The organism is Cupriavidus pauculus (genome assembly GCF_003854935.1).
GTDB lineage: Bacteria > Pseudomonadota > Gammaproteobacteria > Burkholderiales > Burkholderiaceae > Cupriavidus > Cupriavidus pauculus_C.
The window spans coordinates 113,687-226,863 of record NZ_CP033969.1 but is presented as its reverse complement, the minus strand read 5'-3'; the positions used below and the strand labels follow the sequence as shown (position 1 = coordinate 226,863).

Sequence of the window (113,177 nt, the reverse complement as noted above, 5' to 3'; positions counted from 1 at the left end):
CTGCAGGCGGCGGCCATGCGCGACGTGCTGACCACGCTGCGGCGGCGCGCGCCGCACGTGCCGGTCATCGTCTATCCGGTGCCGGTGCAGGGCGCCGGTGCCGCCGACAAGATCGCGGCGATGCTCGACGTGGCCAGCGAGCGGGCCGAATGCGACGTGCTGATCCTGTGCCGCGGCGGCGGCAGCATCGAGGACCTGTGGTCGTTCAACGAGGAAGTGGTGGCCCACGCCATCGCCCGCAGCCGTGTGCCCGTGGTGGCCGGTGTGGGCCACGAGACCGATGTGACGATTGCCGATTTCGTGGCCGACGTGCGCGCACCGACGCCCACCGGTGCCGCCGAGCTGGTCAGCCCCGACCGCGACCACTTGCTGCAGGCCGCCCGCCGCGCCCGCGACGCGCTGGCGCAATGCATGGACCGCCAGCTCGCCCGCCGCGCGCAGCACCTGCAATGGCTGACGCGCCAGTTGCGCAGCCCGCAGGCCCAGTTGCAGGAGCGCCGGGCGCACGTCGACAATCTGGCGCGACACCTGCGGGCGGCATTGCGCGACACGGTGTCGGCGCAGCGCCACCGCCACGACGTGCTGGCGATGCGCTGGCGCGCCTGCAAGCCGGACGCCGCCCTGCAACAGCAGACGCTGGACCGCCTTGCCGCGCGCATGGACATGGCGCTGGAGCGGCGCCACGAGCGCGACACCCAGCGGCTGGCGCGCGCGGCCGGCGCGCTGGAGCTGCTGGCGCCCCAGCGCACGCTGGAACGCGGCTACGCCGTGCTGCTCGATGCGCGCGGCCGGGCGCTGCGCTCGCCGCACGAACTGCGCCCGGGCAGCATCGTCGAGGCCCATCTGGCGGACGGTACCGCCGACGTGGAAATCGCCGGCGTGCAGGCCAAGCTGGCGACATTCTGATGCCCCGCGACGCGCCCTGCTGCGACTGATTCTCAGTCGACCCCAGGCGCTTCCCCGGCCCGCCGCCGGGGAAACTAACATGAGGGCAGGGGGCTTTCCGGGGCCGTTTGCGCGGGTCTGGCAAGTCACCTACAATCGTCCGTTCTCCCCACCCAAAACCGAGACAGAACAATGGAACACAAGCTCCCCCCGCTCCCGTACGCGCATGATGCCCTGGCTCCGCACATCTCCAAGGAGACCCTGGAGTTCCATCATGACAAGCATCACCAGACCTACGTCACGAACCTGAACAACCTGATCAAGGGCACCGAGTTCGAGAACGCGTCGCTGGAAGAGATCGTCAAGAAGTCGTCGGGCGGCATCTTCAACAACGCGGCCCAGGTGTGGAACCACACGTTCTACTGGGAATCGATGAAGCCGAACGGCGGCGGCCAGCCGACCGGCGCCCTGGCCGACGCGATCAACGCCAAGTGGGGTTCGTTCGACAAGTTCAAGGAAGAATTCACGAAGGTGGCCGTGGGCACCTTCGGTTCGGGCTGGGCCTGGCTGGTCAAGAAGGCTGACGGCTCGCTGGACCTGGTGTCCACCTCGAACGCCGCCACCCCGCTGACCACCGACGCCAAGGCCCTGCTGACCTGCGACGTGTGGGAACACGCCTACTACATCGACTACCGCAATGCCCGCCCGAAGTACGTCGAGGCATTCTGGAACGTCGTGAACTGGGACTTCGCCGCGAAGAACTTCGCCTGAGCGAACCTGTAGCCCAGCATGAAAGCCCCGGCCAGCCGGGGCTTTTTGCTTTGCGCAGCCCCGCCGATCCGCCCCTCAGGACACCTGCCGCAACCGCCGCCGCCACGCCACCGCGCCCGTCGACGCCAGCGCCACGCCGGCCACGATCAGCGTGCAGGCCAGGAAGACCATCGACCAGTCGCGGTCCCTGACGTGGCCGGCCAGCGCCAGGCCCAGCATCGACAGCACCGGGGTGCCGTAGCCCAGGACGCCGATCTGCGCCGCGTTGCCGTGCCGCATGGCGTAGTCCCACAGCACGAACGCGATGCCGAGCGGGCCCAGGCCGATGGCCAGCACCCAGCCCAGGCTTGCCAGCGGCAGGGCGGCCGGCGGTTCCAGCACCAGATGGCTGGCGATGGCCAGCAGCCCGGCGCCCAGGCAGAAGCCGCCGACGGCCCACGACGAGAACGGCGGCAGCCAGCGAGCGCCCAGCGAGTAGACGGCCCAGACCACGGCGGCCAGCAGCGCCATCGCGTAGCCGGCCGCGTACGCGGGGCTGAACGCGACGCCGCCCGGGCCGGACAGGATCGCCACGATGCAGCCGCCGAACCCCAGCAGCGCGCCGGCGATCTTCGCCACGCCATCGGCGCCGCGCCAGACCGGCGTGCCGAGCAGCACCAGGATCAGCGGCCACAGGTAGTTGATCAGGTTGGCCTCGGCGATCGGCGCCAGCCGGAACGCCATCACCAGCCCCGCGTTGTAGACGAACAGGCACGCCACGCCGAAGGCCAGCGTGCGCAGCGGCACGCGCCAGTCGCGCAACCGGTGCACGCAGGTGAGGCTGCCCGCGCACAGGGCCAGGCCGGTCAGCAGCAGCGGCGGCACGTCGGGCGCGCGGGACACCAGCGTCGCGAACGACGCCCAGAGAACGATGGCGCCAGCGGCGCCGAGCCATGCGGCCAGGGTCATGCGAGTACTCCGGGGGCGGCCGTGTCTTCGTCGGCCAGCAGGTTGAAATCGGTCAGGCAGTTCAGCCGCATGGCGCGGATGTGGTCGGTCATGAAGTCGATGAACACGCGGATGCGCGTGGGCAGGTGCTGGCGGCTCAGGTAGCAGATGTAGTGGCCGCGGTCGTCGGGCGCGTGCCGGCGCAGCGCCACCACGAGTTGCTGGTCCGCCAGCGGCTGGCAGATCTGGTAGCCGGCCATCTGGGCGATGCCCCAGCCTTCCAGCACCGCGTGCAGCACCAGGTCGGCGTCGTTGAACGTCATCCGCGCCCGGGGCATGTACTTGCGCACCACGCCGTCCACCTTGAACTCCCATTCGAAGATGCGCCCGCTGGAGAAGCGGAAGTTGATGCATTCGTGCTGCGCCAGTTCGTCCAGCGTCTGCGGCAGCCCGTGGGTGGCCACGTACGACGGCGCCGCGCACAGCGCCATCTGCATCGGTATCAGCTGCTTGGCGATGATGCTGGAGTCCTCGATGCGGCCGTTGCGGAACGCCACGTCGATCTGCTCGGACGCAAAGTCGGTGGGCCGGTCGTCGAGCAGCAGGTCGATGGCGATATCCGGGTAGACCTTGACGAACTTGTCCAGCAGCGGCGCCACCACCTTGCGGCCGAAGCCCACCGTCGAGCTGATGCGCACCAGGCCGCGCGGCGGGCCCTGGCGCAGCTCCAGCATGTCGTTCATCGCCTCGACGATGTGCGTCACGCCCTGGTGGCAGTTGTCGAAGAAGCGCTGCCCCTCGCGCGTGAGCTGCGTGCTGCGCGTGGTGCGCAGGAACAGCCGCGTGCTGAGCTGGGTTTCCAGCTTCTGCACGTTGCGGCTGACGGCCGAGCGGCCGATGCCGAGCCGCTCGCCGGCCTTGGCAAAGCTGCCCTCGCTGGCCACGGCCATGAACGCCATGATGCCGGCGTAGCTGGCGGCGAAACTGGTCGACAGCGCGTCGGCGTGGTTCGGCAGGCTGAGCCGGAAACTGCGCTCCGCCGCGTCGGATGACGGCGCCGGTTCCGCCGCCTCCGGTAAGTCCTGTGATTCCGGTAAATCTGGTGATTCCGGTGGTGTGGTGTGTGTCGATCCCATATTCCTTCCCCTGATGCAATCGGGCGCCGTCCGTCGCGGCAATGCCCTGTAAGCGAGTCTTGCGGGCGTGGCCCGCTGCTTGGCGGCGTGTGTGCGGCCGGGCTGCTACGCGGCGGCGCAGGGCAGGCGCACCACGAAGGTTGTCCCGCCGCCGGGCCGCGCCATGGCGTCGATGGTGCCGCCGTGGTCGGCCACGATGCGCCGGCAGATCGACAGCCCCACGCCCATGCCATCCGCCTTGGTCGTCTGGAACGGCTCGAACAGCCGGGGCAGGGCGTCCGCGGCAAGGCCGCAGCCCCGGTCGCTGATGGTCGCCACGGCCGCGCGGCCGTCGGCACGCAGCGTGACGGTCAACGGGCGCGCGGCGCGTGGCGCGGCGTCGGTGCCGGCCATGGCCTCGATTGCGTTGACCACGAGGTTGACGAAGAGCTGCTGCAGCGCCGCGCGCTCGCCCAGCACGGGCAGCGGCGCGGCCGGCAGGTCCAGCGCCGCCGTCACGCCGTGGCGGCGCAGGTCGTCGTCGAGCCAGCGCAGCGTGTCGCGCAGCACGCCATCCAGCGGCACTGGCTGCGGCGGCCGCGCCTGCGGGCACGCCAGCGCGCGCAGGTCCGCCAGCACGGTGCCGGCGCGTCCGGCATCGGCCACCAGCGATTCGAGCGAGGCAATGGCGCGGGCCACGTCGGGCGGCTCCTGGCGCAGCCAGCGCAGCGCGCCCTGTCCGCGCGTGGCGACGGACGCCACCGGCTGCACCACGTCGTGCACGATCATCGCCACGCTGCGGCCCAGCACGGCCAGGCGATCGGCATGCAGCGCGCGGCGGCCATCGGCATCGGCAGCCGGGGGCGCCGGCGCGGAGGCGCTGGGGTCCACCACCGCCACGCGAACTGCGTCATTCATTGCTTCTCTCGCTGATTTCGGTCACGCCGCCGGCTCGGCAGGACACCTTCCCGCACACCCCGAACACCCGTATGGACCGGTGCGTTCGATGTTAATAAGCGCTTAATATGCCGTAAATGACAGCGTTCCCGTGTTTCCTGCCAGACGGCCAGCCGGGCGCGGCACTTCAGTGCGATTTCGTCGCCGATTGGTGCAAAAGTGGAAACGGCGTGGCTCGCGCCGGCCGCTTGTGACCGGGCCCGCCGCTCACTAGACTCGCTCCCCGATTTGTCCTGTCGCACCGACAACCCGCCACGTGCCGCGGGGACGCCCGGCCCATGCCCGGCCGTCGTGCGACGCCACCGGACCTGACAGACGGGAGCCAAAAAACGATGACAACCCTGCCCGTGCCCACGCGGCCCCTCCAACCGTTTGCCGCGTCGCGGCGGGGCCGCCCCGCCCCGGCCGTGTCACGCACCGCGCGCAAGCTTGCGCGGGACTGCCCCGCTGTCATAGCATCCACCGTCCACCGCCTTACCTGCCATGCTTCCGAACCAGCCGCCCCCCGCCCCGGGAAACATTGAAGACATGCCGCGCAACGTCCTGTTCGTGGCATACCCCGACGTCAGCCTGCTCGACCTTGCCGGACCCCAGACCGTGTTCTGGGCCGCGTCGAACTACGCGCGGGCGCGCGGCATGGCCGGATACCGCTGCCATACGGCCAGCTATGCGGGCGGCCCCGTGGCAACCGTGGAGGGCACCACGCTCGATTCGGTCTCGCTGGCGTCGTTCGACCTGCGCATGGTCGATACGGTCATCGTGCCGGGGTCGCCAACCATCCTCGAAGTGGCCCGCACCGAGACCGCGCTGATCGGGTGGCTGGCCGGCGCGGCCGGCACGGTGCGCAACATGGCGTCGGTGTGCAGCGGGGCGTTCCTGCTGGCCTTCGCGGGCCTGCTCGACGGCAAGCGCGCCACCACGCACTGGGCCATGCTGGGCCGCTTTCGCGAACTGTTTCCGACCGTCGACCTGGACCCGGACGCCATCTTCGTGCGGCAGCAGAACCTGTGGACGTCGGCGGGCGTGACCACCGGCATCGACCTGGCGCTGGCGATGGTGGAGGCCGACTACGGCCACGAGGTGGCGCTGAACTCGGCCAAGGAACTGGCCGTGTACATGAAGCGGCCCGGCGCCCAGCCACAGATCAGCGAGATCCTGATCTCGCAGAGCCGCCAGGTGCCGGTGTTCGAATCGCTGCACCTGTGGATCATGCAGAACCTGTCGCGCGCGGAGCTGTCCGTGGAGCAACTGGCCGAGCACGTCGGCATGAGTCCGCGCAACTTCGCCCGGGTCTACAAGGAAAAGACCGGGCGGACGCCGGCCAAGGGCGTGGAGCACTTTCGCGTGGAAGCGGCGCGGCGCCAGCTGCAGGACCTGGACCGGCCCATCGAGGTGATCGCCCGCGACTGCGGCTTTGGCAGCGAGGAACGGATGCGCGTGACGTTTCAGCGCCACTTCGGGCTGTCGCCGAGCGAGTATCGCCTCAAGATCAACCGCTAGCGCCGGCCCCGGCCGGCCCGCGATCCGATTGATGCTTTTTGGGAAACATGGTGCGTCCGGCGCCAGTCTGGCGCGGCGCGGCGGCGCCACCTAGCATGCCGGTATGTGGACGCGGTCCACCCCAGCATGGAGAGAGACATCATGAACATCGTAGTGATTGGCGGCACGGGCCTGATCGGCAAGAAAGTGGTGGCGCGCCTGCAGGCGCAGGGGCACCAGGTGCTGGCGGCGTCGCCGGCCAGCGGCGTCAACGCGGTGACCGGCGAAGGGCTGGCGCAGGCGCTGAACGGCGCCCAGGTGGTGGTCGACGTGGCGAACTCGCCGTCGTTCGAGGACAAGGCGGTGCTGGAATTCTTCGAGGCGTCGGGCCGCAACCTGGCGGCGGCCGAGAAGGTGGCCGGCGTGTCGCATCACGTGGCGCTGTCCGTGGTGGGCACCGACAAGCTCGAACAGAGCGGCTACTTCCGCGCCAAGAACGCCCAGGAAGCGCTGATCCGCGGCGCGGGCGTGCCGTACACCATCGTGCGCGCCACCCAGTTCCTGGAATTCCTGGGCGCCATCGCGCAGTCCGCCGGCGGCGCCGACACGCTGCGCATCACCACCGCCTACATCCAGCCGATGGCCTCCGACGACGTGGCGCAGGCCGTGGCCGATGCCGCGCTGGCGCTGCCCGTCAACGGCATCGTCGAGACCGCCGGCCCCGAGCGCTTTCGCATGCACGAGATCGTGCGGCGCTACCTGGCCGATACCGGCAACCCGCTCGCGGTCAGCGGCGACCCGGCGGCGCCTTACTTCGGCGCCGTGCTGCAGGAAGGCACGCTCGTGCCCGAGGGCGACGCGCGCCTGGGCACCATTCGCTACGAGGACTGGATCCGCACCCAGCAGAAATAGCCGCCAGGAGACACTTCCATGGAGAACGAGGGGCTACAGCCCCCGCCATTGACGTTGCTCGACCGCTACCTGGGTCAGGGATTCACCGCGCTGTACACGACGACGGTCACCGTGGCCGGCGGCCAGGCCGCGCATGGCCGTGCGTCGGGCGTGGCCCGCTCCGACGACGGCAACCTGATCCTTGAACTGCGGCTGCCCGCCGCGCTGGGCGGGCCCGGCAGCGGCACCAATCCGGAACAGCTCTTCGCGGCCGGCTACGCCGCCTGCTTCCACGGCGCGCTGAGCCTGCTGGCCAGGCGCGCCGGCATCGACATGACGCCGGCGACGGTGGCCGCGCAGGTGTCGTTCGGCCGCGATCCGGTGGATGGCGGCTACGCGCTGGTGGCCGAGATCCGCATCCGCATGCCGGGCGTGGCACGGCCCGTGGCCGAGGAACTGGTGCGCAACACCGAGCGGCTGTGCCCGTACGCCAAGCTGGCGCGCGAGGGCATGCACAGCATTGTCTGCGTCATCGACTGACCCGCCCGCCGATTGGTGTTCCCAGGGCAACAGACTGGGCACCGACACGGCACTACCCGCGCCCCACGGGGCGCACTACGATTCGATGCAAGCAGTGCCCACCTTGGCGCGGTCGTGCAAAGGGGCCCGGCGAGCAACATTCCCATCCACCTGCAGGAGAGACACATGTCGCAACGTTTGAACTACTTTCAGCAATCCCCGGAACTGTCGAAGAAGCTCGTGGAACTGGGCGGGTTGTTCCAGAAGACGACGATCGAGCAGCACATCCGCGAACTCGTGGAAATCCGCGCCTCGCAACTGAACGGCTGCGCGTTCTGCGTCGACATGCACATCAAGCAGGCCAAGATCCACGGCGAGCGCGAGCTGCGCCTGCACCACGTGGCCATCTGGCGCGAATCCACGCTGTTCGCCCCGCGCGAGCGCGCCGCGCTGGCCTGGACCGAGGCGCTGACCCAGCTGCCCGCGCACGGCGTGCCCGACGACCTGTACGAACGCGTGCGCACGCAGTTCTCGGAAAAGGAACTGTCGGACCTGACGTTCCAGATCGGCGTGATCAACACCTGGAACCGCCTCAACGTGGCGTTCCAGACCGTGCCGGGATCGGCCGACAAGATGTTCGGCCTGGACAAGGCCGGCCTGGAGTGATGCCATGAGGCGCTTTGCATCGCTTGCATCGCTCGCGGCGCTGGTTGCCGCGGCCGGGCTGGCCTTCGCGCAGCCCGCGCTGGCCGGGCCCACCGACGCCAAGGTCACGGAACTGACCCGCCAGGCGTTGGCCGACTACCCGGGCAAGGAAGTCGAGATGATCGTCGTGGAGTACCCGCCGGGCGGCTACGACCCCGTGCATCGCCACGACGCGCACGGCTTCATCTACGTGCTGGAAGGCACCATCGTCATGGGCGTGAAGGGCGGCAAGGAAGTCACGCTCAAGGCCGGCCAGACGTTCTACGAAGGCCCGGACGACGTCCACACCGTGGGTCGCAACGCCAGCAAGAGCAAGCCGGCCAAGTTCGTCGTGTTCCTGATCAAGAAGCAGGGCGCGCCGATCCTGACGCCGGTCCAGTAAGCCATCCCACGCCGGCAGGCCCCAGACGGGGCCCTGCCGCGCGCATCCCGTGCCCGCCGCCCCGCGCGGCGGCCACATCCCGATGCCTGCCCCCGTCTTCATGTAGCGACCTTGTTCGGTCCCGTTGGCCGACGCCTTCCGCCTCCGGGGGCGTCGGCCTTTTTTCCGTGCCGCGCGGGGCTGCCACCGGCCCTGCCGATTGGTGCGCGCACGGAAACGCGGCCTCCCCCGGCGGCGTCTTGTTGCGGTGCCGCGTGGTTTCTAGACTGGTTGCACCATCGTTCCATCCCTGCCTGCAGCGTTATCCGGAGTCCATCGTGCACGCCATGACACCCAAGCCCCCGCGCGGCCGCGAAGCCGTCGAACCGGTCGTCTACATCGTCGACGACGACCCCGGCCTGAACCACGCGCTGGCCGACCTGCTGGCCTCGGTCGGCATCCGCTCGCGGTCGTTCCTGTCGGCCGACGCGTTCCTGGCCGCGCAGATCGAACCGGTGCCCGGCTGCGTGGTGCTGGACGTGCGGCTGCGCGGCGCCAACGGGCTGGAGGTGCAGCGCGAGATGGTCCGGCGCGGCATCGGCCTGCCGGTGGTGTTCATCACCGGGCACGGCGACATCGAGATGACGGTGCGCGCGATGAAGGCCGGCGCGCTCGACTTCCTGCCCAAGCCGTTCCGCGACCAGGACTTCCTGGACGCCGTGACAGGCGCCATCGACGTGGACCGCTGCAAGCGCCAGGCGCTGCAGTGCTGCGACGACCTGCGCGCCCGCTACGCCACGCTGAGCGCCCGCGAGCGCGAGGTGATGGCGCTGGCGGTGTCGGGGCTGATGAACAAGCAGATTGCCGGGCGCATCGGTATCAGCGAGGTCACGATCAAGATCCACCGCAGCCGGGCCATGCGCAAGATGGCCGCGCGCACGTTCGCGGACCTGGTGAAGATGGCCATCGAGCTGGAGCTGCCCACGCTCGGCCAGAACGCCATGGCGCCGCTGGCCACGGCCGCGCCGGCGGCCCCGGCCGTGGCGATGGGGCCGGCGCCGCGCCCGGCCATGCGCGCGGCGCCGCCGGTGCCGGCCTACTGACCGCCTATTGACCGCCCGCGTTGCGGTGGCGGTGGATGTCGTGCGTGACGAACGGGTCGTCGTGCGGCGGCATCGCCAGCCATTCGGGATGCGCCAGCGTGCCGCGGATATCGTCCAGCCCGCTGTTCCAGTGCTCGCGCATCGTCAGCGGGCCGAACTGGAAGTCCTTGGCGCTGCCTTCGAACGGCTTGTCGCGGTAGATGAGCTGGATCACGTTGCGGCGGACGTCGCAGGCATCCGCTGCGGCGCGCTGGTACGCCTCGCTCTGCCTGCGGGCCGGCGGCACCAGCGCCAGCACGTCGGCCAGCAGGCGGCGGAAGTTCTGCTGCTCGCTCATGTGGTCCGTGATGTTGCGCGTGCGGCTCGAATACTGGATGTCCTTCTGGCGCGTGGCCACCGCTTCGAGCGTATGCGGCAGCGGCCCGCGCGCGCTCCACAGGTCCACCTGGAAGATCAGCGCGTTGCGGCGCGGATGCTCGCGCAGGATGGCCTGCAGCGGCGTGTTGGAGACCAGCCCGCCGTCCCAGTAGTACTCGCCGTCGATCTCCACGGCCGGAAAGCCCGGCGGCAGCGCGCCCGACGCCATGAAATGCTCGGCGCGCAGCCGCGTCCGGGTGTTGTCGAAGTAGGCGAAGTTGCCGTTGCGCACGTTGACGGCGCCCACCGAGACGCGCAGTTCGTCCGGGCGGTTGATGCGGTCGAAATCGGCAAAGCGTTCCAGCGTGGCCTTCAGCGGCCCGGTGTCGTAATAGCTGGCGGTGTGCGCGCCCGCTGGCTGCACGAAGCCGGTGGGCCACAGCCGGGGCGAGAAAAAGCCGTTCTGGCCTTCCACGAGTGCGCGCGCGGCCTCGATGGCGTCGAACCAGACCCGCATCGTGTCTGGCCAGTGCTGCGCGCTGTCGGCGATCAGGTCGTACGGCACCAGGCTTGGCAGCCACGGCTGGCGGCAGATGTGCTGCCAGAACGCGCGTAGCTGGTCCACGCGCCGGGCCGGCGGGTTGCCAGCGATGATGGCCGCGTTGAGCGCGCCGATGGAGATGCCCGCCACCCAGTTCGGGGTGATGCCGGCCTCGGCCAGCCCCTGGTACACGCCGGCCTGGTACGACCCCAGCGCGCCGCCACCCTGCAGCACCAGCGCCTTGACCGCGTAGCGGTCGTCCACGGCCGTGTGCGCGGTTGCCGCGCCCGAGCTGCCCTGCAAGTCCTGTCTCTCTTGAAACATGATCTGTGTTCCTGCTCTGACGGGGGCGCGCCCGCGCGGCGGCCGGGGCCGGGGCGGGCGGCCCGCCTGCGTTATTGCATGTACCAGCCGTGGCTGACGACGAACGACTGGCCCGTGAGCGCGGCCGACGGAAACGCGCACAGGAAGAGGGCGGTCTGCGCCACGTCGTCGACGGTGGTGAAGACGCCGTCGACGGTGCCGCCCAGCATCACGCGGCGCACCACTTCTTCCTCGCTGATGCCCAGCTCCCGGGCCTGCTCGGGAATCTGCTTGTCGACCAGCGGCGTGCGGACAAAGCCCGGGCAGATCACGTGCGAGCGCACGTTGTGCTCGCCGCCTTCCTTGGCCAGCACGCGCGCCAGGCCCAGCAGCCCGTGCTTGGCGGCCACGTAGGCGCACTTGAGCGGCGAGGCTTCGTGCGAGTGCACGGAGCCCATGTAGATCACCGTGCCGCCGCGATTGTCGCGGTACATGTGGCGCAGCGCCGCGCGCGTGGTCAGGAAGGCGCCGTCCACGTGGATGGCCTGCATGCGCTTCCAGTCCGCAAAGCTGTACTCGTGGATCGGGTTGACGATCTGGATGCCGGCGTTCGAGACCAGGATGTCCACGCCGCCAAAGCGGTCCGCCACCGCATCGGTGGCGCGGTCCACGGCCTGCTCGTCGGTCACGTCCATCGCCACGCCCATGGCCAGGCCGCCCGCAGCCTCGATCCCGCGGGCCACCTTGACGGCCGCCTCCTCGTTGAGATCGGCCACGGCCACGGCCGCGCCCTCCCGGGCCAGCAGTTCCGCGATGGCCTTGCCGATGCCGCTGGCGGCGCCCGTGACGATGGCCGATTTGCCTTGAAGCTTCATGATGTTCTCCGGATAACGGGTTGGCTTACTGTTGCAGGTAGTCGAACACGACCTCGCCGAGGCCCAGCGTCAGGTCGGCCACGTAGTGCCTGGCGCCCAGCACCTCCAGCACCGGCAGCGACGCCACCGGGGCCAGGGCGTGGGGAAAGAGCGACAGGGCAGCGGGGCCGGTCCAGGCGCCCCGCACGGCCACGTCCTTGAGGAAGAAACAGACCAGCTCGCACACGCGCGCCGTGCCGTCGACGTGGGGCAGGATCTTGAGCAGGTAGTTCGGCGTGCCGGCCAGGGCGTCGCGCACCGGGTCTGGCGCGATGCAATGGTGCTTGTAGCCCATCGTCCCGGTCGCCACGCGCACCGGGCCGTAGTCGAGCGTGCCCACCAGCGTGTCCTTTTCCACTGACAGGCGCGGGCTCGCCAGCTTCTTCGGAAACCCCCAGATCTCGCGGCCGCCCGCCAGCGGCGGATGGTCGTCCAGGAACATCGCGTGCGTGTAGTTGCCCGGCCGCCCCTGGTAGGTCACCGGAATCACCTGGCCGGACTCCGTGTAGTCGCCAAAGCCCGTGGAATCGGGCATGCGGATGAATTCGTAGTGGACGACGGGCTCGGCCACCGCCAGCGGCTCGGGCACCACCGCGCGCAACAGGTCCGGATCGGTGCGGTACGAAATGACAAGGTATTCCCGCTGCAGGAACCGGTACGGTCCCATCGGGTAGGCCGGGCTGCACAGCGGCGTGGCATACGCGCGCTCCCGGATGGTCTGGACGTCCATGGCATGGCCTCCATAACAATGCCGCGCCGCGACGCCGCCGTCCCGATGACGGCAGCCCATCGCGGCCCGGATTCATTCTGGAAGGCCCGGAGGCGTCAAGCCATTACACCTGCGTATCGCCGGCGCGATGCTTAGGTATGAGGGGGTGAGCGGTTTGGGGGGAGGGATGGAATCACGCTGCCTGGCACATCGGCGCGACGAAACAAAAAAGCCCCGGCAACGCCGGGGCTCCTGAACCGATCGGGTCGTGCCAGGCGGCTTACTGTGCCGTCCAGCCGCCGTCCATGGCCCATGCCGCGCCGCGCACCTGCTCGCCGGCGGGCGAGCACAGCATCAGCACCAGGCCGCCGAGCTGTTCGGGGGTGACGAACTGGCCGGACGGCTGCTTGTCGGACAGCAGCCGGGCCTGCGCGGCGTCGCGCGAAATGTTTTCGCGCTGTGCGATGGCGTCGATCTGGGCGGCCACCAGCGGCGTCAGCACGAAGCCGGGGCAGATGGCGTTGCAGGTGATGCCGGTGGCGGCCGTCTCCAGGGCGGTGACCTTCGTCAGGCCCACCAGCCCGTGCTTGGCGGCCACGTAGGCCGACTTGCCGGCCGAGCCGACCAGCCCGTGGACCGACGCGATGTTGACGATCCGGCCCCAGTTGGCCGCGCGCATCGCCGGCAGCGCCAGCCGCGTGGTGTGAAAGCCCGAGCTGAGGTTGATGGCGATGATGTCGTCCCACTTCTGGACCGGAAAGTCCTCCACGGGCGACACGTGCTGGATGCCGGCGTTGTTGACCAGGATGTCCACGCCGCCAAAGCGCGCCTGCGCCAGCGCGAACATTGCCTCGATCTCGTCGGGGCGGCGCATGTCGGCCGGGTGGTGCACGGCCTGGGCGCCCGTGGCGGCGATGGCCGCCAGCGCGGCGTCCACGTCGCCAAAGCCGTTCAGGACGATGTTGGCGCCGGCCTGGGCCAGCGACTGGGCGATGCCCAGCCCGATGCCGCTCGTGGAGCCGGTGACCAGCGCGGTCTTGCCTTGCAGATTGACCATGATGCCTCCTTGCTTGTCAGACCAGGCCGGTCAGGTAGAACACCAGGATCACGAAGAACACGGCCAGCGTCTTGATCAGCGTGATGGCGAAGATGTCGCGGTACGACTCGCGGTGCGTGAGGCCGGTGACGGCCAGCAGCGTGATGACGGCGCCGTTGTGCGGCAGGGTGTCCATGCCGCCGCTGGCCATCGACACCACGCGGTGCAGCACTTCCAGCGGAATCTGCGCGGCCTGCGCGCCCTGGATGAAGACGTCGGACATGGCCGCCAGCGCGATGCTCATGCCGCCCGAGGCCGAGCCGGTGATGCCGGCCAGCGTGCTCACCGACACGGCCGCGTTGACCAGCGGGTTGGGGATGCTGCGCAGCGCGTCGCTGACCACCAGGAAGCCCGGCAGCGCGGCGATGACGCCGCCGAAGCCGTATTCCGAGGCGGTGTTCATCGATGCCAGCAGCGCGCCTGACACGGCGCTCTTGGTGCCTTCGGCAAAACGGGTCTTGACGGCGCCGAACGCGGTGGCCAGCACCACGACGATGCCCAGCAGCAGGGCGCCCTCGACGGCCCAGATGGCCGTCACGCTGGCGATCTTGGTTTCCACCGGCTTGGACAGGCCCGGCAGCGACACGCTGTTGGCCTGGCCGTACCAGAGCGGGATCATCCGCGTGAGCCAGAAATTCGACACGCCCACCACGATCAGCGGCAGGATGGCCAGCAGCGGCGGCGGCAGCTTGCCGCCTTCCATGCGCTGCGGCTCGTTGACGAGGCTGGTGCCGTAGCCCTCGCCGCGCGCGGCGGCGGCGCGGCGGCGCCATTCCAGGTACGACAGGCCCACGATGATGATGAACAGCGACCCGGCCACGCCCAGCACCGGGGCGGCCCAGGACGTGGTGTTGAAGAACGTGGTCGGGATGATGTTCTGGATCTGCGGCGTGCCCGGCAGCGAATCCATCGTGAACGAGAACGCGCCCAGCGCGATGGCGCCCGGCATCAGGCGCTTGGGGATGTTGCTCTGGCGGTAGAGCTCGGCCGCGAACGGGTAGACCGCGAACACGACCACGAACAGCGAGACGCCGCCGTAGGTCAGCAGCGCACAGACCGCCACAATGACCGCGTTGGCGCGCGAGCGGCCGATGTAGCGGATGGCGGCGGCGACGATCGATTCGGAAAAGCCGGACAGCTCGATGACCTTGCCGAACACGGCGCCGAGCATGAACACCGGGAAATAGAGCTTCACGAAGCCGACCATCTTCTCCATGAAGATGCCGGAGAACACGGGCGCCACGGCCGACGGGTCGGTCAGCAGCACGGCGCCCAGGGCGGCCAGCGGGGCAAACAGGATCACGCTGTAGCCGCGGTAGGCGGCGAACATCAGGAACGCCAGTGCGGCGAGCACTACTACAAAGGACATGGGGTCTCCATCGCTTGTTCTTGAATGCGGTCGAGCAGCGCGGATGCCTGGCCGTGCCGTCGAATGCGATATTCCCTCGCGCAGATGACAAGGGGCCGCTTCAGTAGCAGGCTCTGTGCCACACCAAAAACGTTGTCGAAAAGGCGCTGGAAGTGTATCCCACGCCCTTTTGTCTCGACATTGAGACAACGCAAGCGGTGGCGAACCACCCGTGTCTCCGTTGTGAGACACTGCGCGTCTTCACTTCGAGACACCCACACCCGCATGCAAAAGATCGCCGAGCCCGGTGGCGCCCTGCTGCTGGACTACGACTACGTGGCCCGGCGGGCCATGGAATCGCTGTTCCGCACGTTCGAGAACTTCAGCGAGGGCACGTTCGTGGTGGACGAGCACGCGCACGTGGTCTGGATCAACAAGCGCTACGCGGCGCGCTTCGGGTTCACGAACCCGCAGGACGCCATCGGGCTCGACTGCGAGCAGGTGATTCCGAACAGCCTGATGCGCGAGGTGGTGACCACCGGCAAGCCGATCCTGCTGGACCTGCTGGAAACCGACCGCGAGCCGATGATCGTGACGCGGCTGCCGATCAAGGACGACAGCGGCCGCACCATCGGCGCGGTGGGTTTTGCGCTGTTCGACGAACTGAAGGCGCTGACGCCGATCTTTGCGCACTACTCGCGCGTGCAGGCCGAACTGGCGGCCGCGCGGCGCTCGCTGGACCATGCCCGCCGTGCCAAGTACACGTTCGCCAGCTTTGTCGGCGCCAGCCCGGCCGCGCAGGAGGTCAAGCGCCAGGCGCGGCGCGCGGCGCTGGTGGAGTCGCCGGTGCTGCTGCTGGGCGAGACCGGCACGGGCAAGGAACTGCTGGCCCACGGCATCCACGCCGGATCGGCGCGCGCCGAACGGCCGCTGGTGACCGTCAACGTGGCCGCCATCCCCGAGACGCTGCTGGAGGTTGAATTCTTCGGCGCGGCGCCGGGCGCCTACACGGGCGTCGACCGCAAGGGCCGGGTTGGCAAGTTCGAGCTGGCCGACGGCGGCACGCTGTTCCTGGACGAGATCGGCGACATGCCGCTGGCGCTGCAGAGCAAGCTGCTGCGCGCGCTGCAGGACCGCGAGTTCGAGCCGCTGGGGTCGAACCGGATCGTGCGCAGCGACGTGCGGATCATCGCCGCCACCTCGGCCGACCTGCCGGCGCTGGTGGCCGACGGCCGCTTTCGCGCCGATCTCTATTACCGGCTCAACGTGCTGACGATCGAGCTGCCGCCGCTGCGGGCGCGCCGGGCGGACCTGCTGCCGCTGGTGTCGGCCATCGTCGAGGAACTGAGCATCAAGGCCGAGCGCCATCCGATTGGCCTGCAGGACGATGCGCTGCGGCTGCTGGCCAACTACGACTGGCCTGGCAACGTGCGCGAGCTGCGCAACGTGCTGGAGCGCGCGGTGATGCTCTGCGACGAGGATTCGGTCGACGCCACCGCGCTGGCGCCGCTGCTGGGCGCCCGGCGGCCCGCCATGGCGGCGCTGGCACCGGAGCCGGCGCCGGCCGGACCGGGCGAGGTGGTTCCGGCGGTGGCACCCGTGGCTGCCGTGGCCGTCGAGGTCCCGCCAGCCGCACCCGCCCCCGCGCCGCCGCTGTCCTACGCCGATGCCATGGCGCAATTCGAGGCCACGTTCCTGGCGCAGGCGCTGGATGCCTGTGGCGGCCGCGTGGCCGAGGCCGCCGCGCGCGTGGGCATCAGCCGCGCCGCGTTCTACAAGAAGCTGGCCGCCGCGCGCGGGGCGGGCTGACCGTACGAACCGACACGGCGGCGTGATACCGTCGCGCGAGGCAACGTGAAGGGAGGATGCATGCAATCGGGCATTGTCGAGACCGGCTATGGTTCCGATCCGGTCGGGCTGGTCAGCGGTTTCCTGTTCGAGCCGGGGCGGCCCGGGCGCGAGATCGATTCCAACGGCGCCGCCGCGTGGCTGCGCGGCCATCCCGCGGCCGGGCCGGACGATGCGACGCAGGGCGAACGCCCGTTCGTCTGGCTGCATTTCAACCTGTCGCACAGCGCCTGCGAGCGCTGGATGCGGGCCCAGCTGGCGTTGCCCGAGGACTATTTCGAGGCACTGCGGCAGGGTTCGCGCTCCACCCGGATCGAACGCCAGGACGACGCGCTGCTGGCCGTGGTCAACGACGTGATCTACAACTTTGGGGTGACGTCGACCGACATTTCGACACTCTGGGCCCATGCCGACTCCCGGCTGGTGGTCACCGCCCGGGCCCGCCCGCTGCGCTCGGTAGACCGCTTGCGCGCCGCCGTGCGCCGGGGCGAGATGTTCGGCTCGCCGCTGAAACTGGTGGTGCACCTGCTGCAGGACCAGGCCGACGTGCTGGTGCAGATCGTGCGTGAGACCGGCGTCAACGTGGACCAGATCGAAGACCAGTTGCTGTCGCAGCGGCTGCAGTCGAACCGGGCGGACCTGGGGTCGATGCGGCGCGGGCTGGTGCGGCTGCAGCGGCTGCTGGCGCCCGAGCCCGGCGCGCTCTTCCGGCTGCTGAACCGGCCGCCCGCGTGGCTGCAGGAAAGCGACCTCCAGGAGCTGCGGGAGTCGACCGAGGAGTTCTCGCTGGTGCTCAGCGACCTGGCCGCGCTGGTGGAGCGGATCAAGCTGCTGCAGGAAGAAATCGCCGCCAAGCTCAACGAGCAGACCAACCGCACGCTGTTCACGCTGACGCTGGTCACGGTGCTGGCGCTGCCGATCAACATCGTGGCGGGCTTCTTCGGCATGAACGTCGGCGGCATCCCGCTGGCCGAACACCCGCACGGCTTCTGGGTGCTGGTGGTGCTGGTGGCCAGTTTCACGGTGCTGGCGGGGCGTTGGGCGTTCCGCAAGCAGGAAGGCGGCATGATGTGATGCATCGTGCCTCTATGACAGTTCATCGAATTGCCACGGGGCGGGCGTACGATCGGTCACCAAGGCGCCCGCCGTCCGGCGCGTGCAATGGAGGATAGCCATGAACTACAACGACGAGGAACTGATCCGCCGCATCCACCGCGAGGTGGCGGACTACTACGACGAGGAACTGGAACTCGAACTGGAAGACCGCGACCCGACGCTGGTGCAGAGCGTGCTGGCCGGCGAATCGGGCGGCCCTGGCGACAACAGCAATCTCAACGGCGACGAGGCCGAGCGCGCCGAGCGTCATCGCTACTTCCGCGAGCTGTTCCGCCTGCAGGGCGAACTGGTCAAGCTGCAGAGCTGGGTGGTGGCCACGGGCCACAAGGTGGTGATCCTGTTCGAGGGCCGCGACGCGGCCGGCAAGGGCGGGGTCATCAAGCGCATCACGCAGCGGCTCAACCCGCGCGTGTGCCGCGTGGCGGCGCTGCCGGCCCCGAACGACCGGGAACGCACGCAGTGGTACTTCCAGCGCTATGTGTCGCACCTGCCGGCGGCCGGCGAGATGGTGCTGTTCGACCGTAGCTGGTACAACCGCGCTGGCGTGGAGCACGTGATGGGCTTCTGCACCGACGAGCAGTACGAGGAATTCTTCCGCTCGGTGCCGGAGTTCGAGCGCATGCTGGTGCGCTCGGGCATCCAGGTCATCAAGTACTGGTTCTCGATCACCGACGACGAGCAGCACATGCGCTTCCTGAGCCGCATCCACGACCCGCTCAAGCAGTGGAAGCTGAGCCCGATGGACCTGGAGTCGCGCCGCCGCTGGGAAGACTACACGCGCGCCAAGGAGGTCATGCTGGAGCGGACCCACATCCCCGAGGCGCCCTGGTGGGTCGTGCAGGCCGTCGACAAGAAGCGCGCGCGGCTGAACTGCATCCACCACCTGCTCCAGCAGATGCCGTACGTGGAGCCCGCGCAGGCGAGCATCGTGCTGCCCCAGCGTGAGCGCCATGCCGATTACACGCGGCAACCGGTGCCCGACAACATGTACATCCCCGAGGTCTACTGACCCCCGCCCACGCACGCCCGCCTGCGTGTGTTTCACGACAGATTGAAACGGCCGTTGCATCGAAAGATTGCCCAAAGCGATCTAACGGCCGCTCAATCTGACGCCATCTGCGTCGTTATTGGGAGAGCCCTCCGCCGGACGCGAGCCTGCGCCCGACCCGGAGGTCGCTTTGTTTCTGGAGTCCCCAAGATGCGTCGCAATACCCTGCGTGCCGGTGCACGCGCCCGATTCCCCGCCGGATTGACCGGTATGGCGGCGCTGGCCGCGCTTGCCCTGGCCGGCTGCGGCGGAGGCGGGGGCGACGATGCCGGCGGCAGCGGCGCGACCACCCAGGCGTCTGCCGCCCCGGCGCCCACCTCGCCCACGGCGGCCGAGCCGCTGCTGGTCAACGGCCTGTCCCAGGCGTGTGCCGCCTGCGGCGCGGCCACATCGAGCAGCTATGCGGGCACCGACGTCGGCGTCTGGGGATACCCCAACGGCAGCGGCGCTGCCGTCGACGTCCAGTACGCGATCTCGGGCGTGGCCGGCAAGTCGGTCTGGCTCCAGCTCTACAACACGGCCGCCGCCGCGGTGGCGATGCCCAGCGGGCTGTCGTCGCGCGTGGCCGCCGAGATGATCTCGCCGCAGGCGCTGACCGAGACGTCGGACGAAGAGGCCATGCACCGCGCCATCGGCGAATTCAACCGCAGTGGCTGGGCCGATGCCGCCCGCCCGGCTGGCGAGCCGATGCGCAGCACGCTGGCGGCGCCGGCACCGCTGGCGGCGTCGCTGGGCACCACGGCGATGGGCGAGGGCGCCACGCGCAACTGGTACCACATCGACGGCACCCAGCGCCCGGCCACGCTGCGCAAGCAGCTCGCCGCCAGCGACGGTACCCGGGTCAATCTGTGGGTCGAGACCGCCGAGGCGGCCAATGTGAGCGATGCCATGGTGGCCGAACTGGGCGGCGCGTTCGCGGGCGGCGGCATGGTCTACGACCGGCTGGTGGGCCTGGGCGGCAAGCTCTGGGGCGCCAACGCGTTCACCACGTCGATGCTGCCGGCTGGCATGCCGGTCGATATCGTCGTGCTGAACTTCAACCGCGACGGCAAGCCGTACGGCACCGTGGGCTATTTCTGGGGCGTGCACAACTTCCTGAAGAGCAAGGAAGCGAACAGCAACGAGGCCATCTCGCTGTATCTGGACAGCGAGACGATGGCGGCCGGCGCCGACGGCATGCGGTCGGTCAAGACCACCATGGCGCACGAAGGCACGCACATGCAGAACTTCTACCGCCGCCAGGTGAGCATGGGCGCCACCTACGCCTACGACACGTGGCTGGAGGAAATGACGGCCATGCAGATGGAAGACTTCGTCAGCGCCGCCATCAGCACCAGCTACAACCCCATCCGGGACGTCCGCCTGGCCGACTACTACCGCTACAGCGACTACAACTGCGACGTGACGGTCTTCACCGGCTTCGGCGCCACCTGCGAGAGCTACGCGGTGTCGGGCAGCCTGGGCGGTTTCCTGAACCGCCAGCTTGGCGTGGGGTTCTTCCGCGACCTGCTGGCCCGGCCCACGGCGAACTCGCGCCAGGTGCTGGACGAGGCGATTCGCGCGTCCCGGCCCGAATGGGGCTTCGACCAGGCGATGGTCAACTGGCGCGCCACCACCAACAGCAACATGCCGCTGGGCCGCACGCCGGGCAGCTACGGCTATCCCGCATGGACCGACGGCACGCTCACGCTGCCCGCGATCGACCCGTCGGCGGCGGGCTACCTGGCGCTGCGCCGGCTGCCGGCCACCGCGCCGTCAATGCTGCAGGGCAACGCCAGCTACATCGCGCCGCGCAGCCCGAACACCAGCGGCGTGTACACCGACAAGGTGCGCGTGCCGGCCGGCGTGTCGCTGTCGGTGGTGGTCTACTGAGTCGTCGGAAAGGGGCGCCCGGGCAGGTCCGGGCGCCAGTCAGCGGCGGCCGCTAGAGCCGCACGGCCGGGAACGCTTCGGCAAAGCTCTGGACCGTGCCGGTCAGCGCGCCGTCGTAGCCGGGCAGGGCGTTGACGCGCTCGCGGAAGCTGCCGCTCTTCATGGCGGCCACGGCCCCGACCAGCGCGGGGCTGTCCAGCGCCTCGGTCTCCAGGGCGAAGAAATAGCGCTCCTTGAGCACCGGCACGAACTCCAGGTTGAAGCGCCGGGCGGCCGTTTCCACGCCGAACCCCACGTCGGCCATGCCGCTGCCGATGTAGGCGGCCACCGCGGCATGGGTGAATTCCCCGTTGCTGAAGCCCTCGATGGCGTTGCTGTCGATGCCGCGCCGCGCCAGCATCAGGTCCAGCAGCAGCCGCGTGCCCGAGCCGGGCTGGCGGTTGACAAAGCGCACGTCGGCGCGCGTCAGGTCTTCCAGCGAGTGGATCTGCAGCGGATTGCCGGGGCGCACGAACAGCCCCTGCTGGCGCGTGGCCAGGTGGATCAGGCAATGCTTGCCGGGGTGCAGCCAGCGCGTGAAGCCGCGCAGCGTCTCTTCCTCGAACTCGCCCATCGGCACGTGGAAGCCGGCGATGTTGCAGGCGCCCTCGGACAGCGCGGCGGCCGCCTCCAGGCTGCCGCAGTACTTCAGGTCGTGGCGGACCTTCTGCTCGTCAAGGAAATCCCTGAGTGCGGCCACGGCAAATCCGTGGCTGGCGTGGATGCGCACGGCCGGATCGCTGGCCGCCATCAGCTTCTTGAGTTCGATCTCCAGCTCGGACGCCAGGCTGTCCAGCGTAGGCGTCAGCCGCGCCGCAATGCGCTTGCTGGCCCACACGAGCTGCTGGGCCAGCGGGGTCAGCGTGGACCCCCGGCCGCGCGTCTTGGCGATCAGCGCCCCGCCGAACAGGGTTTCGGCGTCACGCAGGATGCCCCAGGCGTAGCGATATGACAACGCCATGGCCTCGGCCGATTGCGCGATGTTTCCGGTCGATTCGATCAGGCCCAGCAGGGCCACCAGACGGGACACATCCAGCGCTGGCGCGGGCGCCGGGGCGGTATCGTCGCGGATCTGCAGGTGGGGAAGGATCGAGATGCGTAGCATATGCGGAAAATAGCATATTGAACGGGGCAAAACACGGTCCTATAGTCGCACAAAGAGGCCGAAGCGCCCGTTGTGATGTGCCCGAATATGAATAAGAAAGCCGATATCGGGATCGACAGAACAGAATGGAGACAGCATGCCAGACACCGCCATCCCCACGGCGCCAGCCGGCAGTGGCACCCCCGTACCCGCATCCGAGATTGCGCGCATCGTCGCGGCCCGGCGTGACATGCCTGGCGCGCTGCTGCCGATCCTGCACGACATCCAGGACAGCCAGGGCTTCATCCCGGCCGACGCGGTGCCGGTCATTGCCAAGGCACTGAACCTGTCGCGCGCCGAGGTGCATGGCGTGATCACGTTCTACCACCATTTCCGCCAGCAGCCGGCCGGCCGCCACGTGGTGCAGGTCTGCCGCGCGGAGGCCTGCCAGTCGGTGGGCGCCGATGCGCTGGCCGAGCACGCCTGCCGCAAGCTGGGCTGCGATTTCCATGAGACCACGGCCGACGGCCAGTTCACGCTGGAGCCGGTCTACTGCCTGGGCCAGTGCGCCACCGGCCCGTCGATGATGATCGGCGAGCGGCTGCACGGCCGCGTGGATGCCCGGCGCTTCGACCGGCTCGTGGACGCCATCCGCGAAGACGAGGAGGTCCGCGCATGACCACCACCGTCTTTGTCCCCCGCGACTCCACCGCGTTGGCGCTGGGCGCCGACGAGGTGGCCCAGGCCATCGCCGCCGAGGCCGCCCGGCGCGGCGCCGACGTGCGCATCGTGCGCAACGGCTCGCGCGGCATGTTCTGGCTGGAGCCGCTGGTCGAGGTGCAGACCCCCGCCGGCCGCGTGGCCTACGGCCCGGTTACCGAGGACGATGTTGGCGCGCTGTTCGACGCCGGCTTCCTGGCGGGCGGCGCCCACGCGCTGGCGCACGGCCCGACCGACGAGATCCCGTTCCTGAAGCGCCAGGAGCGCCTGACGTTTGCCCGCGTCGGCATCACCGACCCGCTGTCGCTGGACGACTACATCGCCCACGAGGGCTACGCCGGCCTGACGCGCGCGCTGTCGATGACGCCCGAGCAGATCGTGCAGGAGGTGCTGGACTCCGGCCTGCGCGGCCGGGGTGGCGCGGCGTTCCCCACCGGCATCAAGTGGAAGACGGTGCTGGCCGCGCAGTCGCCGGTCAAGTACATCGTCTGCAACGCCGACGAGGGCGACTCGGGTACGTTCTCGGACCGCATGGTCATGGAGGACGACCCGTTCATGCTGATCGAAGGCATGACCATCGCCGGCCTGGCCGTCGGCGCCGAGTCCGGCTACATCTACACCCGTTCCGAATACCCGCACGCGATTGCCGCCACCGAGGCCGCCATCGCCATCGCCACGCAGGCGGGCTGGCTGGGCGACAACATCCGCGGCAGCGGCCGGCGCTTCACGCTCGAAGTGCGCAAGGGCGCCGGCGCCTACGTGTGCGGCGAGGAAACCGCGCTGCTCGAAAGCCTGGAAGGCAAGCGCGGCGTGGTGCGCGCCAAGCCGCCGCTGCCGGCGCTCAAGGGTCTGTTCGGCCAGCCGACGGTCATCAACAACGTGATCTCGCTGGCCACGGTGCCGGTGATCCTGTCGCGCGGCGCGCAGCATTACCGCGACTTCGGCATGGGGCGCTCGCGCGGCACGCTGCCGTTCCAGCTGGCCGGCAACATCCGGCAGGGCGGGCTGGTGGAGAAGGCATTCGGCGTGACGCTGCGCGAGCTGATGTTCGACTTCGGCGGCGGCACGCGCAGCGGCCGGGCCATCCGCGCCGTGCAGGTGGGCGGCCCGCTGGGCGCGTACCTGCCGGAATCGCGCTTCGACACGCCGCTGGACTACGAGGCCTACGCCGCGTTCGGCGCGGTGGTGGGGCACGGCGGCATCGTGGTGTTCGACGAGACGGTGGACATGGCCAGGATGGCCCGGTACGCGATGGAGTTCTGCGCGATCGAGTCGTGCGGCAAGTGCACGCCGTGCCGGATCGGCTCCACGCGCGGCGTGGAGGTGATCGACCGCATCCTGGCGGGCGACCAGCCGGTGAAGCACGTGGCGCTGGTGCGCGACCTGTGCGACACCATGCTGGCCGGGTCGCTGTGCGCGATGGGCGGCATGACGCCGTACCCGGTGCTGTCCGCGCTCGACGAATTCCCGGAGGACTTTGGCCTGGCGCCAAAGCCCGCCCGGGCCGCCTGACCGCCGGCCGCCGCCTCACGGCCACCCAACCAGAATGACGCGCCTCTCAGGGGCGCGCATCCCTACAAAGCAGTGCATTACGGGAGACGTCCCTTGAACGCTCGCGACGACTTCGACTACGGTACCCCGGCCATCGACAACGACCTCCAGGTCACGCTGGAAATCGATGGGGTTGCCGTCACCGTGCCAGCCGGCACCTCCGTCATGCGCGCCGCCGCCGAAGCCGGCATCGGCGTGCCCAAGCTCTGCGCCACCGACTCGCTCGAACCGTTCGGCTCCTGCCGGCTGTGCCTGGTCGAGATCGAGGGCCGGCGCGGCTATCCGGCATCGTGCACCACGCCCGTGGAAGCGGGCATGAAGGTGCGCACGCAGAGCGGCAAGCTCGGCGACCTGCGCCGCGGCGTGATGGAGCTGTACATCTCGGACCACCCGCTGGACTGCCTGACCTGCCCGACCAACGGCAACTGCGAGCTGCAGGACATGGCCGGCGTGGTCGGCCTGCGCGAGGTGCGCTATGCCGACGGCGCCGGCGGGGCCGCGCCGCTTGCCACGCACACCCAGATGAAGAAGGACGAGTCGAACCCGTACTTCACGTACGACCCGTCCAAGTGCATCGTCTGCAACCGCTGCGTGCGCGCCTGCGAGGAAACGCAGGGCACGTTCGCGCTGACGATCAGCGGCCGCGGCTTCGACTCGCGCGTGGCGGCCGGCACCAGCCAGCCGTTCATGGAGTCTGACTGCGTGTCGTGCGGCGCCTGCGTGCAGGCGTGCCCGACCGCCACGCTGACCGAAACGTCGGTCATCCAGCTTGGCCAGCCGTCCCACAGCGTAGTCACCACGTGCGCGTACTGCGGCGTGGGCTGCTCGTTCAAGGCCGAGATGAAGGGCAACGAGGTGGTCCGCATGGTGCCGTACAAGGACGGCGCCGCCAACGAGGGCCACGCCTGCGTGAAGGGCCGCTTTGCCTGGGGCTATGCCACGCACAAGGACCGCATCCTGAAGCCGATGATCCGCGCCAGGATCACCGACCCGTGGCGCGAGGTGTCGTGGGAGGAAGCCATCGGCTACGCGGCGTCGCAGTTCCGCCGCATCCAGGCCGAGCACGGCCGCGATTCCATCGGCGGCATCGTGTCGTCGCGCTGCACGAACGAGGAAGGCTACCTGGTCCAGAAGCTGGTGCGCGCCGCGTTCGGCAACAACAACGTCGACACCTGCGCGCGGGTTTGCCACTCGCCCACGGGCTACGGCCTGAAGACCACGCTTGGCGAATCGGCCGGCACGCAGACGTTCCGCTCGGTGGCCAAGGCCGACGTGATCATGGTCATCGGCGCCAACCCGACCGACGGCCACCCGGTGTTTGCCTCGCGCATGAAGCGCCGCCTGCGCGCGGGGGCCAAGCTAATCGTCATCGACCCGCGCCAGATCGACCTGGTCGATTCGCCGCACATCCGCGCCGACTACCACCTGCAGCTGCGCCCGGGCACCAACGTGGCCGTGGTCACGTCGCTGGCGCACGTGATTGTCACCGAGGGCCTGCTGGCCGAGCAATTCATCGCCGAACGCTGCGAGGACCGCGCGTTCCAGCAATGGCGCGATTTCGTGGCGCTGCCGGAGAACTCGCCCGAGGCGCTGGAAGCGTCCACCGGCGTGCCGGCCGACCTGCTGCGCGGCGCGGCCCGGCTCTACGCCACGGGCGGCAACGCGGCCATCTACTACGGCCTGGGCGTGACCGAGCATGCGCAGGGTTCCACCACGGTGATGGGCATTGCCAACCTGGCCATGGCCACCGGCAACGTCGGCCGCGAAGGCGTGGGCGTGAACCCGCTGCGCGGCCAGAACAACGTGCAGGGGTCGTGCGATATCGGCTCGTTCCCGCACGAGTTGCCGGGCTACCGCCATGTGTCCGATTCGACGGTGCGCAGCAGCTTCGAGTCGGCCTGGGGCGTGGAGATCAACCCGGAGCCGGGCCTGCGCATCCCGAACATGTTCGAGGCGGCGCTGACGGGCTCGTTCAAGGGCCTGTACTGCCAGGGCGAGGACATCGTCCAGTCCGACCCGAATACCCAGCACGTGTCCGAAGCGCTGTCGTCGATGGAATGCATCGTCGTGCAGGACATCTTCCTGAACGAGACGGCCAAGTACGCGCACGTGTTCCTGCCGGGCTCGTCGTTCCTGGAAAAGGACGGCACGTTCACCAACGCGGAGCGCCGCATCTCGCGCGTGCGCAAGGTCATGCCGCCGCAGGCCGGCTACGCCGACTGGGAGGCGACGATCCTGCTGTCGAACGCGCTGGGCTACCCGATGCACTACACGCATCCGTCCGAGATCATGGACGAGATTGCGCGGCTGACGCCGACGTTCTCGGGCGTGAGCTACCAGAAGCTCGACGAACTGGGCAGCATCCAGTGGCCGTGCAACGCCGAGGCGCCGCACGGCACCCCGACCATGCACGTCGACGGCTTCGTGCGCGGCAAGGGCAAGTTCATCATCACCAAGTACGTGCCGACCGACGAGAAGGTGACCAGGAAGTACCCCCTGCTGCTGACCACGGGGCGCATCCTGTCGCAGTACAACGTGGGCGCGCAGACGCGGCGCACGCACAACGTGCACTGGCACGACGAGGACCGGCTGGAGCTGCATCCGCACGATGCCGAGGAGCGCGGCATCAAGGACGGCGACTGGGTGGGCGTGCAGAGCCGCGCGGGCGAGACCGTGCTGCGCGCCATCGTCAGCCAGCGCATGCAGCCGGGCGTGGTGTACACCACGTTCCACTTCCCCGAGTCTGGCGCCAACGTGATCACCACCGACAACTCGGACTGGGCCACCAACTGCCCCGAGTACAAGGTGACCGCGGTGCAGGTGATGCCGGTGGCGCAGCCGTCCACGTGGCAGCGCAACTACCAGGCGTTCAACGAGGAACAGCTTGCGCACCTGCGGGCGGCAGGCGAGACGGCGCAGGCCGGCTGACGCGGGGCGGGCGATGAAACGCGACGTGCCATCCCCCGACAGCGCCGCCGGCACCGACGCGGTGCCGGCGCAGCGCACGTTCGCGGTGCGGCGCTGGCGCCACGGCGTGATGACGCCGGAGGTGGACCACCTGGCCGAGGAAGTGCCCGTGGCGCTGGAGTACAACGGCATCTCGCACGCGGTGATGCTGGCCACCCCGGCCGACCTGGAGGACTTTGCCATCGGCTTCAGCCTGAGCGAGGGCATCGTCGGCAAGGCCGCTGACATCTACGGCATCGACGTGGAAGCGGGGGAGCAGGGCATCACGGTCAAGGTGGAGATTGCCACCGGGGCCTTTGTCGAGCTGAAGGGGCGCCGCCGCGCGCTGGCCGGGCGCACCGGCTGCGGGCTCTGCGGCACCGAATCGCTCGACGAGGTGATGCGGATGCCGCAGCCCGTGCGCAGCGCGGCCACGTTCGATCCGCGCGTGTTCGAGCATGCGTTTGCCGCGCTGCACAAGCGCCAGGCGCTGCTGCGCGATACCGGCGCCACGCACGCCGCGGCCTGGATGCGCGCCGATGGCGAGCTGGCGCTGGTGCGCGAGGACGTGGGCCGCCACAACGCGCTGGACAAGCTGGCCGGGGCGCTGGCTCGCGGCGGGCAGGAAGACATCGCCCGGGGCGCGGTCATCGTCACCAGCCGGGCCAGCTACGAGATGGTGCAGAAGACCGCCGCCATCGGGGCCGGCGTGCTGGCGGCGGTGTCGGGCCCCACGTCCATGGCGGTGCGGCTGGCCGAGACGGCCGGGCTGACGCTGGCCGGCTTTGTGCGCGGCGGCACCATGGTGGTCTACGCCCACCCCCAACGAATCCAATCCGAGTAAAGCGAGAAGGCTCAGCGATGCATATCGAGAACCTGGTCAAGATGGCCAACCAGATCGGCAGCTTCTTCGAGGCGATGCCGGACCGCGAGGAAGCGCTGGCGGATATCGCCGGGCACGTGAAGAAGTTCTGGGAGCCGCGCATGAAACGGGCGTTCCTGGCGCACGTGGACGCCGGCGGCGAGGGCGTGGACCCGATCGTGCTGGAAGCGGTGGCGCACCACCGCGACCGCTTCGAGGTCACGCTGGCCGCCACCGCCGCCTGAGCTACTTCTTGAGCCGGTAGAGCAGTTGCAGGATCGCCAGCCCGAACACGGTGGCGATCACGGCCGTCATCTCGCGGCCCATGCCGCAGGCCACGCCGATGGCGGCCACGGTCCAGATGCTGGCCGCCGTGGTCAGGCCGCGGATGTCTTCCTCGCTGGCGTTGTGCTTGATGATGGCCCCGGCGCCCAGGAAGCCGATGCCGGACATCAGGCCCTGCAGCACGCGGCTCATGTCGTTCAGCGGCATGCCGGCCTGCAGCGGCACCAGCACGAACAGCGCCGACCCCATCGCCACCATCATGTGCGTGCGCAGCCCCGCGGGCTTGCCGGCCGCCTCGCGCTCGTAGCCGATCAGGCCGCCCAGCAGCACGGCCAGCGTCAGGCGCAGCAGGATGCGCGTCAGTTCCTTGACGTCGGGCACGTCGGCAAATTCCGAACGCAGCGTGCTGTAGATTTCTCCCCAGACTCCTTCCATGGCAGTGTCCTCTTGTCGGTTTTCTGGTCGTCGGAGGCTAGCACGGCAGGGCGGGGCGGCGCCATCGGGCGTCCGCTGACAGCGGGCGCTCAGCGCAGCCGCAGCGGCTCCAGTAGCGCGGCGTCGTACTGGGCGCGCGTGATGCGGCCCAGTTCCATCATCCGCAGCAGGATGTAGGTCTGGCGCTGGCGCGCGCGGCGCGGGTTGACCACGGGATTGTTGGCCGACGGCGCCTTGGGCAGCCCGGCCAGCATCGCGCATTCGGCCAGCGTCAGCTGGTCCACCGGCTTGCCGAAATAGGTCTGCGCGGCCTCGCCAAAGCCGTAGGCGCCCTGGCCCAGGTAGATCTTGTTCAGGTAGAGCTCCAGGATCTCGTCCTTGCTCAGCGCGCGCTCGATCCGGTAGGCCAGCAGGATCTCGTAGAGCTTGCGCGTGTAGGTCTTCTGGCGCGACAGGAAGAAGTTGCGGGCCACCTGCATCGTGATCGTCGACGCGCCCTGCGACAGCTCGTCGGACAGGTTGGCGATGCCGGCGCGCATCACGCCCACGTAGTCGACGCCATCGTGCAGGTAGAAGCGGTCGTCCTCGATGGCGACCACCGCCTCGGGCAGCGTGTGGGGAAAATCGGCCAGCCGCACGTAGCCGGCGCTGTGCCGGAACGCCATCAGCGCGTCCAGCGAGGGTAGCTGCCGGTTGGCCATCAACACGGCAAACGCAACCAGCAAAGCGCCACCCACCACGGCGAGCAGCACGAACTTGACGAAGGCGGACCAGAGACGTTGCATGGCGCGTATTGTGCCATTGGTGTGTCTGGATGCCCTCGGGGGCAAGGTTTGCTCCCCTCTCCCGCACGGCGGGAGAGGGGCCGGGGGAGAGGGCCGGCCGGTCAAATCACGACAGGTCGGCAAGCAGTGCCGCCTCGCCCTCTCCCCCAACCCCTCTCCCACAGGTGGGAGAGGGGAGCAACTTGCCAGTGATCCTGGCTACGCCGGCACCCCCACCCCCAACTCCCGCGCCAGCCCCTCCAGATTCCGCCAGATATTCGGATTGATCTCCAGGTACCCATCCGCGGCCGCGCGGCAGGCGGCTTCGTATTCGCCCGGGTACTGCACCTGCGCGTGGCCTGGCGCCGTGGGGGTGTCGTGCAGGTACTGGATGAACGCTTCCACCTCGCCGCGTTCCCAGTTCAGGCCCAGGTCGAACTCGGGGTTGAGCAGCACGGCGAACAGGTTGTTCGTGGCCACGCCGCCGCGCGGGTTTTCGGGCTGGATGGTGCCGCCGCCGGACAGCACGCCGGCCAGCAGCTCGGCCACCACGCCCAGCGCGTAGCCCTTGTGCTGGCCGAACGGCAGCAGCGACCCCGGCCGCTCGCCGAACATCGCCGACGCGTCGGTGGTGGGGTTGCCATCCGCGTCGATGATGCTGTGCTCGGGCGCCGGCTCGCCTTTCTCGGCCAGCACGCGGGCCTTGTTGATGGCGATGGCGCTGGTGGCGATGTCCACCACCAGCGGCGGCCGCCCGTTGGGCATCGGTCCGGCAAAGCAGAGTGGGTTGGTGGTCAGCCGCGCCACGCGGCCGCCGTACGGTGCCACCACTGGCGGCCGGTTGATGACGTTGGTGAAGCTCAGCAGCACCAGGCCGGCCGCGGCGACCATCTCGCCGTAGTGGCCCATGCGGCCCAGGTGGTGCGACTTGCGCAGCGTGACGATGCAGTGGCCGTGCTCGCGCACGCGGTCGATGGCCTGCTGCATCACGGTCTTGCCCACGTGCTGGCCAAAGCCGCCGTGGCCGTCGAAGACCATTAGCGTGCCGCGATCCAGCACGCATTCGGCGCGGCCGGCCGGGTTGACGCTCTGGCCGTCGATGGCCCGCCGATAGTTCGGCAGGATCGAGATGCCGTGGCTCGTGTAGCCGCTGCGGTCGGCTTCGACAAGGTGCTCGGCGACATCGTCAGCGATGTCGATCGGCACATTCTGCGCTGTCAGAATATTGCGCGCAAAGGCGCGCGCGGCCTCCAGGGACAGTTTCATGATGGGGACGCTTGGTTGTCAGTAAGTGATTGGCGTGTTGGCGATCCGGGGGCGCGGGCGCGGGGTGTCAGACCCAGCCCAGCCAGCGCCAGTACGTGCTGGCGAACAGCAGCATCAGCAGGTAGCCGATGATCGTGACCGGGATGCCGACACGGGCGAACTGCTTGCCGTTGAAGGTATCGGTACCCAGGCACACCATGTTCTGCGGCGCGTTGATCGGCAGGATGAAGCCGAAGCTGACCGTAAAGCCGAGCAGCATCGTCATGCCCACGCGGTTGATGTCGCCCGGCAGCTGCTGCAGCACCGAGATCAGAATCGGCAGCAGGGCCGCCGTCAGCGCCGTGGCGCTGGCAAAGCCCAGGTGGATCAGGATCAGGAACCCGGCCAGCACGGCAAAGATCATCAGCGTGCCGTGCTCGGCCAGGCCCGAATGCTCGACCACGAACCGGCCCAGCCACTGGCCGGCTTGCGTGGTCAGCAGCGCGCTGCCCAGGCTGATACCCACGCCGAACACGATCAGCGTGCCCCACGGTGTGCGCTGCTGCATCGTCTTCCAGTCCATCACGCCGATGCGCGGCATCATCAGGATCACCAGCCCCACGAACGTGATGGTGGCGGTATCGAACGCATGCAGCTTGCCCTCGGTGGCCCAGAACAGCAGCAGGCCGATGGCCACGGCGGCCAGGCGCTTCTGCGGACCGGTCATCGGCCCCAGCGCGGCCAGCTCGCGCTGCACGGCTTCCTTGCCGCCGGCGATGGCGTCGGTCTCGGGCGGCAGCAGCCAGCGCACCAGGAAGTACAGCACGGCCGACATGACGATGGCCCACGGGGCGCCGGCCACCAGCCATTGCAGCCACGTCACCCGCTCGCCCAGCAGCTTGTCCATGAAGCCGGCCGTCAGCAGGTTCTGCGCGGCGGCGGTCTGGATGCCGACGTTCCAGACGCTGGTGGCCTGGGCCACCATGATCATGATGCCGGCGGCGATGTTCGACTTCTTGTCGACGCCGAACGCCGCGATCACGCCCATCATGATCGGCACGGTACAGGCGCTGCGCGCGGTGGCGCTGGGCACCACGAGGCTCAGCAGGATGGTCACGGCGATGGTGCCCAGCAGGATGCGCCGGGTGCTGGTGCCGATGGCCGACAGCGTGACCAGCGCGATGCGCCGGTCCAGCCCGGTCACGGTCATCGCGGCCGAGATGAACAGCGCGGCGGCCACCAGCGCCAGCGCGGTGTTCGAGAACCCGGCCAGCGCCATGCCCAGGGCCCGCGACGTGCCGTAGAGGGTGTTGGGATCGTTGACCATCGGCGCAAAGCCGATCAGCCCCGCCATCAGCGACGTGATCATGATGGCGCTGGTTTCGTACGTGACGGCCTCGGTAATCCAGACCACCACGGCGAACGCCAGGATGGCCAGCATGCGCTGGCCCGCCACGGGCAGGTCGGGCGGCATGGGCAAGGCCACCAGCAGGAGCAGGACGGCGACGGCGAGGTAGAGGCCCCAGTGGATGCGCAACTTGGGGGCGGCAGGCGTGGCAGCCGTGGCGGTGGGACCGCCAGGGCCGGCAGGAGAGACTTGCGGATCAGGCATGGTGAATCCTTGGTAAGGAGCAGCCTGTCGAACCCGTCGGGACGCGCAGGTCGCGGCGTTCGACATGGACTCATTATGTGAAGCCGGGCGGGCGTCGCCAAGCCGACTCGGCTTTTGAAATTGCGGCAGATCAAATCGCTGTGAAGTCAGAAACAGTCAAGCGAAATGGCCCGTTGCAGCACCCGCAACGGTTCCCGGGGTATCGTTGCCAGCGGGATGTCCCCCAGTGCGTCGATCTGAAATAATTGACGCCGATGCTGAACATTTTCGAAAGCGTGCCGCATGGGCGCGCCAGGACCGATATGCAGAACCCTTCCGAAACGCTGATGGCGGCCGCGCTGCGGCCTTGCCTGGACCTGGAGTCGATCAGCAACGCGCGCGACCTTGGCGGCCTGACCGGCCATGCGGGCCGGCGCGTGGTCCAGAACCGCCTGTACCGCAGCGCCAATCCGGCGCTGGCCTGCGCGGCCGATATTGACAAGCTGCACGCATTGCGGCTCGACATCGTGGTCGACTTCCGCTCGCCGGGCGAGAAGTCGCCGGCCGAGGCCACGTTCGGCGAGCGCTTCCAGTGGCTGGCGGTACCCGTGCTGGACGGCACCATGGCGATGGACGTGCTGATGCCGCGCCTGCGCGCCAGCAACGCGGCGCAGATGCACGGCTTCATGCTCGACGTCTACCGCGACTTTCCGGTGCGCTACCGCGATGCGTTCGGCACGTTCCTGCGTCACGCCGAGGCCGGCAAGACGCTCTTCTACCACTGCACCGCCGGCAAGGACCGCACCGGCTTTGCGTCGCTGCTGCTGCTGAGCGCGCTGGGCGTGGCCCAGGACGACATCGTCGCCAACTACCTGGAATCGAACCACTGGAACCAGCGCTTCAACGAGAAGCTGCTGGCCGGCGCCAGCCAGCTCGGGGTCTCGCCCGACGCGATGCTGCCGCTGCTGGAAGTGCGCCCCGAGTACATCGAGGCGTCGATGGATGCGATCAGGCAGACCTACGGCAGCGTCGAGCGGTTCCTGGCCGATGACCTGCGCGTCGACGTGGACCGCCTGCGCGGCCACTACCTGGCGTCATAGCCCGCCGGTCTCGCGCAGGATGCGGGCCGTCGACAGCGCGATCATGCCTTCCTCGTCGGTCGGCAGCACCAGCACCGGCACGCGGCTGGTGTCGTGGCTGATGCGCTGGCAGTTGTCGCCATTGGCCGCGGGGTCGAGCGCGATGCCGAACAGTTCGGCCAGGTGCGCGCAGATGCGGGCGCGCACGTCCGGCGCGTTGGCGCCGATGCCGGCCGTGAAGACCAGCGCGTCCAGCCCGCCCAGCGTGACCGCCAGCTTGCCGACTTCCTGCGCGGCGCGCCACGCGTAGAAGTCCACCGCCAGCCTGGCGCGCGGCGTGTCGCTGGCCAGCAGGGCACGCATGTCGCTGCTGATGCCGGAGATGCCCTTCAGGCCCGATTGCCCGTACAGCATGGCCTGGATCGCGTCGGGCGCCATGCCCTGCGCGGCCAGGTACAGCACCGCGCCGGGATCGATCGACCCGCAGCGCGTGCCCATGGGCATGCCGTCCAGCGCGGTCAGTCCCATCGTCGAATCCACGCTCCGGCCGCCGCGCATGGCGCACAGGCTGGCGCCATTGCCCAGGTGCGCCACGACCACGCGGCCGTCGGCCAGGTCCGGCGCCACCTGCCGCAGCCGCCGCGCGATATAGGCGTACGACAGCCCGTGAAAGCCATAGCGGCGCACGCCCTGCTCGTAGTAGGCGTACGGCAGCGCCATGAGCTGCGTCAGCGGATCGCGCCCGGCGTGGAACGCGGTGTCGAAGCAGGCCACCTGCAGCAGGTCGGGCACGGCGCCACGGATGGCGCGGATTGCGGTCAGGTTGTGCGGCTGGTGCAGTGGCGCCAGCGGCACCAGCGCCTCCAGCCGGGCGATCACGTCGTCGTCGATGCGCACGGCATCGGCAAACTCGCTGCCGCCATGCACCACGCGATGGCCGATGGCCACCGGCGGCGTGTCGCGCAGCGCCACGCTCAGCGTCAGCCGGATCAGCCGGAACGCGGCGTCGTGGTCCGCCACCTGCTCCACTGGAAATTTCTGATCAGTCACTTCGCGGCCGTCGGCCATGCGCGCCACCAGGCGCGGCGCCACGCCGATGCCTTCGATCTGGCCGTGCGCGGCCAGCGTGGGCTGGATGTCGACGTTGCTGTGCGCGGCCTCGGGCACCGCGTAGATCGACACCTTGACGCTGGACGAACCGGCGTTGACGACGAGGATGACGGGATGGGGTGTGCTCACGCGGATCGCTCCTCAGGCGGGCACCGCAACCTGGGCGGTGCGGCGCGAATGGGCCAGCAGCACCGCGATGGCGCAACTGCCGATGCGCGCGCGCACGCTGTCGGCGCGGCTGGTCAGGATGATCGGCACGCGGGCGCCCAGCACGATGCCGGCCGCCTCGGCGCCGGCCAGGAAGGTCAACTGCTTGGCCAGCATGTTGCCGGCTTCCAGGTCGGGCACCAGCAGGATGTCCGGGTCGCCGGCCACCTCGGAGCGGATGCCCTTGGTCTCGGCCGCGGCCTTGCTGATGGCGTTGTCGAATGCCAGCGGGCCGTCCAGCAGCCCGCCCTCGATCTGGCCGCGCTCGCTCATCTTGCACAGCGCCGCGGCCTCGATGGTCGACGGGATCTTGTCGGTCACGGTTTCCACGGCTGACAGGATGGCCACCTTGGGCCGCTCGACGCCCAGCACGCGCACGAGGTCGATCGCGTTGCGCACGATGTCGGCCTTCTCGATCAGCGTGGGAAAGATGTTGACCGCCGCGTCGGTGATGAACAGCGGCTTGTGGTAGTTCGGCACGTCCATGGCAAAGACGTGCGACAGGCGCCGCCCGGTGCGCAGGCCGCTGGCGCTGCGCGCCACGGCGTGCAGGATCTCGTCGCTGTGCAGGCTGCCTTTCATCAGCAGCTCGGCGCGGCCGGTGCGCACGGCCTCGACCGCACTTTCGGCGGACGCGTGGCTGTGCGGCGCGTCGATGATCTCCACGTTGTCCAGCGCCAGCCCCTGCTCCTGGGCCACGGCGCGGATGCGGGCGGCCGGCCCGCACAGGATCGGCACGATCAGCCCCAGCCGGGCCGCTTCGAGCGCCCCGTCCAGCGACGACGCGTCGCAGGGGTGGGCCACGGCGGTGGGAATGGGCGGCAGGCCCTCGCAGCGGGCGAGCAGCCTGGCGTACTTGTCGTCGGACGGCGGGGTCGGCATGGGCGTACGGGCTCCGGCTGGGCAGCAGCCGCGACAGCGGAGGCGGATGCTGCGTTGCGCAAACGTCTCGACGCAGTATAGGCGACGCACCCGTGCCATTGGAATGTCTTGCGCTTGTCATATACGGCGCCGTCAGCGGGATTGGCCTTTGGTAACGGTTGTCATGCCGGGCCGAGGCTGGTAGATTTTTGCTGTTGCATCGCAGCAAGCGACGCCCGCACCACGCCCGCATCGGCCCCCGCTGCACGCCATCGGACTCCGCCTATCCCCAAGGAGAAACGGAAATGAATGCACGCCAACCTGTGACGGGCCGCGCGCCCGGACAGGGCGCCTCCGCCTCGCCCTCATCGCCCTCAACGCCTGACTCGCCCGCATCGCCCTCCGCGCCGTCCCCGGCATATCCCCCGCTCCCGCTGCACCCGTTGGCCCAGGCCGCCTGGGAATACGGGATCGACGCGTGGCAGCGATCCATCCTGTTCCTCGACGTCCTGCGCCAGCGCGGCAATGAGACGGCCACGCACGAGAAAGGCGGCATGCCGCCCGTGCTGGTGTTCGACTACGAGGTGCTGATCGACGGGCGCGACCTGCCCCGGCCGGTGAACTACGCGCTGCTGCGCATCGTGCCGCCCGCCGCGCATCCCACCGACATGACCAAGCGCGCGTTCGTGGTGATGGACCCGCGCGCCGGCCACGGCCCCGGCATCGGCGGCTTCAAGGCCGACAGCGAGATCGGCAACGCCATCCGCACCGGCCATCCGTGCTACTTCATCACGTTCTACCGCGACCCGTGCCCGGGCCAGACCATCGAGGACGTGGCGCGCACCGAGGCCCGCTTCCTGCGCGCCGTTGCCGAGCGGCACCCCGACGCGCCGGGCCGCCCGTTCGTGATCGGCAACTGCCAGGCCGGCTGGGCGCTGCTGATGCTGGCCGCCGCCGCGCCCGACGTGACCGGCCCCATCCTGCTGGCCGGCGCGCCCGTGGCCTACTGGTCGGGCGTGCGCGGCAAGAACCCGATGCGCTATGCCGGCGGGCTGCTGGGCGGCACGTGGCTGTCGTCGCTGGCGGCGGACCTGGGCAACGGACGCTTCGACGGTGCCTGGCTGGTGCAGAACTTCGAGAAGCTGAACCCTTCGAACACGCTCTGGGAAAAGCTCTACAACGTCTACGCCAAGGTGGATACCGAAGGGCCGCGCTTCCTGGAGTTCGAGCGCTGGTGGGGCGGGCACTTCCTGATGAACCGCGCCGAGATCGACTGGATCGTGCAGAACCTGTTCGTCGGCAACCACCTGACGGCCGGCGACGTGCGCAGCAACGACGGCCAGTCCGTGGTCGACCTGCGCAACCTGCGCTCGCCGGTGATCGTGTTTGCGTCCTGGGGCGACAACATCACGCCGCCGCAGCAGGCGCTGAACTGGATTCCGGACCTGTACGCGAGCGTCGACGAGATTGTCGCCAACGACCAGACCATCGTCTATTGCCTGCATCCGTCGATCGGGCACCTGGGCATCTTCGTGTCGGGCAGCGTGGCCAACAAGGAGCACTCGGAACTGTTCTGCGCGCTGGACCTGATCGACGTGCTGCCGCCGGGCCTGTACGAGGCCCGCATCGAGGACTTCGCGCCCGACGCGCCGCACAGCGAGCTGATCGAAGGCCGCTACCTGGTGCGCTTCGAGCGGCGGACCATCGACGACATCCTGGCGCTGGACGACGGCCGGGCCGACGAGCAGCCGTTCGAGGTGGTGCGGCGCGTGGCCGAGATCAACCAGCACGTCTACGACACGTTCGCGTCGCCCGTGGTGCGCGCGATGGCGAACGAGCCCACGGCCGAGGCGATCCGCGCGATGCACCCGTCGCGGCTGGAGCGCTCGCTGTTCGCCGACGGCAACCCGTGGATGCAATGGGTCGCCATGATGGCCCCGGCCGTGCGCGACGCGCGCCAGCCGGTGTCGCCGGACAACCCGTTCCTGGCGATGCAGCAGGCCATGTCCGACCAGATCGTGCGCTCGCTGGACCAGTACCGCGACGCGCGCGACGCCTGGCAGGAGCGCATGTTCGAATCGATCTATGCCGCGCCGTGGCTGCCGGCCATGCTGGGCATGACGACCACGCCGAAGCGGCCCGAGTCGCCGGCCGTGACCGCGCTGCGCAAGGAGGTGGCCGAACTGCGCCGCCGCGAGGCCGAGCGCGAGATCGGCACGGGCACCGCGCTCGACGCCTTCCTGCGCGTGCTGTCGTACGTGACGCAGGGCCGCTCGGCCATCGAGGAGCGGCCGTTCAACCTGCTGCGCAAGCTCGCACGCGAGAACCCGCCCGAGAAGCGCATCACGCTGGCCCAGTTCAAGGACGCCGTGCGACGGCAGAGCTATATCGTCAGCCTGGACCCCGAGGCCGCCATCGCGGCGCTGCCGGCCCTGGTGCCCGACATGCGCGAACGCCGCCGCATCATGGTGCTGGCCCACCGCGTCCTGACCGTCGGCGGCCCGCTGGACGCCGATTGGCTGGCCCGCTACCGCGAAGTCGCCGAAGCCTTCGGCACCGACCACGGCAACGGCAAGGCAACCCAGGAAGCACAGGCGGAATAGTCGACGGGGCCTTGCCTTCCGCGTCCGGTTGTCTCCCCTCTCCCGCAACGCGGGAGAGGGGTCGGGGGAGAGGGCAAGCCGCCCAAGACGCGACAGGCCGGTTGTCTCCCCTCTCCCGCAACGCGGGAGAGGGGCCGGGGGAGAGGGCAGGCCGCCCAAGACGCGACATGCCGGTTATCTCCCCTCTCCCGCAACGCGGGAGAGGGGTCGGGGGAGAGGGCAAGCCGTTCAAGATGCGACATGCGGCATTGGAACCGCCGGCCCTCACCCCCAGCCCTTCTCCCGCAAACGGGAGAGGGGAGCAAAGATGGCGGTGTGTTCGGCTGTTGCCGCAGCCGGATGCGCTAACCCTCACCCCCCAGCCCCTGTCCCGCAAGCCAGACAGGAAAGCAAAACCCACCCCAACCCGGAGCCCCCACCATGGTCCACGTTCCCACTCCGCCGCTGTCCGGGCAACGCGTGCTGATCGTCGGCGTTGCCAACGAGGATTCGATTGCCTGGGGTTGTGCGCGGGCGTTCCGCGAGCTCGGGGCCGAGATTGCGCTGACGTACCTGAACGACAAGGCGTACCCGCACGTCGCGCCGCTGGCCGAGCGGGTGGACGCGCCGATCCTGATGCCGCTGAACGTGGAGGACGACGCGCAGATGGACGCCCTGTTCGACCACATCGCCAGAACGTGGGGCCGGCTCGACGCGGTCGTGCATTCGGTGGCGTTCGCGCCCAAGGCGGATTTGCAGGGCGGGCTGCTGAACTCGTCGTCGGCGGGCTTTGCGCGGGCCATGGACGTGTCGTGCCACTCGTTCATCCGCATGGCACGCCGGGCCGTGCCGCTGATGGACAAAGGTGGCACGCTGTTCGCGATGAGCTACGACGGCGCCAACCGCGTGGTGCCGAACTACGACCTGATGGGGCCCGTGAAGGCCGCGCTGGAGGCTACCTGCCGCTACCTGGCCTACGAACTGGGCCCGCGCGGCATCCGCGTGCATGCGATCTCGCCGGGGCCGCTGAAGACGCGCGCGGCGTCCGGGCTCAAGGATTTCGACGTGCTGCTGGCCGAAGCCGCCGGCCGCGCGCCGCTGGGCGAGCTGGTCGACATCATGGACGTGGGCTTTGCCACCGCCTACCTGGCCACGCCTTATGCGCGCCGCGTGTCGGGCAATACGGTGTACGTGGACGGCGGCGTGCACATCATGGCGTGAAACGTGCGATAGCCGCATCGTTGGGCGCCGGGCCGCGGCACGCGGCCTAGAATACATGCATCACCACTTCCAACAGGGAGAGGCTGCAATGCAGGTACTGATCCGCGGGCTACATCGTGATGTGACCGAGGAAATGCTGCGCGACAAGCTCCAGACCCATGCCCGGGTCAACTCCGTGGAGATCGTGCGCGACGGCGACCCCAACCACCCGTGGGCCTGGGTGGATCTGGCGGTCGACCCGTTCACCTGCTGGCACCTGCTGCGACGGTTCGACAAGCAGTACTTCGCCGGCAGCGTCATGCGCTGGTACATCCCCGCCCACCAGAGCTGACGTCCCCGCCGGACGTCCGGCGTTGGCGGTACCATACGGGCCATCCGACACCACAGACAGGCTTTGCGCAATGCTTGAACTCCAGGGCGCCATCTGGTTCCGCGCCGGCCAGCAGGACTGGGGCGGCAAGGACCGCATCGCGCTGCTGGCCGCCATTGGCGAGCATGGCTCGATCACGGCCGCCGCGCGCGCGGTGGGCATCAGCTACAAGGGTGCGTGGGACGCCATCGACGCGATGAACAACAGCGCCGGCGAGCCGCTGGTGGTGCGCGCGGCCGGTGGCAAGGGCGGCGGCGGTACGCGGCTGACCGCGCGCGCCGAGCGGCTGATTGCCACCTACCGGGCGATGGAGGCCGAGCACGCGCGCTTCATCGCCCAGCTTGAACGCGCGGGCGCCATGGCCGACGCGCATCCCGAAGACCTTCACCTGATCCGCCGCATGATGATCCAGACCAGTGCCCGCAACAAGCTGTTCGGCCACGTGGAAACCGTACGCGCCGGCGCCGTCAACGACGAAGTCACGCTGGCGCTGCCGGGCGGGCAGCGGATCGTCGCCACGATTACCCACGAGAGCGTCGAGACGCTGGGCCTGGTGCCCGGCGCCGAAGCGTTCGCGCTGGTCAAGGCGTCGTCGGTGCTGATCGGCCTGGCCGATCCGCCGGCGCGGCTGTCGGCGCGCAACCAGTTGCCCGGCACGGTGGCCCGGGTGGTGCCCGGCGCGGTCAATGCGGAGGTCGTGCTGGAGCTTGATGGCGGCGGCACCGTGGCGGCAATCGTCACGCAGGCGGCAGTGGCCGACCTGGCGCTGCAGGCCGGCACGCGCGCGCTGGCCATCTTCAAGGCGTCGAGCGTGATCCTTGGCACGATGGGCTGAGCAACGGCCCGCGCTGGCGCCCGGCCGGCTGGCTAGATGACCGGCGAGGTCTCGGGCGCGTAGACCGGCGGGTGCCGGTGGGCGCGCCCGCTGGCGTGGATGCGGCCCTCGCGGATTTCCAGCACGTGGTCGCCCAGCACGTCGACATCCTCGGGGTCGTGCGAAATCATCAGCATCGGCACGTCCAGGCTTTCCTGCAGCGCGCGCAGTTCCTGGCGCATGCGGATGCGCAGGGCCGGGTCCAGCGCGGAAAACGGTTCGTCCAGCAGCAGGATGTCTGGCCGGGCCGCCAGCGCGCGGGCCAGCGCCACGCGCTGCTTCTGCCCGCCCGAAATCTGCGCCGGATACTGGCCGACGATGTCGCGCAGGCCGAACGCATCGACCCAGCGCGCCGCCTCGGGCGGCAGCGCGCGCCGCGCGGGGTTGCGCCAGCCGCGACGCAGCCCGAACGCAATATTCTGTGCGACGGTCAGGTGCGGAAACAGCGCGTAGTCCTGAAACAGGTAGGCCACGCGGCGGTCCTGCGGCCGCAGGTCGACGCCGGCGTCGCTGTCGAACAGCGTGCGGCCATTCAGCACGATGCGGCCGCTGTCGGGCGCCATCAGCCCGGCGATGGCCCGCAGCGTCAGGCTCTTGCCGGCGCCGGACGGGCCGAACAGCGCCACGCGCCGGCTGTCGGACGCGAACGCGATGTCCAGCGCGAAATGGCGGTCTTCCGACGCCATGCGCTTGCGGACGGTGATTTCCATGCTCATGGCGGCCTCACTTGCCCGCGGGCGCGCGCGTGAAGCGGCGCCGCTCGAACAGGTTGGCCGTGCCGCGCTGCGCGGGCGGCACCAGCCGCGCCGCCACCACGAGCAGCACGATGCAGGTGACCGACGTGACCAGCACCAGCAGGTTGGCGGTGTCGTCGTTGCCGGCCTGCACCGCCTCGTAGATCGCCACGGACAGCGTCTGCGTGCGGCCGGGCAGGTTGCCGGCCACCATCAGCGTGGCGCCGAACTCGCCCAGCGCCCGCGCAAAGGCCAGCAGCACGCCGGCCACGATGCCGGGCAGCGCCATCGGCAGCGTCACGCGGAAGAAGATGGCCGCCTCGGAGATGCCGAGCACGCGCGCGGCGTTCTCAAGCTGGTGGTCGACACCCTCGAACGCGGCCCGCGCCGACTTCAGCACCAGCGGAAACGCCACCACGGTCGACGCCAGCACCGCGCCCTGCCACGTGAAGACCAGTTCGATGCCCAGCCGCTCCAGCCACGCGCCAAACACGCCACGCCGGCCCACCAGCACCAGCAGGTAGTAGCCCAGCACGGTAGGCGGCAGCACCAGCGGCAGCGTCAGGATGGCGTCGACGATGTCGCGCGCCCGCGAGCGCCAGCGGGCCAGCGCGTAGGCCGCGGCCACGCCCAGGATCGCGTTGAGCAGCGTGGCCCAGCCCGCCACCTTCAGCGACAGCAGCAGCGGAATCCAGACGGCGTCCATGGCGGCGATGCGAACCGGGAACCGGCGGTCAGGGCTTCTGGAAGCCGAACTTCGCCAGCGTGGCCTGGCCCTCGGGCGACAGCACGTACTGGACGAAGGCGTTGGCCTGCTGGGCCTGGCGGGACTGCGCGGTGACGGCGATGGGGTAGGTGACCGGCGTGGGGGTCGGCACGCGGGCGGCGACCTTGACCTTGTCCGGCATCACGGCCGCGTCGGTGGCAAAGACAAAGCCGGCGTCCACCTCGCCGCGCGCCACGTAGTCCAGCGCCTGACGCACGTTCTGCGCGGGCACGCCCTTGGCCTCGACGGCCGTCCACAGCCCCTGCGATTCCAGCGCGCCGCGCGTGTAGCGGCCCACTGGCACCGACGACGGGTTGCCGTACGCCACGCGCTTGACGTCGGCGCGGGACAGGTCGGCCGGGGCGCCGATGCCGAGCCTGCTGTCGTGCGGCACGATCAGCACGATCGCGTTGGCCGCGAAATCCTTGCGCGTGGCTGGCTGGACGACCTTCTCGGCCACCGCCTTGTCCATCGCGCTCTGGTCGGCCGACGCGAACACGTCGGCCGGGGCGCCCTTGACGATCTGCTGCATCAGCACGTCGGACGCGCCAAAGTTCAGCACCACCTTGGTATCGGGATGGGCGCGCTCGAACTGCTCGCCAAGCTGCTTGAAGGCGTTGGTCAGGCTGGCGGCGGCGGACACCACGAGGTCCGCGGCAAAGGCCGACGGCGCGGCAAGGGTCAGCGCGACCAGGGCGGCGCGGCGGGCGAAGGGCAGGAGGCTCATGGCAGAAGCGTCGGGGAAAGGGAGGGTGTGCCGGATCGTTGGCATCCGCAATATAAGCGGCTATATAACGGGGCGTCAATCGCGCCGATGGATAACCATCTTCAGCCGGTTGACATAGTCCCGCTGGCGGCGCTGGTCGAGCGATATGGCGTTTTTGTCATATTTCGAGCGACTGTCACGAGAATGACGCGATATCGCCACTTGGCTGCCATCGCCGGTTCGCACAATTTCCCCCCACAGAAGAAACACAATCACAGGGGAATCCGAGACCATGCAACTCCATCGCATCCGGGCCGCCTTGCTGGCGGCCATGGTAGCCAGCACCCTGGCCGCTTGCGGCTCCGACGACGACAACGGCGCCGGTAACGGCAACGGCGGCCAGACCGGGGGCGGCACCGCCACCGTGCCGGCCGGCACCAGATCCACGCTGGCCCTGCTGGAGACGACCGACCTGCACACCAACGTGCTCAGCTACGACTACTTCAAGCTGGCCGAGGACAAGTCGCTGGGCTTCGAGCGCGTGTCGACGCTGATCAAGGCCGCCCGCGCCGAATTCCCGAACACGATGCTGCTGGACAACGGCGACACCATCCAGGGCACGGCGCTGTCCGACTACCAGGCCCTGGTCAAGCCGGTCACGTGCGGCGAGACGCTGGCGATGTACAAGGTCATGAACGCGGCCGGCTTTGACGGCGGCGGCATCGGCAACCACGAGTTCAACTACGGCCTGCAGTACCTGAGCCAGGTCACCGGCAACCGCTTCAACGTGGACGGCCTGCCTGACCCATCGGCGCAGCAGACCTGCGCCGGGCCCAAGTTCCCGCAGGTGCTGGCCAACGTCTACAGCGTCAAGACGCGCCAGCCGCTGTTCCAGCCGTACGCGATCCTGTCGAAGACGCTGACGGCCACCGGCCCCGACGGCAAGACGGTGTCGGCGCCGATCAAGGTCGGCATCATCGGCTTTGCGCCGCCGGCCATCCTGAGCTGGGACAAGCGCTGGCTAGACGGCAAGGTCTACACCGAAGGCGTGGTCGAGACCGCGCAGAAGTACATCCCCGAGATGCGCGCCAAGGGCGCCGACCTGATCGTCGTGATCTCGCACGGCGGGCTGGACAACTCGGCGTACTCGCCGACGATGGAAAACGGCAGCTACCACCTGTCGAAGGTGGCGGGCGTGGACGCCATGCTGATCGGCCACTCGCACCAGGTCTTCCCGGACGCGGCCAGCACGGTCGGCCAGTTCAACCTGCCGGGCGTGGACAAGGTCAAGGGCACCGTCAACGGCGTGCCGACCGTGATGGCCAACTACTGGGGCAAGCACCTGGGCGTGGTCAACCTGGCGCTGGCCTACGACGGCAAGGCGTGGAGCGTGGACCGCGCCAACACCAAGGTCGAGGCGCGCTCGATCCAGAACGCCGACAAGACCTACGTGGCCGCCGACGCCAGCGTGGCCGCCGCCATCGACACCGAGCACCAGGCGACCATCCAGTACGTGAAGACGCCCATCGGCAGCACCGACTACCGCATGACGAGCTACTTTGCCGACGTGGGCGACCCGGGCGCGATCCAGATCGTCAACCAGGCCCAGGCCAAGTATGTGAAGGACTACCTCGCGGCCAACCTGCCGGCGCTGGCATCGCTGCCGGTGCTGTCGGTCTCGGCCCCGTTCAAGAGCGGCTTTGGCGGCGGCAGCGACTACACCGACGTGGCGATGGGCAGCCTGGCCATCAACAACGCGGCCGACCTGTACCTGTACCCGAACACGGTCTACGCGGTGAAGGTCAACGGCGCCGAGGTCAAGGCGTGGCTGGAGACGGCCGCCAAGCGCTTCAACCAGATCAACCCGGCGCTGACCACCGAGCAGCAACTGATCAGCACCTTCCCGGGCTACAACTTCGACATGTTCACCGACGCCGACATGCAGTACGAGATCGACGTCACGCAGCCCGTGGGCAGCCGCATCAAGAACCTGACGTACAAGGGCGCGGCCGTGACCGCGGCGATGGACTTCATCGTGGCGACGAACAACTACCGCGCCAGCGGCGGCGGCAACTTCCCGGGCCTCGACGGCACCAAGACCGTCTACGCCTCGCCCGACGCCAACCGCGACGTGCTGATCAGCTACATCAAGTCCGTGGCCAACGTGACCCGCGCCGCCAATGGCAGCGCTCGTAGCTGGCGCTTCACGAAGGTGGCGACCAGCGGCGACGTGGTGTTCAGCTCGGCCGCCGGCATGCTGGCGCAGGCCGCCGCCGGTGGCGTGGCGGGCGTGACGCTGGTGGCCGCCGACGACGGCAGCAACAAGAACCTGTCGAAGTACCGCATCGACCTCAACCAGTAACCGTCACGCCGCCGACCACCCGGCCACCTCGCCCGATATGCCGATGCCTGCCACCGCCGCCGCCCCGACCCTCCCCGCGCTGCCCCGTCGCCTGCCGCGCATCCACCCGCTGTTCGTGGCGGCCACGCTGGCCGTGGCCGTGGCTACCGCCGGCGTGGCCGGTGCGGCCGTGTGGCGCCACCAGTCCGACGCACGCCAGGCGGAGATCGCCCAGTGGCAGGTCCTGGCGACGTCCGCCGGCGACGCGGCGGCGCTGGACCGCCTGCAGCAGGCCGCCGGGTCTGGCGAGGCCGCCGCGCGTGCCGCGCTTGGCGAAACGCTGATGGCGCGGCCCGACGCCGCCACGCGTGCCGACGGCGAGCGCTGGCTGCGCATGGCTGCCGAAGGTGGCCAGGTCCGCGCGCAGTTCCTGCTCGGCAAGGCGGCGATGCTCGGTACCCTGGCGGCCGGCCGCGCCGACCTGCCGCTGGCCTGGCAACAGCTCGACGCGGCGGCGCGCGCCGGCGACATCGGCGCCGCCTACTACCTGGGCCTGCTGTATCGCGGCGGCTACGGCCGCACGCCCGACCCGGCCGCCGCGGCGCGCTGGTTCCGCGTGGCCGCCGACGGCGGCGTGGCGCACGCGATGTTCCTGCTGGCCAATGCCTACCGCGAAGGCGAGGGCGTGGCCCGCGACGATGCCCGCGCCGTCGCCTGGTACGAAGCCGCCGCCGAGCGCGAGCATCCGGCGTCGATCCAGGCGCTGGCGATGGCCTATCGCGACGGCGGCCTGGGCCTGCCACGCGACGCCGCCCAGTACCGCCAGCACATGGCCGAAACCGCCCACGCGCTCAAGCACCCGGCCATCAACCCGTAGCCCGGCGCCGCGCGCTACTGGTAGCTCATGGTGAAGGTCGCCAGCGCGCCCACCGTGCCGGGGCCGACCACGCCGGTCGTCACGTACTCGGCGCTCAGCGGAATCTGCATCAGCGGCTCGGAATGGCCCACCCGCCACTGGTTCACCGTGCCGCGCTCGGCCGAATCGGGGCCGAAGAAGACCGGCGCGCTGGCCGGGTTCAGGATGCGGATGCCCACGCCCGTGGCCGTCGAGGCCGGCGTCAGCGTCAGCACGTCAGACCGGTTGGCCGGCGTCGTGGCGTCCGTCATCGTGATGTAGACCGGCACGTCGGTGCGGCGGCAGTTCAGCGTGATCGTGAACGGCGTCCGGCCGGCGTTCACGCCGTCGCCCCGCAGGCTGCTCGACGCCACGACCGGCAGGTCCACCGTCACGCTGCGGGTGGCCACCGTGCAGGTGGGCCGCTCGGGGATGCCGTTGTTGAACGAGATCGACGCCAGCGGCGGCGACATCGTCCGGGTCGCGTTGTCATAGCTGTACAACTGGTAGATCACGCCCATGTCGACGCGGTCGCTGCGGTCCGGCACGTTGATCCGCTCGAACAGCTTGACCAGCCGGTTGGTGAGCACGAACGATCCGGTCTGGCCCGCCGACGAGATGTAGCGGATGATGCGCCTGCTCACGGGATCGGTCCGGTCGGCGCCCGATACGGTGTAGCCGCCCGGGCTGATGGCCACGCGCATGCCCATGCCGTAGGTGTTGGCGTCCCAGAACGCGGGATAGTTGAAACGCGAGCCCGCCGCCGAGAAGCCGGTTGGCGAAATCACGATGCCGTACCCCTGCCGGCTGCGCGGGCAGCGGAACGACACGGTCGTGGCCAGGTCTGGCGTCAGCGCCGTACCGATCGGGGCGCCTTCCACCGGGTAGGATATCTGCGACGACAGCGCAGACGGCTGCGCCTCGATGGTGCAATGCTGCACGCTCTGCGCAGCGGCCGGCAGCGCGGCCAGGCCGCCCAGCGCAAGCGCCAGGGTTGCGGCGCGCAGGAAGATGGATGGCATCACGGGGTCTCCTTCGCATCGGGCTGGCATACCGCGCGGATCTGCGCGTAGGCCGTGGCGTGGCGGGTGCTGTCGGGCAGGTTGACGTCGATCGCGCAGCGCTGCGTGCCGCCGGCGCCCCACGTCACATAGAGCCGGTCGACGTTGTCCAGCCCGCGCGCAAAGATGATGCCGCTCTGGCCCACCACGCCCACTTCGGCGCCGGCGCCGTTGGTGACCTGGGCGCCGAACGGCAGCTTGCCGCCGTCGGGCCGCGTGGCCGACACGATGGCCGAGCGGCCCGTGACCGCGGCAAAGCGGATCTTGACCGCCGCGTTGGCGCGCGGCGCCACCTGCGTGCTTGTGGCGTCGAGCGAGACGTCGAGCGGCAGGCCCTTGGGATCGAGCTGGATCGTGTTCATGCTGTAGGGGTGCAGGTACGGCACGATGGCGTAGCCGAACCGGTCGATCCGCACGCCGGGCGCATTGGCCACGCGCGCGCCACTGGCGCCCTTGGCCTCGACGATGCCGATGGTGTCGCCCAGGAAGTTGGCCAGCGTCACGCCGCCCGCATGGGCCACCAGCGCACCCTGCAGACCAGCCGAGTACTGCGTGTAGCCGTTGCCGCCGCTGGCGGAGGCCGACACGGTCGTGTACGGGCTGCGGTACTGGACGTTGCCGCCGCCGGACACCTTGCTGCCGGCCGCCCGGTTCACGTTCAGGCCGTAGGAGACCGCGTTGTCCTCCAGCGCGGTGCCGCTGAGCATCAACTGCTGCGACGATCCGCCGCCGTTGTCGTGCGTCGTGCCGAACGACACCAGCGGCGCGTGGGCGCTGCGCCCCAGCGGCGCGGTCAGGTTGGCGAACACCTGGGTCGTGTAGCGGCCGGTGTAGGCATCGCGCAGCCGCGACGCCGACACGTTGAACGTCATGTTGGTGCCGAACAGCCGCAGCGTGTTGCTGTAGCCGGCCTGGAACATCAGCGCGGTGTCGCGGCGGTTCCAGTAGGCCGTGGACGTGCCGGTGGCGTACAGCGTGCCCAGCCGGCCGCCCAGGTTCTGGTTCAGCGTGAGCTGAAGCTGGCTGCGCTGGCGCGCCACGCCGTCGCCGTTGTAGGAGCCGTCGCGCGCCGCAAACGCGTCGCGCATCGACCAGAAGCCCTTGGTCGCGTAGCGGTAGGCGGCCACCGTCAGGTTGGTGCTGGTGGTCGGCACGTACTTGCTGTAGCTGATGCGGAAGCTCTGGCCGCTGGCGTCGTTGGCGCCCGGGATCTTCGCGCGCGCGTGCGTGGCGTCGAGCGCGAATGCGCCGATGGGCAGGTTGAAGGCGGCGCCGATCAGCGCGGCCTGGTAGCCCTCGGACAGCACCGCGCCCGCGTAGCCGGTGGTGAGGTTGCTGAACCCGTGCTGGACCGTGCCCTGCACGAGCTTCTCGCGCGACGGGGTGGTGTGCGAGCCGCTGCGGTACTCGCCAACCGTGGCCGAGTAGCGCGTGAGGCCCGGCCGGATAAGCTGGACGACCGACGCGTAGGGCACCGTGAAGCTGCTCTGGCTGCCGTCGGCCTCGGTGACGGTGACCAGCAGGTTGCCGCCGTAGCCGGTGGCATGGAGGTCGTCGATCTCGAACGGACCCGGCGCCACCGTGGTTTCGTATATCTTGTTGCCGTCCTGCGATACCGACACGCGCGCGTTGGTCCGCGCCACGCCGCGCACCAGGGGCGCGTAGCCGCGCGTGGAGTCCGGCAGCATGCGGTCGTCGGTGGCCAGGTTCACGCCGCGCACCGAGAAGCTGTCGAACACGGCGCCGTCGGTGAAGGCGTCGCCGAGCGTGAGCTGGCTGCGCCATTTGGGCAGGTCGCGCTGCACGTACGTGGCGATGTTCTGGTACGCGTAGCGCTCGCCCACCGACTGCCACGACATCGACGAACGCTGGCGCAGGTGCCAGCCGGCCACGTTCAGCCCGGCATCGATGCCAAGGTAGGTGTTGGTGCTGTGCTGCGCCCCGTTCATGCCGAACGTGTTGAGCTGGTAGCCGAGCGTGGCCGACGGCACGCCGCTGTCCAGCAGTTCGTGCGGCACCGTGCCGGCCGCGCGGCGGCGCATCAGCGCCTGCGCCACCGTGAAGTTCAGCCGCATGTCGTTGACGCTGAACGACCACGTCACGTCGTCGGAAATGGCGGCCGGATGCAGGCAGGCGCCGTCCGCCGCACCGGCCGCGGCGCTGGCGGCGGCATCGGCAATGGCGGTGCGGCCGGCCGGCGGCAGCGCTTCCTCGTTCAGGTTCAGCCGCGACAGCGTGGCCGGGTCCAGGCAGGGCGCCGCCGCGTCGTCCGGCCCGGCAAAGCGCACCGTCTCGCGCGCAATCCACGTGTCGTTCAGGTAGATGTCGACCGGGTAGCTGCCCGGCGCGACGGGGTTGCCCTTGTCGAAGCGGCTGACGTCCACGCTGGAACCATCGGCCCGCCGCAGGAACTGCGCGTTGAAACGCACCTGCGCCAGCGTCTCGGTGGCTGGCGTCTCCGCCAGCACCTCCGCCAGCACCGGTGCCGGCAGCACCGTGGAGGCCACCAGGCAGCGCGCGGCCAGGCGGCGTGGCGATCGGGTCCGCATGTCAGTCCGTTGGCGCTGCCGCAATCCGGGATACGCCTTCGACGGCCGCCCCGAAGTCGTTGATCGTGACGTGGCGCACCTCGCCGGCATCGACGCTGCCGCGCACGGCGTCGCCGAGCGGGAATTCCACGGTCGCGCCCGGCGCGGCCATGGCGCCGGCGTCGTTGCGATGGACCGCGCTCCCCACGCCGGCCTCGACCACGGTGAAGGTCACGTGGTAGGGCGTGGGATTGGTGGCCGACAGCACCTGCTGGCCATCGGCCTTGCGCAGCAGGCGCCAGCGCACGCTGGCGGGCGCGGCGTCGGCGCTGCCGGGCAGGCCGCGCGGCCGGAACATCAGCTTGATGCGGGTACGGAACGCGAACTGCAGTTCGTTGCGCTGCGCGGCGCCGTCCGCCGCCATCGGCGGCACTTCGAGCACGTTGAGCCAGAACAGCGACTCCCGGTCCGTGGGCAGCGGCTGTTGCAGGTAGATGATGCGCAGCGCCTGGCCCTTGCGCGGGTCCAGCCGGAACAGGGGCGGGGCCAGTGTGAACGGCGCGTGGGTGTCGTCGGGCGCGGCATTGGCGTCGCCGTCGTCGATCCAGGCCTGCACCAGCGCGGGCGCGGTGCCCTCGTTGGTGAGCCGCAGCGTGACTTCGCGTTCGGTTTCGGGGTAGATGACGCGCGTCCCGGCCAGCACCACGGAGGCGTGGGCGGCCGACGTCGCCACGATGGCGAGGCAGGCGGCCAGTGCCACCCGCCAGTGGGAGATTCGGGACATGAGAACGTTCGGCTTGGGCTCCGGCGACAAGGCCGAAGGCTGGAAATACAAATGGATAACCGCCGGCATGGACCTGCCATGCCGGCGCACTGTCACGGTGGCCCCGCTTAGGGGTAGACCACCGAGTACGTGACGGTCGTCAGGACATCGCCAGCGGTGGCGGCGCCCGTGGCCACGTATTGCGCGTAGTACTGCAGCGTGGCGGCGCCGTCGGCCAGTGCCACCTGCTGCGAGTTCTGCGCGGCGTAGGCGGCGCCCAGCACGATGTTGTCCAGCGCGTCGTTCAGCAGGCCGACCTGCACGTTGGTGGCGGGGGTGACCGCCGGCGTGGTTTCGGTGGCCGCCGAGGCCACGGCCGTGTTGACCAGGCGGCCCGAGGTGTTGTCCACCGTGGCGCCCGGCTCGAAGTAGACGCCCACGTTGCCGGTGTTCGGCGTGCAGCCGGTCAGGCGGATGTTGAATGGCGTGCGGCCGGCCACGGCGCCCTGCCGGTTCAGCGCGCCTGCGGCCACGGTGGGCATCGGCACCGTGAAATTGGCGGCGCCGCCGTTGCCCGACAGCGTGCAGGTCTGGCCCGTCACGCGCCCGGTAAAGGTAATCGTGCCGTCGGAGGCCATTGCCGGTGCCGACATGGCGGCGAACAGGATGGAAGCGGCCAGCGCTTTGGTATGGATGCTTTTCACTTGAATTCTCGCGTCTTCATTTGAATGGAGGGGTGTCATCGTCACTTTGGCCGCGCATGCAATGCGTGCATGGCGCGTGCATTGGGCGCGGCCGCAACGTGATGCGGCGCCGATGACAGGGCCGAAGACTAACGAGGTAAAGCGGGCGGAAATATCGGAAAATCTCGAATTTTGGAGGCGGGATTTATTTATGACGCATTTGTCATGATTCCAGATAAGATTTTCTATGAGGCCAATAGCGAGGATTTTCTGATAATCGCTAAGAATAATCCGAATAATTCTGATCGATTAACAGACACGGCAGTCGCGGGGCATCGCGATATATCCATGGAAGCGGCGCCGGGGCTGCGTTATTCTCATGCGCATTCCGCCCAAGGACACCCCATGAAGACCCTCTACCTCGCCGGCTTCGACGTATTCCGCAAGGACGCGCTTGCGTGGGGCGCCCACCTGAAGGCGCTGTGCGCGCGGCATGGCTATACGGGCCTCTATCCGCTGGACAAGGCGGTGCCCGCCGGGCTATCCGGCCCGGCGGCGGCACAGTGGATCTACGAGGCCAATATCGCGCTGCTGCGGCAGGCGGACGTCGTGATGGCCAACCTGGACGACTTTCGCGGCCAGGGCGAGCCCGACAGCGGCACCGCCTTCGAAGTGGGATTTGCCGTGGCGCTGCAGAAGCCGGTCTGGGGCTACGCGGCCGATGCCGGCACGCTGCTGGACCGCGTGCGCCACCATGCCGACGCCGATGGCAGCGCGCTGGACGCGCGGGGATACGTGGTGGAGGACTTCGGCCTGCCGATGAACCTGATGCTGGCGTGCAGCGTACGGCTGGTGAGCGGCGACGCCGAAGCGTGCCTGAAGGTAATGTCCGAGGCGGACCGGCGCCGCGCCGCGCGGCGGGCGCAGGCGGCGGCCGGCAACGACGCCGAGGACTAGCGCACCGGCAGCGGCGCGGTGGTGGCCGTGGGTCCGGGCGCGCCAGCCGTGCCGGCCTGCACGCGCAGCGACCGCACGCCCGTGGCGATGTCGGACGCCGTCGTCGCCACGATCTGGCGGTAGGCGCCCACCACATCCTCAACCTGTCCCGATACCGGCACCTCGGCCTCGGTGCGTCCGCTCAGCACGTTGCCGTCGGGCAGGCGCCGCACGGTCCAGGCGATGGTCGCGCCGGCCCGCTGGCCCGGCTCGCCTTCCAGCCGCACCACTTCGGTCGTGATGCGGAAGATCGTGCCGACTTCGGCCAGACCCTGCTGGTAGGTATCCACCGCGCCCAGGTTGGCCTGGAGCTGCTGCGACAACGCGTCGCGCAGTTCGTCGGGCAGCGGCGCCGACCAGCGCGACTGGTCCAGCAGCCGCACGTTGCCGTTCGCGTCGCTCATCACGAGCTGCGCGCGGTTCAGCCGCTCGGGCACGCGCACCGGCGCCACTTCGATCCAGACCGGCTGCGCCGCGGCCGGAGAGTGGGATGCGGGCGATGGGGCAGCCGCCGGCGCGCCGGCCGCCAGCGAGTAGTAGCGTGGCTCGGGCGACGCGCAGCCGCCCAGCCCGGCCACGGCCAGCGCCATCGCGCCGGCAATCAGCGTGCGTTTCATTGCTTGTCCTCCGTCTTGCCGCGCAGCAGCGCTTCGGGGTGGCGTTCCAGGTAATCGGTCAGCGCGCGCAGCGACACCGCCGTGCGCGTCAGTTCCTGCAGCATGCGGCGCGTGTCCTGCTGCAGCGGCGCGTCGGATGCCAGCGTGCCGTTGGCGGCCGTCAGCGTGCGGCGGGCGTCCTGCAGCGCGGCCAGCACCTGTGGCGCCACGTCGCCGTTCAGCTGCGCCACGAGCTTGTCGGCCGACTCCAGCATCCGGTTCATCGACACCATCGCGGTCCGCGCCTCCTGGCCGATCTGGTCGAACGGCACCTTGTCGATCTTGTTGACGATGTCGCCCAGCTTGGCCTGCAGTTCGTCGAACGTGCCCGGCGTGGTGGGGAATTCCGGCATCGGCGCGTCGAGGTCGATGTCCTTGGCCGGCGGCGCCTTCGGGAAGAAGTCCAGCGCCACGTAGAGCTGCCCGGTCAGCAGGTTGCCGGTGCGCAACTGCGCGCGCATGCCGCGCTTGACCAGCGCCTGGACGATCGTGCGCTTGCGCGCCTCGTCGGCCACGTCGCGCTCGCGGAAGCCCATGCGCGACGGATAGAGCTCCACCACCACGGGCATCCGGAACGCCTTGCGTTCGCGCTGGTACTCGATGCCGATCGACCGCACCTGGCCCACGATCACGCCGCGGAAGTCCACCGGCGCGCCCGGCGACAGCCCGCGCACCGACTGGTCGAAGTTCAGCACGGCCAGCGTGGGCGCCAGTTCCTCGGGCTCCTTCATGGCCTCGGCCTGGTCGCCGGCCAGCAGGAACTGCGTGTTCTCGGCGGCGGCGGCCTGGGCCGACGAGTTGTCCGGGGCCTGGAACGCCACGCCGCCCAGCAGCACCGTGACCAGCGACTGGGTCGACAGCTTCAGCCCGCTGGCGTCGAGCTTCAGGTCCACGCCGCTAGCGTGCCAGAAGCGCGTGTCGGCGGTCACGAGCTTGTCGTACGGCTTGTTGACGAACACGCGCATCGTGATGTCGCGGCCGTTCGGCTCCAGCTGGTAGGCCACCACCTGGCCCACCTGCACGCGGCGGTAGTAGACCGGCGAGCCGATGTCGAGCGAGCCCAGGTCCTGCGCGCGCAGCACGAACTGGCGGCCGGACGCGTCGGTGGTCACCACGGGCGGCACCTCCAGGCCCGTGAAGCTGCGCGTCGGCTCGGCCGACTTGCCGGCATCCACGCCGATGTAGGCGCCCGACAGCAGTGTTTCCAGCCCCGACACGCCGCTGATGGCAAAGCGCGGGCGCACCACCCAGAAGCGCGTGTCCTTGACCGCGAAGTTCTCGGCGTCCTTGGTCAGCTCGATCGTCGCCATCACGTGCGAGCGGTCGGACGCCAGCCGCACGGACTTGACCAGCCCGATGTCGACGTCCTTGTAGCGCACGGCGGTCTTGCCCGGCGTCAGGCCCTCGGCGGTGCTGAACGTGACCGTGATCTCGGGCCCGCGCGACGCCAGCGTGTTGACCAGCAGCGAGATGCCGACCACGGCGGCCACGATCGGGATCAGCCAGACCAGCGACGGCAGCCAGCGCGCGCGGCGCCGGCGGGCCGGCTGCGGCAGGCCGGGCGGGCCGGCGGGACCGGACGGAGGAGGGGAGAGGTCAGGATCGGCCATTGTCGGATTCCGGCAGGTTCGATGAGGGGCGGGCGTCCATGGCGTCCCACAGCAGGCGCGGGTCGAACGACAGCGACGCCAGCATGGTCAGCACGACGACGGAGGCAAAGGCCAGCGCCCCGCCTCCGGGAATGATCGTGGCCAGCGCGCCGGCGCGCACCAGCGCCGCGAGCAGGGCCACCACGAAGATGTCGAGCATCGACCAGCGGCCGATGATCTCGACCAGCCCGTAGAGCCGCGTCTGCTGCCGGATCCGCCACGTGGACCGGAAGTGCACCGACGCCAGCAGCAGCGTCAGGATCAGCATCTTCAGCAGCGGCACGATGATGCTGGCAATCAGCACCACGCCGGCCAGCAGGTGCGAGCCGGACAGCCACAGGTAGATCACGCCGGACATGATGGTGTCGCGCTGGGTGCCCAGGATCGACTCGGTCACCATGACCGGCAGCAGGTTGGCCGGGATGTAGAGGATGAACGCCGACAGCAGGAAGGCCCAGGTGCGCGCCAGGCTGGCCGGCTTGCGGTGGTGCAGCGTGGCGCCGCAGCGCGGGCAAGGCTGGCCTTCGAGCGCGACGGGGCTGACGAGGTCGCACGCGTGGCACGACAGCAGCCCGCGCGACGCCGCCGTGGGCACCTGCGCCACCGGCGTGCGTTCGTCGTCGTCGGTCAGCTCGGCCACCACGCCGGCCGCCACGCGGCGCGAGCGGGCCAGTTGCTCGCGGGCCTGCGCCGCGCGGTTCGGCCGGGGCGGGGTGGGACGCTGCGGCGCGGTCATCGCGCGTCTCCGGCGGGCGGCACCTCGTCGGCGCCGGGCGGCTCCAGGTAGTGCCAGAGGTCGCGCGGATCGAACGACAGCATTGCGGCCAGCACCACGACCAGCGCGCCGAAAGACCAGAGCGCCACGCCCGGTATCACCTGCGCCATCGTCGACAGCTTCACCACGGTCACCAGCACGCCGATCATGAACACCTCGATCATGCCCCACGGCCGCGTCTGGCGGATGCCGCGCACGATGCGCTCGAAGCCGGCCGGCATGCGATGGCGGGCCATCGGCACCAGCAGGTAGCACATCATCAGCATCTCGGACAGCGGGAACAGGATGGTGGTGCCGAACACCAGCAGCGCCACCAGCGTCATCTGGTCGGCATGCAGCGCCATCACGGCGCCCCAGAGCGTGGTCTCGGTGCGCACGCCCTTGAGGTCCATCTCGACGATGGGGTACGTGTTCGATACCAGGAACAGGATCAGCGCGGTGACCACCAGCGGCAGCAGCCGGCGGTACGCGCGCGTGCTCTCGCGGTACAGCATGCCGCCGCAGCGCAGGCACGTGGCGCGCTCGCCGGGCGCCAGCGCCGTGCGTTCGTAGAGCGCGTCGCAGTACTCGCAGGCCACCAGCCGGTGCAGCGCGGCCGGCGGCGGGGCCGTGGGCGGCGTGTCGCGCGGTGCGGTCATGCGTCGGGCGTCAGTTGCGACGGCGGCGCCGGCGTGACGTCGGTCACCGCGGGCCGCTCCTGCGTGCCGATGGTCCAGTCGCGCAGCAGCGCGTAGGCCACGGCCAGCACGGTCGGGCCCAGGAACACGCCCAGGAAGCCGAACGCCAGCGCCCCGCCCAGCACGCCCATCATGATCCAGATCAGCGGCAGCCCGGTGCCCTTGCTGATCAGCAGCGGCTTGATCACGTTGTCGGCCATGCCCACCACCACGCCGCCCCAGACCACCATGAAGATGGCCCAGCCGGTCTCGCCGCCGTGGTACAGCCACAGCGCGGCCGGAATCCACACCAGCGGCGGGCCCATCGGGATCACCGACAGGAAGAACGTGATCAGGCCCAGGATGGCGGCGCCGGGCACGCCGGCGATCCAGAAGCCGATGGCGGCCAGCACCGCCTGCACGAACGCCGTGCCTAGCACGCCGTAGACCACGCCCTTGATCGTGCCGCCGGCCAGCGCCATCAGGTGGTCCGCGCGCTCGCCCGCCACGCGGCGCATGCCGCCGCGCAGCCAGTCCACGGCCAGTTCGCCGCCGGTATAGAAGAAGAACGCCAGGATGATCGACAGCGCAAGCTGGCCCAGCCCGCCGCCAATCGACAGGCCCGCGCCCAGCAGCGCATGGCCCACCGGCGCGATCAGCTTGCGCAGGTTGGCCACCATCTCGGAATCGGCGTGGATGATCTGGTCGTAGCTGGCCTGCAGCTGCGGGCCCACGTAGGGCAGGCTGCTGAGCCATTCGGGCAGCTGCGGCAGGCCGCGCTCGGCGTAGCGGTTGACGAGTTCGGTGAGCTGGTCCAGATGGGCGGAAAAGCTGGCGCCCGCGTAGACGAACGGGCCCAGCACGATGACGGTGGCGATCAGCACGCAGACCAGCGCGGCCAGCCCGCGCCGGTTGCCGAACCAGCGCGACAGCACGGTATAGGGGTACCAGGAGCTATAGGCCAGGATCGCGCCCCAGACCAGCGCGGTGGCAAACGGGGCCAGCACCAGCAGCGACCCGCCTATCAGGACGATCAGCGCGAATACGGCGGCAAGCTTCTCAATCAGTTGTCCGGAACTCATCGTCGCGCGCCTGACCGGCGTCCATGTGGCAAGAACGCCGTAAGCATAGCGGAATTCGCCTGCCGTTCCGGGTTTTCCCTTGCCCGTCCGGCCGGGCGCGGCGGGTCAGGCGGCGGGCGGCTCCGCGGCGCCGCCCTGGCGCAGCAGCGCGGCCACGAGGTCGGACTGCGTGACGATGCCCACCACGCGCCGCTCGGCGTCCAGCACGGGCACGTGGTGCAGGCCGCCGTCGGAGAAGCCCTGCGCCAGCTCGACGATGGGCTGGTCGGTGCGGGCCGAGATCACGCTGCGGGTCATCAGGTCGCGCACGGTGCCGTTGACGCGCCGCGAGTTGGCGCGATAGGCGCGGAAGAAATCGCTCTGCGTCAGGATGCCCAGCAGCCGCCGCTGGCGGTCCAGCACGGGCAGCGCCTTGATGCGGTGGCGCGCCAGCAGCGCGGCGGCGTCGGCGGCCATCTGGCCGGGGCGCACCGAGATCACGTCGCGCGACATGATGTCCACGCAGCGCGCGCCGCCAAAGCGCCGCGAATAGGCGCGCAGCTCGGCCGCCACCAGGATGGCTTCCAGATCGTCTTCCTCGATGTCCAGGAATTCGCCGCGTGCGGCCAGTACCGCATCCAGGTCAGCGCGCGTGAAGCCGGTGCGGCGGCTGGGCGGCGCATCCCTGGTGTCATGCTGGGCCGCCGGCTCGGGCGGCCGGTGCGGATAGCGGCGCCGCGTGAAGTTGTTGAACGCCAGCGCCGTCAGCAGCAGCAACGCCGAGTTGATGGCCACCGGAATCACCACGAAGCCGAACCCCAACGCCTGCACGGCCGGGCCGCCGAACACGGCCGTCACCGCCACCGCGCCGCTGGGCGGGTGCACGCAGCGCAACTGGAACATCAGCGCGATGGCGCCGGCCACGGCCACGCCGGCCGCCAGCCCCGGGTCGGGGATGAACTTCGCGCAGGCCACCCCGACGGTCGCGGCCACGAGGTTGCCGCCGATGATCGACCACGGCTGCGCCAGCGGACTGGCCGGCACGCCGAACAGCAGCACGGCCGACGCACCCATCGGCGCGACAAACCACGGGTTGAAGCCGAGCAGGAACTGGCGGCAGATCCATTCGGTGATCGCCAGGCCCAGCAGTGCGCCAAGACAGCTCTTGAGGCGCTCGTGCCGGCTGGCGGCCACCGGCATGGGGACGAAAGTGCGCAGCCAGGCACGGGCCTCTGCGACGGAGGAGGTCGGGTCGAATCCAGCGGGCATCGAAAGCGGGGGCGGCTTTAGAAGTGTCGGGGGCGCCACGGCGCATTGGCCGGACTCGTGAATGTATCACAGCATGATATATTTCGGCGGCTGCGTACCCGCGCATGATCCCACTCGCCCCGCCCCATGTCCATGTCCAGTCATCCCGCATCGCACCATTCCCCCAAGCGCGATTACGCCGTCAACGGCCGCCTGCCCATGCTGGCCGGCATCGCGCTGCTGATCGGCGCGGTCAGCACCGGCGCGGCGTTCGTGCTCGTGAACCTGATCCGCTTCTTCACCAACCTGTTCTTCTTCCAGACGCTGTCGTTTGCCGAGCGCTCGCCGGCGCACCATGCGCTGGGGCCGTGGGTGATTGCCGTGCCGGCCATCGGCGGGCTGATCGTGGGGCTGATGGCGCGCTACGGCAGCGACAAGATCCGCGGCCATGGCATCCCCGAGGCCATCGAGGCCGTGCTGTTCGGCAAGAGCCGGATGTCGCCCAAGGTGGCGGTGCTCAAGCCGCTGTCGTCGGGCATCGTGATTGGCAGCGGTGGGCCGTTCGGCGCCGAGGGGCCGATCATCATGACCGGCGGGTCCATCGCGTCGCTGCTGGCCCAGTACCTGCACCTGACCGCCGCCGAGCGCAAGACGCTGCTGGTGGCCGGCGCGTGCGCGGGCATGACGGCGATCTTCGGCACGCCGGTGGCGGCGGTGCTGCTGGCCGTGGAACTGCTGCTGTTCGAACTGCGCCCGCGCAGCCTGCTGCCGGTGGCGCTGGCCTGCGCGGTGGCCGGCTTCCTGCGGCCGTTCCTGTTCGAGGCCGGCCCGCTGTTTCCACTGCACACCGTGCCGGCCGGCACCGTGGCGCTGGGGTCCTGCGTGTTCGCCGGGCTGCTGTGCGGCGTGCTGGGCGCGGGGCTGACGCTGGCGCTCTATCGCACCGAGGATGCCTTTGCCCGGCTGCCGCTGCACTGGATGTGGTGGCCGGCCATCGGCGGCCTGGTGGTCGGCATCGGCGGGTACTTCGAGCCGCGCGCGCTGGGCGTGGGCTACGACGTGATCGGCGACCTGCTCAACAACCGGCTGGCGCTGGAGGTGGCCGTGGCGCTGCTGGCGGTCAAGGCGGTGATCTGGATTGCCGCGCTGGGCTCGGGCACGTCGGGCGGCGTGCTGGCGCCGCTGTTGATGCTCGGCGCCGGGCTGGGCGTGGTGCTGGCCCCGCTGCTGCCGGGCGGATCGCCGGCGCTGTGGGCGCTGGTCTGCATGGCCGGCGTGCTGGGCAGCGTGCTGGGCGCGCCGCTGACGGCCATCGTGTTCGCGTTCGGCCTGACCCACGACAGCGAGGCGCTGCTGCCGCTGCTGCTGACCACGGCCGTGGCCTACGGGTTCTCGGTGCTGACGATGAAGCGCGGCATCATGACCGAGAAGATCGCACGGCGCGGGCTGCACATCTACCGCGAGTACGGTGTCGATCCGCTGGAACGGACGCACGTGGAAGACCTGATGACGCGCGATGTGGTGACGCTGGATGCCGACCTGCCGGTGGCCGATGCGCTGGCCCGCCATTTCGGCCCGCATGCCGCGCATCGCGCCTACCCGGTGGTGGCGCAGGGCCGCGTGGTGGGGATGCTGCATCGCAGCGCCATCGAGGCAGCTTGTGCCGGTCACGACACCGGCCTGCGCTGCGGCGACCTTGTGGCCGGGCAGGGCGATGGCGACCCCGGCACGCCGCCCGTGCTGCTGGCATCACAGACCGGCCGGGCCGCGGCCGGGCGCATGGCGGCGCTGAGCGTGGCGCGCCTGCCCGTGGTCGACAGCCTGGAAACGATGCGGCCGGTCGGCATCGTCTCGCTGCGCGACCTGCTGTCGCCCAGCGAACACGCGCTGCACGAGGAAACGCACCGCGAGCGGCTGCGCGGCCGGCCGCAGGCCGTCGCCGGTCAGAGCTTGTAGCTCGACAGCAGGATGCTGGTCTCGGTGGCGGAAATGCCATCGACGAGCCGGATGCGGTCGAGCGTCCGGTCGAACTGCTCCAGCGTATCGGCGCGCAACTCGGCGATGATGTCCCAGCGGCCGTTGGTCGTGTGCAGCGTCTGCACGTTCGGGTCGCCGCGCAACGCCTGCAGCACCTGGCGCGCCTTGTTGCCTTCCACGGCCACCGTCATCCACGCGCGGATGCGATGCGGCTCGGCCTCGGGCTTGAGCCGCACCGTGTAGCCGACGATCTGGCCTTCCTTCTCCAGTTTCTCGATGCGGTTCTGCACCGTGGCGCGCGACACGCGCAGCGCCTTGGCCAGCGCCGTCACCGGCGTGCGCGCGTTGTCGCGCAGCAGTCCCAGCAGTTGTCGATCGGTGGCATCCATGGCGCGCTCCCTGGTGCGGTACGGCCGGCGTTGCATATCGCCAGCGAAGTCTGGCGAATTGTTAGACGTCCATAGCAATTTGTCCAGTTTGTTGACTGTTCGCTGACGCGCACGCGACCCACAATCCATATCAGGGACGCCCGACACGCCGGGCGCCGCTGACAAGGAGACTGCCGTGCTCGACCGTCCGACCATCCTGCTGGTTGCCCCTACGTTCTACGACGTTTCCTACGCCATCAATCCGTGGATGGACCCCGCGGCATGGGCCCGCGACCCCAGCGGCATGCACCGCCGCGCGCTGGCCGCGTTCAATGCGCTGCGCGACGCGCTGGACCGCGCCGGGTTTGCCGTCGAAGTGGCCGACGGCGCGCCGGGCCAGCCCGACATGGTGTTCCCGGCCAACGCGGCCGTGGTGCTCGACGGCAAGGCCGTGCTGGCGCGCTTTCGGCATCCGCAGCGGCGCGGCGAGGAACAGCCGTTCGCGGCGATCTTCGCGCAGCTCCGCGAACGCGGCCTGATCGATACGGTGGAACGGCTGCCCGAGGGCTGCTACCAGGAAGGCGCGGGCGACTGTATCTGGGATGCGCGGCGCGGCCATTTCTGGGCCGGCTTCGGCCCGCGCTCGTCGCACGAGGCGGCCAGCGCGATGGCGCGCCAGTTTGGCCAGGAAGTGGTGGCGCTGGAACTGGCCACCGAGCAGAGCTATCACCTCGATGTCTGCTTCTGCCCGCTGTCCGGCGGCGAGGTGCTGTACTACCCGCCGGCGTTCACCGACGCCGCGCTCGGTGCGTTGCGCGCCCGCGTGCCGGTGGCGCAGCGCATCGAGGCCACCGAGGACGACCTGCGCCACTTCAGCGTCAACGCGGTCAATCTGGACGACCACGTGGTGATGACGCGCACCACATCGCATTTGCGCCATGAACTGGGCCGGCGCGGCTATCGGCTGCATGAGGTGGACCTGTCGCCGTACATGATGTCGGGCGGCGGCGCCTATTGCATGACGCTGCGGCTGGACCGCGCCAGCACGCCCGTGCGGCGCGCCGCGGCAGCCTGAGGGGAGGGGCGCCATGACTTCGACGAACGCCGCCGTGAAGCACGCCTCGCCCGGCGCGCGCCGCACGCGCTTCCTGGATGCGGGTGACGTGGCCGGGCTGGTGCGCGGCATCGGCGTGCGGCAGGCCATCGTGGCCGTGGCCGATTGCGTCTGCGAGGACTTCCTGCGCTGGGCCGACTTCGAAAAATCGGCGCGGCTGGCCAGCCATTCGCCCGTGGGGGTGATCGAGCTGATGCCCGTCAGCGACGGCCACCACTTCGCGTTCAAGTACGTCAACGGCCATCCCCGTAACGCGCGGCTGGCGCTGCCGACGGTCATGGCCTGCGGGATGCTGGCCGAGGTGCGCACCGGCTTTCCGCTGCTGCTGGCCGACCTGACGCTGGCCACAGCGCTGCGCACGGCGGCCACGTCGGCGCTGGCCGCGCAGGCGATGGCGCGCGGCGGGGCGCACACCATGGCGCTGATCGGCAACGGCGCCCAGGCCGAATTCCAGGCGCTGGCGTTTCATGCGATGGCTGGCATCACCACGATCCACGCGTTCGACATCGACCCGGCCGCCACCGCGCGGCTCATGCACAACCTTGCGGACGTGCCGGGGCTGGCCATCGTGCCGGCGCGGTCGGTGCGCGAGGCGCTGGCCGGGGCCGACATCGTCACCACGGTCACGGCCGACAAGACGCGCGCCACGATCCTCACGCCGGACATGGTCCGGCCCGGCATGCACCTGAACGCGGTAGGCGGCGACTGCCCGGGCAAGACCGAACTGCACGTCGATATCCTGCGGCAGGCGCGCATCGTGGTCGAGTACGCGCCGCAGTCGCGCATCGAGGGCGAGATCCAGCAATGGCCCGAGGCCCCGGTCAGTGAGCTCTGGGAAGTGCTGGCCGGCCGGGCGCCGGGGCGCGCCAGCGCCGACGAGGTGACGGTGTTCGATTCGGTCGGCTTTGCGCTGGAAGACTACGCGGCGCTGCGCTGGCTGCACGCGGCCGCACAGGCGCACCACGCCGGCCGCGACGTCGAGCTGGTGGCTATGCCGCCCGACCCGCGTGACCTGTATGGGTGGATGATAGGGTCACCCGCCGAGGCGGTGGTGCAGGTCGAGGCCGCCCCGACCTGATGCCTCACCCCAAAAAAAACGGCCCGGACAAGTGCCGGGCCGTTCCAATATCAGACATTAACGAAACATTAAGCGCCGCCGCGTCCCATCATCAACTGGGCGCGCAGGAAGCCCTTGATCTCCTCCAGCGATGGCGTCTTCAGGAACACCATGATCCCCCACTGCTGCAGGGCATCGGCCACGCCGTCGTAGGCCTGGCGGTTGGTAATCACCGCAAAGATCACGCGCTGGCGGGCAAAGAAGTTCTGCAGCTTCTCGATCGTGGCCGATTCGGCGTCGTTGAGTTCCTCCACGTAGTACAGCACCACGCGGGGGCGGGCGTCGACCGACGTGATGACGGTGTCCACCACGTCTTCCAGCACCTGCGTCTTCAGCGGCAGGGACCACTTGCCCAGTTGCGCGCTGATGCGCTGTGCCTCGGTATGGTTGGGATGGAAGACCACGAGGTCGAGGTTGTGCTCGACGGCGGTGTCCGGGATGGCGCGGTCAGCCAGCAGCCGGTGCACGGTCTCCTTGTGGATGCGACGGTGGCCGCCATTGGTCTTCCACGCGCCAAGTTCGCCGCGTTCCACCATTTTCTGCACGGTGCCGAGCGATACGTTGAGCAGTTTTGCCGCGGTTCGCGTGCTGTAGTATGGCTTTTCAGCCAGTTCTGGATCCAGTTTCATCCAATCACCCGTAGTGTCGTTCAGCAGCACAGCACGACTGGCGTACTGCACGGGCGTCCTCGGACACGCCACGTCGGTCATTGACCGGGCTGCTGTTTTTCCTGACCCTGATGCTTGCGACCCGCTCCCCGGCCGGTCTTTGTTGCTTTGTTGTGCGTTGACGTAGCAACGGCTTCAGGTTGCCGTGCCCGCTTGCTGCTTCCGGCTCGGCGGGCCTCCCACAGACTCCCCGCTTGCCGAATGCCAATAGTATGGCTTCAAGATGATTCGTTGCCAGAGGGAAAGCAATGATTGGCGTCACACTTTTGTTGTTTAACGAACATCGATGCGATTCGGTAGACAACGGGCGCCCTCTGTCCGACTTGTTCCATGACGCCCGACATGAATGCCGCCCGCGTCTCGTACCCGATCACAGACCCTGCGCCTCGCGTGCCGGTTCCCGCGTCATATACATTTGACACATTTGCATGCGGGGTATTGCACTTGCACACGTGGCGCGTGCCCATCATCACTCCGCAGATCACCCCGCCGCCAGGCCGTACTTGCGCACCTTGTCGAACAGCGTGGTCTTGGCCACGCCCAGTGCCTCGGCCGCGCGCGTGAGGCTGCCGGCGTGGCGGCGCAGCGCATCGGCCACCAGCGCGCGCTCGAACTGCTCCACGGCCTGCGCCAGCGGCAGCGCGGCCGGTGCCGTGACGCCGTTGGCGGGATCGCACCCCAGCCCCAGCACGTGGCGCTCGGCCACGTTGCGCAGCTCGCGCACGTTGCCGGGCCACGGGTAGGCCACCAGCGACGCCATTTCCGCGGACGAGGCCGGCAGCGCCTCGCGCTCGAACCGCAGCGCGGCCTGCGCCACGAAGTGTTCGAACAGCAGCGGCACGTCCTCGCGGCGCTCGCGCAGCGGCGGCAGCTCCAGCGTGACCACGTTGAGCCGGTAGTACAGGTCGGCGCGGAACTGGCCCGCGTCGGCCAGCGCGCGCAGGTCGGCCTTGGTGGCCGCCACCACGCGCGTGTTGACCGGCACTGGCTGGTTGGACCCCAGCCGTTCCACCACGCGCTCCTGCAGCACGCGCAGCAGCTTGATCTGCATCGGCATCGGCATGCTCTCGATCTCGTCCAGGAACAGCGTGCCGCCTTCCGCATGCTCGATCTTGCCGATGCGGCGCTTGGCCGCGCCCGTGAACGCGCCGGCCTCGTGGCCGAAGATTTCCGATTCGAACAACTGCTCGGGCAGGCCGCCGCAGTTGATCGGCACGAAATGCCGCGCGCGCCGGCCGCTGGCCTCGTGCAGGCAGCGCGCCACCAGTTCCTTGCCGGTGCCGGTCTCGCCGTGGATCAGCACGTTGGCGGCGGTGTCGCCAATGCCGGCAATCATCTGGCGCAGTCGCTCGATGGCCGGCGAATGGCCGATCAGCCGCGCCGCCAGCCCCTCGCGCCCCGCCAGGCGGGCACGCAGTTCCGCCACTTCCAGCGCCAGCCGGCGCTTGTCCAGCGCGCGGCGGCACGTGGCCACCAGCCGCTCGGGCGAGAACGGTTTCTCCAGGAAATCGTAGGCGCCCTGCTTCATCGCTTGCACCGCCAGCGTGACGTCGCCATGGCCGGTGATCATGATCACCGGCAGCGCCGCGTCGCGCGTGCCCAGCTCGCGCAAGAGCGCCATGCCGTCGGCGCCGGGCAGGTGAATGTCGCTGACCACGATGCCCGCAAAGCCGGCCTGCACCGTGCGCAGCGCGGCCTCGGCGCTGGCGACGGCGAGCGTGGCGATGCCTTCGAGCCGCAGCGCCTGTTCGCAGCCCAGCCGCACGTCGGCGTCGTCCTCGACGATCAGCACCGTCAGCGGGGCCGGCGTGCCGGCGGCGTCCAGCGTGTCGATCGGTTCAGCCGACATGGCGGCGCTCCTCGCGTGCGTGCGGCAGCGCCACCGTGAAGCAGGCGCCGCCGTCGGGATGATTGCTGGCGGTCAGCGCGCCGCCGTTCTCGCTCAGGATGCCGGCCGACAGCGTCAGCCCCAGCCCCAGACCCTCGCCAGCCGGCTTGGTCGTGAAGAACGGCTCGAACAGTTTGGCGAACGCCGCCTCGGACAGTCCCGGGCCGTTGTCGCGCACGGTCAGGTGGACCATGCCGCCCGACGCATACGCATGCAGCCACAGCGCCGGGCTGGCGCTGTCCTTCATCGCGTCCAGCGCGTTGCCGATCAGGTTCACCAGCACCTGCTCCAGCCGGTTCGGGTCGCAGGCCACGGCCAGGTGCGGGTCGATGTCGCGCTCGATGCGCGGCGCCACGGCCGCCACGCGCGTTTCCAGCAGGAACAGCGCGTTGTCCACGGCCTCGACCAGCCGGGCCGACTGGCGCTGCGCCGGCGCCGGGTTGCGCGCGAACGACTTCAGCGCGCCGGTAATGCGGCCCATGCGCTCGACCAGGCTGATGATCCGTTCAAGGTTGCCCTGCGCGGTGGCGTAGTCGCCGTGCGCGATGAACTTGCCCGCGTTGCCGGACAGCGTGCGCAGCGCGGCCAGCGGCTGGTTCAGTTCGTGCGCGATGCCGGCCGACATCTGGCCCACCGCGGCGAGCTTGCCGGCCTGCAGCAGCCCGTCCTGCGCCTGGCGCAGGTTGGCCTCCGTGCGGATGCGTTCGGCCACTTCGGCCTGCAGTTGCTGGTTGGTGGCGGAAAGATCGGCGGTGCGCTCGGCCACCTTGCGTTCCAGTTCGCTGTTGGCGGCCTCCAGCGCGGCGCGCGCGGCCAGCCGTTCGCCGATGATCCGCCGCCGCACGTTCCACGCGGCGCCCAGCAGCAGCACGAAGGCGGTGAGCACGCCGGCCAGCGCGGCACTGTTCAGCGCCGCCACGCGCGCCTGCGACGTATTGGTCAGCAGCGTCAGGTCCCAGTCGGTGCCTGGCAGCGCCAGGTGCTGGGCCAGCATCGGCGGACCCTGGCGCAGCCGCACCAGCGCGTCGCCGCCCTGCGCGGGGCCGTTGGCCAGCGGCCGCACGGTGGTCAGCGCCAGTTGCGGCAGCGGCGCGCGGTTGTACTGCAGGCTGCGGTCCAGCCGGCTGCGCTGGTCGCTGCTGAGCGGCCGCAGCGCGGCCAGCTTCCACGACGGGTCGGACGCCAGGATCACCACGCCGTTCTCGTCGGCCAGCAGCATCTGGCTGTCGTTGCCCTGCCAGCGGTTTTCCAGCGGCTCCAGGCCGATCTTGACCACGGCCACGCCCACCGGGCGGTCGCGGTCGCCCAGCGGCGCCGACAGGTAGTAGCCCGATTCGCTGCGCGTGGTGCCCACGCCGTAGAAGCGGCCAAGCTGGCCCTCGATGGCGGCGCGGAAGTAGGGCCGGAAGCTCAGGTCCTCGCCCAGGTAGCTGTCCGGGCGCTGGTAGTTGCTGGTGGCCAGCACCTTGCCGCGGGCGTCGAGCAGGTAGATGACCCGCGTGCCGGCGCGGCCGTTCAGCGCGGCCAGGTAGGCGTTGGCATCGGCTACGCGCGTGGCGGACGCCGGCTGGCGCAGCAGCGCGTCGATGCGGGCGTCCAGCGACAGCAGGCTCGGCACGTAGTCGTAGCGCGCCAGTTCGCTCTCCAGCGCCTGCGCGTACAGGCGCATCTGCACCTGGCCGCGCTCAGCCTGGCGGGCCAGCGCGGCGTCGTAGGTGTAGCGGTAGCCCAGCCAGCCGGCCACCGCCACCAGCACGGCCAGCATCAGCAGGGCGATGAGGGGCGCGGCGCGGCGCCACGCGGACGTGGCCGGAGACGCCTGGAGACCGTCGGAGGGGGACAAAATCATGCGGATTCGGGAATGCGGAGGCTGCGAGGTGGCGTATCAGGCAGTTCGCGTGGTCGAAATTGCCATCGCGGGCCGCCGACGCCATCGGCAAGGCGACGTTTTACCACAGCCGCGCCTGCGGCCACCCCAAACCGGGCCCGCCGGCTCCCCCGTTCGGGTGGTGCGGTGCGCGGCCCGTCCGCGCGCGCCAGACGCAAAAAGGCCCGGCAGCCTGATCGGCAGCCGGGCCCTTGGCACGCCTGGGTCAGCTTACTTGCTGGCCATGGCCTGAACGGGTGTCAGGCCGGTATCGGCGGCCGAGGTGTCATCCTCGTCCGCCAGCTCCGGCGCGCCAATCGCGTTCTCGCTTTTGGCGACAACGGTCGTGGCAATGGCATTGCCCAGGACATTGGTCACGGTGCGGCCCATGTCCAGGACGTGGTCGATGCCCAGCACCAGCAGGATGCCGGCCTCGGGCAGGCCGAACATCGGCAGCACGGCGGCCACCACCACCAGCGATGCGCGCGGCACGCCGGCAATGCCCTTGCTGGTCACCAGCAGCACCAGCAGCATCGTGATCTGCTGCGACAGCGACAGCTCGATGCCGTACACCTGCGCCACGAACAGCGCGGCGAACGACGTGTACATGATCGACCCGTCCAGGTTGAACGAGTAGCCCAGCGGCAGCACGAAATTGGTGATGCGGCTCTTGACGCCAAAGCGGCTCAACTGGTCGATCACCTTCGGGTAGGCCGATTCGCTGCTGGCTGTGGCAAAGCCGATCATCAGCGGCGCGCGCAGCTGGCGGATCAGCTTGAAGATGTCGCGGCCCAGGAAGTAGTAGCCCCCGGCGATCAGCGCGATCCACAGCAGCGCCAGCGCGGCATACACGCTGCCCAGCAGCTTGGCGTAGACCACCAGCACGCCCAGGCCCTGCGACGTGATCACGGCCGCCACGGCGCCGAACACGCCCACCGGGGCGAACGCCATCACGTAGTTGGTCACCTTGAGCATGATGTGGCCCAGGCCGTCGATGCCGGCCAGCACGGGCTTGCCCACGCCGTCCTTGAGCGTGCCCAGCGCAAAGCCGAAGAACAGCGAGAACACCACGATCTGCAGCACCTCGTTGGTGGCCATGGCCTCGACGAAGCTCTTCGGGAACATGTGAGCCACGAAGTCGCGCAGGTTCAGCGCGCCGGTCTTCAGGTTCGACGCGGCGTCGGCGGCCGGCAGCGGCAGGTTCATGCCGTGGCCCGGGGCCAGCAGGTTGGCCATCGCCAGGCCCAGCAGCAGCGACGTGATGGACGCCGCCATGAACCACGCCATCGCCTTCAGGCCGATCCGGCCAACGGTCTTGCCGTCGCCCATGCTGGCAATGCCGGACACCAACGTGGCGAACACCAGCGGGCCGATGATCATCTTGATCATCCGCAGGAACACGTCGGTCAGGATCGACAGCTTGTCGGCAATCGCCTTCGCGGCGGCCGCGTCCGGCGCCATGTTGTGCGCGGCCGTGCCGGCCAGCACGCCAAGCAGCATCGCTACGAAGATCAGGGTTGGCAGTCGTTTTGTCATCGTGGGTTCTTCCTCCTTTGTCCTGTACGCGCACCGGGCGTCACTTATGGCAACGTCCCGGCGGCCTTGCCTATGGGGCGGCGCCATGTGTGCACGTCCCGTGCCAGCCTGTTCGCGCCTGGATACAGGTGTAAGGCCGTGAATACAAAGGGATTTTCTGGGGTGCGGCGGACGGGGTGTTCGGGAAGCCGAACCGGGGCGGGGAAGGGGTGTTCGGGAATCCGAACGGGCGGGGAGGGCCGGGTAATGGGGCAGGCGCTTGGGCTTCCGTCGGTTTGCTCCCCCCTCCCGCGTTGCGGCAGAGCGGAGCAACCCCCGGCGGGGCCGACGAACTAGGCCTCCGCGCTCTCGCAGGTATCCAGGAATGCCTCCAGCGGCATCGGCTTGCCGATGGCGTAGCCCTGGGCGTAGTCCACGCCGATGGCGCGCAGCGTGTGCAGCGTGCCTTCGTCTTCCACCCATTCGGCCACGGTGCGCACGCCCAGGCGGTGGCCGATGTCGTTGATCGAGCTGACGATCTCGCGGTCCACGGCGTTGCGGGCCAGGTTGCGGATGAAGCTGCCGTCGATCTTGAGGTAGTCAACCGGAAACTGCTTCAGGTACGAGAACGACGACAGCCCGGAGCCGAAGTCGTCCAGCGCCACGGTGCAGCCGGCGCTGCGCATGTCGGCCACCACGCGGGCGGCGGCGGTCATGTTGTTGATCAGCGCCGTCTCGGTGATTTCCAGGCGGATGCGGCTGGCCGGCAGCGCCGAGTCTTCCAGCGCGGCGTGCAGGAACGGCAGCAGGAACGGCTCGCCCAGCGAGTTGGCCGACAGGTTGATCGACACCGACAGCCCCGGCACGCCGGCCAGCCGGGTGCCGTACTGCTGCAGCACGTTGCGGATCACCCAGCGGTCGATGTGGCCCATCAGGTCGTAGCGCTCGGCGGCCGGGATGAACGCGCCGGGCATGATCAGCGTGCCCTGCTCGTCGACCATGCGCACCAGGATCTCCACGTGGCGCGAGTCGTCCTGGCCCGGGCGCAGCGAGCGGATTTCCTGCGCGTAGAGCCGGAAGCGGTTGGCTTCCAGCGCCGAATGGATGCCGGCGGCCACTTCCAGCTCGCGGTGGTGGCGCCGGGCGTCGCTCTCGTCGCGGCGATAGACCGACACGCGGTTGCGGCCGGCCGCCTTGGCGGCGTAGCAGGCCACGTCGGCGCGGCTCATCAGTTCACTCACGGGCGGCACGTCGGCGTCGATGGCCGCGATGCCGATGCTGGCGCCCACGTCGTAGACGCGGCCGTCCCACGGAAAGCGGCGCTCGCGCACGGCGTCGATGACCTTCTGGCAGACCTGCTCGGCGTGGTCGACGCTGCAGTCCTTGAGCAGCAGCGCGAATTCGTCGCCGCCCAGCCGCGCCAGCAGGTCGTCGGGCCGTACCTGGTGGCGGATCACGTAGCCCAGCTCGCGCAGCAGCACGTCGCCGGCGCCGTGGCCGGCCGTGTCGTTGACGATCTTGAAGCGGTCCAGGTCGATAAAGCAGAGCGCCGCGCGATGGCCCTGCGCGCGCGCCTGCTCGCACGACTCGCGCAGCCGCTTCTCGAACCAGGCGCGGTTGGGCAGGCCGGTCAGCGCGTCGTGCGTGGCCGAGTGGGCCAGTTCGCGCTGCAGCGCGCGCGACGTGGTGATGTCCTGGAACACCAGCACCGCGCCCAGCACGCTGCCGTCGTTGGCCAGCACCGGCGCGGCCGAATCCTGCACGTCGTGGCGCTCGCCGGTCAGGCTCTGCAGCACGGCGCCTTCCTGCAGGTAGGCCGGGCGCAGCGTTTCCAGGCACTGCTCCACCGGGCTCGGGATGGTCAGGTCGGTATCCTCGTCGACGATGCGGAACACCTGTTCCAGCGGCTGGCCCATCGCGGCGTCCATGCTCCAGCCGGTCAGCTGCTCGGCGATCGGGTTCATGAACGTCACGCGCATGACGCGGTCCGTGCAGATCACGGCGTCGCCGATGGAGCGCAGCGTGATGTGCAGCCGCTCCTTTTCCTCGAACAGCGCGCGGTGCAGGCTGCGCTGCTCGGTGATGTCCCAGTTGGTGCCCACCAGCGCGCGCGTGGTGTCGTCCTCGTGGCGCGAGATGGTGGCCATGGCGCGCACGTGGCGGATCTCGCCCGTGGGCCGCACCACGCGGTATTCGGTGTCAAAGCGCCGCACGCCGCGGATGGCCTGGCGCATCTCGGTGCTCACGCGGCTCACGTCTTCGGGGTGGACCATAGCGATCCACTGCGCCAGCGTGGGCGGGCCCAGCTCCGGCGGGGTGCCGTGCAGCGCGTGCATACGGGTGTCCCAGGTGATGGCCGCCTGCGAGAAATCCCATTCCCAGATGCCCACGCCACCGGCTTCCACGGCAAGCTGGGTGCGGCGCGTGAGCTGTTCGAGCTGTTCCTGCGCCAGCTTGCGGGCGTGGATGTCTTCCACCTGGGCGATGAAGTGGTTGGGGCGGCCCGTATCGTCGTCGCGGTCCAGCGACACGGCCAGCAGCGTCCAGCGGTAGTGGCCGTCCTTGTGCCGGTAGCGCTTTTCCATCCGGTACGAATCGATCTCGCCGGCCAGCAGCTGCTCCACCTTGCGCAGGTCGGCGGCCAGGTCGTCGGGGTGGGTCATGAGCTGGAACGGCAGGTCGCGCAGTTCGTCGGCGGTGTAGCCAAGCTGGTCGGTCAGCGCGTGGTTGACCACGAGCCAGCGGCCGTCCATGCCCACCAGCGCCATGCCGATGGCCGAGTGCTCCAGCGCCTGCCGGAAGCGCCGCTCGCTGCTGCGCAGTTCCAGCCGGCCCTTGCGGTTCTGTTCGGTCATGAACGCGATGCAGACCGGAAAGACCATCACCAGCGCGCCCGACAGCGGCACCGACCGCGACGCCAGGAATTCCATGCCCGACACCAGCCCGATGCATTCGGCGGCCACGGCGGCCAGCAGCGTCAGCAGCGCCGTGGCAAACGGGTTGCTGGCCAGCGCGACGATCACCAGCGGCAGCGACATCACCACGAACGGGTCGTGCCCGGCCTGCAGCGCGCCGGCGCCAATGGCCACGCACAGCGTGTAGAGCCCGGCCAGCCGCGCCAGCATCGGCCGCTGGCGGGTGGCGCGCACGCGCTCGCGCGAGATCGACACCATCAGCGGCAACAGCAGCACCATGCCGATGGCGCCCGCGTTCCACCAGTTCCACCAGACCTTGGGGAACGCCGTGCCGTACTGCGCCGAGATCACCCAGGCGCCCAGCAGGCCGCTCAGCGCCGGGCCCACCGTGGACGCGATGCCCAGCGTCAGCGCGAACGTGGCCAGCTGGCCCGAGCGCGCCATCGCATGGTGGCCGACCATGCTGCGCACCAGCAGCGCCGAACCGGCCAGCTCGGCAAGGTTGGCGATGGACAGCAGCAGCGCGGCGCCCGGCGGGTGGCCGGCGCCCAGCATGTCCGCCGCGATGTTGGCGGCCAGCATGACCCCCAGCAGCGCGGGGGCCTCGCGGCGGGGGCGGTGCAGCAGCAGGCCCAGGCCGAACGCGTTGGCCGTCCACACGGCGGCGGCGTGACCGGGGATGCGGGCCAGCCACAGGCCGACCAGGGCCAGGACGAAGTAACCCGCCGCCGCCAGCAGCAGCGGGCGCCCGCGGCCGGTAGCCGGGGGCGGGGAGGGTAGGACGGGTGCGGCCGTGTCAGGCGTCATCTGTTTCGGGATTCCCTTGGCGCGTGGAGCGCCGAATGCCATGCCGGCGCGGATGCGATGGCCGCACCGTGCCCAGCGTGGGTGGCACTTTAGTCGCGCCAGGCGGAATCCGACCGGGGAGATAGGGGCGACTGCATGGCTCTGTTGGGGCTGGCGCCGGGCGCGGCAATCTGGTATGGGAACGCGGTGGGCCGCGCTGCAAGTGGCCGGGCGGCCCCAGGTTCTGTACGATCGCGCACGGAAGGCAGGGCGCCGGGCCGATTCAATCGGGCGGCGCGGTTTGCGCATCCTGGTTCGACGCTCCCCGGAGGGCACTCATGGACGTCAGGCGATTCTTCCGCATTGCCAGCTCGGCGCTGGCCGCCTTCATCATCTTCGTGGTGCTGGCCGTGGGCAGTACGTACTGGTGGGGCGGGCGCAAGCTCGTGCGCAAAGTGGACGTGGCGGTGCAGCCGGTGCCGATACCGACCGACGCGGGCGCCATCGCCCATGGCCGCTATCTCTATGAGTCGCGCGGCTGCGCCGACTGCCACGGCGCCCGGGGCACGGGCAAGCAGGTGTTCGACGAGGCCAACGGCTTCCGGGTGTTCGCTCCGGACCTGACCCGCGCCAATCCGGACATGGCGGCCTACCAGCCGGCTGACTGGGACCGCGCCATCCGGCACGGCGTGGCGCCGTCGGGCCGGCCGCTGCTGGTGATGCCCAGCGAGGACTACAACCGGCTGTCCAACGACGACTTTGCCGCGCTGGTGGCCTATGTCCAGAGCCTGCCGCCCGGCCCGGGCCGGCGCGGCGAGGTGCATTTCCCGTGGTACCTGCAGGGCATGTACGGCGCGGGCGTGATCCAGGACGCGGCGCAGAAGATCGACCACACCCTGCCGCCGGCCGCGCCGGTGGCCGCAGCGGTGACCACCCAGTACGGCGCCTACGTGGCCAATTCGTGCAAGGGCTGCCACGGCGCGGACCTGCGCGGCGGCCATATCCCCGGCGCGCCGCCGGACTGGCCCTCGGCGGCCAACCTGCAGCCGGGCGGCGCCATGAAGGCGTACCCGCAGGCCGGCCAGTTCGTGACCATGATGCGCACCGGCAAGCGGCCCGATGGCACCGACGTCAGCCGCGTGATGCCGTTCAGCGCTTTCGCCAAGATGAACGACACCGACCTGCAGGCGCTCTATCTGTTCCTCACCCAGAAATAATCCCCCTCCTGGTGCGCGCGGCCCGTGTGAGCGCGGCTGCGCAAAGGTTTCAGATTTCTACTATGCTCCCCGGGTTCGCCGGGTGGCCAGGGACCGTTTGCCGCCATCAGCCCGGCGTGACACGCGAACAATCAATGGGCCAAGCACCCAAGGAGTCCCCCAACATGACCACCCTCACCCTCAACGGCAAGACCGTGGAGGTGGACGCCGATCCGTCCACGCCACTGCTGTGGGCCTTGCGCGACAACCTCGGCATGACCGGTACCAAGTTCGGCTGCGGCATGGCCGCGTGCGGCGCCTGCACGGTCCACATCAACGGCACCGCCACGCGGAGCTGCGTGATGCCGATCTCGGCCACGGCCGGCAGCAAGATCGACACGATCGAGAACATGGGCAACGACAAGGTCGGCAAGGCTGTGCTCGCGGCCTGGCTCAAGCATGACGTGGCGCAGTGCGGCTACTGCCAGAACGGGCAGGTCATGAGCGCCGTGGGGCTGCTGCGCAGCAAGCCGCGGCCGACCGATGCCGACATCGACCAGGCCATGGCCGGCAACGTCTGCCGCTGCGGCACCTATCAACGGATCCGCGCGGCCATCCACGATGCCGCGCGCACCATCGCCGTCAAGGCTTGAGGGGGCTGTCATGCGAATTCGAGGCATCGAGGCCCTGGCGGGCGGCAGCGGCGCGCCCGTGGCACAAGCAGACGCACCGGGCACATTGAGCCGGCGCGGGTTCCTGAAGCTGTCCGGCCTGGCCGGCGGCGGGTTTGCGCTGGGCATTGCCGGCGTGGACGCCGCGCAGGCGCAGCAGGCCGCCCGGCCGGCGTCGCCGCCGCAGGCGTTCCTGACCATCGCGCCGGACAACACGGTGACCATCGCCGTGAACCGGCTGGAATTCGGCCAGGGCGTGCAGACGGCGCTGCCGATGGCGCTGGCCGAGGAGCTGGACGTCGACTGGAAGAACGTGCGCGCGATCCTGGCGCCGGCCGGCGACGCGTACAAGGACCCGGCGTTCGGCATCCAGATGACCGGCGGCTCCACGGCGCTGAACCACTCGTTCGAGCAGTACCGCGAACTGGGCGCGCGGGCGCGTGCCATGCTGATCGCGGCGGCGGCGCGCCAGTGGGAAGTGGATCCGGCAAGCTGCAGCGCGTCGATGGGCGTGGTCACGTCGGGCAGCCACCGCGCCACCTATGGCGAACTGGCGCAGGCGGCGATGAGCCAGCCGGTGCCGGCGCAGGTGCGGCTCAAGGACCCGGCCCAGTTCCGCATCGTCGGCAAGCCCACGCCGCGGCTGGACGCCGCGTCGAAGCTGCACGGCGACCCGGTGTTCGGCATGGACGTCCAGCTGAAGGGCATGGCCGTGGCCGTGGTGGCCCGTCCGCCGCGCTTTGGCGGCAAGGTCAAGTCGTTCAATGCCGACAAGGCCCGCCAGGTGAAGGGCGTGGCCGAGGTGATGCAGGTGGACGTGGATCGCGGCGGCTCCGGCGTGGCCGTGGTGGCCAACGGCTACTGGCCGGCCAAGACCGCGCGCGAGGCGCTGGAGATCGTCTGGGAAGACACCGGTTCCACGGTCAGCACGGCCGCGCTGTTCGACCAGTACAGCAAGCTGGCCGCCCAGCCCGGCATCGTCGCCCGGCCGCTCGAAGGCGGCAGCATCGACACGGCGCTGTCGGGCGCGGCAAAGGTGATCGAGGCCGAGTACCGCGTGCCGTACCTGGCCCACGCGCCAATGGAGCCGCTGAACTGCACGCTGCAGCCCGAGGTGTCGGGCGGCAAGGTGTCGGCCGTCAAGGTGTGGGTGGGCTCGCAGTTCCAGACCATCGACCAGGCCGCCATCGCGCGTACGCTGCAGCTGGCGCCCGAGAAGGTCACGCTGAACACGATGATGGCCGGCGGCGGGTTTGGCCGCCGCGCGGTGCCCACCGCCGACTACCTGGTGGAAGCGGCCAACGTGCTGCGCGCCTGGGTGGCCAAGGGCCATACCGGGCCGCTCAAGGTGATCTGGAGCCGCGAGGACGACATCAAGGGCGGCTACTACCGTCCGCTGCACGTGCATCGCGCGCGCATCGGCGTGGACGCCCAGGGCAAGGTGGTGGGCTGGCAGCACACCATCGTCGGCCAGTCGATCATCAGCGGCACGCCGTTCGAGCCGATGATGGTCAAGAACGGCGTGGACGCCACGATGACCGAAGGCATCGTCGAGAACGACTACGACCTGCCGCTGCAACTGCACGTGCACCATCCCAAGGTGGACGTGCCGGTGCTCTGGTGGCGCTCTGTCGGCAATACGCACACCGCGTTCGTCAAGGAGACGCTGGCCGACGAGATGGCGGTGGCGGCAAAGCAGGACCCGGTGGCCTGGCGCCTGGCACGGCTCGACGAGAAGAAGCACGCGCGCCACCGCGCCGCGCTGCAACTGGCCGTCGACAAGTCGGGCTACGGCAGGAAGAAGCTGCCCAGGGGCCATGCCTGGGGCGTGGCCGTGCACGAGTCGTTCGGCTCGGTGGTGGCGTACGTGGTGGACGTGTCGGTGGTGAAGGGCGAGCCGCGCGTGCATCGCGTGACGGCCGGCGTGCACGCCAACCGCGTGGTCAACCCGCTGACCGCCGAGGCGCAGATCCAGGGCGGCTGCGTGTTCGGGCTGTCGATGACCCGGCCGGGCTTTGCCATCGAGATGGAAAACGGCGTGGTCAAGAACAGCAACTTCCCCGACTACCCGCCGCCGCGCATGCCCGACGCACCGGTCGTCGACGTGTTCTTCGTGCCGTCCAACGACAACCCCACCGGGCTGGGCGAACCGGGCACGCCAACCATCGCCCCGGCCGTGGCCAACGCGCTGTTCCGCCTGACGGGCAAGCGCCAGCGGCAGTTGCCGTTTGTGGTGGGTTGAGCCGTGCTGGCTGAAAGCTAGCGCCCGCCTCCGGGTTGCTCCCCTCTCCCGCCTGCGGGAGAGGGGCCGGGGGAGAGGGCAAGGCGGTTCCGGTTGCCGATATCGCGTCTTGAACGGCCGGCCCTCTCCCCTAACCCCTCTCCCGCGCGCGGGAGAGGGGAATCGTTGGCGCCATGCCTCGGCGACGACCGCCCCTCACCCCTCCCCAACCATCCCCATGATCCGCTCCCGCAGCGCTGCCGGCGCCGTGTAGTACGTCGCGCCGCGCCGGACCGCGGTGTGGACGGCCTGCAGCTGGGCCAGCGCGGCCAGGCAGGTGTCGCAATCCTCCAGGTGCCGCTCCAGCCGGACGCTGTCCGCGCCGCCCACTTCGCCGTCGGCCGTGGCTTCCAGCAGGGTCATCGCTTCCTTGCAGTTCATGCTGCCTCCTTGCCGAGCATGGCCACCGTGGTTGCCAGCATCTGCCGGGCGGCCTCCAGCCGGGTCATGACCGTGGCCGGGGCGATGCCGGCGATCTGGGCGATGTCGCGGTAGTGCAGCGCCTCCACGTCGCGCAGCACCAGCATTTCCCGATAGCCGACGGGCAACCGGGCCAGCGCGGCGTCGATGCTGGCGATGTCGCCCGCCGGCCACGTGGCGCGGCGGTCGGGCGGGGCGGGCAGGGTGTCAGGCGATGCCGGGGCGTCCTGCGACCAGGTGCGGCGCACGATCGCCAGCAGCCAGGCGCGGGCATCGCCCGGTGGCAGGCTGTCGGCCAGGGGCCGGGCGGCCAGCACGGCGGCCTCGGTGACGCGCGCGGCGTCGGCGTCGCTGCCGCACAGCCAGCGCGCATAGTTATAGGCGGCATCCAGATGGGGCAGCACCCGGGTGTCGAACGGGGAGCGCATGCGGGGTCCCTCCGTGGGGCCGGGGGGTCCGGCCGACTCGCAGATTCTATGCCGCGTGCCGCGCCGTGCGATGCTAGGGTTTTCTCGCGCCGGGTCGTGCGGCAGCGCACGGCCGTTTCAGCGTACGATGGCCGCTGGCATGATCGGCCAGCCCCATCTCTATCAGGCGGACACCATGGAAACGCAGGAAAGCACCCTGACCCTCGCACTGCTGACGGTGCCGGCCCGTGCCGCCATCTGCCGCGCGCTGCTGGAGGCAGGCGACGACGGCCTGCCGGCCGTGGTGCTGGCCAAGGCATCGGGCGTCACGCTGCGCCGCGCGGCCCATCATTTCCAGGAAATGGTGCAGGCCGAGGTGCTGGCGCTGGCCATCCGCGACCGTGAGGTCTGCTACGTGCTCAAGGCCCGCCGGGCCGTGCGCGAGGCGCTGGACTACGTGGACCGCAGCGGCCTGAACTAGCCCCTTTCCCCTTGCCGGCCCAGGGCTCCCGCCATCGCCCTTCGGGAAAACCCCCATTCAGCCCTCGTCTTGAAATCGAAATACCCCGTCCCTATAATTAGCACTCGCTGGGGGAGAGTGCTAACAACCTGTTAGCATCCCCTGCGGTACCAACCCCCTGGCCGTTGCCGACAACGGCCATTTGTGATTAGAAACTCACTTTTTGTATCTAGGAGTCCGTATGAACCTGCGTCCTCTGCACGACCGTGTGATCGTGAAGCGTCTGGACAACGAAACCAAGACCGCGTCCGGCATCGTGATTCCCGACAATGCAGCCGAAAAGCCGGACCAAGGCGAAGTGCTCGCCATCGGCCCGGGCAAGAAGGATGACAAGGGCAACAACATTGCCCTCGACGTGAAGGTGGGCGACCGCGTGCTGTTCGGCAAGTATGCCGGCCAGGGCGTGAAGGTGGATGGCCAGGAACTGCTGGTCATGCGCGAAGAAGACATCATGGCCGTCGTCAACAAGTAAGACGACCCGCCTGACCGCAACACACCAGATTCCCTGACCGTCCCCACCATGACCGCGGGACGGTCATCCCAGATTCGGAGATTGAGAACATGGCAGCAAAAGACGTAGTGTTCGGCGACGCCGCACGTGCCAAGATGGTCGAAGGCGTGAACATCCTCGCCAACGCAGTCAAGGTGACCCTGGGCCCGAAGGGCCGCAACGTGGTACTGGAGCGCAGCTTCGGCGGCCCGACCGTGACCAAGGACGGTGTGTCCGTGGCCAAGGAAATCGAGCTGAAGGACAAGCTGCAGAACATGGGCGCCCAGATGGTCAAGGAAGTGGCTTCCAAGACCAGCGACAACGCCGGTGACGGTACCACCACCGCAACCGTGCTGGCCCAGTCGATCGTCCGCGAAGGCATGAAGTTCGTGGCCGCCGGCATGAACCCGATGGACCTGAAGCGCGGTATCGACAAGGCCGTGGCCTCGGCCGTGGAAGAGCTGAAGAAGCTGAGCAAGCCGACCACGACCAGCAAGGAAATCGCCCAGGTTGGCGCCATCTCGGCCAACAGCGACGCCTCGATCGGCGAGCGCATTGCCGAAGCCATGGACAAGGTCGGCAAGGAAGGCGTGATCACCGTGGAAGACGGCAAGTCGCTGGCCGACGAGCTGGAAGTCGTGGAAGGCATGCAGTTCGACCGCGGCTACCTGTCGCCGTACTTCATCAACAACCCGGAAAAGCAGGTTGTTGCCCTGGACAACCCGTTTGTCCTGCTGTTCGACAAGAAGGTCAGCAACATCCGCGACCTGCTGCCGGTGCTGGAGCAAGTGGCCAAGGCCGGCCGCCCGCTGCTGATCATCGCTGAAGACGTGGAAGGCGAAGCCCTGGCCACGCTGGTGGTGAACAACATCCGTGGCATCCTGAAGACCGCCGCCGTCAAGGCTCCGGGCTTCGGCGACCGCCGCAAGGCCATGCTGGAAGACATCGCCATCCTGACGGGCGGCACGGTGATCGCCGAGGAAGTGGGCCTGACGCTGGAAAAGGCCACGCTGCAGGACCTGGGCCAGGCCAAGCGCATCGAGATCGGCAAGGAAAACACCATCATCATCGACGGCGCCGGCGACGCTTCGGCGATCGAAGGCCGCGTCAAGCAGATCCGCGCCCAGATCGAGGAAGCCACCTCGGACTACGACCGCGAGAAGCTGCAAGAGCGCGTGGCCAAGCTGGCCGGCGGTGTTGCCGTGATCAAGGTTGGCGCTGCCACCGAAGTCGAAATGAAGGAAAAGAAGGCACGCGTGGAAGACGCGCTGCACGCCACCCGCGCTGCCGTGGAAGAGGGTATCGTCCCCGGCGGTGGTGTGGCCCTGCTGCGCGCCCGTGCTGCCATCTCGGGTCTGCAAGGCGACAACGCCGACCAGAACGCCGGTATCAAGATCGTGCTGCGCGCCATGGAAGAGCCGCTGCGCCAGATCGTGCTGAACGCCGGTGAAGAGGCTTCGGTCGTGGTGGCCAAGGTCATCGAAGGCAAGGGTAACTACGGTTACAACGCTGCTTCGGGCGAGTACGGCGACCTGGTGGAAATGGGCGTGCTGGACCCGACCAAGGTGACCCGCACCGCGCTGCAGAACGCCGCTTCGGTGGCGTCGCTGATGCTGACGACCGACTGCGCCGTGGCCGAAACGCCGAAGGAAGAGTCGGCTCCGGCAATGCCGGGCGGCATGGGCGGCATGGGCGGCATGGACGGCATGATGTAAATCGCGCCGGACTGCCAGGCCCGACGGCCTGACTGTCAGGAAACCCCCAAGGGTGCGAGCCCTTGGGGGTTTTTGGTTTTTTGGGAAGTGGTTGGCTCCCCTCTCCCGCAGGCGGGAGAGGGGCCGGGGGAGAGGGCCTGGCGGTTCAAAATGGCAACCGGTCGGCAAGCAGAGCCTCGACGCCCTCTCCCCCAACCCCTCTCCCGCAAGCGGGAGAGGGGAGCAGGAAATGCACGTCAAACCACCACCACCTTCCCCCAGTCGAACACCGGGTTCTCCGGCTGGCTGCGGCGGCGCGAGATGTAGCCGCGCGGGTTGCAGACCACGCGGGTGTCGTCGATCCAGTAGTCGAAGCTCGTGTGGGTGTGGCCGTGGACCCAGAGGTCGGCCTGGGCCACGAGGTCCGGGCGGCGTGACAGGAAGCCGGCGGACACGATGTCGTGGGCGTAGCGCGCGTCGAGGCTGCCCAGGTCGGGGCCGTGGTGGGTGACGACCACGGTCTTGCCGTCGAACGGGCGGGCCAGTTCCTCGGCCAGCCACGCGGTGGCGGCGCGATGGCGGGCCAGCGCGTCGGAGGGGGTGAACGGGCGCGGCTGGCCGTCGTCGCCGGCGGTGGCGATCAGCCGGTGGTCGACCATGACCTTCGCGCAGGCCGCCATGGCCTCGTCGATGCGGTTCTCGCCGTACAGCGCGTAGTCGGTCCACCACGTGGTGCCGATCACGCGCACCGGCCCGCCCTGCGCGCCGCTGAACTCGGCCACCGCGCCGTTGAGCAGCGTCACGTTGCCAGACGCCGCGGCGCCCTCGGCCATCAGCCGGTCGACCGGGTCGAACGCGCTTTCGTAGTACTCGTGGTTGCCGGGCACGTACAGCACGGGCACGTCGAACGTGCGGGCGGCCCAGTCGATGCCGTCGCGCCCGTTGGCGATGTCGCCGGCCAGGATGACGACGTCGGCGTCGCAGCCGGGCACCGCGTCGGGCGTGTTGTGTTCCAGGTGGATGTCGCTGAGGATGCGCAGCTTCATTGGGCCCCCGTGGGGTGGGATGGACTGCGGTCGATTCTTCGAAAAAAAGACGGCCCGGTCAAGACCGGGCCGCTAAAAGGAGCCAAGGGGGACCTCGCCGACCCGTCATGGAAACGTGCCGCGAGGGGCCAATCACGCCTTGGCGAGCGTACGCGCCCCTGGGGAGCGCCTGGATCGGCCATTGGCTCCAAACGGGGGTTACCTGGCCAGCCTTGGTGGAACGTAGGCCCCGTAGTACGGCCCCACGCCCCCGCCGCCGGCCGTCACCTTGACGTTGGGGATGAAGTAGCCCTCGATGTACTTGCCGCTGCCGCCCACCGAGGCCGTGATGTGGAAGCCGGCGAACGCCGTGACCGGCCCCAGCTGCCCCGGCGACAGGTTCGACGTCACCGGCATCACGTAGTCCTGGCCGACGCCAACATAGCCGTAGTTCGACGTCTTGGTGCCGTCCTGCATCCAGATCTGGTCCCCGATCGACACCGGCGCCGGGTTGCCGCCCTCGATCAGGTCGCGCGTGGCCGTGGCGCTGTTGTCGGTCGACGTGAACGTCGTCCACTGGCCCGATTCGCACACGCCGTAGTGGTATGCCGACCCGATCCGGAACACGTACGCCTTGCCGGTGGCCGGGTCGATCTTCGGCAGGTTGGTCGCCTTGTCCCAGTAGTAGTCGTACAGGCACTGGCTCAGCGCCACCGGGAACAGCCCGCCGTTGTTGACTGTGCCCGGCGCGGCGATGACCGCCACGGCCGTGGCCGACGTGCTGGCCGCGGTGCCGCCAAAGACCTGCGCCAGCAGCATCGTGACCGGGCCGCCGTTGTTGCCGGGGCCGCGCGTGATCGTCACCTGCACGGCGGCCACGTCATTGCTGCCGGGCGTGATGGTCTGCGCCTGCAGCCCGGCCGGCGTGCCGGTCAGGTTCCAGTAGCCGGCCTGTACCGTGCCGTTGGCCAGGGTGGTGCCGCCCACCTTGTTCAGCGAGATCGCGTTGGTGCCCTTGGTCACGCCGGCCGACCACTGCGGCGTGGGGTTGGCCGGGTACAGGCCCGCGGCGCCAGCCAGCGCGGCGGCGTCGGCGGCGTTCTGGATCTCGTTGCGCGCCACCACAAGCTGGGCCACGTCGATGGCGACGGCGCCGACGGACAGGATCGAGATCATCAGCATCGGCATCATGATGCCGACGGCGCCGCGCTGGCGGCGGGGATCGGGGCGGTGAAGTCTCATGGCATGCCTCCGGGCTATTCGCACAGCATCGTCGTGGACGCGTTGATCGTCAGCGGCCCCGTGAACGGGCGGATGATCGCCCCCAGCAGCAGGCCGTTGAACGTGTAGGAGACCTGCACCGTCAGCGGGTTGCCGCTCGTGGCGCAGGCGGTGACCGTGCCGGGGTAGGTGCACGTGGCCGCCGCGCCGTAGGTGACCAGCTTGTTCTGGCAGTAATTGGCGGCCACGGCCTTGATCTGCGTGCTGGTCATGGGCGGGGACTTCAGCACCACGCCGGCGCGCGCGGCCTCGCGGCTGGCGTTGGTGATCACGGCCTTGTCGTAGAGGGCGGTGCCGAACTCGATCACGCCGAACACGATGAACATCAGCAGCGGGAAGACAAGGGCGAACTCCACCGCGGCGGTGCCGGCCGCGCGGCGCGGGCGGCGGCAGCGGGAAGGGGCAGGACGTGCGCGCATGATGGTCTCCTCGGAAGGGCTAGTTGTTGGCCACGCTCTGCAGCGCCGCCACGACCTGGATGGCCGCCGGGCCCAGCAGCACCACGAACAGCGACGGGAAGATGCAGAAGATCAGCGGGAACAGGATCTTGGTGCCGATCTTGGCCGCGCGCTCCTCGGCCAGCATGTGGCGCTTGGTGCGGAGCATGTCCGAATGCACGCGCAGCGAATCGGCCACGCTGGTGCCAAAGCGGTCCGACTGGATCAGCATCGCCACCAGCATGCTCACGTCGTCCACGCCGGTGCGGGCGGCCAGGTTGCGCATGGCTTTCTCGCGCGGCAGCCCGGCGCGCAGTTCCAGCGTCAGCAGTTCGTATTCCTCGGCCATGGCCGGCCGCGCGTTGCGCATTTCCTCCACCACGCGCAGGATCGCGGCGTCCAGCCCCAGGCCCGCTTCCACGCAGACCATGATCAGGTCCAGGCTGTCCGGGAACGATTCGAAGATCTCGCGCTGGCGGCGCTTCACCTTCTGGCGCAGCACCACGTCGGGCAGGTAGAAGCCGGTCAGCGCCACCAGGAACAGCAGCACCGGCAGCCGGGCGTGGGCCTCGGCGTCGAGCTGGCCGGACAGCGCGAGCCAGAGCGCCAGCGGCAGCCCGAACGCGAGCACGGTCTTGATCGCGAAGTAGAGCGGGATGGCTTCGGCCTGGCGCCAGCCGGCGTGGATGAAGCGTGTGCGCAGCGCGGAGTTTTCCCAGCCCTCGCGCGGCACCGACAGCCGCGCGAGCGGCTTGGCCAGCCGCTCCACCTGGCGCAGCCATGCGCGGGCGTCGTCGGGCTCGGCCACGCCCGGGGTTTCGCGGCGGATCTGGCTGACGCGCCGGTCCACGGCGCCGGGCCGCAGCAGCACCATCGCCACGCAGGACACGCCGAACACGATGACGAACGTGGCGGCCAGCAGGAGGATCGTGGATGTAGGCATGATGGGCCTCGCTTGGGGTGAAGGGCGTCAGACGTGGATGCGCACGATCTGGCGCATCCAGACGATGCCCACGCACGTCATCGCCACGGCGTACCAGAGCATCTTGATGCCGGCCGGATCGGTCCAGAGCGTGGCCATCAGGTCCGGGTTGATCTGGTACACGATGCCGCCGACGATGACCGGCAGCGCGGTCAGGATCCAGCCGCCAAGCCGTCCTTCGGCCGACAGCACGCGGATCTTGTCCATGAGCTGCAGCCGCTTGCGGATCAGGCTGCCGACGTTGTCCAGGATCTCGGCCAGGTTGCCGCCCGATTCGCGCTGGATCAGGATCGCGATGACCAGGTAGCGCAGGTCTTCCAGCGGCACGCGGTCGTTCAGCCCAGCCAGCGCGTCGGCCAGCGGAATGCCGTAGTTGATCTCGCCGAACACCAGCGCCAGTTCCGTGCCGATGGGCGCGGGCAGCTCCTGCCCGGCCATGTCCAGCGCGCTGGGCAGCGAGTGGCCGGCCCGCAGCGCGCGCGCCAGCAGGTCCGCCGCCTCGGGTAGCTGGGCCTCCAGCGTGGCCAGCCGCCGGGCGCGGCGGCGCAGCAGGTACAGCAGCGGCAGCGCCGCCGCGCATGCGGTCAGCGGCACCAGCGCGAACCACGGCGGGTGGAACGGCACCAGCCCCGCCACGGCCAGCAGCCCGGCCATCGCGCAGAGCGCCAGCAGGCGGCCCACCGACCAGTTCAGGCCCGACTGCAGCAGCATCAGGTCGAGCTTGTCCACGCGAGGCAGCCGGCGCAGCAGCTGCGCCATCTCCGGGGATTCGCTGAGCACCCGCTGCTTGAGGATGCTGGCATCCGCCGCGTGGCTGGCGCTGTTGAGCATGGCCGCCTCCACGCGATGGCTGAAGCGCCGCGCGCGCTGGCTGCGTGTCTGGTGCCACCACTGCCACGCGCCGGCGGCGCCCAGCACGCAGGCCAGGAACACCGACACCGCGAATCCGATCATCGTCCCGTTCATGATGTGCTCCCCCGTATCCCCGTATCCTCGTATCCCCGTATCCCCGATTCCTTGTTCTTGTGGCGGCCCCGCCGCGCTAGACCTCGTGCATCGCCGAGGGATCGAACAGCGTCTCGGGCAGGTGGATGCCGAACGCCTGCAGGCGCTCGCAGAACTTCGGGCGCACGCCCGTGGCGCAGAAGTGGCCCCGGATGCGGCCGTCGCGGTCCACGCCCTTGCGGCGGAACGTGAAGATTTCCTGCATGTTGACGACCTCGCCCTCCATGCCGGTGATCTCGCTGACGCTGACCAGCTTGCGCCGGCCGTCGGTCAGGCGCGTCACCTGCACCACCACCGACAGCGCCGACGTGATCTGCTGGCGCATGGTGCGGATCGGCAGGTTCAGCCCGGCCGTGCTGATCATGTTTTCCAGCCGCGTCAGCGCGTCGCGCGGCGTGTTGGCGTGGATCGTCGCCAGCGAGCCCTCGTGGCCCGTGTTCATCGCGTGGAGCATGTCCAGCGCCTCGGCGCCGCGCACTTCGCCCAGGATGATGCGGTCCGGGCGCATCCGCAGCGCGTTCTTGACCAGCGCGCGCTGCGTGATCTCGCCACGGCCCTCGATGTTGGGCGGCCGGGTTTCCAGCCGCAGCACGTGGGCCTGGCGCAGCTGCAGCTCGGCGGCGTCCTCGATCGTGACGATGCGCTCGTCGGCCGGGATGTAGCCGGACAGGATGTTCAGCAGCGTGGTCTTGCCGCTGCCCGTGCCGCCGGAGATCAGCACGTTGAGCTTGGCCTGCACCATGGCCTCCAGCAGCTGGGCCATCTGCGGGGTCAGCGTCGACAGCTCCACCAGGTCCTTCACCTGCAGCGGATTGACCGCGAAGCGGCGGATCGACAGCAGCGGGCCGTCGATGGCCGACGGCGGGATGATCGCGTTGATGCGCGAGCCGTCGGGCAGCCGGGCGTCCACCATCGGGCTCGACTCGTCGATGCGCCGGCCCATGCGCGACACCATCTTCTCGATCACGCGCAGCAGGTGGGCGTCGTCGAGGAACGTGATGTCGGTCAGCTCCAGCTTGCCGCGCCGCTCCACGTAGACGCGCCGGGCCGTGTTGACCAGGATGTCGGAGATCGTCGGGTCGGCCAGCAGCGGTTCCAGCGGGCCGTAGCCCAGCATCTCGTCCTGGACGTCGGACACCAGCCGGCGCCGTTCGGCCTCGTTGAGCGGATGGTTGCCTTCGTCGACGATGCGCTCGACCACCTGGGCCAGTTCGCGCCGCACCTGCTCGGGCGTCATCTGCTGCAGGCGGCTCAGTTCCACGCGGTCGACGATGGTCTGGTGGATCTCCATGGCCAGTTGCTGGTAGGCCGGGCTGACCGCGCCGTTGCCGTTGGCACGCGCCACGCGCTGCGGCATGGCCTCGCCGGCCTGCTGGAAGAGTTGTTCTCGCAAGGACATGATGGTCTCCGTGCGTGCGGGTCAGGCGCGCGCCGCGGCCGGCACCTGCGTGCCGTGGCCGAACAGCTTGCGCAACAGGCCGTCGCGCTGCGGCGCGGCCCCGGGATAGATGTCGGCCGCCAGCGCCAGCAGCGCGCGCGTCAGCGCGCCCTTGGGCGCCACCTGCAGCAGCGGCAGCCCCTGGCTGCTGGCCTCGCGCACGGGCGCCGTGTCGTTGGGCAGCAGGTGCGCGAACCGCATGCCGAAGGCGTTCTCCATCGTGCGCGGGTCGATCGGCGCGTGCTTGTCCTGCCGGTTCAGCACCAGGCGCAGGCGGTCGGTGTGGTAGCCGAGCGAATGGCACAGGTCCAGCAGCCGGCGCCCCGCGCGCAGGTGCGACAGGCTGGGCTGCAGCACCGGGTAGATCAGGTTGCTGTGGTCCAGCACGACGAGCGACATCGGGTTGATGTCCTGCCCCACGTCGAGCACCACCACGTCGTACTGCTGGCGCGCCACGTCGAGCAGCCGCTCGATCTGCGCGGCCTTGATCTCGCCGGCCTTGACCGGGTCGCCGGCGGCCGGCACCACGTCGAAGCCGGGGCCCACGTGGGTCACGCAGGCATCGAGCAGCGCGGCGTCGAGCCGGTCGATCTGGCGGCACACGTCGGTCAGCGTGGCGGGCGGCGTCTGGTCGGTCAGCACGAACGCGGCGTCGCCGTACTGCTGGTTCAGGTCCAGCAGCAGCACGTGCTTGCGGTGCTGGGTGGCCAGCATGTGCGCCGTGTTGGCCGCCAGAAACGTGGTGCCGCTGCCGCCCTTGCACGACACGAACGACAGCACCTGGCCCTCGGCGCGCCCACCGCTGAGCGCGTGGCTGGTGCAGCGCTGCAGCTCGTCGCGGAACTCGGCCGCGTCGGGCGGCCACGGCAGCACGCACTGCACGCCGGCCCGCATCGCGCGCATCAGCAGGTCCGCCGACGGGTTGCCGGTCAGCAGCATGCAGAGCGTGTCCGGCGCCTCGGTGCGCAGGCGGCGAAGCTGCGCGATGTCGTCGGCGCTGAAGTCGGGCGCGGCCACGATCAGCAGGTCGGTGCCGAGCGTCAGGCCCGGCTGTGACAGCGCCACGCCGGGCGCGGCCAGCGTGCGCTGCACCACGTGGCTGGCGCTTTGGGCGATCAACCCGGCAACGTGCTGCAGTTGCGAGTCATCGGCGGAGACTGCGACGATCTTGGCCATGGCCGGCTCCTGAAGGCTGACGTTTGGGGGCGGCGCGCTAGCGGCCCATGTTGGACAGGCCGCCGCCCTGCGCGGCACCCACGCCGATGCGGAAGGCATTGCCGTCCGACGGCGGCGCCTGGTACAGGCCGTTGAAGCGGTCCATCGCGGCCGTGGACGCCCGGGCGTTGACGTTGATGCCGGGGTCGGCGTTGTTCGGCGCGTCGGGGTTCAGCGTCTGCATCGCCCGCACGATGCGGACCGATTCGCCGAAGTGCTGGTCGTAGACCGGTGACGTCGACATGCAGCCGGTGAGGCCGGCCGCCATGGCCAGCACGGCGGCGAGGAGGAGGGGGCGGCGCAGCGGCGCCGGCACGAAGGCTTGAGACATGATGGGCTCCTTGATCCGGGCGACGGGGCTTACTGTTGGGCCGGGGCCGGGGCATCCGCGGCGGCCAGCGCGGTCGCGGCCGGTACCGGGATGGCGGTCACGGGCGCCGGGGCGCTGCCGGGCACGGGCATCGGCGTGGCGGGGGCGGCCGGGGCCGTGGCGGGCGCGGCATTCGGCATCGCGGCCGGCTGTACGCCGGGCATCGGCGCCGGCGGCTGCGGGCGGCCTTCCATGTTGCCGGTGGCGTAGACCTCGCCGCGATTGACCGTGCCGAAGCTGTCGGTGGGCAGCGGATAGGTGGCCGGCAGCGGCTTGACCAGGCGCGGCGTCACCACGAACAGCAGCTCGGTGCGGTCCTGCTGGAAGTTGGTGCTGCGCATCAGCGCGCCCACCACCGGCAGTTCGCCCACGCCCGGCAGCGCCTTGAGGCTGCCCGTGATGTTGTTCTTGATCAGGCCGCCGATGGCGAAGCTCTGGCCGTCGTAGACCTGCAGCGTGGTGGACGCGCGGCGCGTGTTGATCAGCGGCAGGATCGTCGCGCCGGACACGTTCGGCGCGGTCAGCGCCACCCCGGTGGGCGACAGTTCGGACACCTCGGGCGCCACCTTGAGGTTGATGCGGCCGTTCTCCATCACCGTCGGCGTGAAGCGCAGGCCGACGCCGAACGTTTCCTCCTGCAGGATGATCGTCGTGGTGTTGCCGCCAAAGCTCTGCGGCACCGGGATGAACACCTTGCCGCCGGCCAGGAAGCTGGCCTCCTGGCCGCTGATGGCCATCAGGTTCGGCTCGGCCAGGATCTTGACCAGGCCGTCGCCGCGCTGGGCATCGAGCGCGAACTTCAGCGGCAGGTTGTTGGCCTTGCTGAAGCTGAGCAGGTCGCTGGCGCCCGACGACAGGAAGTTGGCCAGCAGCCCGAAGCTCCAGCTGCCGAACGCGCCCTGCAGGTTCACGGCGGAGCCCATCTGGTCGATCAGCGTCTTGGACACCTCGGCCACCTTGACCTCCAGCATCACCTGCTGCGGCGCCTCCACCACCATCATGTTGATGATGCGCGGGCTGCGCACCGGCATGCCGGCCGTGGCCGGGTTGGTGAGCTGCGTCATGCTGGTCTGCTGCTGCTGCGGGGCCTGGGTGGCCTGGCCGTTGGCGGCCTGCGCCGGGCCGCGCGTCTGGCGGATCACGAACGCGTTGGCGATGTCGAGGATCTTCTGCGCCTGCACGGCGTCGGCCACGCTGCCGGTCAGCACGAGGCTGTCGGCCGCCGACGACACACGCACGCGGCGCGCCTCCGGCACCAGCTCGCGCAGCGCCGACTGCAGGCCGCCCGGATCGGCGCCGACCGTCAGGTCAATCACGCTGCAGGAGCCGCTGCGGCCCTGCACGATCATGTTGGTCGAGCCCACTTCCTGGCCCAGCACGTACAGCGTCTGCGGCGACACCAGCATCGCCTGGGCCACGTTCGGGTTGCCCAGCGTGCGGCTGCGCACGGGCTCGGGCATGTCGATCATCGTCGACTTGCCCACGGGCACGGCCACCTCGCGGCGTTCGCGCACGGTGCCGGTGCAGTTGGGCCCGCGCACGGTCTGGGTCTGGATCTGCGCGTCGCGCTGCGCGGCGGCTCCCGCTGCGCCGCCGGGCTGGACCGGACCGGCCAGTTGCAGCGGGCGGGCCTGGGTGGCGGCGCCCGACGTGGCGATGGCCGCTTCCACGCCGGCCTGGCTGTTGGCGTGGCTGCTCCAGAGCGCGGCCATGACCGCGAGCGTGAGGGCCGGTGCCCGGAGCTGCGTGGCAAGGCTGCTGGTGCGGCGCGCGGCGCCGCGTGGCTGTTGATGACGTTCCATGATGTTCCCCCGGATGGTTGGCCCGCCTGCTGGAGCAGTTACCTTGCGGCCTGCTTCTTGCCGGCTGGCGGGCACCGATGTGTCAGAAGCACTCTTGCCGTTGCTGGTTGCCGCTGATGACGCCGATGCAGTCGGCGGGCGCCTGGCGCTGGGCCACTTGCCTCACCACCTGCACGGTCTTGACCACCGGCGCGGCGGCGGCGATCACGGGTACCTTGAGCAGCGAATCCTTGGTGGCGCCGGCGGTGTCCACCGGGCGCGGGTCCACCTGGTTGCGCAGCACCAGCGAGAGCGTGCCCACGCTGCGTGCCAGGTCGATCTTCTCGGCTTCCTCGGGCGAGACCTCCAGCGTCACGGCGTTCACCACCTTGGGCTTGGTCTCGTCGCGGTTCACCTCCTGCGCCACGGCCAGCACCAGGATCTTCTCCAGCACGATCTTCGAGATCGACTGGTCGTTGCGGTCCGCCGCGGCGGTGCCGGGCTTGCCGTCCTTGTCGCGCTGCGTGTTGACGATGATGTCGACGAAGCTGCCCGGCAGCGCAAAGCCGGCCACGCCCACCACATCGTTCACGCGCACCGTGATGGCGCGCTTGCCGCTGGCAATCACCGCCGACAGACCGCCCTTGGTGCCCACCGGCGTCAGCTTGGAGTCCAGGATCGGCTCGCCGCGCGCCAGGCTGGCCTTGGTGACGCGGCCATCGAGCGACTGGACGTCGCTGGCCACGCCCGGCGGCAGGCTGGCGGACGGCCAGTCAACGAGCTTGATGGCGTCGGGCGTGAGCTGCTGGCCCAGGTCGATGTCGGCACTGGCCACGGCCACCTTGGTGATGCCGCTGGTGCCTTGCTGCATGAGCCAGCGCGACGCCAGCACCACGGCCGTCAGGCCCGCAATCGTTGCCACCAGCAACATGAAGAGGATGCGCAGGTTTTTCATCTCGGTCTCCGCGATCAGAAGAGGTACGGCCGGTGCGCCCGCACGATGGGGCAGGCCACGGGGCGCGCGGCGCCGCCGGCGTGCCGGACGTCGCCACCGGTGCGCCGGCGGGTACGGGTTGCGTGGTGCACGCCGTGCGCGGGCGTGCTGCTGTGGCGATGTGGCGCGGCGCTGGGCCGTGTGCCCGGTTGCGCGTGTGTGCGGCTGCTTGCGTGCATGGCCGTCTCCCCCGTTCCTGACCGTTCGCCAGCCCCTGCGGGCGGTTTCGGCCGTTTGCTTCGAACTGCCTGCTTTCTCAGGCGCAGCACGTGGCTGCGCGGACCCCGTCTGACTAGCGTGGCGAAGGTGACGCCGCCGCCGTCAGAGCACTTCCCATTTCACGAGCAAGGTGCCGGCCGCGATGGCGACGGCATACGGCAACCTGGCCGCCTTGCCCGTTGATGTTTGCGATGCCGGCGCGGCGTGCTTGGCGCCATCGGCCTTGTCCTGTTGCGCGGTGGCGCCCGCTGCCGGGCCGCGCCGTGCCGCCGCCGCGGCCAGCCGCCCGAACGGCAGCGCCAGCAGCAGGCCCGACAGGCTGGCAAGCGTGCGGCGCGACTCGCGATGGATCGCCATCGCCGCCAGGGCCAGCACGCCACCCACCAGAAAGCTGACCACGGCCACGTGCGCGCCGCCCAGCGGCCCCATGAACGCACCCACCGCACCCATCAGCTTCACGTCGCCCGCGCCCATGCCGCCCAGCAGGTACACGGCCAGAAAGATGCCCATACCCGTGGCCAGCCCGGCCAGCCAATGCAGGCTGCCGTCGCGCGGGCCCAGCGTGGCGATCTGCGCCGCCAGGGCCAGGACCATCCCGCTGGCAACCAGCCAGTTCGGGATGCGGCGCGTGCGGGCGTCGCCGATGGCGGCCACCGTGACCATGGCGGCCAGGCTCAGGTTGGCGAGCGCGGTAATCGTGGTGGTCATGGCAGTGTCCGGTGGCGGTGGGCGCCGGTTGCGCGGGGCGCGTGGCCCGGCGCAGCCGTCCGAATTCGAGTGGTGTTGCGCTGCAATCGAACCGGCGCCGCTGGCGCAACGTCGCCGGTCCGCTTGCAGCATGTCGATCAGGCGGCGGAAAGGGCCGTCGCGATCGAGTTCCAGATGGTGCCGACGGCGGTCTTGACGGTCGTGCCGTACGTGACCATCACCAGCGCCACGAAGGCGAGCAGAAGGGCATACTCCACGCCCGCTGCGCCGTCTTCTTCACGAACAAAACGCTTGAAACCTTCGAACATGGAGGTCATGTCCTTCTCCTTTGACGTCATGGTTTGTGGAAAAAAGCGCCCGCTGGAGATCGGGCACAAGGTTTCGGCCGATACTGCCGGCCGAGGCCAAACCGCAAGGCCATCACTGACGTGGCGTCCGTACGATTCCACCTGGCTCAGTCCGGGTGCGCCGGAAACATCCGGCGTGGCCCGGTCACCCTGTTGCCTGGCCGCCTGACGCGGCACCGGCATCCTGGGGGAGGGCGCCGCGAGCCGATCCTTACTGCTCTCCAGGGATCGTCTCGCGCCTGAATTGCTGCAAAACCTGCGGCGGTCCGGCCTGTTGATCGGCCTTGCCCACCCGGGCGGCACTGCAGCGTGCCGGCCCTGTTCGCTCCCTGTTTCGGACCTTTCGGCCCCCCGTCCCACTGTGTTGGTCTGTGGTCCCGGCATCGTCTGTTGCGAAGCCTGCGAACCTGCCGTGGTTGCGGGACATGGAGCGACGAGCGTGCCACTGGACGCAAGTCGTTGATTTACAAGGGAGTGGGTTTTGGCCGCTGCGTCGTTTGCGAGACGTTGTAACCGGATGTTTCGAAAACTGTGCAGGCCGGATACATCACAAATTTCGGGAACATTAAGGAATTACAACGGAAGGTGCGGACAGCGACGCTTCAAACGCACACGGAAGTCTCGTAAGCGGCGCACGCTGCGGGAAAGCGCGAAGGGTGGCCTGGCGACCAAAAACGTATCAATCGTGAAGCGCCTGATACGCCATGAATCGAAGGTAGGCGGTGTAGACAGCGCGCAGGGGTGGTGGGGCTACGCCGAATGGCTATGTGGCGCAAAACGCGCCGGCTCGCGGGCGAGGGGTGCCGGCGCGCACTCTGTACGATCCGTGGCTCATCCGTTCAGCCGACGCCAGCGCGGAAAGGATCGTCTGGGGCACCTGGCCCTCGTCCTGAAGTACGAGGGCGGGGTCATCATGGCCGCGCGGACAGGCTGCGGCCAAAGTGTTTCGTTCTTGAAACCTATGGAGGAATGTGATCGATGTTGTTACGTGTATGAAGCGTACGTTGGCCCACACAACGGGGCGTCGAAACGAGAAGTGTTTCAGCCGGGAGACGGCCATGCAGATTCTTCCACCTGCTCGCGCAGCCAGGCATGAAAGCGCACGATGGCTTTCTCGCGCGGGTTGCCTTCGCGCCACGTGACCCAGTAGTGCAGGCTCGACGGAATGCGCGTGGTGCCGATCTGCACGAGCTGGCCGCTGGCCAGATAGTCGTGCGCCAGTTGCGCGCGCGCCGTGGCCACGCCCAGCCCGGCCACGGCCGACTGCAGCATCAGCCCGGCGTCCTGGAAGATCGGCCCGCGCTCGGGCTCCACCGGCGGCAGGCCGGCCAGCAGCAGCCAGTCGCGCCAGGGCCGCAGCGCAAAGCGGAGCATCGGCAGCCGGGGCAGGTCCGCCACCGTGAAACCGGGGTAGCGCGCCAGCAATGCCGGGCTGGCCACGGCGATCACGTGGTCCTCGATGAGGTTGTGGCATTCAAAGCCGGGCAGGTCCACGCGCTGGTGCCAGATGCCGACATCGACCGAATAGGGGTCGGGCGGCGAGATCTCGGCATGCAGCCGCAGGTGCAGGTCCAGTTCCGGCGCCTGCGCGTGCAGGCTTGGCAGCCGCTGGATCAGCCACGCATTGGCCAGGTCGGCCATGACGCTGACCTGGAGCCGGACGACAGGCGGGCTGGCCACGTCGCCGGCCACATCGCTGGCCTCGCGCAGCGCTGCTTCGAGCTGGTCCAGCGCGCCGCGCACCTGTTCGGCCAGCCGGGCGCCGGCGCTGGTCGGCGTCATGGTCAGCCCCGTGCGCCGGAACAGCTTGGTGCCGAGGTTGTCCTCCAGCCCGCGGATATGGTGGCTGATGGCGCTGTGCGTGAGCGCCAGTTCCTCGGCGGCGCGCGAGAAGCTGCGGTGCCGCGCGGCGGCTTCGAGGGCGCGCAGGGCCTGGAGCGGGGGCAGGTGAGGGGGGCGGTTGGTGACCATGGCGGGGGCGGAAAGTCGTCAAATTCTACTCACAATTGACGCGGGTATCTTTCACTGGCCTTGCACCATGGTGGTGATCACAATGGCAGGCATGAACTCTTCCACTGCCGATACCGGGCGGGCCCCCACCGCCGATGCGCTGCGCCCCGCTTCGCCCCATGCCTCGCCCGCCCGCTGGCGCGTGCTGGCGTTTTTCTCGCTCGGCTTCCTGGTCTCGTACATCTTCCGTGGCGTCAACCTGGGCTTTGCGCCGTACCTGACGCGCGAACTGGGCCTGACCGCCGGCGACCTGGGCCTGCTCACGAGCTTCTACTTCCTGGGGTTTGCCTGCGCGCAACTGCCGGCCGGCATCCTGCTGGACCGCTTTGGCCCGCGCCGGACCGAGGCGGCGCTGCTGATGCTGGCCGTGGCCGGATCGCTGGTCTTTGCGTGGGCGCCGGGCATGATCGGGCTGGCCGCCGGACGCGCGATGATCGGCGTGGGCGTCTCCGTCTGCCTGGGCGCCGCCATCCAGGCCCTGTCGATGTGGTTTCCGCTGTCGCGCATGCCGCTGCTGAACGGGCTGGTGATGGCCATCGGCGGGCTGGGCGCGGTGGTGGTGGGGGCACCGCTGTCGTGGCTGCTGTCGTGGACGGACTGGCGCACGGTCAGCGCCGGGCTGGCCGCCATCTCGTTCGGCATGGCCGTGCTGCTCTGGTTTGGCGTGCCCGACGCGCGGCGCGCCGGCAAGGAAAGCTTTGCCGAGCAGTTGCGCGGCACGCGGCTGATCCTGAGCAGCGAGCGCTTCTGGCGCGTGGTGCCGCTGACGCTGCTGAACCAGGGCATCTTCCTGGCCGTGCAGACGCTGTGGGTCAGCGCCTTCATGCGCGACGTGCAGGGCCTGTCCGCCGGCGAAGGCGCGCGGCTCGTGTCGGTGATCGGTATCGCGATGATGGCCGGCTGCGTGGGCGCCGGCTGGGCCGCCCGCCATCTGGAGCGGCGCGGCATCAGCCTCTATGCGTTCGCGGGGTTCGGCATGATGGCGTTCATCGTCGTCCAGCTCCTGCTGATGGCCCACCTGCCGTTCGTGCCGCTGGGCGTGTTGTGGGCGGCCTACGGCGTGTTCGGCTCCAGCGGCATCCTGACCTACGCGCTGCTGGCCCGCCGGTTCCCGGACGCGCTGATTGGCCGCGCCACCACGGCCATGACGCTGACCGTGTTCCTGGCCACGTTCCTGTTCCAGATCGGCATCGGCTTCGTGCTCGACTTCTTCCCGGCCGTGGACGGCCACTACCCCGTGGCGGCCCACCTGTGGGTCTGGGGCGCGCTGGTGGTGGTGCAGGTGCTGGCTGCGGTCTGGTACCTGATGGAGAAGCGGGAGCCGGAGGCGGCGGGGCGCTGAGCGGGTGCGCGGCCACGCCGCGTCACAGGATGATCGGCCGGTCGTCGAGTTCGTTCGGATTGCGGCCCGCCTCGGCCGGAAAGTGCTCGGTCAGCAGGCCGTGGATCTGCGCGATGGCGTCGAGCACGGGTTTGACCGACAGGTCCTTCTTCAGCCCGTGGGTCAGTTGCTCGCACAACGCCTGCCACGCTTGCGGGCTGACGCAGGCGTCGATGCCCCGGTCGGCCAGCAGCTCCACGGCGTGGTCGGCCAGGTTGATATAGAGCAGCACGCCGGAATGGTCCTCGGTGTTCCAGACCTCCAGCGCGCCGAACAGCGCGCGGGCGCGCTCGCGCGGGGTCACGCCGCGCCACGCCAGCCCCAGCGGCAGGCTGGCTTCGATAACCACGCGCACCTCGCCCCGGTGATGCTGCTCGCCCTTGTGCACGGCCACCTGGATCTGGTGGCGCGCGGCGTCGGGAAACGCCCGGCGCGCCAGGCTGGGGCCGGTGCCCAGGTGGCGCAGCGCGCGCTGGATCGAATGGTTCAGGGCCGGTCGGGCAGGCTTCGGTTTGTGCATTGCTGTCCCCCTTACCAGTTGCCCGAGGCGCCGCCGCCGTCGAAGCCACCCCCGCCGCCGCCGCCGAATCCGCCGCCGCCACCGCCCCCGAAACCGCCGCCGCCAAAGCCGCCACCGCCGCCCCAGCGTCGCCCGATCTCGTAGCCGGTCATGCCGCCGAGCCCGCCCGCCGTCCCCGTGGGCCAGCCGCGCCGCGTGGTCACGACGTGCGGCCGTCCGCCGCGCCGCATCATTGCCGACAGGAAGAAGAACACGATGATCGCCAGCGGCAACAGCACGGGCAGCCAGTCGTCCATCGCCACATTGCCCTGGCGCCGCCGGTCGGGCGCGGCCAGTCCTTCCTTGTCGATGGTTGCCTGGATGGCCGAGATGCCGGCGGCCAGCCCGCCGTAGAAGTCGTTCTGGCGAAAGTGCGGCGCCATGACGTCGCGCAGGATGCGGGCCGACATGGCGTCGGTCAGCGACCCCTGCACCCCGCGCCCTACCTCCAGCCGCATCTTGCGCAGCCCCGGCGGGTTGTCCTTGGCGATCAGCACGATCACGCCGTCGTCCACGCCCTTGCGGCCGGCGCGCCAGGCGTCGGCCACGCGGATGCTGTAGGCGTCGATGGTCTCGGGCTCCGTGGTGGGCACCATCAGCACGAAGATCTGGCTGCCGCGCTGCTGCTCGTAGTCGGCCAGCACGTTTTCCAGCGCGTTGCGCTGGTCGGCGCTCAGCGTGCCGGTCAGGTCGGTCACGCGCGCGTTGAGCGGCGGCACGACCACGAAGCCATCGGCCGCCCACGCCGGCAGCGCCAGGGCGATGGCCAGGAACCAGAGCGTGGCGAGCCTGCGCATGGTGGCGTCCCCGGGGCGGCCGGTCGATCAGAACTTCACGGCCGGCGGCGTGGAGATCGCCTTCTCGTTCTCCACCGTGAACGACGGCTTGACCGGGTACTTGAACACCATCGCGGTCAGGTTGGTCGGGAAGCTGCGCGCCAGCACGTTGTAGTCCTGCACCGCCGCGATGTAGCGCTGGCGGGCCACAGTGATGCGGTTCTCGGTGCCTTCCAGTTGCGACTGGAGGTCACGGAACGCCGCGTCGGCCTTGAGGTTCGGATAGTTTTCGGCCACCGCCAGCAGCCGCGACAGCGCGCTGGTCAACTGGCCCTGCGCCTGCTGGAAGCGTGCGAACGCCTCCGGATCGTTGAGCGTCTCGGGCGTGACCTGGATGCTGGTGGCCTGCGCCCGGGCCTTGGTCACCGCCTCCAGCGTCTCGCGCTCGTGGCTGGCGTAGCCCTTGACCGTCGCCACCAGGTTCGGAATCAGGTCCGCGCGGCGCTGGTACTGGTTGACCACCTCGCCCCAGGCCGCCTTGACGGCCTCGTCCTTTTTCTGGAAGTCGTTGTAGCCGCAGGCGGAAAGCAGGCTGGCCAGCAGGGCGAGCACGAACCAGCGGAACAGGGCGGGGGTAGGAATGGTGCGCATCAAGGGGCTCCTCGGTCTCCGGCATCACAAGGCTGGAGTGTAGCGCAGCGTCGTCCGCCTGCCGGGCAAAGTGCGGGCGGGTTGACCGGCCCGGGGGCGGCCGGCGCGGCGGGCCCTCCCTCGCGCATATTAGGAACGCGCGGGGAGGGCGCAACCGTCACCCGGCGCGGAACGCCGTCTCGGCTGCCCGGATCGTCTGGTCGATGATCGCGTCGTCGTGGCAGGCCGAGACAAAGCCGGCCTCGAACGCCGACGGGGCCAGGTAGACGCCTTCGGCCAGCATGGCGTGGAAGAAGCGGTTGAAGCGGCCGACGTCGGCCTGGGTGACCTCGGCAAAGCTGGCCGGCACGTCGTGGGTGAAGTACAGGCCGAACATGCCGCCGATGGCGTCGGCGCAGAACGGCACGCCGGCCGCGCGGGCGGCGGCGGTGAGGCCGTCGGCCAGCTTGCGGGTCTGGGCGGCCAGCCGGTCGTAGAAGCCCGGCGCCTGGATCAGCTTCAGCGTGGCCAGGCCGGCCGCCACGGCCAGCGGGTTGCCGGACAGCGTGCCAGCCTGGTAGACGCCGCCCAGCGGCGCCAGCTTGGCCATGATGTCGCGCCGGCCGCCGAACGCCGCCGCCGGCATGCCGCCGCCAATCACCTTGCCCAGGCAGGTCATGTCCGGGCGGATGCCGTAGTGCGCCTGCGCGCCGCCCAGCGCCACGCGGAAGCCGGTCATCACTTCGTCAAAGATCAGCACGCTGCCGTGCTCGCTGCACAGGTTGCGCATGGTCTGCAGGAACGCCTGGCTGGCGCGCACCAGGTTCATGTTGCCGGCCACGACCTCGACGATGACCGCCGCGATCTCGCCCTTGTGGCGCGCGAACGCTTCTTCGAGCTGGGCGACGTTGTTGTACTCCAGCACCATCGTGTGGCGCGTGACGTCGGCGGGCACGCCGGCCGACGACGGCGCGTTCTGCGTGGTATCGGCAAAGGTCAGCAGGCCCGAGCCGGCCTTGACCAGCAGGCTGTCGGCGTGGCCGTGGTAGCAGCCCTCGAACTTGATGATCAGGTCCCGGCCCGTGAAGCCGCGCGCCAGCCGCAGCGCGCTCATGGTGGCCTCGGTGCCCGACGACACCAGCCGCACCTGCTCGATCGACGGCACGAGCTTGCAGATTTCCTCGGCCATCACGATCTCGGCCTCGGTCGGGGCGCCGAACGAAAAGCTGTGCGCGGCGGTTTCCTGCACGGCGCGTACCACGTCCGGGTGGGCGTGGCCGACGATCATCGGGCCCCAGGAGCCGATGTAGTCGATGTACTGCTGGCCGTCGGCGTCCCACATGTACGCGCCCTGGGCCCGGGTGATGAAGCGCGGCGTGCCGCCGACGGAACGGAAGGCGCGCACGGGCGAATTGACGCCGCCGGGAATGGTCTGCTGGGCGCGGTCGAAGAGCTGCTGGTTACGGGACATGGGAATCTGGCCAAAAAGAGGGTCGGGGAGGAGACAGGCGTCCGGTGCGGGGGCGCTGGCGGGGCCCGGGCGGCCACGGTTGCCGGAAAACCGGGCAATCGCGACCGAAAGCGTGCCGTTCGGACGGCATCTGCACGCCAAATTGCACGAACGCGGCGATATTGGGCCGTTCGTGCCGGCCCATGGGTGGCGTCATCGGCGCCGATTGGGTACCATCATGCGCTGGATTTTAATGGAGACTGGCAAGAGCCTGCATATGGAATACAAGACTTGGATGTGCCTGATTTGTGGCTGGATCTACGACGAGGCCACCGGCGCGCCGGAAGACGGCATCGCCCCGGGTACCAAATGGGAGGACGTGCCCATCAACTGGACCTGCCCGGAATGCGGGGCACGCAAGGAAGATTTCGAGATGGTGGCGATCTGAGTCCATCCTCGGAAAACGGCCGCCCGTCGCGCCAAAGCGACAGACCGGCCGGTGGCGCCGGGGTCTGCGGATTGACGGCCCCCCCACGAGTTGTCACACTCTGCGGCAAAACTGAACATCCGTCCGGCCGCGCCGCCCAAGGCAGGCGCGCCGAAGACGGGGTGCCGCGGCACTGGCAGTAGGCAGTAGAACGGCAGGCGTGCAAACAGAAGCGCGCCGCCACCGGCTTGGGTAGCCGGGATTTTTTTGACTGGGAATAGGAAATCGGGGGCCGCCGGTCCGCCATGCGCGGCGCCGTGCGGAAGTTCTCAAGTGAATGCCGACGCCTGTTGTGTCACGCAGGACGTGGGTCGCGGGAACAAGATGCGGGTCACTCAAACAGAACAAGACACGTCTGTCGATGGGGTCAACGCCGGCGGCCACGCCGGTGCCAGCGGGGCATCCACGGCGGCCACGGCCGCGGTGAAGGTGCTCGTGATCGACGACTCCAGCACCATCCGCCGCACGGCGGAGATCTTCCTCGCGCAGGCCGGATTCCAGGTCATGCTGGCCGAGGACGGCTTCGAGGCGCTTGCCAAGGTGGGCGACCTCCATCCCGACGTGATCTTCTGCGACATCCTCATGCCGCGGCTCGACGGCTACCAGACCTGTTCCCTGATCAAGAAAAGCCCGCGCTTCCACGCCATCCCCGTGATCATGCTGTCGTCCCGCGACGGCGTGTTCGACCGGTCGCGCGGCAAGCTCGTCGGCGCCCATGACCATCTGGCCAAGCCGTTCTCGCGCGAAGCGCTGCTGCAGGCGGTGCACGCCTGCATGGCCGGCTGCGCGCACGAGGCCGGCGCGGCCGTGGCGGCCTGACCGGGCCGCCGAAGTATCCAGGAACCACACAATGACCATCAGCAAAATCCTAATCGTCGACGATTCGCCCACCGAAGCCCTGTTCATGTCCGACCTGCTCGGCAAGAAGGGCTTCAAGGTCTCCGTGGCCGGCAACAGCGAGCAGGCCATGGCCCGGCTCGACGCCGAAGCCTTCGACCTGATCCTGATGGACGTGGTGATGCCGGGCCAGAACGGCTACCAGGCCACCCGCGCCATCAAGCGCGACGACCGCTTCAAGGACATCCCCGTGATCATGTGCACCAGCAAGGGCCTGGAGACGGACCGCATCTGGGGCATCCGCCAGGGCGCCTCGGACTACATCGTCAAGCCGGTGGACGGCGAGGAACTGCTGTCGAAGATCGCCGCGCTGGCGCATTGAGCGCCGGGCGCCGCGCCACGGGGCGCGCCGTGGACGCCGCGGGCGGCAACACGCCGGCGGCGCCCGCGCACGGCCCGCAGAGGCTGACATCACAGGTTTCACGTTTCACTGGTATCCGAACATGAACGCGCCGCGCCAAGACATCCGAGCCCGCCAGACCCGCCTGCACGACTACCAGGCCATGCTGGCCCGTCGCCTGCGCGAGGCGCGCAACCTGCCCGCCGTCGACAGTTACCTGGGGGTGCTGGTGGGCCAGCGCGGCTGGCTGCTGCCGCTGATGGAAACGGGCGAGGTGCTGGAGATGCGCCCGCCCGCCGCCGTGCCGCTGACGCAGCCGTGGTACCGCGGCCTGGTCAACGCGCGCGGCAACCTGATCGGCGTGATCGACTTCGGCATGTTCTGCGGCGACGGCCCGACGCCGGTGCAGCCGGGCAGCAAGATCGTGGTGCTGTCGCGCCAGGTGGAACGGGCGTGCGGGATCATCGCCACGCGCGTGGTGGGTCTGCGCCACGCGGTGGACCTGACGCCGGCCGGCGGCGCCGAGCCCGAGGGCTGGCGCGGCGCCGGCTTTGCGGACCGGGAGGGGCGCGACTGGCAGGTGCTGGACATCCGCCAGTTGCTGGACGCCCCGGCATTCCTGCAGGCCGGCCGCGGCGGCGCCTGAGCGGCGCCACGCCAACCATACAGAACAACGAAACGAACAGAGGGTTGCTATGGGTATCAAGAAGATCAGCCTGGGCCGTCGCCCCGCCACGGCCGGCGCCACGGCCGATGCGGCCGCGCCGCGCGCGTCGCTCTTCGGACGCGGCGCGGGCAACGGTCCCGCCCGGGCGCCGGCGGAACGCATGACGGGCTGGCTCGCGCGCATGCCGTTCGCGGCGCAGCAGCGGGCGCTGACCGGCGGCGTGGTGGTGTCGCTGCTGGCGCTGCTGGTCTCGGTCTACCTGGATAACCGGCAGGCCAACAACGGCGCGGCGCAGATCGAGATCGCCGGCAGCATGCTGATGCACTCGCAGCGCCTGGGCAAGGCGGTGCCGGTGGCGCTGCTGGGCAACGCGCAGGCGTTCAAGCAGCTCCGGCAGTCCAAGGAACAGCTCACCGCCGACATGCTGGCGCTGCAGAACGGCAGCGACGAGATGCACGTGCGCGCCACCACGGGCGCCGCGCAGCCGCTGCTGGAAAAGGCGTTTGCGTCGTGGAAGCGGTCGGAGAAGAGCGCGGCGGACGTGCTGGCCCAGCAGCCCATCCTGACCACCATCGGCCAGACGCTGCAGATCTTCAACGCGTCGAACCCGGAACTGCTCGAAGCGGCCGAACAGGTGGCGGCGATCAAGCTGCAGGCGGGATCGAACACCCGCGAGGTGGCGGCGTCCGCGCAGCTGGTGATGCTGACGCAGCGGCTGGGCAAGAACCTGAACGAGTTCCTGTCCGGCGAGGGCGTGAACCCCGAGACCGCGTTCCTGCTGGGCAAGGACACCAACACGTTCCGCGAGACGCTGGACGGCCTGACCAACGGCTCCGAGGCGCTGCGCCTGGCGCCGGCGTCCGACGCCGAGACGCGCAGCTACCTGCAGCAGCTGTCGCAGCGCTTCGAGGCGGTGCAGAAGACCACGCAGACGATCCTGCAGAACCTGCCCGGCCTGATCGCCGCCAAGCGCGCCCAGCAGCAGATCTTCAACGACAACGAGGCGCTGCGCGGCGAGCTGGAGCAGCTGCAGGGCATGTACGCCGACGGCGCGCGCTACCGCCCGTGGACGTTTGGCGCCATGGTCGTGTCGGCCATCGCCACGCTGCTGTGCCTGGCCGGGCTGGCGGCGCTGTACCTGCGCGATTCCCGCGTGCGGGCGCTGGAAGCCGAGGCGCGCGAGCGCGAGGCCGAGGCGCGCCGGCTGGAGGAAAAGCGCAACAACGACGCCACCCAGAAGGCCATTCTGCAGTTGATGAACGAGCTGCAGGACATCGCCGATGGCGACCTGACGCGCCAGGCCACCGTGACCGAGGACATCACCGGCGCCATCGCCGACTCGGTGAACTACACCGTGGAAGAACTGAAGGAACTGGTGGGCCGCGTGCAGCAGACCGCCGGGCAGGTGCAGCAGGCGTCGTCGCAGGTGCAGGACACGTCGGTGCAGCTGGCGTCGACCACCGAGGAGCAGTCGCGCCAGATCCGCCAGACCGGCGAGTCGGTGGTGGAGATGGCAGACCGCATCACCCAGGTGTCGCGCGGCGCGGCGGAGTCGGCCAACGTGGCGCGCGCGTCGCTGGCGGCGGCCGAGCAGGGCCAGCAGGCCGTGCAAAACGCCATCGCGGGCATGAACGACATCCGCGACCAGATCCAGGAAACGTCCAAGCGGATCAAGCGCCTGGGCGAGTCGTCGCAGGAGATTGGCGAAATCGTCGAGCTGATCTCGGACATTACCGAGCAGACCAACGTGCTGGCACTGAACGCCGCCATCCAGGCCGCGTCGGCTGGCGAGGCGGGCCGGGGCTTCTCGGTGGTGGCGGAAGAAGTGCAGCGCCTGGCCGAACGCTCGGGCGAGGCCACCAAGCAGATCGGCGCGCTGATCCGCACGATCCAGACCGATACCCAGGACGCCGTGCACGCCATGGAGCAGAGCACGGCGGGCGTGGTGGAAGGCGCGCGGCTGTCGGACAACGCCGGTACGGCACTGGTCGAGATCGGCCGCGTGTCCCGCCAGCTTGCCGAACTGATCGAGCAGATCGCGCAGACGACGTCGCACGAGGCGGGGCTGGCCACCAACGTGGCGCACCACATCGAAGGCATCCTGCAGGTCACCGCGCAGACCACGGCCGGTACGCGCCAGACGGCCACGTCGGTGCGCCAGCTGACCGCGCTGACCGAGGAACTGCGTAACTCGGTGTCGCGATTCAAGATCGCCTGACGCCCGGCCCGACGTTGACGGCTGCACCGGAACTGGTCATGTCCCTGAATTCCATCCTCACCAGCGACGAGGCCGATCCGGCCGCGCCGCCCACGCATGCCACGCCGGAAGCGGCCGCGCCCGACGTACCGGCCGCGCCGCAGCGCGACCTGTCCGTGCTGGCCTGGCTGGCGCCGAGCCTGCGCACCGCGCTGGACGACGCCGCGGCCGAACTGGGCCACTACGTCGACGAAATCCGCCAGACTCCGGAGGCGCTGGGCGCGCGCGACACCACGTCGCTGCGCCTGGCGGGGCAGCACCTGCACCAGGCCGCCGGGGCCGTGCACATCGTCGGGCTGCGCGGCGTGGACGCCTACTGCCAGGCACTGCGCCGGCTGCTGGAGGCCATCGACGCCGGCACCGTCGCCGCCGACGCGCCCGCGCTGGCCGTGTTCCGCACCGGCGTGCAGGCGCTGGCCGAATATGTCGACGACCTGATGGCCGGCGACGCCGAAGACCCGCTGCGCCTGTTCCAGCCCTATGCCGCCGCGCTGGCGCTGATGAAGGAGGAGCGCGTACACCCGGCCGACCTGTGGCTCGACGAGCTGCAGATGCTGCCCGGCATCGTGCTGCCGACGCGCTCGGCCACGGCCGTCACGCGCGCGCGCCAGCGCTTCGAGGCCGCGCTGTTGAAGGCGCTGCGCCTGCCTACGCCATGCACCGATGCGTCGCTGCTGCGCGAGGCATGGCTGCCGCTGCAGGTGGCGCTGGACGAAGTCCGCAACCACGAGCAGGACGCGCGCCGCACCGCTGACACGCCCGACCGCGGCATCTGGCACACGCTGGCCATGGTGTTCCGCGCGCTGGCGCACGGGCTGCTGCCGTCCGACCTGCTGGCCAAGCGCTTTGCCGCGCGCGCCCACCTGCTGGTGCGCCAGTACCTGCAAGGGCAGGTGCGCGTGCCGCAGGCGCTGCTGAACGACGCCGTCTTTTTGCTGGTCAGCACCGGGCTGACCGCCGATGCCGACGCCACGCTGCCGCCCGCCACGCAGGCCGCCGTGCAGGTGCTGCGCGTGGATATCGCGCGCACGCTGCAGGCTTATCGCGTGGACGCCGCGCACATCGTCGCGCGCGCCGACTATCGCCAGCGCTACTACGGCTGGCTCGATCCGATCGATACCCGCAACCTCCAGCACGCCGCCACCGCCATCGAGCGGGCAGCCGCCGACGACCAGGCCGGCTGGGAACTGGCGCTGGCGTCGCTGGCCGAGGCGGCGATGCCGCTGGCGCAGCCCGCCCTGCAGCAGTGCCTGACCGCCGCCGCGGCCTACGCGGGCCAGCGGCCGGCCAGTGACGCGCTGGGCCGGGGCGGCGTGGCGCTGTTCCTGTCGCGCGCGCTGGCCATGCCGTGGCGCGTGCACGGCCGCTCGGGCCATGCCTCGGCGGCAGCGTTTGCCGCGCGATGCGAGACGCTGGCCGCCGCCGTGGCGGACCCCGACGCCGCCGCGCCGGGCTGGCTGGCCGAAATGGTCCAGTCGGCGGGCGCCCAGGCGCAGCGCGCCGAGGCCGTCACGCAGCTCCGCGCGCACCTGGATAGCGGCGAATCGTGGCTGGACACCTATGACCGCAACGCGGCGCGGGCCGATGCCGGCGCCGCGCTGGACGATGCCGCGCAGGCGTTTGGCGCGCTGCTGGCCACCATCGAACGGGTACACGGCAGCCCCGCGCTGCCCGAGGGCCTGGAGCGCGAGACCGATGCGGCACTGGCCGCCGTCCGCGCGGTGCTGGCGCGGCTGGGCGTGCTGCGCGAGACGGTCGACCATGGCGCGCGCATCGCGCACCTGTCCGATATCGCCGCCGAACTGGGCGCCGTGCATGCGTTTGCAGACCTGCTCGAATTCGGCCGCAAGGCGCGCGACGTGGCCAGCGAGAACCCGTACGCGACCGACGCCGGCCGCCACGACGCGGCGCCGCAAGGCGCGCTGGGCCTGGCGCGCAGCGCCGCGATGGACGCCATCCGCGTGGCCGCCACCGCCGATTCGCCCGAGATCCAGCGGCTGCGCGCCGCGCTGCAGGCTGTGTCGGACCAGGCCGCCATCGACGACGACGCCGGGCTGCGCCGGCAGGCCAGCGAGGCCACCACGCAGCTGCACGCGTGGCTGGCTGGTAGCGAATCCGCCGCCGAGCGCATGGTCGTGGCGCTGGCCGAGCCGATGCCGGTGGCCATGCCGGCCACCGTGCCGTCCGCCGCGCCGATGCCGGCCGATGCCGCCGCCATCGACGCCGAACTGCTCGACATCTTCCTGTCCGAGGCCGAGGAAGTGCTCGGCAATATCGCCGCCGACCTGTCCGGCGGCCTGGACGCGCTGGCCGACGCCGACGTGCTGAGCCGCATGCGGCGCGGGTTCCACACGCTCAAGGGGTCGAGCCGCATGGTCGGCCTGAACCGCTACGGCGAGGCCGCCTGGGCCGTGGAACAGGTGATGAACCTGTGGATCGCCGAAGGCCGCGCGCCGGTGCCGGAACTGCCGGCGCTGCTGGGGCAGGCGCACGACCTGCTGCGCGAATGGGCGCTGGCGCTGCGCGACGACCCGTCGACGCTGCGCGACATCGCGCCGCTGATGGCCGCCGCCCAGGCGGTGCGCGATCCGGGCGGGGTGGTATCGGCGACCGAGGTCGATCCGCTCGACGCGCTGCTGGCGCAGGCGGCGGCGCCGGAAGCGGCGGAAGCCGTGGCGGCACCCGTGGCCGAAGCCGAAGCCGAAGCCGCCCCGGACGACGAAAGCAACGTACTGCCGTTCCGGCTGGCCGGCGGGCTGGCCGACGAGGACGAGGGCTACAAGGTGATCGGCCCGGTCCGCATCGGGCTGGCGCTCTACAACGTCTACCTGCAGGAGGCCGACGACCTGCTGCGGCAGTTTGCCACCGACCTGTCGGAGTGGAAGCACGAGAACCATCCGTGCCCGAGCGAACTGGCGCTGCGCGTGGCGCACACGCTGCAGGGCAGCGCGTCGACGGTGGGGCTGGAGCCGGTGCGCGAGATTGCCGAGGCGCTGGAACATTTGCTGTTGCTGCTCGGCCGCCATCCGGTGGTCATGCATCCGGCCGATTTCAAGCTGCTGGACCAGGCCGTGGACCGGCTGCGCGCGATGCTGCACCAGTTTGCCGCCGGCATCTGGCCCGATGGCGACGCGGCGCTGTGCCGCGAACTGAATGCGTTTGGCGAACGGGCGCTGGTGCGTCCGCGCGCCGTGGTGCCGGCCGGGCAGTCGGCGGGCCAGGAAGGCTCGGTGTCGCAGCTCTTCGGCACCCAGGCCCAGGCGGCCGAGCCGCTGCCCGAGATCGACGAGGGCGTGCAGCCGCCGCCGGCGGCGCTGCCGCCCGTGAAGCTGACGCCGATCACGTCGCTGCCGCCGGTGTCGGCGCCGGCCGGCCCGGTGCTGACGCCGGTCACGCCGCTGACGCCGGTGCACGACGCGGTGGTCATCTCGCTGCCGACGCCCGTGCGCCACGATGGCATCGCCGTGGCGCACGTCGTGCCCGGCGCGCCCGATCCGGAAGACGTGCCGGAGGCCGTGTCGACCGACGCATCGTCGCTCGATCCGGCGCTGGTCGAGATTTTCCTGGAAGAGGCACACGGCGCGCTGCCCGATATCGGCAAGCTGGTGCGGACGTGGGAGGCGGCGCCCGACGAGGCGCAGCACGGCGGCCTGATCCTGCGCGGGCTGCACACGCTCAAGGGCAGTGCGCGGATGGCCGGCGCGATGGCGCTGGGCCAGGCGGCGCACGAGATGGAAACGCTGCTGGAATCAAGCGTACGTGGCCAGCGCGTGACGCCAGAGCTGTTCGGCCGGCTGTACGCCTGGTACGACCGCATCCTGGCGCACGTGGACGCGCTGCAGAACGGTCGCCTGCTGCCGCTGGACGACGCGGACGTCGTCAACGGGCTGGTGGCCGCCCCGGCCGTCCCTGCGTTGCCGCGCGATGCGGCAGCACCCGGCACCGCCGCGCTGGCGACGCCGGCGGCACCGGGCCAGGCGCTGGTGCCGTCGGCGCCGCTGATGCCGGCCGCCCCCGCCGCGCTGCAGACCGACGCCGAGCGCCAGCGCGCGCTGGTGCGCGTGCAGGCCCGCACGCTGGACACGCTGATCAACGACGCGGGCGAAGTCAGCGCCACGCGCGCGCGGCTGGACAGCGAGCTGGACGCGCTGCGCAGCTACCTGGGCGAACTGAACGACAACGTCGCGCGTCTGCGCATGCAGCTGCGCGAGATCGAGATCCAGGCCGAGACGCAGATGGCGTCGCGCATTGCCGACCAGCAGCACAACCAGGAATTCGATCCGCTGGAATTCGACCGCTTCACGCGCTTTCAGGAACTGACGCGGATGATGGCGGAGTCGGTCAACGACGTGGCGACCGTGGAGCAGAACCTGCAGCGCGGCTTCGACCGCGCGTCGGGCGACCTCGCGGCGCAGGCGCGGCTGACGCGCGGACTGCAGCGCGGGCTGATGCAGGCGCGCATGGTGCAGTTCGACGCGCTGGCCGAGCGGCTGTACCGCGTGGCGCGCCAGTCGGCCACCGAGACCGGCAAGGAAGTGCGGCTGCTGATCAAGGGCGGCACGGTGGAGATCGACCGCTCGGTGCTGGACCGCATGGCCGGCCCGATCGAGCACCTGATCCGCAACGCCGTGGTGCACGGCATCGAGCCGGCGGACGTGCGGCGCGCGGCGGGCAAGTCGGCCACGGGCGCGCTGACGCTGGAAGTGCAGCAGGAAGGCAACGAGGTGGTGCTGACGTTCTTTGACGACGGCGGCGGGCTGAACCTGCAGCGCATCCGCGAACGCGCCGTGGCGCGCCAGTTGATGGCGCCCGACGAGGACGCCAGCGACGCACGGCTGACCGAGATGATCTTCGCGCCGGGCTTCTCGACGGCGGACGCGGTGTCGGAACTGGCCGGGCGCGGCGTGGGCATGGACGTGGTGCGCGCCGAGACCGTGGCGCTGGGCGGCCGGATCACCCTGTCGACCGAGCCGGGCCGGGGCACCAGCTTCACCGTGCACCTGCCGCTGACCACGGCCATCACGCAGGTGCTGCTGGTATCGCTGGGCGGGCGCCTGTTCGCCATGCCGAGCGGCATGATCGACCAGGTCCACCAGCTGCGCGAGAAGCCGCTGCTGGAGGCGTACAACTCGGGCCGCTTCGCGGCGGCGGGCGCCGAGGTGCCGTTCTACTACTTCGGCGCGCTGCTGGAGGAAACGGCCGGGATGGCGTCGGGCCGCAAGTATTCGCCGGTGGTGGTGGTGCGCTCGGGCGCCGAGCGCGTGGCCGTGCACGTGGACGAGGTGCAGGGCAACCGCGAAGTGGTGGTCAAGCACATCGGCCCGCACCTGGCCCGCCTGGAAGGCATTGCCGGCGCCACCACGCTGGGCGACGGGGAAATCGTGCTGATCTACAACCCCGTGGTGCTGGCGCAGCGCTGGGTGCGCGAGCGCGGCACGGCCGCACCGGCACTGCCGGCCCCGCAGCCGGCCGGACAGGTGGGCGCGGTGGCCGAGTTCGTCGACGCCGGCGCGCCGGTGCCGGTGCCCGGCCTGATGACGCAGCCGACCGTGATGGTGGTGGACGACTCGCTGACGGTGCGCAAGGCCAGCCAGCGCCTGCTGACCCGCGCCGGCTACCAGGTGGTGCTGGCCCGCGACGGCGTGGACGCGCTGCGTCAACTGCAGGAAGTGATGCCCGACGCGATGCTGGTCGACATCGAGATGCCGAACATGGACGGCTTCGACCTGACCCGCAACGTCCGCGCCGACGCTCGCACCAGCCGCATGCCGCTGGTCATGATCACGTCGCGCACAGCGGAAAAACACCGCCGCTACGCCGCCGAGATCGGCGTCAACGTGTACCTGGGCAAGCCATTCAACGAGGACGAACTGCTGCGCACACTGCAGCAACTGATCGGCGATAAAGCCGCCGGCACCGCCGGATCAGTGGCGCAGATGCTGGGGGAGGGGTAGACCCCGGCTTTCGCTCCCCTCTCCCGCTTGCGGGAGAGGGGCTGGGGGAGAGGGCCAGCGCGTGATGCGCGACGGATCGCAGGTTGAACCGCCGGGCCCTCTCCCCCGACCCCTCTCCCGCGTTGCGCGAGAGGGGAGAAACATGGGGCATGTGGATGGTCCCAGAGGGCCAGCGCACCGGCAGGTTTTCGCTCCCCTCTCCCGCGTTGCGGGAGAGGGGCTGGGGGAGAGGGCAGGCGCGTGATGCGCGACGGATCGCAGGTTGAACCGCCGGGCCCTCACTCCCGACCCCTCTCCCGCGCTGCGGGAGAGGGGAGAAAACATGGGGCATGTGGATGGTCTCAGAGGACCAGCGCACCGGCAGGTTTTCGCGCCCCTCTCCCGCGTTGCGGGAGAGGGGCGCAAACCTGCGCTATGCCGCAGGTCTCCCGCTAGCCCTGCCGACTCACCATCTTCGCCGGCACCGACAGTGCCAGCGCCGCGCCCACCACCATGCAGGCTGCCAGCAGGTACATGCCCGACTCGGTGCTCTGGGTCAGGTCCTTGAGCCAGCCGACCGCGTAGGGGCTGATGAATCCCGCCAGGTTGCCCAGCGAGTTGATCAGCGCGATGCCGGCGGCCGCGCCCGTGCCGGCCAGGAAGGCGGTGGGCAGGCTCCAGAACAGTGGCAGCGTGGTCAGGATGCCGATGGTGGCCAGCGTCAGCGCGATCATTGCCAGCGTCGTGTCGGCGTGCCACTGCACGGACAGCACCAGGCCCAGGGCGCCCAGCAGCGCGGGCACGGCGATGTGCCAGCGGCGCTCGCCGCGGCGGTCGGCGCTGTGGGCGAACAGGATCATGCCGATCACGGCGCAGCCGTAGGGGATGGCCGTCAGCATCCCCACCTCCAGCGTGCCCTTGACGCCGGTCTGCTTGATGATCGTTGGCAGCCAGAAGCTCACGCCGTACAGCCCCATGACGAAGCTGAAGTAGATCGCGCTCATCAGCCAGACGCGCGGGCTGGACAGCACCTGCCGCACGGGCGGGTCTTCCTTGTGCTGGTCCTCGGCCTCGATGTTGCGCGCCAGCAGCGCGCGTTCGTCGGGGGTCAGCCATTTGGCGTGGGCGATGCGGTCGTCCAGGTACAGCAGCACCCAGATGCCAACGAGAATCGACGGAATGCCTTCGATCAGGAACATCCACTGCCAGCCGGCCCAGCCGTTGTGGCCGTCGAACGACTGCATGATCCAGCCCGACAGCGGCCCGCCGATCACCCCCGACAGCGCGATGGCCGTCATGAAGAACGTGGTGGTGCGCCCGCGCCGGCTGGCCGGGTACCAGTAGGTCAGGTACAGGATGATGCCCGGGAAGAAGCCGGCTTCCGCAATGCCCAGCAGGAAGCGCAGCACGTAGAACATGGTCGGCGTGGTGACGAACATCATCGCCGCCGAGATCAGGCCCCAGGTGATCATGATGCGGGCGATCCAGATGCGGGCGCCCACCTTGTGCAGGATGACGTTGCTCGGCACCTCGAACAGGAAGTAGCCGATGAAGAAGATGCCGGCGCCCAGGCCGTAGACGGTCTCGCTGAACTGCAGGTCGTTGAGCATCTGCAGCTTGGCAAAGCCCACGTTCACGCGGTCCAGGTAGGCCACGACGTAGCACAGCAGCAGGAACGGCACCAGGCGCCAGCTGACCTTTCGGTAGACGGCGTCCTCGAAGCCGGCGTCGCGTGCGCCGGCGTTGACCGCGGTGGAAGTCATCGGTGTCTCCTCATTGGGATGGTTGTCGTTGTGGTACTGCAGGGGGGCGCACGCCCGGGGGCACGCGCCAGGGCGGGTCAGACGCAGCGTCCGCCGTCCACCTCGATGCAGGTGCCGGTGATGAACGCGGCCTCGTCGGACGCCAGGTACAGGCAGGCGTTGGCCACGTCCTGAGGCGTGGACATGCGGCCCATCGGGATGGTCGCCAGGAAGCGGGCGCGGTTCTCGGGTGTGTCGGGCACGCCCATGAACTGCTCCAGCAGCCCCGTGGCGCCGATCACCGGGTTCACGCAGTTGACGCGGATGTTGTCCGGGCCCAGCTCGGCCGCCATGGCCTTGCTGGCGACGATGACCGCGCCCTTGCTGCCGTTGTACCAGACCAGTCCCGGGCGGGGCCGGACGCCGGCCGTGGACGCGATGTTGACGAAGTTGCCGCCGCCGCGCTGGCGGAAGTGCGGGATGAAGTGGTGGGCCGCCCAGTAGATGCTCTTGACGTTGACCGCGTAGACGCGGTCGAACTCGTCCTCGGTGATGTCGAGGATGGGCTTGTTGCGATGGGTGGTGCCGGCGTTGTTGACCACGCAGTGGACGTCGCCGAACGCGGCCAGCGTGGCGTCGCGCATGGCCGCCACATCGTCGCCGCGCGACACGTCGGCGCGCACCGCCGCCGCCTTGCCGCCCGCGTCGCGGATGGCCGCCGCCACGCGCTCGGCGGCGTCAGCGTTCAGGTCCGCCACCATCACGGCGGCGCCCTCGCGCGCAAACGTCTGCGCGATGCCTTCGCCAAAGCCCGAGCCGCCGCCCGTGACTACCGCTACCTTGCCAGCCAGCCTGGTCATTGCCTGTCTCCTGTTGGTGAGGCCCGGCGCGGTCTCGTTGCCGCGCTGCGGGCGGAACGTCGGAACTGCTTGTCAGTGGAAGGGGCCCTTGTTTTGCAGCGCGTTGGCAACCATCATGATCCCGAGCAGGAACGGCAGCGCCACGTACAGGCACCAGTGCACGCGGTCGCCCACGGTGTCGCCCCACTTGCGCTTGAACACCTGCAGCCGGGGCATGCCCGACGGGTTGGTCGCGCGCTTGTGCCGCACATGCCACGCCATCCAGAAAAAGAAGATCGCGAAGGCGACCGAGAGAAAGTTGATGCTACCCATGTTGAATGGCGATGGTTTTTAGAGTGGTGAATCCGTACAGGGCCTCGAAGCCCTTCTCGCGGCCATGACCCGACTGGCCGGTGCCGCCGAACGGCAGCTCGACGCCGCCGCCGGCGCCGTAGTTGTTGATGAACACCTGGCCCGCGCGCAGCTTGCGCGCCAGCCGCATCTGGCGGCCCCCGTCGCGCGTCCACACGCCCGCCACCAGGCCGTACGGCGTGCCGTTGGCCAGGCGCACGGCCTCGTCCTCGTCGTCGAACGGCATGGCGGCCAGCAGCGGGCCGAAGACTTCTTCCTGCGCCAGCCGGTGCTGGGGCGGCACGTCGCGGAACAGCATCGGCACCTGGTAGTAGCCAGACTCCGGCGCCTCGCCGACGATCTGGCCCTGCGCCATCACCGCGATGCCGGCGTGCTGGGCGTCGGACACGAAGTCCCAGACGCGCTGCTGCTGCTTGCGGCTGATCAGCGGGCCACATTCGAGATCGAGTTCCGACGGGCCCACGCGCAGCGCCTCGAACACGCCCGACAGGCGGTCCAGCAGCGCCTCGTAGACCGGGCGCTCCACCAGCAGCCGGCTGCCGGCCGAGCAGGTCTGGCCCGCGTTCTGGACGATGCCGTTGACGACGACCGGCAGCAGCGCGTCTAGGTCGGCATCGGCAAAGACCACCTGCGGCGACTTGCCGCCCAGTTCCAGCGTCACGGGCACGTGGTTCTCGGCGGCAAGCTGCGCCACGAGCTTGCCGGTCTGCGGCGAGCCCGTGAACGACACGTGGTTGATGCCGGGGTGCCGTGCCAGCGCGGAGCCGGCCTCGTGGCCATAGCCGGTGACGATGTTCAAGGCGCCTTCGGGCAGCCCCACCTCGGCGGCCAGCTCGGCCACGCGCAGGATCGACAGGCAGGCGTCCTCGGCCGGCTTGACCACGCAGGCGTTGCCGGTGGCCAGCGCCGCGCCCACGCTGCGGCCGAAGATC

At 69.8% G+C, this 113,177-nt stretch carries 100 protein-coding genes (2 of these 100 running past the window's edge); 41 read left to right on the top strand and 59 right to left on the bottom strand.

Annotated features, from left to right (window positions below):
- Window positions 1-906, top strand: partial view of an exodeoxyribonuclease VII large subunit gene (xseA, locus tag EHF44_RS02740; RefSeq protein WP_124682323.1) — the 3' portion only. The gene continues 480 nt to the left of window position 1, outside the view; only the last 906 of its 1,386 coding nucleotides appear in the window; the start codon falls outside the window, past its left edge; it ends in the stop codon at window positions 904-906.
- 171 nt (window positions 907-1,077) lie between these two features.
- Complete coding sequence (gene sodB, locus EHF44_RS02735; protein WP_124682322.1) at window positions 1,078-1,656, top strand: superoxide dismutase [Fe]; 579 nt, start codon at window positions 1,078-1,080, stop codon at window positions 1,654-1,656.
- Between the two features lie 75 nt (window positions 1,657-1,731).
- Here the strand turns inward: sodB and EHF44_RS02730 are convergent, their stop codons facing one another.
- From EHF44_RS02730 to EHF44_RS02720, 3 genes are all read right to left on the bottom strand, one after another.
- A complete protein-coding gene (locus EHF44_RS02730; RefSeq protein WP_124682321.1) occupies window positions 1,732-2,604 on the bottom strand; it encodes a DMT family transporter in 873 nt (290 codons plus the stop codon).
- The gene (locus EHF44_RS02725) at window positions 2,601-3,719 is read right to left on the bottom strand and encodes a LysR family transcriptional regulator (protein WP_124682320.1); all 1,119 of its coding nucleotides are present in this window, start codon (window positions 3,717-3,719) and stop codon (window positions 2,601-2,603) included. The genes EHF44_RS02730 and EHF44_RS02725 overlap by 4 nt, the downstream gene beginning before the upstream one ends.
- Before the next feature lie 105 nt (window positions 3,720-3,824).
- On the bottom strand, window positions 3,825-4,616 hold the full coding sequence (locus tag EHF44_RS02720; RefSeq protein WP_124682319.1) for a sensor histidine kinase: 792 nt from the start codon (window positions 4,614-4,616) through the stop codon (window positions 3,825-3,827).
- Window positions 4,617-5,183: 567 nt separating this feature from the next.
- Between EHF44_RS02720 and EHF44_RS02715 the strand changes: the two genes are divergently transcribed.
- The 6 genes from EHF44_RS02715 to EHF44_RS02690 all read left to right on the top strand — a co-directional run bounded on the left by EHF44_RS02715 (window position 5,184) and on the right by EHF44_RS02690 (window position 9,713).
- Window positions 5,184-6,155 carry a GlxA family transcriptional regulator gene (locus EHF44_RS02715; protein WP_253699945.1) on the top strand — a complete coding sequence of 324 codons (972 nt, stop codon included), beginning with the start codon at window positions 5,184-5,186 and terminating at the stop codon, window positions 6,153-6,155.
- Window positions 6,156-6,296: 141 nt separating this feature from the next.
- Complete coding sequence (locus EHF44_RS02710; protein WP_124682317.1) at window positions 6,297-7,046, top strand: SDR family oxidoreductase; 750 nt, start codon at window positions 6,297-6,299, stop codon at window positions 7,044-7,046.
- 18 nt (window positions 7,047-7,064) lie between these two features.
- Complete coding sequence (locus EHF44_RS02705; protein WP_124682316.1) at window positions 7,065-7,565, top strand: Ohr family peroxiredoxin; 501 nt, start codon at window positions 7,065-7,067, stop codon at window positions 7,563-7,565.
- Between the two features lie 165 nt (window positions 7,566-7,730).
- The gene (locus tag EHF44_RS02700; RefSeq protein ID WP_124682315.1) at window positions 7,731-8,210 is read left to right on the top strand and encodes a carboxymuconolactone decarboxylase family protein; all 480 of its coding nucleotides are present in this window, start codon (window positions 7,731-7,733) and stop codon (window positions 8,208-8,210) included.
- 4 nt (window positions 8,211-8,214) lie between these two features.
- Window positions 8,215-8,631 (top strand): cupin domain-containing protein, encoded by a 417-nt coding sequence (locus EHF44_RS02695; protein WP_124682314.1) that lies wholly within the window; start codon window positions 8,215-8,217, stop codon window positions 8,629-8,631.
- Window positions 8,632-8,957: 326 nt separating this feature from the next.
- A complete protein-coding gene (locus EHF44_RS02690) occupies window positions 8,958-9,713 on the top strand; it encodes a response regulator transcription factor (RefSeq protein WP_124682313.1) in 756 nt (251 codons plus the stop codon).
- Between the two features lie 4 nt (window positions 9,714-9,717).
- Here the strand turns inward: EHF44_RS02690 and EHF44_RS02685 are convergent, their stop codons facing one another.
- The 5 genes from EHF44_RS02685 to EHF44_RS02665 all read right to left on the bottom strand — a co-directional run bounded on the left by EHF44_RS02685 (window position 9,718) and on the right by EHF44_RS02665 (window position 15,002).
- Window positions 9,718-10,935 carry a DUF3734 domain-containing protein gene (locus EHF44_RS02685; RefSeq protein WP_124682312.1) on the bottom strand — a complete coding sequence of 406 codons (1,218 nt, stop codon included), beginning with the start codon at window positions 10,933-10,935 and terminating at the stop codon, window positions 9,718-9,720.
- A 71-nt stretch (window positions 10,936-11,006) separates the two neighbouring features.
- Window positions 11,007-11,789, bottom strand: coding sequence for a 3-hydroxybutyrate dehydrogenase (locus EHF44_RS02680; protein WP_124682311.1), 783 nt, complete (start codon window positions 11,787-11,789; stop codon window positions 11,007-11,009).
- 25 nt (window positions 11,790-11,814) lie between these two features.
- Window positions 11,815-12,558, bottom strand: coding sequence for an acetoacetate decarboxylase (locus tag EHF44_RS02675; RefSeq protein WP_124682310.1), 744 nt, complete (start codon window positions 12,556-12,558; stop codon window positions 11,815-11,817).
- Window positions 12,559-12,817: 259 nt separating this feature from the next.
- Window positions 12,818-13,594, bottom strand: a complete 777-nt coding sequence (locus EHF44_RS02670) for a 3-hydroxybutyrate dehydrogenase (protein ID WP_124682309.1) — start codon at window positions 13,592-13,594, stop codon at window positions 12,818-12,820.
- A gap of 16 nt (window positions 13,595-13,610) precedes the next feature.
- The gene (locus tag EHF44_RS02665) at window positions 13,611-15,002 is read right to left on the bottom strand and encodes a GntP family permease (RefSeq protein WP_124682308.1); all 1,392 of its coding nucleotides are present in this window, start codon (window positions 15,000-15,002) and stop codon (window positions 13,611-13,613) included.
- 264 nt (window positions 15,003-15,266) lie between these two features.
- Here EHF44_RS02665 and EHF44_RS02660 point away from each other — a divergent pair, with 264 nt between their 5' ends.
- From EHF44_RS02660 to EHF44_RS02645, 4 genes are all read left to right on the top strand, one after another.
- Entirely contained in the window at window positions 15,267-16,790 is a 1,524-nt protein-coding gene (locus tag EHF44_RS02660; RefSeq protein ID WP_124682307.1) for a sigma-54 interaction domain-containing protein, read from the top strand.
- Window positions 16,791-16,850: 60 nt separating this feature from the next.
- Window positions 16,851-17,903, top strand: a complete 1,053-nt coding sequence (locus EHF44_RS02655) for a transporter (RefSeq protein WP_124682306.1) — start codon at window positions 16,851-16,853, stop codon at window positions 17,901-17,903.
- Between the two features lie 100 nt (window positions 17,904-18,003).
- Window positions 18,004-18,954 carry a polyphosphate kinase 2 gene (gene ppk2 / locus EHF44_RS02650; protein WP_124682305.1) on the top strand — a complete coding sequence of 317 codons (951 nt, stop codon included), beginning with the start codon at window positions 18,004-18,006 and terminating at the stop codon, window positions 18,952-18,954.
- A gap of 189 nt (window positions 18,955-19,143) precedes the next feature.
- Complete coding sequence (locus tag EHF44_RS02645; RefSeq protein ID WP_124682304.1) at window positions 19,144-20,865, top strand: M30 family zinc metallopeptidase; 1,722 nt, start codon at window positions 19,144-19,146, stop codon at window positions 20,863-20,865.
- A 52-nt stretch (window positions 20,866-20,917) separates the two neighbouring features.
- On the opposite strand, the gene EHF44_RS02640 is transcribed toward EHF44_RS02645, so the two are convergent.
- Window positions 20,918-22,009, bottom strand: a complete 1,092-nt coding sequence (locus tag EHF44_RS02640) for a substrate-binding domain-containing protein (RefSeq protein WP_124682303.1) — start codon at window positions 22,007-22,009, stop codon at window positions 20,918-20,920.
- 136 nt (window positions 22,010-22,145) lie between these two features.
- Here EHF44_RS02640 and EHF44_RS02635 point away from each other — a divergent pair, with 136 nt between their 5' ends.
- The 5 genes from EHF44_RS02635 to EHF44_RS02615 all read left to right on the top strand — a co-directional run bounded on the left by EHF44_RS02635 (window position 22,146) and on the right by EHF44_RS02615 (window position 28,312).
- Window positions 22,146-22,667, top strand: coding sequence for a formate dehydrogenase subunit gamma (locus EHF44_RS02635; RefSeq protein WP_124682302.1), 522 nt, complete (start codon window positions 22,146-22,148; stop codon window positions 22,665-22,667).
- On the top strand, window positions 22,664-24,220 hold the full coding sequence (locus EHF44_RS02630; protein WP_124682301.1) for a formate dehydrogenase beta subunit: 1,557 nt from the start codon (window positions 22,664-22,666) through the stop codon (window positions 24,218-24,220). The genes EHF44_RS02635 and EHF44_RS02630 overlap by 4 nt, the downstream gene beginning before the upstream one ends.
- 93 nt (window positions 24,221-24,313) lie before the next feature.
- Window positions 24,314-27,187: a formate dehydrogenase subunit alpha gene (gene fdhF / locus EHF44_RS02625; protein ID WP_124682300.1), complete on the top strand. Its 2,874-nt coding sequence runs from the start codon at window positions 24,314-24,316 to the stop codon at window positions 27,185-27,187.
- Window positions 27,188-27,200: 13 nt separating this feature from the next.
- Complete coding sequence (gene fdhD, locus EHF44_RS02620) at window positions 27,201-28,049, top strand: formate dehydrogenase accessory sulfurtransferase FdhD (RefSeq protein ID WP_124682299.1); 849 nt, start codon at window positions 27,201-27,203, stop codon at window positions 28,047-28,049.
- 17 nt (window positions 28,050-28,066) lie between these two features.
- A complete protein-coding gene (locus EHF44_RS02615; RefSeq protein WP_124682298.1) occupies window positions 28,067-28,312 on the top strand; it encodes a formate dehydrogenase subunit delta in 246 nt (81 codons plus the stop codon).
- Between the two features lies 1 nt (window position 28,313).
- On the opposite strand, the gene EHF44_RS02610 is transcribed toward EHF44_RS02615, so the two are convergent.
- The 4 genes from EHF44_RS02610 to EHF44_RS02595 form a co-directional block, all read right to left on the bottom strand.
- Window positions 28,314-28,787 (bottom strand): MgtC/SapB family protein, encoded by a 474-nt coding sequence (locus tag EHF44_RS02610; protein WP_124682297.1) that lies wholly within the window; start codon window positions 28,785-28,787, stop codon window positions 28,314-28,316.
- An 89-nt stretch (window positions 28,788-28,876) separates the two neighbouring features.
- The gene (locus EHF44_RS02605) at window positions 28,877-29,572 is read right to left on the bottom strand and encodes a transglycosylase domain-containing protein (protein WP_124682296.1); all 696 of its coding nucleotides are present in this window, start codon (window positions 29,570-29,572) and stop codon (window positions 28,877-28,879) included.
- Between the two features lie 198 nt (window positions 29,573-29,770).
- Window positions 29,771-30,817 carry an Ldh family oxidoreductase gene (locus EHF44_RS02600; RefSeq protein WP_124682295.1) on the bottom strand — a complete coding sequence of 349 codons (1,047 nt, stop codon included), beginning with the start codon at window positions 30,815-30,817 and terminating at the stop codon, window positions 29,771-29,773.
- 67 nt (window positions 30,818-30,884) lie between these two features.
- On the bottom strand, window positions 30,885-32,408 hold the full coding sequence (locus EHF44_RS02595) for a DASS family sodium-coupled anion symporter (protein ID WP_124682294.1): 1,524 nt from the start codon (window positions 32,406-32,408) through the stop codon (window positions 30,885-30,887).
- A 302-nt stretch (window positions 32,409-32,710) separates the two neighbouring features.
- On the opposite strand from EHF44_RS02595, the gene EHF44_RS02590 reads away from it, so the two are divergent.
- The gene (locus EHF44_RS02590; protein WP_124682293.1) at window positions 32,711-33,487 is read left to right on the top strand and encodes a tyrosine-protein phosphatase; all 777 of its coding nucleotides are present in this window, start codon (window positions 32,711-32,713) and stop codon (window positions 33,485-33,487) included.
- Here the strand turns inward: EHF44_RS02590 and EHF44_RS02585 are convergent.
- Window positions 33,482-34,705, bottom strand: a complete 1,224-nt coding sequence (locus tag EHF44_RS02585; protein WP_124682292.1) for an acetate/propionate family kinase — start codon at window positions 34,703-34,705, stop codon at window positions 33,482-33,484. The genes EHF44_RS02590 and EHF44_RS02585 overlap by 6 nt on opposite strands.
- A gap of 12 nt (window positions 34,706-34,717) precedes the next feature.
- A complete protein-coding gene (locus tag EHF44_RS02580) occupies window positions 34,718-35,665 on the bottom strand; it encodes a bifunctional enoyl-CoA hydratase/phosphate acetyltransferase (RefSeq protein WP_124682291.1) in 948 nt (315 codons plus the stop codon).
- 284 nt (window positions 35,666-35,949) lie between these two features.
- Between EHF44_RS02580 and EHF44_RS02575 the strand changes: the two genes are divergently transcribed.
- The 4 genes from EHF44_RS02575 (at window position 35,950) to EHF44_RS02560 (ending at window position 40,652) form a co-directional block, all read left to right on the top strand.
- Window positions 35,950-38,247 carry a DUF3141 domain-containing protein gene (locus EHF44_RS02575; RefSeq protein WP_124682290.1) on the top strand — a complete coding sequence of 766 codons (2,298 nt, stop codon included), beginning with the start codon at window positions 35,950-35,952 and terminating at the stop codon, window positions 38,245-38,247.
- A 420-nt stretch (window positions 38,248-38,667) separates the two neighbouring features.
- Window positions 38,668-39,447 (top strand): enoyl-ACP reductase FabI, encoded by a 780-nt coding sequence (gene fabI, locus EHF44_RS02570; RefSeq protein WP_124682289.1) that lies wholly within the window; start codon window positions 38,668-38,670, stop codon window positions 39,445-39,447.
- 88 nt (window positions 39,448-39,535) lie between these two features.
- Window positions 39,536-39,778 carry an RNA recognition motif domain-containing protein gene (locus tag EHF44_RS02565; RefSeq protein ID WP_124682288.1) on the top strand — a complete coding sequence of 81 codons (243 nt, stop codon included), beginning with the start codon at window positions 39,536-39,538 and terminating at the stop codon, window positions 39,776-39,778.
- A 70-nt stretch (window positions 39,779-39,848) separates the two neighbouring features.
- Window positions 39,849-40,652 (top strand): TOBE domain-containing protein, encoded by an 804-nt coding sequence (locus tag EHF44_RS02560; protein WP_124682287.1) that lies wholly within the window; start codon window positions 39,849-39,851, stop codon window positions 40,650-40,652.
- Between the two features lie 32 nt (window positions 40,653-40,684).
- On the opposite strand, the gene EHF44_RS02555 is transcribed toward EHF44_RS02560, so the two are convergent.
- The 4 genes from EHF44_RS02555 to EHF44_RS02540 form a co-directional block, all read right to left on the bottom strand.
- Entirely contained in the window at window positions 40,685-41,407 is a 723-nt protein-coding gene (locus EHF44_RS02555) for an ATP-binding cassette domain-containing protein (protein ID WP_124682286.1), read from the bottom strand.
- Window positions 41,408-41,414: 7 nt separating this feature from the next.
- Window positions 41,415-42,131: a molybdate ABC transporter permease subunit gene (gene modB, locus EHF44_RS02550; RefSeq protein WP_124682285.1), complete on the bottom strand. Its 717-nt coding sequence runs from the start codon at window positions 42,129-42,131 to the stop codon at window positions 41,415-41,417.
- Window positions 42,132-42,159: 28 nt separating this feature from the next.
- Window positions 42,160-42,918: a molybdate ABC transporter substrate-binding protein gene (modA, locus tag EHF44_RS02545; RefSeq protein WP_124682284.1), complete on the bottom strand. Its 759-nt coding sequence runs from the start codon at window positions 42,916-42,918 to the stop codon at window positions 42,160-42,162.
- A gap of 75 nt (window positions 42,919-42,993) precedes the next feature.
- Window positions 42,994-43,191: a hypothetical protein gene (locus EHF44_RS02540; protein ID WP_124682283.1), complete on the bottom strand. Its 198-nt coding sequence runs from the start codon at window positions 43,189-43,191 to the stop codon at window positions 42,994-42,996.
- Here EHF44_RS02540 and EHF44_RS02535 point away from each other — a divergent pair.
- Complete coding sequence (locus EHF44_RS02535) at window positions 43,190-45,259, top strand: bifunctional 2',3'-cyclic-nucleotide 2'-phosphodiesterase/3'-nucleotidase (RefSeq protein ID WP_124682282.1); 2,070 nt, start codon at window positions 43,190-43,192, stop codon at window positions 45,257-45,259. The genes EHF44_RS02540 and EHF44_RS02535 overlap by 2 nt on opposite strands.
- 43 nt (window positions 45,260-45,302) lie before the next feature.
- Complete coding sequence (locus EHF44_RS02530; protein WP_124682281.1) at window positions 45,303-46,115, top strand: tetratricopeptide repeat protein; 813 nt, start codon at window positions 45,303-45,305, stop codon at window positions 46,113-46,115.
- 14 nt (window positions 46,116-46,129) lie between these two features.
- Here the strand turns inward: EHF44_RS02530 and EHF44_RS02525 are convergent, their stop codons facing one another.
- The 4 genes from EHF44_RS02525 to EHF44_RS02510 form a co-directional block, all read right to left on the bottom strand.
- A complete protein-coding gene (locus tag EHF44_RS02525) occupies window positions 46,130-47,155 on the bottom strand; it encodes a fimbrial protein (RefSeq protein WP_172965999.1) in 1,026 nt (341 codons plus the stop codon).
- Window positions 47,155-49,743 carry a fimbria/pilus outer membrane usher protein gene (locus EHF44_RS02520; RefSeq protein WP_124682279.1) on the bottom strand — a complete coding sequence of 863 codons (2,589 nt, stop codon included), beginning with the start codon at window positions 49,741-49,743 and terminating at the stop codon, window positions 47,155-47,157. The genes EHF44_RS02525 and EHF44_RS02520 overlap by 1 nt, the downstream gene beginning before the upstream one ends.
- Before the next feature lies 1 nt (window position 49,744).
- Window positions 49,745-50,506, bottom strand: a complete 762-nt coding sequence (locus EHF44_RS02515; protein ID WP_124682278.1) for a fimbrial biogenesis chaperone — start codon at window positions 50,504-50,506, stop codon at window positions 49,745-49,747.
- A 107-nt stretch (window positions 50,507-50,613) separates the two neighbouring features.
- On the bottom strand, window positions 50,614-51,228 hold the full coding sequence (locus EHF44_RS02510; RefSeq protein WP_124682277.1) for a fimbrial protein: 615 nt from the start codon (window positions 51,226-51,228) through the stop codon (window positions 50,614-50,616).
- Between the two features lie 345 nt (window positions 51,229-51,573).
- Here EHF44_RS02510 and EHF44_RS02505 point away from each other — a divergent pair, with 345 nt between their 5' ends.
- A complete protein-coding gene (locus EHF44_RS02505; protein WP_124682276.1) occupies window positions 51,574-52,125 on the top strand; it encodes a nucleoside 2-deoxyribosyltransferase in 552 nt (183 codons plus the stop codon).
- On the opposite strand, the gene EHF44_RS02500 is transcribed toward EHF44_RS02505, so the two are convergent.
- The 6 genes from EHF44_RS02500 to EHF44_RS02475 form a co-directional block, all read right to left on the bottom strand.
- Complete coding sequence (locus EHF44_RS02500) at window positions 52,122-52,781, bottom strand: PqiC family protein (RefSeq protein WP_124682275.1); 660 nt, start codon at window positions 52,779-52,781, stop codon at window positions 52,122-52,124. The genes EHF44_RS02505 and EHF44_RS02500 overlap by 4 nt on opposite strands.
- Window positions 52,778-54,430: an intermembrane transport protein PqiB gene (locus tag EHF44_RS02495; RefSeq protein WP_124682274.1), complete on the bottom strand. Its 1,653-nt coding sequence runs from the start codon at window positions 54,428-54,430 to the stop codon at window positions 52,778-52,780. Before EHF44_RS02495 ends, EHF44_RS02500 begins: the two co-directional genes overlap by 4 nt.
- A complete protein-coding gene (locus EHF44_RS02490) occupies window positions 54,417-55,205 on the bottom strand; it encodes a paraquat-inducible protein A (protein ID WP_124682273.1) in 789 nt (262 codons plus the stop codon). Before EHF44_RS02490 ends, EHF44_RS02495 begins: the two co-directional genes overlap by 14 nt.
- Window positions 55,202-55,882, bottom strand: a complete 681-nt coding sequence (locus EHF44_RS02485) for a paraquat-inducible protein A (RefSeq protein ID WP_124682272.1) — start codon at window positions 55,880-55,882, stop codon at window positions 55,202-55,204. The genes EHF44_RS02490 and EHF44_RS02485 overlap by 4 nt, the downstream gene beginning before the upstream one ends.
- Window positions 55,879-56,982 carry an AI-2E family transporter gene (locus tag EHF44_RS02480; protein ID WP_124682271.1) on the bottom strand — a complete coding sequence of 368 codons (1,104 nt, stop codon included), beginning with the start codon at window positions 56,980-56,982 and terminating at the stop codon, window positions 55,879-55,881. Before EHF44_RS02480 ends, EHF44_RS02485 begins: the two co-directional genes overlap by 4 nt.
- 105 nt (window positions 56,983-57,087) lie before the next feature.
- Complete coding sequence (locus tag EHF44_RS02475; protein ID WP_124682270.1) at window positions 57,088-58,230, bottom strand: HPP family protein; 1,143 nt, start codon at window positions 58,228-58,230, stop codon at window positions 57,088-57,090.
- Window positions 58,231-58,356: 126 nt separating this feature from the next.
- On the opposite strand from EHF44_RS02475, the gene EHF44_RS02470 reads away from it, so the two are divergent.
- Window positions 58,357-60,165 carry a chloride channel protein gene (locus EHF44_RS02470; protein ID WP_124682269.1) on the top strand — a complete coding sequence of 603 codons (1,809 nt, stop codon included), beginning with the start codon at window positions 58,357-58,359 and terminating at the stop codon, window positions 60,163-60,165.
- Here EHF44_RS02470 and EHF44_RS02465 read toward each other — a convergent pair.
- Window positions 60,153-60,575 (bottom strand): Lrp/AsnC family transcriptional regulator, encoded by a 423-nt coding sequence (locus EHF44_RS02465; protein ID WP_124682268.1) that lies wholly within the window; start codon window positions 60,573-60,575, stop codon window positions 60,153-60,155. The two genes, EHF44_RS02470 and EHF44_RS02465, sit on opposite strands and share 13 nt — an antisense overlap.
- Window positions 60,576-60,750: 175 nt before the next feature.
- Here EHF44_RS02465 and EHF44_RS02460 point away from each other — a divergent pair, with 175 nt between their 5' ends.
- Window positions 60,751-61,629: a dimethylarginine dimethylaminohydrolase family protein gene (locus EHF44_RS02460; protein ID WP_124682267.1), complete on the top strand. Its 879-nt coding sequence runs from the start codon at window positions 60,751-60,753 to the stop codon at window positions 61,627-61,629.
- A gap of 13 nt (window positions 61,630-61,642) precedes the next feature.
- Entirely contained in the window at window positions 61,643-62,746 is a 1,104-nt protein-coding gene (locus EHF44_RS02455; RefSeq protein WP_124682266.1) for an ornithine cyclodeaminase, read from the top strand.
- A 68-nt stretch (window positions 62,747-62,814) separates the two neighbouring features.
- Here EHF44_RS02455 and EHF44_RS02450 read toward each other — a convergent pair whose 3' ends face one another.
- From EHF44_RS02450 to EHF44_RS02430, 5 genes are all read right to left on the bottom strand, one after another.
- A complete protein-coding gene (locus tag EHF44_RS02450; protein WP_124682265.1) occupies window positions 62,815-63,414 on the bottom strand; it encodes a helix-turn-helix domain-containing protein in 600 nt (199 codons plus the stop codon).
- Window positions 63,415-63,934: 520 nt separating this feature from the next.
- Window positions 63,935-65,302, bottom strand: a complete 1,368-nt coding sequence (locus EHF44_RS02445) for a sigma-54-dependent transcriptional regulator (protein WP_124682264.1) — start codon at window positions 65,300-65,302, stop codon at window positions 63,935-63,937.
- Complete coding sequence (locus EHF44_RS02440; RefSeq protein WP_124682263.1) at window positions 65,292-67,190, bottom strand: sensor histidine kinase; 1,899 nt, start codon at window positions 67,188-67,190, stop codon at window positions 65,292-65,294. The genes EHF44_RS02445 and EHF44_RS02440 overlap by 11 nt, the downstream gene beginning before the upstream one ends.
- A gap of 249 nt (window positions 67,191-67,439) precedes the next feature.
- Window positions 67,440-68,744 (bottom strand): dicarboxylate/amino acid:cation symporter, encoded by a 1,305-nt coding sequence (locus EHF44_RS02435; protein WP_124682262.1) that lies wholly within the window; start codon window positions 68,742-68,744, stop codon window positions 67,440-67,442.
- Between the two features lie 332 nt (window positions 68,745-69,076).
- Window positions 69,077-72,445 carry a diguanylate cyclase gene (locus EHF44_RS02430; RefSeq protein WP_124682261.1) on the bottom strand — a complete coding sequence of 1,123 codons (3,369 nt, stop codon included), beginning with the start codon at window positions 72,443-72,445 and terminating at the stop codon, window positions 69,077-69,079.
- A 317-nt stretch (window positions 72,446-72,762) separates the two neighbouring features.
- On the opposite strand from EHF44_RS02430, the gene EHF44_RS02425 reads away from it, so the two are divergent.
- From EHF44_RS02425 to EHF44_RS02415, 3 genes are all read left to right on the top strand, one after another.
- On the top strand, window positions 72,763-73,641 hold the full coding sequence (locus tag EHF44_RS02425) for a c-type cytochrome (protein WP_124682260.1): 879 nt from the start codon (window positions 72,763-72,765) through the stop codon (window positions 73,639-73,641).
- Between the two features lie 164 nt (window positions 73,642-73,805).
- Window positions 73,806-74,273 carry a (2Fe-2S)-binding protein gene (locus EHF44_RS02420; protein WP_124682259.1) on the top strand — a complete coding sequence of 156 codons (468 nt, stop codon included), beginning with the start codon at window positions 73,806-73,808 and terminating at the stop codon, window positions 74,271-74,273.
- A gap of 10 nt (window positions 74,274-74,283) precedes the next feature.
- Window positions 74,284-76,533, top strand: coding sequence for a xanthine dehydrogenase family protein molybdopterin-binding subunit (locus tag EHF44_RS02415; protein WP_124682258.1), 2,250 nt, complete (start codon window positions 74,284-74,286; stop codon window positions 76,531-76,533).
- A gap of 195 nt (window positions 76,534-76,728) precedes the next feature.
- On the opposite strand, the gene EHF44_RS02410 is transcribed toward EHF44_RS02415, so the two are convergent.
- Both EHF44_RS02410 and EHF44_RS02405 read right to left on the bottom strand, forming a co-directional pair.
- The gene (locus EHF44_RS02410) at window positions 76,729-76,953 is read right to left on the bottom strand and encodes a zf-HC2 domain-containing protein (RefSeq protein ID WP_124682257.1); all 225 of its coding nucleotides are present in this window, start codon (window positions 76,951-76,953) and stop codon (window positions 76,729-76,731) included.
- On the bottom strand, window positions 76,950-77,420 hold the full coding sequence (locus EHF44_RS02405; RefSeq protein WP_124682256.1) for a sigma factor-like helix-turn-helix DNA-binding protein: 471 nt from the start codon (window positions 77,418-77,420) through the stop codon (window positions 76,950-76,952). Before EHF44_RS02405 ends, EHF44_RS02410 begins: the two co-directional genes overlap by 4 nt.
- 175 nt (window positions 77,421-77,595) lie before the next feature.
- On the opposite strand from EHF44_RS02405, the gene EHF44_RS02400 reads away from it, so the two are divergent.
- The 3 genes from EHF44_RS02400 to groL all read left to right on the top strand — a co-directional run bounded on the left by EHF44_RS02400 (window position 77,596) and on the right by groL (window position 80,124).
- Window positions 77,596-77,880 (top strand): ArsR family transcriptional regulator, encoded by a 285-nt coding sequence (locus tag EHF44_RS02400; protein WP_124682255.1) that lies wholly within the window; start codon window positions 77,596-77,598, stop codon window positions 77,878-77,880.
- A gap of 220 nt (window positions 77,881-78,100) precedes the next feature.
- Window positions 78,101-78,391, top strand: a complete 291-nt coding sequence (gene groES, locus EHF44_RS02395) for a co-chaperone GroES (RefSeq protein WP_008644494.1) — start codon at window positions 78,101-78,103, stop codon at window positions 78,389-78,391.
- 89 nt (window positions 78,392-78,480) lie between these two features.
- Entirely contained in the window at window positions 78,481-80,124 is a 1,644-nt protein-coding gene (gene groL / locus EHF44_RS02390) for a chaperonin GroEL (protein ID WP_124682254.1), read from the top strand.
- A gap of 236 nt (window positions 80,125-80,360) precedes the next feature.
- Here the strand turns inward: groL and EHF44_RS02385 are convergent, their stop codons facing one another.
- From EHF44_RS02385 to EHF44_RS02320, 14 genes are all read right to left on the bottom strand, one after another.
- Window positions 80,361-81,149 (bottom strand): metallophosphoesterase, encoded by a 789-nt coding sequence (locus tag EHF44_RS02385; protein ID WP_124682253.1) that lies wholly within the window; start codon window positions 81,147-81,149, stop codon window positions 80,361-80,363.
- A gap of 198 nt (window positions 81,150-81,347) precedes the next feature.
- Window positions 81,348-82,370, bottom strand: a complete 1,023-nt coding sequence (locus EHF44_RS02380; protein WP_124682252.1) for a TadG family pilus assembly protein — start codon at window positions 82,368-82,370, stop codon at window positions 81,348-81,350.
- 14 nt (window positions 82,371-82,384) lie between these two features.
- The gene (locus EHF44_RS02375; protein WP_124682251.1) at window positions 82,385-82,828 is read right to left on the bottom strand and encodes a TadE/TadG family type IV pilus assembly protein; all 444 of its coding nucleotides are present in this window, start codon (window positions 82,826-82,828) and stop codon (window positions 82,385-82,387) included.
- A 19-nt stretch (window positions 82,829-82,847) separates the two neighbouring features.
- Window positions 82,848-83,789 (bottom strand): type II secretion system F family protein, encoded by a 942-nt coding sequence (locus EHF44_RS02370; protein ID WP_124682250.1) that lies wholly within the window; start codon window positions 83,787-83,789, stop codon window positions 82,848-82,850.
- Between the two features lie 27 nt (window positions 83,790-83,816).
- Complete coding sequence (locus EHF44_RS02365; RefSeq protein WP_124682249.1) at window positions 83,817-84,794, bottom strand: type II secretion system F family protein; 978 nt, start codon at window positions 84,792-84,794, stop codon at window positions 83,817-83,819.
- Window positions 84,795-84,870: 76 nt separating this feature from the next.
- Entirely contained in the window at window positions 84,871-86,232 is a 1,362-nt protein-coding gene (locus tag EHF44_RS02360; protein ID WP_124682248.1) for a CpaF family protein, read from the bottom strand.
- Window positions 86,233-86,253: 21 nt separating this feature from the next.
- Window positions 86,254-87,447 carry an AAA family ATPase gene (locus tag EHF44_RS02355; RefSeq protein WP_124682247.1) on the bottom strand — a complete coding sequence of 398 codons (1,194 nt, stop codon included), beginning with the start codon at window positions 87,445-87,447 and terminating at the stop codon, window positions 86,254-86,256.
- 37 nt (window positions 87,448-87,484) lie between these two features.
- A complete protein-coding gene (locus EHF44_RS02350) occupies window positions 87,485-87,817 on the bottom strand; it encodes a hypothetical protein (RefSeq protein ID WP_253699942.1) in 333 nt (110 codons plus the stop codon).
- 29 nt (window positions 87,818-87,846) lie between these two features.
- Window positions 87,847-89,658, bottom strand: a complete 1,812-nt coding sequence (locus tag EHF44_RS02345; protein ID WP_124682246.1) for a type II and III secretion system protein family protein — start codon at window positions 89,656-89,658, stop codon at window positions 87,847-87,849.
- Window positions 89,659-89,740: 82 nt separating this feature from the next.
- Entirely contained in the window at window positions 89,741-90,592 is an 852-nt protein-coding gene (gene cpaB, locus EHF44_RS02340) for a Flp pilus assembly protein CpaB (RefSeq protein WP_124682245.1), read from the bottom strand.
- A gap of 14 nt (window positions 90,593-90,606) precedes the next feature.
- On the bottom strand, window positions 90,607-90,810 hold the full coding sequence (locus EHF44_RS02335) for a hypothetical protein (protein ID WP_124682244.1): 204 nt from the start codon (window positions 90,808-90,810) through the stop codon (window positions 90,607-90,609).
- 142 nt (window positions 90,811-90,952) lie between these two features.
- Entirely contained in the window at window positions 90,953-91,558 is a 606-nt protein-coding gene (locus EHF44_RS02330) for an A24 family peptidase (RefSeq protein ID WP_124682243.1), read from the bottom strand.
- Between the two features lie 137 nt (window positions 91,559-91,695).
- Window positions 91,696-91,875 (bottom strand): Flp family type IVb pilin, encoded by a 180-nt coding sequence (locus EHF44_RS02325; RefSeq protein WP_172965998.1) that lies wholly within the window; start codon window positions 91,873-91,875, stop codon window positions 91,696-91,698.
- Window positions 91,876-92,946: 1,071 nt separating this feature from the next.
- A complete protein-coding gene (locus tag EHF44_RS02320) occupies window positions 92,947-93,876 on the bottom strand; it encodes a LysR substrate-binding domain-containing protein (protein ID WP_124682242.1) in 930 nt (309 codons plus the stop codon).
- Window positions 93,877-93,967: 91 nt separating this feature from the next.
- On the opposite strand from EHF44_RS02320, the gene EHF44_RS02315 reads away from it, so the two are divergent.
- Window positions 93,968-95,257, top strand: coding sequence for an MFS transporter (locus EHF44_RS02315; protein ID WP_253699940.1), 1,290 nt, complete (start codon window positions 93,968-93,970; stop codon window positions 95,255-95,257).
- Window positions 95,258-95,279: 22 nt separating this feature from the next.
- On the opposite strand, the gene EHF44_RS02310 is transcribed toward EHF44_RS02315, so the two are convergent.
- From EHF44_RS02310 to hemL, 4 genes are all read right to left on the bottom strand, one after another.
- Window positions 95,280-95,816, bottom strand: a complete 537-nt coding sequence (locus tag EHF44_RS02310; RefSeq protein ID WP_124682241.1) for a TPM domain-containing protein — start codon at window positions 95,814-95,816, stop codon at window positions 95,280-95,282.
- Window positions 95,817-95,827: 11 nt separating this feature from the next.
- Entirely contained in the window at window positions 95,828-96,652 is an 825-nt protein-coding gene (locus EHF44_RS02305; RefSeq protein WP_124682240.1) for a TPM domain-containing protein, read from the bottom strand.
- A gap of 27 nt (window positions 96,653-96,679) precedes the next feature.
- Window positions 96,680-97,282 (bottom strand): LemA family protein, encoded by a 603-nt coding sequence (locus tag EHF44_RS02300; RefSeq protein ID WP_124682239.1) that lies wholly within the window; start codon window positions 97,280-97,282, stop codon window positions 96,680-96,682.
- 157 nt (window positions 97,283-97,439) lie between these two features.
- Window positions 97,440-98,732, bottom strand: coding sequence for a glutamate-1-semialdehyde 2,1-aminomutase (gene hemL, locus EHF44_RS02295; RefSeq protein ID WP_124682238.1), 1,293 nt, complete (start codon window positions 98,730-98,732; stop codon window positions 97,440-97,442).
- 256 nt (window positions 98,733-98,988) lie between these two features.
- Between hemL and EHF44_RS02290 the strand changes: the two genes are divergently transcribed.
- The 6 genes from EHF44_RS02290 to EHF44_RS02265 all read left to right on the top strand — a co-directional run bounded on the left by EHF44_RS02290 (window position 98,989) and on the right by EHF44_RS02265 (window position 109,313).
- Window positions 98,989-99,159: a rubredoxin gene (locus tag EHF44_RS02290; protein ID WP_011298773.1), complete on the top strand. Its 171-nt coding sequence runs from the start codon at window positions 98,989-98,991 to the stop codon at window positions 99,157-99,159.
- Window positions 99,160-99,522: 363 nt separating this feature from the next.
- Window positions 99,523-100,017 (top strand): response regulator, encoded by a 495-nt coding sequence (locus tag EHF44_RS02285; RefSeq protein ID WP_124682237.1) that lies wholly within the window; start codon window positions 99,523-99,525, stop codon window positions 100,015-100,017.
- A gap of 31 nt (window positions 100,018-100,048) precedes the next feature.
- Complete coding sequence (locus EHF44_RS02280) at window positions 100,049-100,417, top strand: response regulator (protein ID WP_124682236.1); 369 nt, start codon at window positions 100,049-100,051, stop codon at window positions 100,415-100,417.
- A 121-nt stretch (window positions 100,418-100,538) separates the two neighbouring features.
- Window positions 100,539-101,081, top strand: coding sequence for a chemotaxis protein CheW (locus EHF44_RS02275; RefSeq protein ID WP_124682235.1), 543 nt, complete (start codon window positions 100,539-100,541; stop codon window positions 101,079-101,081).
- Between the two features lie 49 nt (window positions 101,082-101,130).
- Entirely contained in the window at window positions 101,131-103,320 is a 2,190-nt protein-coding gene (locus EHF44_RS02270) for a methyl-accepting chemotaxis protein (protein ID WP_124682234.1), read from the top strand.
- A gap of 38 nt (window positions 103,321-103,358) precedes the next feature.
- On the top strand, window positions 103,359-109,313 hold the full coding sequence (locus EHF44_RS02265) for a hybrid sensor histidine kinase/response regulator (RefSeq protein WP_124682233.1): 5,955 nt from the start codon (window positions 103,359-103,361) through the stop codon (window positions 109,311-109,313).
- A 431-nt stretch (window positions 109,314-109,744) separates the two neighbouring features.
- Here the strand turns inward: EHF44_RS02265 and EHF44_RS02260 are convergent, their stop codons facing one another.
- The 4 genes from EHF44_RS02260 to EHF44_RS02245 all read right to left on the bottom strand — a co-directional run.
- Window positions 109,745-111,055 (bottom strand): MFS transporter, encoded by a 1,311-nt coding sequence (locus EHF44_RS02260; protein WP_124682232.1) that lies wholly within the window; start codon window positions 111,053-111,055, stop codon window positions 109,745-109,747.
- Between the two features lie 77 nt (window positions 111,056-111,132).
- The gene (locus EHF44_RS02255; protein ID WP_124682231.1) at window positions 111,133-111,894 is read right to left on the bottom strand and encodes an SDR family oxidoreductase; all 762 of its coding nucleotides are present in this window, start codon (window positions 111,892-111,894) and stop codon (window positions 111,133-111,135) included.
- A 72-nt stretch (window positions 111,895-111,966) separates the two neighbouring features.
- A complete protein-coding gene (locus tag EHF44_RS02250) occupies window positions 111,967-112,206 on the bottom strand; it encodes a hypothetical protein (RefSeq protein ID WP_124682230.1) in 240 nt (79 codons plus the stop codon).
- Window positions 112,199-113,177 carry the 3' portion of an aldehyde dehydrogenase family protein gene (locus tag EHF44_RS02245; protein ID WP_124682229.1) on the bottom strand. The gene runs 458 nt beyond the window's last position, so the window shows 979 of its 1,437 coding nt (coding positions 459-1,437); its start codon lies off the right edge, out of view; its stop codon occupies window positions 112,199-112,201. The genes EHF44_RS02250 and EHF44_RS02245 overlap by 8 nt, the downstream gene beginning before the upstream one ends.

Bases quoted from the DNA above. Each gene is read 5' to 3' on its own strand.
- EHF44_RS02660 (WP_124682307.1), top strand. From the start codon at position 15,267: ATGCAAAAGATCGCCGAGCCCGGTGGCGCCCTGCTGCTGGACTACGAC.
- modA (WP_124682284.1), bottom strand. From the start codon at position 42,918: ATGAGCCTCCTGCCCTTCGCCCGCCGCGCCGCCCTGGTCGCGCTGACC.
- EHF44_RS02440 (WP_124682263.1), bottom strand. From the start codon at position 67,190: ATGATTTTGTCCCCCTCCGACGGTCTCCAGGCGTCTCCGGCCACGTCC.
- EHF44_RS02480 (WP_124682271.1), bottom strand. From the start codon at position 56,982: ATGAGTTCCGGACAACTGATTGAGAAGCTTGCCGCCGTATTCGCGCTG.
- EHF44_RS02490 (WP_124682273.1), bottom strand. From the start codon at position 55,205: ATGACCGCGCCGCAGCGTCCCACCCCGCCCCGGCCGAACCGCGCGGCG.
- EHF44_RS02615 (WP_124682298.1), top strand. From the start codon at position 28,067: ATGCATATCGAGAACCTGGTCAAGATGGCCAACCAGATCGGCAGCTTC.
- EHF44_RS02610 (WP_124682297.1), bottom strand. From the start codon at position 28,787: ATGGAAGGAGTCTGGGGAGAAATCTACAGCACGCTGCGTTCGGAATTT.
- EHF44_RS02540 (WP_124682283.1), bottom strand. From the start codon at position 43,191: ATGGTCTCGGATTCCCCTGTGATTGTGTTTCTTCTGTGGGGGGAAATT.
- EHF44_RS02400 (WP_124682255.1), top strand. From the start codon at position 77,596: ATGGAAACGCAGGAAAGCACCCTGACCCTCGCACTGCTGACGGTGCCG.
- EHF44_RS02515 (WP_124682278.1), bottom strand. From the start codon at position 50,506: ATGTCCCGAATCTCCCACTGGCGGGTGGCACTGGCCGCCTGCCTCGCC.
- EHF44_RS02260 (WP_124682232.1), bottom strand. From the start codon at position 111,055: ATGACTTCCACCGCGGTCAACGCCGGCGCACGCGACGCCGGCTTCGAG.
- EHF44_RS02380 (WP_124682252.1), bottom strand. From the start codon at position 82,370: ATGAGACTTCACCGCCCCGATCCCCGCCGCCAGCGCGGCGCCGTCGGC.
- EHF44_RS02590 (WP_124682293.1), top strand. From the start codon at position 32,711: ATGCAGAACCCTTCCGAAACGCTGATGGCGGCCGCGCTGCGGCCTTGC.
- EHF44_RS02310 (WP_124682241.1), bottom strand. From the start codon at position 95,816: ATGCACAAACCGAAGCCTGCCCGACCGGCCCTGAACCATTCGATCCAG.
- EHF44_RS02710 (WP_124682317.1), top strand. From the start codon at position 6,297: ATGAACATCGTAGTGATTGGCGGCACGGGCCTGATCGGCAAGAAAGTG.
- EHF44_RS02255 (WP_124682231.1), bottom strand. From the start codon at position 111,894: ATGACCAGGCTGGCTGGCAAGGTAGCGGTAGTCACGGGCGGCGGCTCG.
- EHF44_RS02720 (WP_124682319.1), bottom strand. From the start codon at position 4,616: ATGAATGACGCAGTTCGCGTGGCGGTGGTGGACCCCAGCGCCTCCGCG.
- EHF44_RS02275 (WP_124682235.1), top strand. From the start codon at position 100,539: ATGAACGCGCCGCGCCAAGACATCCGAGCCCGCCAGACCCGCCTGCAC.
- EHF44_RS02280 (WP_124682236.1), top strand. From the start codon at position 100,049: ATGACCATCAGCAAAATCCTAATCGTCGACGATTCGCCCACCGAAGCC.
- EHF44_RS02505 (WP_124682276.1), top strand. From the start codon at position 51,574: ATGAAGACCCTCTACCTCGCCGGCTTCGACGTATTCCGCAAGGACGCG.
- modB (WP_124682285.1), bottom strand. From the start codon at position 42,131: ATGGACGCCGTCTGGATTCCGCTGCTGCTGTCGCTGAAGGTGGCGGGC.
- EHF44_RS02425 (WP_124682260.1), top strand. From the start codon at position 72,763: ATGGACGTCAGGCGATTCTTCCGCATTGCCAGCTCGGCGCTGGCCGCC.
- EHF44_RS02350 (WP_253699942.1), bottom strand. From the start codon at position 87,817: ATGTCTCAAGCCTTCGTGCCGGCGCCGCTGCGCCGCCCCCTCCTCCTC.
- EHF44_RS02415 (WP_124682258.1), top strand. From the start codon at position 74,284: ATGCGAATTCGAGGCATCGAGGCCCTGGCGGGCGGCAGCGGCGCGCCC.
- EHF44_RS02680 (WP_124682311.1), bottom strand. From the start codon at position 11,789: ATGAAGCTTCAAGGCAAATCGGCCATCGTCACGGGCGCCGCCAGCGGC.
- fdhD (WP_124682299.1), top strand. From the start codon at position 27,201: ATGAAACGCGACGTGCCATCCCCCGACAGCGCCGCCGGCACCGACGCG.
- EHF44_RS02365 (WP_124682249.1), bottom strand. From the start codon at position 84,794: ATGAACGGGACGATGATCGGATTCGCGGTGTCGGTGTTCCTGGCCTGC.
- EHF44_RS02315 (WP_253699940.1), top strand. From the start codon at position 93,968: ATGAACTCTTCCACTGCCGATACCGGGCGGGCCCCCACCGCCGATGCG.
- EHF44_RS02420 (WP_124682259.1), top strand. From the start codon at position 73,806: ATGACCACCCTCACCCTCAACGGCAAGACCGTGGAGGTGGACGCCGAT.
- EHF44_RS02700 (WP_124682315.1), top strand. From the start codon at position 7,731: ATGTCGCAACGTTTGAACTACTTTCAGCAATCCCCGGAACTGTCGAAG.
- cpaB (WP_124682245.1), bottom strand. From the start codon at position 90,592: ATGAAAAACCTGCGCATCCTCTTCATGTTGCTGGTGGCAACGATTGCG.
- EHF44_RS02270 (WP_124682234.1), top strand. From the start codon at position 101,131: ATGGGTATCAAGAAGATCAGCCTGGGCCGTCGCCCCGCCACGGCCGGC.
- sodB (WP_124682322.1), top strand. From the start codon at position 1,078: ATGGAACACAAGCTCCCCCCGCTCCCGTACGCGCATGATGCCCTGGCT.
- EHF44_RS02360 (WP_124682248.1), bottom strand. From the start codon at position 86,232: ATGTCCTTGCGAGAACAACTCTTCCAGCAGGCCGGCGAGGCCATGCCG.
- EHF44_RS02465 (WP_124682268.1), bottom strand. From the start codon at position 60,575: ATGGATGCCACCGATCGACAACTGCTGGGACTGCTGCGCGACAACGCG.
- EHF44_RS02430 (WP_124682261.1), bottom strand. From the start codon at position 72,445: ATGACGCCTGACACGGCCGCACCCGTCCTACCCTCCCCGCCCCCGGCT.
- EHF44_RS02675 (WP_124682310.1), bottom strand. From the start codon at position 12,558: ATGGACGTCCAGACCATCCGGGAGCGCGCGTATGCCACGCCGCTGTGC.
- EHF44_RS02510 (WP_124682277.1), bottom strand. From the start codon at position 51,228: ATGACACCCCTCCATTCAAATGAAGACGCGAGAATTCAAGTGAAAAGC.
- EHF44_RS02290 (WP_011298773.1), top strand. From the start codon at position 98,989: ATGGAATACAAGACTTGGATGTGCCTGATTTGTGGCTGGATCTACGAC.
- EHF44_RS02330 (WP_124682243.1), bottom strand. From the start codon at position 91,558: ATGACCACCACGATTACCGCGCTCGCCAACCTGAGCCTGGCCGCCATG.
- EHF44_RS02645 (WP_124682304.1), top strand. From the start codon at position 19,144: ATGCGTCGCAATACCCTGCGTGCCGGTGCACGCGCCCGATTCCCCGCC.
- EHF44_RS02535 (WP_124682282.1), top strand. From the start codon at position 43,190: ATGCAACTCCATCGCATCCGGGCCGCCTTGCTGGCGGCCATGGTAGCC.
- EHF44_RS02300 (WP_124682239.1), bottom strand. From the start codon at position 97,282: ATGCGCACCATTCCTACCCCCGCCCTGTTCCGCTGGTTCGTGCTCGCC.
- EHF44_RS02325 (WP_172965998.1), bottom strand. From the start codon at position 91,875: ATGACCTCCATGTTCGAAGGTTTCAAGCGTTTTGTTCGTGAAGAAGAC.
- EHF44_RS02485 (WP_124682272.1), bottom strand. From the start codon at position 55,882: ATGACCGCACCGCGCGACACGCCGCCCACGGCCCCGCCGCCGGCCGCG.
- EHF44_RS02580 (WP_124682291.1), bottom strand. From the start codon at position 35,665: ATGCCGACCCCGCCGTCCGACGACAAGTACGCCAGGCTGCTCGCCCGC.
- EHF44_RS02665 (WP_124682308.1), bottom strand. From the start codon at position 15,002: ATGTCCTTTGTAGTAGTGCTCGCCGCACTGGCGTTCCTGATGTTCGCC.
- EHF44_RS02250 (WP_124682230.1), bottom strand. From the start codon at position 112,206: ATGGGTAGCATCAACTTTCTCTCGGTCGCCTTCGCGATCTTCTTTTTC.
- EHF44_RS02265 (WP_124682233.1), top strand. From the start codon at position 103,359: ATGTCCCTGAATTCCATCCTCACCAGCGACGAGGCCGATCCGGCCGCG.
- EHF44_RS02595 (WP_124682294.1), bottom strand. From the start codon at position 32,408: ATGCCTGATCCGCAAGTCTCTCCTGCCGGCCCTGGCGGTCCCACCGCC.
- EHF44_RS02670 (WP_124682309.1), bottom strand. From the start codon at position 13,594: ATGGTCAATCTGCAAGGCAAGACCGCGCTGGTCACCGGCTCCACGAGC.
- EHF44_RS02445 (WP_124682264.1), bottom strand. From the start codon at position 65,302: ATGTCGGCTGAACCGATCGACACGCTGGACGCCGCCGGCACGCCGGCC.
- EHF44_RS02370 (WP_124682250.1), bottom strand. From the start codon at position 83,789: ATGCCTACATCCACGATCCTCCTGCTGGCCGCCACGTTCGTCATCGTG.
- EHF44_RS02640 (WP_124682303.1), bottom strand. From the start codon at position 22,009: ATGCTACGCATCTCGATCCTTCCCCACCTGCAGATCCGCGACGATACC.
- EHF44_RS02305 (WP_124682240.1), bottom strand. From the start codon at position 96,652: ATGCGCAGGCTCGCCACGCTCTGGTTCCTGGCCATCGCCCTGGCGCTG.
- EHF44_RS02690 (WP_124682313.1), top strand. From the start codon at position 8,958: ATGACACCCAAGCCCCCGCGCGGCCGCGAAGCCGTCGAACCGGTCGTC.
- EHF44_RS02375 (WP_124682251.1), bottom strand. From the start codon at position 82,828: ATGCGCGCACGTCCTGCCCCTTCCCGCTGCCGCCGCCCGCGCCGCGCG.
- EHF44_RS02475 (WP_124682270.1), bottom strand. From the start codon at position 58,230: ATGCCCGCTGGATTCGACCCGACCTCCTCCGTCGCAGAGGCCCGTGCC.
- hemL (WP_124682238.1), bottom strand. From the start codon at position 98,732: ATGTCCCGTAACCAGCAGCTCTTCGACCGCGCCCAGCAGACCATTCCC.
- groL (WP_124682254.1), top strand. From the start codon at position 78,481: ATGGCAGCAAAAGACGTAGTGTTCGGCGACGCCGCACGTGCCAAGATG.
- EHF44_RS02565 (WP_124682288.1), top strand. From the start codon at position 39,536: ATGCAGGTACTGATCCGCGGGCTACATCGTGATGTGACCGAGGAAATG.
- EHF44_RS02345 (WP_124682246.1), bottom strand. From the start codon at position 89,658: ATGGAACGTCATCAACAGCCACGCGGCGCCGCGCGCCGCACCAGCAGC.
- EHF44_RS02495 (WP_124682274.1), bottom strand. From the start codon at position 54,430: ATGGCCGATCCTGACCTCTCCCCTCCTCCGTCCGGTCCCGCCGGCCCG.
- EHF44_RS02560 (WP_124682287.1), top strand. From the start codon at position 39,849: ATGCTTGAACTCCAGGGCGCCATCTGGTTCCGCGCCGGCCAGCAGGAC.
- fabI (WP_124682289.1), top strand. From the start codon at position 38,668: ATGGTCCACGTTCCCACTCCGCCGCTGTCCGGGCAACGCGTGCTGATC.
- EHF44_RS02655 (WP_124682306.1), top strand. From the start codon at position 16,851: ATGCAATCGGGCATTGTCGAGACCGGCTATGGTTCCGATCCGGTCGGG.
- EHF44_RS02320 (WP_124682242.1), bottom strand. From the start codon at position 93,876: ATGGTCACCAACCGCCCCCCTCACCTGCCCCCGCTCCAGGCCCTGCGC.
- EHF44_RS02530 (WP_124682281.1), top strand. From the start codon at position 45,303: ATGCCTGCCACCGCCGCCGCCCCGACCCTCCCCGCGCTGCCCCGTCGC.
- EHF44_RS02705 (WP_124682316.1), top strand. From the start codon at position 7,065: ATGGAGAACGAGGGGCTACAGCCCCCGCCATTGACGTTGCTCGACCGC.
- EHF44_RS02335 (WP_124682244.1), bottom strand. From the start codon at position 90,810: ATGCACGCAAGCAGCCGCACACACGCGCAACCGGGCACACGGCCCAGC.
- EHF44_RS02715 (WP_253699945.1), top strand. From the start codon at position 5,184: ATGCCGCGCAACGTCCTGTTCGTGGCATACCCCGACGTCAGCCTGCTC.
- EHF44_RS02695 (WP_124682314.1), top strand. From the start codon at position 8,215: ATGAGGCGCTTTGCATCGCTTGCATCGCTCGCGGCGCTGGTTGCCGCG.
- EHF44_RS02575 (WP_124682290.1), top strand. From the start codon at position 35,950: ATGAATGCACGCCAACCTGTGACGGGCCGCGCGCCCGGACAGGGCGCC.
- EHF44_RS02455 (WP_124682266.1), top strand. From the start codon at position 61,643: ATGACTTCGACGAACGCCGCCGTGAAGCACGCCTCGCCCGGCGCGCGC.
- EHF44_RS02730 (WP_124682321.1), bottom strand. From the start codon at position 2,604: ATGACCCTGGCCGCATGGCTCGGCGCCGCTGGCGCCATCGTTCTCTGG.
- EHF44_RS02470 (WP_124682269.1), top strand. From the start codon at position 58,357: ATGTCCATGTCCAGTCATCCCGCATCGCACCATTCCCCCAAGCGCGAT.
- EHF44_RS02605 (WP_124682296.1), bottom strand. From the start codon at position 29,572: ATGCAACGTCTCTGGTCCGCCTTCGTCAAGTTCGTGCTGCTCGCCGTG.
- EHF44_RS02450 (WP_124682265.1), bottom strand. From the start codon at position 63,414: ATGAAACTGGATCCAGAACTGGCTGAAAAGCCATACTACAGCACGCGA.
- EHF44_RS02600 (WP_124682295.1), bottom strand. From the start codon at position 30,817: ATGAAACTGTCCCTGGAGGCCGCGCGCGCCTTTGCGCGCAATATTCTG.
- EHF44_RS02630 (WP_124682301.1), top strand. From the start codon at position 22,664: ATGACCACCACCGTCTTTGTCCCCCGCGACTCCACCGCGTTGGCGCTG.
- EHF44_RS02725 (WP_124682320.1), bottom strand. From the start codon at position 3,719: ATGGGATCGACACACACCACACCACCGGAATCACCAGATTTACCGGAA.
- EHF44_RS02385 (WP_124682253.1), bottom strand. From the start codon at position 81,149: ATGAAGCTGCGCATCCTCAGCGACATCCACCTGGAACACAACACGCCC.
- EHF44_RS02635 (WP_124682302.1), top strand. From the start codon at position 22,146: ATGCCAGACACCGCCATCCCCACGGCGCCAGCCGGCAGTGGCACCCCC.
- EHF44_RS02435 (WP_124682262.1), bottom strand. From the start codon at position 68,744: ATGACAAAACGACTGCCAACCCTGATCTTCGTAGCGATGCTGCTTGGC.
- ppk2 (WP_124682305.1), top strand. From the start codon at position 18,004: ATGAACTACAACGACGAGGAACTGATCCGCCGCATCCACCGCGAGGTG.
- EHF44_RS02500 (WP_124682275.1), bottom strand. From the start codon at position 52,781: ATGAAACGCACGCTGATTGCCGGCGCGATGGCGCTGGCCGTGGCCGGG.
- EHF44_RS02355 (WP_124682247.1), bottom strand. From the start codon at position 87,447: ATGGCCAAGATCGTCGCAGTCTCCGCCGATGACTCGCAACTGCAGCAC.
- EHF44_RS02285 (WP_124682237.1), top strand. From the start codon at position 99,523: ATGCGGGTCACTCAAACAGAACAAGACACGTCTGTCGATGGGGTCAAC.
- EHF44_RS02410 (WP_124682257.1), bottom strand. From the start codon at position 76,953: ATGAACTGCAAGGAAGCGATGACCCTGCTGGAAGCCACGGCCGACGGC.
- EHF44_RS02405 (WP_124682256.1), bottom strand. From the start codon at position 77,420: ATGCGCTCCCCGTTCGACACCCGGGTGCTGCCCCATCTGGATGCCGCC.
- EHF44_RS02520 (WP_124682279.1), bottom strand. From the start codon at position 49,743: ATGCGGACCCGATCGCCACGCCGCCTGGCCGCGCGCTGCCTGGTGGCC.
- EHF44_RS02685 (WP_124682312.1), bottom strand. From the start codon at position 10,935: ATGTTTCAAGAGAGACAGGACTTGCAGGGCAGCTCGGGCGCGGCAACC.
- groES (WP_008644494.1), top strand. From the start codon at position 78,101: ATGAACCTGCGTCCTCTGCACGACCGTGTGATCGTGAAGCGTCTGGAC.
- EHF44_RS02525 (WP_172965999.1), bottom strand. From the start codon at position 47,155: ATGCCATCCATCTTCCTGCGCGCCGCAACCCTGGCGCTTGCGCTGGGC.
- EHF44_RS02555 (WP_124682286.1), bottom strand. From the start codon at position 41,407: ATGAGCATGGAAATCACCGTCCGCAAGCGCATGGCGTCGGAAGACCGC.